The sequence below is a fragment of the Mesorhizobium sp. 01N446 genome, from assembly GCF_056399285.1.
Genome location: NZ_JBFTRA010000010.1, coordinates 7,501 through 119,518 on the forward strand (window position 1 = coordinate 7,501; position 112,018 = coordinate 119,518).

Consider the following 112,018-nt stretch of genomic DNA (forward strand, 5'->3'; position numbering starts at 1 on the left):
TACGCGGCTCTCTTGAATTTCGCGGAGGGCAGTCTTAGAAGCAAACTTCTTCGTCGCCAGCGGCGCACCGCCCTCGTTCGTGAGGCGTATATAGTCGCCACCTCAGCAAACTGTCAACATGCCCTCTTTTAAGAGCCACGCAAGCCTGCGCGCGATGAGCCTTATAGAGAAGGCACGCCGCCCGCTTTGCAGAGCGCTCTATAAGAGAAGTGCATGGGGGGAATTCGACCGGGGCCTGAGGCTTCGTTGACTTAACCTGCCGTGACAGGCAAATGTCATGGCCACAACAAAAGCGACAAGCCGTTCCGCCCGGGGAAGAAGCAGCCTTTCTGGATGCCAGACACGGAAGATGTCATAGCCGAACTCGGCAATGAGCCGCCGCTTATCGCGGATGGCCGCAGTGGCCCGCCCGATCGGCGCGAGGTTTCTGCACGCTGGCTGTCGGGCACATTCCTGACCGGCGTGACCTCGAGCGTGCTGATGGGCGTGGCGCTGTTCGCCGCCCTTGACGGGCGCCAGCAACTCGCGACACCACCCGAAATCGCGGAACTGATCGGCCTTGCCAGCAATGGCGATTCCGGCGAGGTGGCCAAGACGACCAGGCTGGTGGCGCCGCGTCAGATCGCCAAGGCCAAGGACCGCCGCCGTATGGAAGTGTCGATGGTCACCAAGGTCGGCGACCGTGACGTCATCCACACAATGCCTTTCGTACAGATCAAGATGGCGCTCGCCGCGGGCCACACCACCAGCCGGCCCTACCCGCCTTTCGATCCGATGCAGGTGTTCGGCGACGACGGTGACGACGCTCCGGCGCAACCGGCGACGGCCTCCGCCGCCTCCGGCCAGATCTATGGCGCGAAGGTCGAAAGCGAGATGAGCCTGAAGACCGTCGACTTCCCCATCGAGACGGCCTCCTTCGACGAAAAGAGCGATCTGTCCGCCGACGAGGTGGAAAAGGTGGTGCGCGAGGCCGGCACCGACCTCAGCGACGGCGCCGTCCAGGTCGCTTCACTCCACTATGTCGATCCGCAGCGATTCGGCGAAGCGTTCGCCGAATCGATGGCCGGCTCCTATGACGTCAAGATCGTGCCGGAAAACGTCTCGGTATCGCAGCGGGCCGCCACTGACGACCAGGCGCCGGCTTTCGCCGAAGAAATCATTCCCTTCACCAAGGACACCGACCTCACCGAGGCCTTTGCCGATTCAGGCTATACGGGCGATGACGCCACCGGCATGGCCGAAGCGATCGCCAAACTCCTGAACGCACCGACGTTGAAGGCTGGAACCGTGCTGCGCGTCGGCCTCGAGGTTCACGGCGACGCCGCCAAGGTCGTGCGCACCAGCGTCTACGACAAGACCACGCATATCGTCACCATCGCGCTCGACGATCGCGGCCAATATGTGCCGGCGCAGGAACCGGAGCCGAATCCCGAACTTTTGACGGCGTTCGACGATTCGTCGGCACCGGTCGTGGTGCGTGGCAACCTGCCCAATGTCTATGACGGCATCTACCGCGCAGCCTATTCCTACGGAATGTCCAAGGCGATGACCCAGCGGCTGATCAAGCTCCTGGCATCCGATGTCGACTTCCAGTCCCGGCTCAATCCTTCCGACCGCCTCGAAGTGCTGTTCTCGCAGCCTGATGGCGACGACCAGACATCGGACAATTCCGAACTTCTCTACGTCTCGGCGACATTCGGCGGCACGACGCGCAACTTCTACCGCTTCCAGATGGAGGACGGCAGCACAGACTATTTCGATGAGGACGGCTCGAGCGCCCAGCAGTTCCTGCTGCGCAATCCGCTGCCCGCCGGAAAGTTCCGCTCCGGTTTCGGCGCCCGCAGGCATCCGATCCTCGGCTATGTCCGCATGCATACCGGCGTCGACTGGGCAGCTCCGATCGGCACGCCGATCATCGCCGCCGGCAACGGCGTCGTCGAGAAGGTGGGCTGGGCCGGCGGTTACGGCAAGCAGATCATCATCCGTCATGCCAATGGCTACGAGACCTCTTACAATCACCAGAGCGCCTTTGCCAAAGGCATCGAGCCCGGCATGCGCGTGCGCCAGGGCCAGACCATCGGCTATCTCGGCCAGACCGGCCTTGCCACCGGCCCGCACCTTCACTACGAGCTGATCGTCAACGGCACCAAGGTCGACCCCATGCGTGTCCGCCTGCCCGTCGGCAAGGTACTGAAGGGCGACGACCTCGTCGCCTTCAAGCGCGAGCGCGAGCGCATCGACGATCTGCTGAAGCAGGAAGACGGCAATTCGCTGAAGGTTGCGAGCGCCAAGATCGAGGGCTGAGCCTCGACAGATCCCGACATAGGCGAATCAGGGTCGAGACGAATCGGCCGACGATTCATCGGCCCGGCGCGGCCAGGGCAGTGCCTGACCTGAAACGGTCATCCAGGCGATGATCGCGGCAAGCAGGCAAAGCACGGCGGTCGTCACGGATACGGCAAAAAAAGCCATGTCGCTAGCGGCAAGCCGCGTTGCTTCGAGTTCAGGTGGCAGGGATGCCAATACCGGTTCGCCAAAACCTGGGATGCCCGGCCTGACGCTGGTGTCGAGCATTGTTGAATAGACCCAGGTGGCAAGCGATCCCATCGCCGCCACCGCGATCAGGCCGCCAATGCGCGACACGGCGTTGTTGATGCCGGAGGCTGCTCCGGTATCCTTGTCTTCCACCGCCGTCATGATCGCCGTCGACAGCGGTGAGACGACCAGGGCCATGCCGAGGCCCATCAGCGCCATCAGCGGAAATATTCCGGTCCAGAAATGGTGAATGCCGGCATGACTGAGCAAAGCAAGTCCAGTGAAGGCGAAAGCCACGATCAGGCTGCCGCAGGCGATCGGGAAACGCGGCCCGAACCGGTCCGACAACTGGCCGACCGGTCCCGACAGAAGCGCGATCGATGCCGACAACGGCAGGAAGATGAAGCCGACTTCAGCCGTGCTCAGCCCCCAGCCGGCGATCAGCAGCATCGGCAGATAGAAAAGATTGGCCGACAGCGCGAAGTAAAGGAAGAAGGTCGCCACATTGGCGCCGGCAAAAGCGCCGATGCGAAACAGGCTGAGGTCGATCATCGGCTCGTGCTGCCGCCGTTCGAACAGGATGAAGACGACAAGCAACACCGCACCGGCGGCAATGCTCGGCCCGGCCATGTGGTCCTCGCCGCTCGAACTCATCGAGGTCAGCCCATAGGCGAGCGCGCCGAAGGCCAATGTCGCGAGCGCGCCGCCGCCGAGATCGAGGCTGCGTTTTTCGGTCGCTGCATCGGCCGGAATCTTGACCAGCAGCAGGTAGATCGAGATCAGGCCGAGCGGCAGGTTGACGGCGAAGATCGCCCGCCAGATGCCGTCGCCGAAAGCCGACAGCACCAGGCCGCCGAGCACCGGCCCGAGGGCCGTGGTCAGCGCCGAGGCCGCTGCCCAGATGCCGATTGCGCGGCCGCGTTCCTTTTTCGGGTAGGCCTTGGCGATGATGGCCAAACTGCCCGGCACCATGATCGCCGCGCCAATGCCCTGGAGGGCGCGAAACGCAATCAGCACGACAGCATTCGGCGCAAGCGCACAGGCGAGCGAGGCAACGATGAACAGCGCGATGCCGGCCACGAAGGCGCGGCGCAGCCCGAACCGGTCGCCGGCGGCGCCGCCGGCGAGGATCAGCGCCGAAAGCGTCAAGGCATAGCCATTGGAGATCCATTGCGCCTCGGCAAGACTGGCGCCGAGGTTGACGCGAATCGCCGGCATGGCGATAGCCAGGATCGAACCGTCGATGAAGCCGAGCGCCGAGGCCAGGATAGCGGCGATCAAGACGAATCGCCGCTGCGATTGCGGACAAAAGGTTCCGTTCGTGACCGGGCTGATCAGCGGGACTGCGGCGGCTTCGTTTGGCGAATGCATGACACCTTGCTTAGACCCCAAGCGCGCCGGCAACAACCGGCCAGCAGCTTGCAGTCCTTGAAACCAGCCAATTGGCCAGGATGCGTCCTGTCCGGATGCAAACGCCGGCAGTCATGCTAGGTTTTCCGGAAAACGGCAGCCGGGGGAAAATCAATGAAACGTCCACTCGAAGCGTCAGCAGAAGGACGCGGCCGCATTGTCGGCATCACCGACGGCGTCTTTGCCATCGCCCTCACGCTCATCGTGCTCGAGATCAGGGTGCCGGCGCATGAAACCGTGCATTCCGAGCACGATCTGCTTGCCGCCATTGCGGCACTGGCACCGCGCTTCCTGACTTATGCCTTGAGCTTCCTGACGCTGACCATCCTCTGGTTCGGCCAGCAGGCGCAGCATGGGCTGATCGCCAAATCCGACAGGCGGCTTGCCACGCTGAATCTCTGCTTCCTCGCCTTCATCGCGCTCTTGCCGTTCTCGACCGACCTCCTGGCGGACTTCCTCGAATTCAGGACCGCGGTGCTGGTTTACTGGCTTAACCTGCTGATGCTCGGCGTCACGCTGTTCGCCAGTTGGCGCTATGCGGAGAAGAACGGCTTTGTCGCCGAAGACGTGGATACTGAAACGAAGCGCACGGTCTATCTGCGCATCGTCAAGGCGCAGATCCTGTGGGCGATCGGTGCCGCACTCTGCCTGATCACCCCGCTGCTCAGCGTCGGCTTCATCCTGGTGGTGCAGATGATCTACGCCACCGCGCTGCGCGGCTCATTGCTGCGCAAAATCATCGGCTGAAGGTCCGCCGACAAACTCCACGGTGACGCCGGGCGAAACCAGCTTGGCGAGCTCGCGCGCGTCCCAGTTGGTCAGGCGTACGCAGCCATGGCTTTCCGTCTTGCCGATCTTCGACGGCTCGGGCGTTCCGTGGATGCCGTAGGTCGGCTTGTCCAGGGCGATCCACACAGAGCCGACCGGGCCGTTGGGGCCTGGCGGAATGGTCAGGATCTTGTCGTTCTGGCCCTGCTTGAAGTTGATATTCGGATTGTAGGTGTAGTTGGGATCGAGCGCGATGCGCGACACGGCGTGTATCCCGGTGGGCGACGGCGTATCGGCCGAGCCGATGGTCGCGGGATAGGCCGCGACCAGCTTGCCGCCCGCATCGTAGGCGTACACTTCCTTTTTGGTCTTGTCGGCGACGATGCGCGCGACCGGCGTCGAGACCAGCTTGCCGAAATTGGCGACCTTGACGATCGTGCCGGGACGATTGAAATCGAGGCCCTTGTTGATCGACTTCAGATAGTTCTCGTCCATGTGGAAGCGCTCCGCCAGCGCCTCGGTGACGGAGGTGTAGCACATGCAGTTGAGCTGCGCCTTCTGGCCGTAGTCTTCCGGGATCGAGGCGACATAGGGGCCAGCCGCATCTTCCGCTGTGATGGTGTAACTGGCGAAAGCATCGCCGCCTGATTGCGCGAGTGCCGCCTGGATACCGACCGCGTCCGTCGATTTCAGGCTGCTGCCGTTGATCTGGTTATAGGCGGCCAAGGCCTTGTCGACATTCGAGCCGAAGCGCCCGTCAATCACGCCCGGCGAAGCGCCGCCGCGGTCGAGCAGCACCTGCAGCGCCGCCACGTCCCGGCGCACGCCGAGCGACAGCGACGGATCGACGGCGGCCTTGCCGCCAGTGTCCGGCGGCAGGGAAGCCTGCGCGTCCGGATTGACCTGCTCCACGTCCGGCTGCACAGGGTCTATCGAGGCCTCGTTCAGCGGCTGGCGCTTGATTGTGCGCGGCTTTGCCGGCTGCGGCGCATCGGGATAGCTGTTGTCGTAGCTGCCGTCGTCTTGCGGCGCCGGCGGATAGGCTTCGACCGAATTGTCGCCATTGGGGTCATATTCGTCCGCCGGCGGCGGGATTACCCGGCCTTCCTCTTCCAACTGCTTGCGGCGGAACCGCGCCATGTCTTGCGGATCGTCGAGATAGTAGCGGTCATCGTCGGCGGGAGCCCGGCCCAACTCGCGCAGCCTCGTCTCGCGGCGCAGCGCACGGCGGTCAAGCCGTGTCTGCGGCGGCTGGATAGCGATAACCTTGCCGGTATCCGCATCGACGATGACGCGATTGCCGCGGGCGTCGTAGTAGATGTCCAGATTCCCGTCCTGCGCGACAAGAATTCCGCCATCCTTGGCGGCGCGGACAACCCTTGGCGCATTGTCCTGTGTCGGCGCGGCAAGCGCACCGAAAGACATAAGCCCGGTGGCAAGTGCCGAAAGGGCAAAAATCGTGCGGAACATCGTGGCCAACTCTCCGGTCCGTAATTGCCGCCGCCCGGCATTGTTCGCTGGGCGAACCCTTCGCCAGCAAACCAGTTACCCCACCCTATGGTTCCAATATGAACCGGGCATGAAGATGGCGGTTTTCGGCGTACCGACGAATACTCGCTAGCTTGCGAGTCCCAATTCCTTGCGCGCCTGCTTGGTCAGCTTCAGGGCGACAAGGCGATGGCTCTCGCGCAAATAGTCCCTCAGTGCGCCATCATCCATGCTCTGGCTTGTCCGACGCTGGATCCATTTCATGCCGCGCGAGGCAAGGTAAGGCGCGGGCCGCAGGCCCGGCTGTTCCTTCAGCACGTCATAGGCAATGTCGGAACATTTGAAGGTGACGAAGAGCTGCTGGCCCTGATCCCAGCCGCCGATCGCAAACATCTTGGTCCCGACCTTCCAGACATGGGCGCCGCCCCATTGGACGACGTGGTTCGCCGCGGGCAGCGAAGCGCAGAAGCCGTTGTAGTCGTCCAGCGTCATCCGCCCCCCAATCACTTATGAAAACGCCGCGCGTCCAGGGTGCACGCGCGGCGTTGAAAATCAGGCCGCCGCTTCGGTCGCGACGACTGTCGGCTTGGAGCGGAAGTTCAGCCGGTCGGAACCGGCCGTGACCTTGACGGTCGAACCATCGAGAATCTCGCCGAGCAGGATCTTCTCCGCCAGCGGGTCCTGCAGTTCCTTCTGCATCACCCGCTTCAGCGGCCGCGCGCCATAGGCCGGGTCGTAGCCCTTGGCCGCCAGCCACTCGATCGCCTCGTGATCCAGCGACAGCGTGATCTTGCGATCCACAAGCAGGCTTTCCAGCCGTTTGAGCTGGATCTCGACGATGCGGTCCATGTCCTTGCGGCGCAGCCGGTGGAACAGGATCACCTCGTCGACGCGGTTGAGGAACTCCGGCCGGAACGATGCCCTGACCACGCCCATCACCTCGTCGCGCACGGCGTCGACATCCTGGTCCTCCCCGAGATTGACCAGATATTCGGCGCCAAGGTTCGACGTCATGATGATCAGCGTGTTGCGGAAATCGACCGTGCGGCCCTGGCCATCGGTGAGCCGGCCGTCGTCGAGCACCTGCAGGAGCACGTTGAAGACATCGGGATGCGCCTTCTCGATCTCGTCGAACAGCACGACCTGATAGGGCCGGCGCCGCACCGCTTCGGTCAGCGCGCCGCCTTCCTCATAGCCGACATAGCCGGGAGGCGCGCCGATCAGCCGGGCGACCGAGTGCTTCTCCATGAACTCCGACATGTCGATGCGCACCATGGCGCTGTCGTCGTCGAACAGGAAGCTCGCCAGCGCCTTGGTCAGCTCGGTCTTGCCGACACCCGTCGGTCCCAGGAAGATGAACGAGCCGATCGGCCGGTTCGGATCCTGCAGGCCGGCACGGGCGCGCCGCACTGCCTTGGAAACGGCCTGCACCGCCTCGCCCTGGCCGACGACGCGCTTGCCGATCTCGTCCTCCATGCGCAGCAGCTTGTCGCGCTCGCCCTGGAGCATCTTGTCGACCGGAATGCCCGTCCAGCGCGAGACGATATGGGCGACGTGGTCGGGCGTGACCACTTCCTCGACCATGCCGGCCTTGCCGTCCTGGGCCTCGGCTTCCTTGAGCTTCTTTTCCAGTTCCGGGATCTTGCCATAGGCAAGCTCGCCGGCGCGCTGGAACTCACCTTTGCGCTGGGCAATGGCGAGCTCGTTGCGCGCCTCGTCGAGCTGCTTCTTCAAGTCGGCGGCAAGCCCGAGCTTCTGCTTCTCGGCCTGCCACTTGGTGGTGATCTCGGTCGATTCCTCCTCGAGGCCGACGAGTTCCTTTTCCAGGCGGGCCAGCCGGTCCTTCGAGGCATCATCCGTCTCGACCTTCAGCGCCTCGCGCTCGATCTTGAGCTGCATGATGCGGCGGTCGATCTCGTCCAGCGCCTCGGGCTTGGAATCGACCTGCATCCTGAGCCGCGACGCGGCCTCGTCCACCAGGTCAATCGCCTTGTCCGGCAGGAAGCGGTCGGCGATGTAGCGGTTGGACAGCGTCGCCGCCGCCACCAGCGCCGAGTCCGAGATACGCACCTTGTGGTGCTGCTCGTATTTTTCCTTCAGGCCGCGCAGGATCGAGACGGTGTCTTCCACCGTCGGCTCGTCGACGAAGACGGGCTGGAAGCGCCGGGCAAGGGCAGGATCCTTTTCGACATGCTTGCGGTATTCATCGAGCGTGGTCGCGCCGACGCAGTGCAGTTCGCCACGCGCCAGCGCCGGCTTCAGAAGGTTCGACGCATCCATCGCGCCGTCCGCCTTGCCGGCGCCGACCAGCGTGTGCATCTCGTCGATGAACAGGATGATCCCGCCTGCGGCGGAGGTGACTTCCGAAAGCACGGCCTTAAGGCGCTCCTCGAACTCGCCGCGATATTTGGCGCCGGCGATCAGTGCGCCCATGTCGAGCGCCATCAGTTGCTTGTCCTTCAGCGATTCCGGCACGTCGCCATTGACGATGCGCAGCGCCAGGCCTTCGGCGATCGCCGTCTTGCCGACGCCGGGCTCGCCGATCAGCACGGGATTGTTCTTGGTGCGCCGCGACAGCACCTGAATGGTGCGGCGGATTTCGTCGTCGCGGCCAATCACGGGGTCCAGCTTGCCCGCGCGGGCATCAGCCGTGAGATCGCGCGCGTATTTCTTCAGCGCATCATAGCCCTGCTCGGCACTCGCCGAATCGGCGGTGCGGCCCTTGCGGACATCGTTGATGACCTGGTTCAGCGCCTGCGCGGTGACGCCGGCCTTGGCCAGGATGTCGGCGGTCTTGGCCGACTTCTCCATGGTGAGCGCCTGCAGCAGCCGCTCGACGGTGACGAAGCTGTCACCGGCCTTCTTGGCCAGTTCTTCTGCGGTGGAGAACACCTTGGCCAACGGCTGCGCCAGATAGAGCTGGCCGTTGCCGCCTTCGACTTTCGGCATCGCCTCGAGCGCCGTCTCGACGCCGAGCTTGACGTCGCGGACATTGCCGCCGGCGCGTTCGATAAGCGATGCGGCCAGACCCTCGTCATCATCGACGAGGACCTTCAAAATATGTTCGGGGGTGAACTGCTGGTGATTGCGGGAAAGCGCCATGGTCTGCGCCGACTGGATGAAGCCGCGCACGCGCTCGGAGTATTTCTCAAGGTTCATATCTGTCTCCTTCCATCACCGGCCCGCTTTGCGGCACCGGATCAGATTGCGGTGACGGACCCGCCCATTAGAGCCAGGTCCTGTTCAGCGCAGATATGGTGCATGGACCATGCCGTCTCAAGACGCATTGATATCGGTCAATGCATAATATTCCACGTCAGCCGAAACGAAAACGGCGGAGATTTCTCCCCGCCGTTAAACGTCTTGAAATGCCGTTCGATCAGTTGTCGATGTCGACGATCACCGGCTCGGCATTGCCGCTGTCGGCCGGGGCCGAGGCCACCTCGCCGGCATTCGCATTGTCGCCACCGCTGTCGACCTGGTCGGCATTGGTGCGCGGACGGCGCGGACGGCGCGGACGACGGGCAGCACCGCTCTCGGCGGCCGCCTCGTTGAGCTCGGCCTGGGCGGCAAGAGCCGCCGGCGAAAAACTCTCGAACAGCGGAGCCGGCTCGGCTGCGGCAACGGTCTCGGCCGGCGAGCCGGACTCGACCTGGAACTCCGCCTGAGCCGGAGCCTCGTTGCGCTGCTGCTGGCCGCCCTGCTCGGTCGACGAAGCGTAGTCACGCTGGCCATTCTGACCATAGCCGCCATTGGGACGGCGATCGCGGTGGCGCCCGCCATTGTTGTCGCGGCCACCATTGTTGCGCCCGTTATTGTCGCGCCCGCCATTGTCGCGACTATCGCGGCCTTCCCGGTTCAGCGCGACCTCGGCCGGCATGCCTTCGATCACCGGCTGCGGACCGGCGCCGTGGTTGATGACAGGAATTTGCGGATCGGAAACGGTGTTGCCGCCATTGCCGGCTCCATTATTGCCGGCATTGTCGAAATCGTCGCGATCTTCATCGCCGTCATCGTCGAAATCGTCACGGTTTTGCTGGACGTTCTGGATCGGCATCTGCGCCTGGGCGGCGGCAATGATGCGATTGTAGTGTTCGGCGTGCTGGAGGTAGTTCTCCGCCATGACGCGGTCGCCGGAGCTTTGCGCGTCACGGGCCAGGGTGGCGTACTTCTCGGCGATCTGCTGAGCTGATCCACGGATCTTCACATCCGGACCGTTGCTCTCGTAGTTGCGCGTCAGGGGATTCGGGCCCTTGCGGTTGTTGTTGTTATTGTTGTTGCCACCGCCGCCGCCATTGTTGTTGCGACCGCGCATGCGCCTGTTCTGCTGTTGTGGCCTCATTCGACTCTCTTCATCTTGAAATTTTCGAAAACTCGTTACGAACGGAGGCGCTCATGCAGCCAGCCGTTTCGTTTCTTCACCGGCGTTCGCCCGCATCAATTGCGTTGGCGCCACGTGCCATCCTGTTCCGGTTACATCACTTGCCGGACGATTCCCGCACGAAGCTTGGGCGTCGTTTGCGCAAGAAGGCAGCTATTTCCAAGGAGGACCGAATCGCTAAGAGCACTGCCTGCTTCGTCTCATCCGGTTGAGGCGACCCTAGCCGCATTCCCGGGTATTGCCAAGCGGTTTTTTCGCACTGCGTCAAGGCTTATCCCCATTGAAAGACAAGAACCCTGTCGTTTCCGCCGAGATCATGCAAAGCAGCAGTCGCGGCATAACCAGCCGCCTCGAATATATCCGTAACCTCATTGCGCTGCGTGTGGCCGATCTCGACCACAATTCTGCTTTCGGCTTCAAGAAACCTTGCCGCCTCGGCGGCTATGATCCTGTAGGGGTTCAGCCCATCCACGCCGCCATCCAGGGCCAAGCGTGGGTCGAAATCGCGGACCTCGTCCTGCAGATTTCCAATGTCTCGTGACGGTATATAGGGAGGGTTTGCGGCAATTACATGGTATCGGCCGGAAACTTTTTCGAACCAGTCCGACTGCACCGCCATAAACCGGCCGCCGAGCCCGAGCTGCCCGGCATTGCGGGCCGCCGTCGCCAGCGCTCCGGCGGAAATGTCGACACCGGTGGCGGTCGCGGCAGGTACGGCACTGAGCAGCGCGAGCGCAATGGCGCCCGTCCCGGTGCCGAGATCCAGGATGCGGCAGGCGCCTTCCCGCGCGGCCGTTGCCTTGACGAAAGGCAGCACTGCCTCGACCAGCGTTTCGGTATCCGGCCTCGGCTCAAGCGTTTCCGGCGACAGCGACAGGCGCAAACCGTAGAATTCGCGGTAACCGAGGATGCGGTGCACCGGTTCGCCGGCGGCCCGGCGCCTCAGGGCTGCATCGATCGCGGCGATGGCGTTCTTGTCGATCGAGCATTGGGGGTCGACGATGGCCTGCGTGCGCGTCGTGCCGGAAAAATGTTCGACGATCAGCCGCCCGTCGAGCGCCGGATCGTCGACCCCGGCCGCCGCAAGCCTGGCCCGCGCCTCCCGCAGCAGCGGCTCCAGCGCCTCGGGCAGAGGGTCAGCCATCAAGGCCGATATCGGCCAGCAGCTTCGACTGGTGATCGGCGATCAGCGCGTCGACGATCTCGTCGAGCTCGCCCATCATCACCCTGTCAAGCTTGTAGAGCGTGAGGTTGATGCGATGGTCGGTGACGCGGCCTTGCGGGAAATTATAGGTGCGGATGCGCTCCGAGCGGTCGCCGGAGCCGACTTGCGACTTGCGCGATTCGGAACGCTCCTCGTCCGCCTTGCTGCGCTCCAGATCGTAGAGCCGGGCGCGCAGGATCTGCATGGCCTTCGCCCGGTTCTGGTGCTGCGACTTTTCCGCCTGCACCACCATGATGCCGGTCGGCAAATGGGTGATGCGCACCGCCGAATCGGTGGTGTTGACGTGCTGGCCGCCGGAACCCGAGGCGCGCATCGTGTCGATGCGGATGTCTTCGGCGCGGATGTCGATGTCGACCTCTTCCGCTTCCGGCAGCACGGCGACGGTCGCGGCGGAGGTGTGGATACGCCCGCTGGCTTCGGTCGCCGGCACGCGCTGGACGCGATGCACCCCGGATTCGAATTTCAGATGGGCGAAAACGCCCTTCCCCGAGACGGTGGCGATGATTTCCTTGAACCCGCCGGCATCGCCGTCGCTGGCCGACACCGTCTCGAACCGCCAGCCGCGTTGGGCGGCATAGCGCTCATACATGCGAAACAGGTCGCCGGCGAAAAGGGCTGCTTCATCGCCGCCGGTGCCGGCACGGATTTCCAGGATGGCGTTCTTGTCGTCAGCGGCATCCTTGGGCAGCAGCAGGATCTGGATATCCTTCTGCAGTGCCTCGATGCGCTCCTCCACGCCGGGCAGATCCGCTTCGGCGAGCGCCCGCATCTCGGCGTCGGTGCCCTTGTCGGCGAGCATCGCTTCGAGGTCGGCCTGCTCATGCTCGGCCGAGCGCAGTTCCCTGACCTTGGCCACCATGTCCTGCAGCTCGGCATATTCCGATGCCATCTTCACATAGGCATCCGGCGCCGGGCCGGCCGACATCTGCGCTTCGAGCATCTCGAAACGCTTGACGACTTGATCCATACGATCGCGGGGCAGATTGACCATGATGGGGGCGCTACAACGGGATCGAGCGGTCGTCGGCGAAGGCCTGCAGGAGCGCCCGCATCGGCAGCCCCTGCGCCGGCGCCATCAGATTGTCGTCGAAGAACGCCGTCAGCTCATCCAGAGGCAGTTCCGTCAGCATCGCCTTGACCGGGCCGATCGAGGCCGGCGACATCGAGATCGAACGGAAGCCGAGACCGATCAGCGCCATTGCCGAGATCGGCTTGCCGGCAAGTTCGCCGCACAGCGTCACCGGCGTATGGTTGCGGATGCCGGCATCGGCGATCTGCTTGAGCACGCGCAGGAACGGCGCCGACAGCGTGTCGAAGCGGTTGGCCAGTTGCGTGTTGCCGCGGTCGACTGCCATGACGAACTGGAACAGATCGTTCGACCCGACAGAGACGAAATCGACCGCCTTCATCAATTCGTCGAGCTGGAACAGCAGCGACGGCACTTCGAGCATCGCGCCCAGCTTGAGGCTGGTCGGCAGATGGTGGGCAAAGCGCGAGAGATGCCGCACCTCGCGGTCGATGATCTCGCGCGCCTGGGCGATCTCGCCGAGTTCAGTCACCATCGGCAGCATCAGCTTGAGCTCGCGCCCGCCGCTGGCCTTCAGCAAGGCGCGTATCTGGGTGCGCAGCAATCCCGGCCGGTCGAGTGTCAGGCGGATCGCTCGCCAGCCGAGCGCCGGGTTTTCTTCCTGGATGGCGCCCTTGAAGTAGGGCAGCACCTTGTCGCCGCCGATGTCGATGGTGCGGAAGGTGACCGGCTTGCCGCGCGCCGCCTCCAGCACGTCACGATAGAGCTTCTCCTGCGCCTCGGCGCGCGGAAAGGTCGAGGCGACCATGAACTGCAGTTCGGTGCGGAACAGGCCGATGCCGGCCGCACCCGCCTCGGCGAGCTGCGGCAGGTCGACGGCAAGCCCGGCATTCATCAGGAGATCGACCTGGACGCCGTCCCGGGTCGTCGACGGCTTCTTGCGCAGCTCGCGGTAAACCTCTTGCCGGCGCGCGCGGAACCGCACCTTTTCGGCATAGGCGGCTTCGAGATCTGACTGCGGTCGCAGATGGATCGTGCCTTCCTCGCCGTCGACGATGATGGCATCGCCGTTTTCCGCCATGGAAACGGCGCCCTTCATCTGGCCGGCGACCGGAATGCCCATGGCGCGCGCAACGATGACGACGTGGCTGGTGGCAGCACCGTCCTCGAGAACCAGCCCGCGCAGCTTGTCGCGGGGATAGTCGAGCAGCTCGGCCGCGCCCATCGAGCGGGCGACGATGATGGCGTCCTTCGGCAGCGAGGCCGCGACATCTTCCGGTCCGCGCCCCATCAGCTGGCGCAAGAGCCGGTTGGCAAGATCGTCGAAATCGCTCATCCGCTCGCGCAGATAGGGATCGGTCATGTGCAGCATGCGCGCGCGCATGTCTCTCTGCACCTTTTCCACTGCCGCTTCGGCCGTCAGGCCGTTGCGGATCGCCTCTTCCAGGCGCCGCACCCAGCCGCGGTCATTGGCGAACATGCGGTAGGCTTCCAGCACCTGGCGGTGCTCGCCCTCGAACGCGACGTCACGACGCTCCAGCATGTCGTCGATGGACAGCCGCAGCGAACCGAGCGAGGTCTCGAGACGCCTGACCTCTTCCTCGCTGTCCTCGTTGAACAAATTGGTGACGACGATGCGCGGCTCGTGCAGCACGACATGGCCAAGTCCGACGCCGTCGTTGAAGGACAGGCCAGTGAAGCTGACCGGCCGGCGCAGGTCGAGTTCCAGCCCAGGCCGGGTCAGCCGCGCCAGATCGCCGGTGGCGATCATCTCGGCGATGACCATCGCCGTGGTTTCCAGCGCCTCGACCTCGTCGTCGCGATAATGGCGCATGGTCTTGTTCTGAACGACCAGGACGCCCAGCGTGCGCCCTGCCCTGAGCACCGGCACGCCGAGGAAGGAATTGTAGATCTCTTCCCCGGTCTCCGGCAGGTAGGCGAAGGCCGGATGTTCCTGCGCGTTGGAGAGGTTGAGCGGCCGCGCGCTGGCGGCGATGGTGCCGACCAGGCCTTGCCCGAGCCGCAGTTGCGCCAGGTGGACGGCGTTCGGGTTCAGACCCTCGGTGGCGTAGAGCTCAAGCACCGAATCGGCGCGCAGCACATAGAGCGAGCACACTTCCGCGACCATGTTGGAGGCGATATCGCGCACGATCCGGTCAAGCCGCTCCTGCGGCTCCAGCGGCTCTTGCATGAGCTCGCGGAGCCGTTTCAGCAAAACGCGCGGGCCACTGGCCTGGTCACGCATCGCGGCTTCTTCTCCAATGAAAACACTTGCCGGCGCAGTTTCCGCCGCTGCCGGCATGCGCGCAACAACTGATTCAGTCTTGCTACTGCTTATCCAGACCGTAGACGGAATGCAAAGTGCGAACCGCAAGTTCGGTGTACGGACCGTCGATCAGTATCGAAATCTTGATCTCGGAGGTGGTGATGGCGCGGATATTGATCGCCTTGTCGGCCAGTGCCTTGAAGGCGGTGGCGGCGACACCGGCGTGGCTCCTCATGCCGATGCCGATGACCGAGACCTTCGACATGCCGGCTTCCGACTGCACGACATCATAGCCGACCTCGGCCTTCAGCCGGTCGAGCACGGCCAGCGCCTTGTCGACGTCGCCGGAAGGGACGGTGAAGGTCATGTCGGTGAACTTGCCGTCCTCGGAAATGTTCTGGACGATCATGTCGACATTGATGTTGGCCTCGGCCAGCGGCCCGAAAATGCCGGCGGCAACGCCAGGGCGGTCGCCGACGCGGCGCAGCGAAATCTGGGCCTCGTCCTTGGCGTAGGCAATTCCGGTGACGACCTGCTGTTCCACGATCTCTTCCTCGTCGCAAATGAGCGTTCCCGGAGGATTGAGCAAATCCCCCATTCCGGGCGCGTCGGGATCGTCGAAGGACGACCGCACGAAGGTACGCACCTTGTGCACCATGGCAAGCTCGACCGAACGCACCTGCAGAACCTTGGCGCCGAGCGAGGCCATTTCAAGCATTTCCTCGAAGGAGATCTTGGCCAGCCGCCGCGCCTTGGGCTCGATGCGCGGGTCGGTGGTGTAGACGCCGTCGACGTCAGTGTAGATGTCGCAGCGGTCGGCCTTGACCGCCGCTGCGATGGCGACCGCGCTGGTGTCGGAGCCGCCGCGGCCGAGGGTCGCGATGCGATTGTCCGGCCCGATGCCCTGGAAGCCGGCGATGACGGCCACCTGGCCCTCGCCGAAGCGCTTGATCAGGAAGGCGCCGTCGATGTCGAGGATGCGCGCCGCGCCATGCGCGTTGTCGGTCTTGATCGGGATCTGCCAGCCCTGCCAGGAGCGGGCATGCACACCCATGTTCTGCAAGGTGATGGCCAGCAGGCCGGCCGTGACCTGTTCACCGGAAGCGACGACGGCGTCATATTCGCGCGCGTCATGCATCGGCGAGGCCTCGCGCGTCCAGCCGACCAGTTCGTTGGTCTTGCCGGCCATCGCTGAAACCACCACCGCCACTTCATGGCCGGCGTCGACCTCGCGTTTGACGTGACGCGCCACATTGCGGATGCGGGCGATGTCGGCGACGGAGGTTCCGCCGAATTTCATCACGATACGCGCCATGGAAGCGAAATGCCTTTGACTGAAGCCGGCCTGGAGCCGAAACGAAGGAAAGCGCCCGGCTGGCGCCGGCCGCTGAATGCGCGGCCTCCTTAGCCAAATGCTTTGGGTTTCGCAAGGCTGGCGGCGCATTGCCGGCTTCAAGCGGCGCATTGCCGGCTTCAAGCAGAGGCATATTGCCTTCCCGGCCGGCGCCGCCTACCAAATGCTGCCCGCGGGGGATTCCTTTTGGTTCGGCATAACAGATGATTGCTCGTCTTCGGCGCGCCATGCGATTGCAGTCGCTACCGCTTGTCGCCGGCTTCGCCGTGCTGGCGCTGATCGTCGGCGCCCGCGCCCTGCTCGTCGAGGGACAAAGGGCCAACCGTGCCGCCGCGCGCGAGACAATCGAATACCAGCAACAGCTTTCCGGACTGCTTTCCCTCGCGCAGGATGCCGAGGCTGGACAGCGTGGTTACCTGCTGACCGGCGAGAAATCCTACCTCGAACCGTACCAGAAGGCTGTCGGGGCAATTCCTGGGCAGATTGCCCGCATCGAAGCCATGACACCGGCCAACGATCAGCTCACCCAACAGGTCAGCCACATCAAGGACGCGCTTTCACAAAAACAGGCTGAACTCGCCGTGACGATCGCGCTCTACGACAAGGGCGATGCGGCAAAAGCGCTGGAACTTGTCCGCAGCGGTCAGGGCAAGGCCGCCATGGACGATATCCGCGCCAGCGTCGATACGATCCGGCGCATCGGCGCCGCCGACATTGCCGCGCGCGACGATCGCACGGACCAGGTAGAGGCCTGGCTGCGCGTCGGTTCGCTTGCGGCTCTCATCGCGATCTTCCTGCTCGGCGCCTACACGATCCGCCAATCCCGCCGCCGCTTCCGCGAGATTGCCACCGCGCAGGAAGAGTTGATGCGCAAGAACATCGAGCTCGGCAACGAGATCGATACGCGCGAGAAGGCCGAATCCCAGATCCGCCAGATGCAGAAAATGGAGGCGGTCGGCCAACTGACCGGCGGCATCGCCCACGATTTCAACAACATGCTGGCGGTCATCCTCAGCGCCATGAACCTTGCCCAGCGCAAGTTGAAGCGCGGCGAGAATGACATCGAGAAATTCATCGAGGCCGCGACGGATGCAGCCAGCCGTGCCGCCAATTTGACCTCCCGGCTGCTTGCCTTCTCCCGTCTGCAGCCGCTGGCGCCGCAGGTTGTCGACACCAACCGGCTGGTCACCGGCATGTCCGACCTTCTGCACCGTGCGCTGGGCGAAGGCATCCGCATCGAAACCGTGCTGGCGGGTGGCCTGTGGAAAACCCACGCCGACCCCAGCCAGATCGAGAACGCGATCCTCAACCTGGCCGTCAATGCCCGCGACGCCATGGACAATGACGGAAAGTTGACCATCGAGACCGCCAACAGCCACCTCGACGAGGCCTACGCCGCGACGCATGCCGAAGTCACGCCAGGCCAATATGTGATGATCGCGGTCACCGACACCGGTACCGGCATGTCGCCGGAGGTCATCGGCAAGGCCTTCGAACCCTTCTTCACGACCAAGCCGGTCAACAAGGGCACGGGGCTTGGGCTGAGCCAGGTGTTCGGCTTCGTCAAGCAGTCGGGCGGCCACGTCAAGATCTACTCCGAACCGGGCGAAGGCACGACGATCAGGATTTACTTACCCCGGTTTTTCGGACCGGAGGAGCCGGCGGCACCCGCCGGGCGCGGCAAGAGCACGGCCAGGGTCACAGAAACGATCCTCGTCGTCGAGGACGACGCCCGCGTGCGGGCCTCCACGACAGACGCCATGCGCGAACTCGGCTACACGGTCATCCACGTTGGAAGTGGCCAGGAAGCCCTTCAGAAGCTGGCGACTACATCGGACATCGCCCTGCTTTTCACGGATATCGTCATGCCGGCGATGAACGGCCGCAAGCTCGCCGAGGAAGCGGTCGCGCTCCAACCCGGTCTGAAAGTCGTCTTCACCACCGGTTTCACCAGGAATGCCGTCGTCCACAACGGCGTGCTCGACCATGACGTGCACTTCCTGGCCAAGCCGTTCACCATCGAGCAGCTCGAGGCCAAGCTGCGCGAAGTGCTGGACGCAAAGGGATAGCTGGGCTTTCTGGCGGCTGTCCGGTCCAGTCGACATGCCGGGATCATTCTGTCGCGTTAACCCACGCTTTGGCTGACCGTGGGAAGATCCCAGTTGGGGTCGGCCCGGCCCAATCCGGCAACGACGCGGTCGCGGCCGTCCGCCTTTGCCTGATAGAGCGAACGATCCGCGGCGTTGACGATTTCGACCCATGACGCACCGAGTTCCGGGAAGGCGGACACGCCGAACGAGGCCGTGATGGTTCCGAGCGTGCGGCCGCGATGCGTCAGATGCAGCTGCTTGATCGCCTTGCGCAGCGCCTCGTCGCGCTCGGCGGCATCGGCGATTGACGTTCCCGGCATCATCAGGGCGAATTCCTCGCCACCGTAGCGCGACACCACGTCACTTTCCCTGGCATGGTCCAGCAGCGTGGCGGCGACCTGCTTGAGCACGAGATCGCCCGCTTCATGGCCGAACGTATCGTTGAACTGCTTGAAATGATCGACATCGAGCATGATCATCGCCAGCGGCTGTTCGGAACGCTCCATGCGCCTCAGTTCGCGGCTGCTCGTTTCCTCGAGATAGCGGCGATTGTAGAGCCCGGTGTTCGGATCGCGGATCGATTGCTGCCGCAATGTTTCGCGCAGGCGCAGATTGGCCAATGCCAGGGCCAGCGTATCGACGACGCCGCGCAGGATCTGTTGCCGCTCGGCCAGCCAGTCCGGTCTGGCGGCGGCGTCCGGTTCACACAGATGCACGATGCCAAGTGTCTCCCCCTGCGCTGCGAGAGGCATGCAGACATAACCACGGCCGCCATTTTCTGTGATGTGGTTGCAGCGTGGCGTCAGCATGCCGGGGCCGGCAACATGCTCCTGGCCCCGCCGCAGCGCCCAGCAATCCTCCGGCGCGAACTGGCCAACGGTCGAACGGACGGCACCCCAATGCGCCATTTCCTCGACCAGGTTGCGCGAGGCACTGGTGAGATGCACGGTTCCGCTCAATCCGCCGAAGAAATCGGGCATGGCCGAACCGACGACGGAAAACGCCTCATGGAAGGTGACGCATGCCTGAAGCAGCTCGCCGAGCTTGACCAGGCGGGTCGTCGCCTGGGAGGTCTCCTTCAGTTCGCGATTGAGCGTCGCCAGTTCCTCGGCGCGATCGCTGACCGCTCGCTCGGCACTGCGCAACTCGCTGATGTCGTTCAACGTCAGCACGATCCCGCCGTCGGAACGATTGAGCGGGTTGCAGCTTGCAATCACCGGCAGGTACGATCCGTCCGGCTTTGCCAGCCGCACCTCGGCCTGATGCCCGCGCCCCGTGGTCAGCGCCAGCTCTATGGGCGATGTCGCCTGCGCCATCCTGTCTCCCGACAGACCCCTGATGTCGAGGATCGACCGCCAATCCTGCCCTTCGATCTTGTCGTTGCGCAGTCCGACGATCTCGGCGGCCGCCGGATTGGCCGAGACGATCCGGCCATCACCGTCGATGACGACAATGCCTTCGGCGACGGTGCGGACAATATCCTCGATATAGGCTTTCTGCTCGACAAGCTGCCCACGCGAGGATTCGAGTTCGGTCGCCATACTGTCGAACCCACGCGCCAATTGACCGAACTCGTCGTTGGAGGTCAGCCCGATGCGTGCCCCGGCGTCGCCGCGCGCCAGCGATTCGATGCCGCGGTTGAGGCCGGAAAGGCCGGCGCCAAAGCCGCGCAGCAATAGGAAGGCCGAGATCGCCGAGATCAGCACGGCGGCGGCGGTGCACAGACCGATGAGCCAGAGCATATCATTGGTGCGCTGCTGGGCGGCATGCAGCAGCGGCGTGTACTCGAACAGCACCGCGCCGACGGTCTTGCCGGGAGTATCCTTGATCGGCACTGCAACCAGATTGATCGCTTCTGACAGGTCGGTGCTGCTTTCGACAAAGTTGCGCGGCGCGCCGTCCTCGATCGTCCGGCCGACTTCATTGGCGGGATCGTGGCCGTACGGTGTGCCGACATTTCTTTCTTCGCCCGGGATATCGGCGAGGATGACCTTGTCCTGATTGACGACAACGAGGTCGCGTTTCGAACCGCCGTGTTGCGCCGTCACGAATTCACGCAGCGCCTCGGGCCTCTCGAACAAGGAATGCGGCGCGTCGGCAGCCTTGAAGGCGATCGTTTCGGCCAGTTGCCGTCCGACGCTCGTCGCTTCGGCGAGCGCACCGGATCTTGTCAGCGATATCTGGGAAACTATCGCAATCCCGCCCACCAGGCCGATCAAGACCGCGGCGCTCAGCAAGGTGGCAACAATCTGGGTCTTGATCCGCACCAAGCCATCCAATCAGTGGGAGGGCAATGTACATGCCGATCCCCGCTCGTGCTCGAAGAAACCGCCAATCTCGTAAATTTGCTGTTAAGGTATCCTGATCGACTGGCTTGTCCCGACCGGGCTGGCTGGTCAGCCAGGCTGTGCCACGGCTCTCCACAAGCCGGGATAGTCGACGACGAAGCCGTGCGGCGAGACATCGAGAATCGCATCGTAGCCGTAGACAGGCGCGCTGTACGCGTAGCGGACCTCGTCGAGACGCCGGTAGCTTTGCTCGAGCGGCACCATCTCGAGCGCGGGAAAGCTCAGATAGGCGGCTGGGGCGGGCGTCGTCTCGCCGATGCCGAGTGCGAACCGGCGGATCGCCAGCAGGTTCGATGCCGGCGTGAAGCCTAGGTCGACATCGACCAGGCCGGCGACATCCCGCTGGGGCTCGCCGTTCAGCATCCACTCGCCGTCGGCACGCCGTTCAATGGCATAGTGCAGCTTGCGCATGCCGAGAAAACCGTCGACCCGCGCCGATCGAGTGCGCCAGCCGGCGTCGCAGATCACCTCATAGGCAAGGCAGCATGGCTTGCCGTCCTGGACGAAGATGGCCTGTCCCTTGAGGCTGTGCCCGTCATCGGTTTGCGAAAGCAGGCAAGCGTCGTGACCCTCCACATCCAGCCGGCGCCAAAGGATCGAAGCCGTCATGACCGTCATCGCGCACTCCCTCGAATCCAAACGATGCCTTTCCTTCGCCTGCCAGGCCAATTGCGTTTCACCCGCAGCCCTCGACAGCTGACATGCCCTGACAGGATGCATCGCCCTGTCGGCACAGGAAAATTGTTACCTTGACTTTCCCGCTCCCACGCCCGACTTCCTAGCGTTCGAGGAGACCAACCGATGCCAGAACCCCGACGATCGACGATCGATGCCGGAGAAGTGGAACGCTTTTCCGCCCTTGCCGCCGAATGGTGGAACCCGAACGGCAAGTTCCGTCCGCTTCACAAGTTCAACCCGGTCCGGCTCTCCTATATCCGCGACCAGATAGCGACGCGCTTCGGCCGTGACCCGCGCGCCGCTCGGCCTTTCGAGGGTCTGCGCATCCTCGATATTGGCTGCGGCGGCGGCCTTTTGTGCGAGCCGATGGCTCGGCTTGGCGCCGAGGTCGTGGGAGCGGATGCCTCCGAGACGAACATCGAAGTGGCGAAACTGCACGCCGCCGAAGGCAATGTGAGCGTCGACTACCGCGCCACGACGGCCGAGGACCTCGCCGACGCCGGCGAGACATTCGACGTCATCCTCAACATGGAAGTGGTCGAGCATGTCGCCGACATCGACCTGTTCGTCGCCAAATGCGGGCAGATGGTCCGGCCCGGGGGCATCATGTTCGTGGCCACCATCAACCGCACGCTGAAGGCGCTGGGGCTGGCCATCATCGGTGCTGAGTATGTGCTGCGCTGGCTGCCGCGCGGCACCCACCAGTTCGGCAAGCTGGTGCGCCCGGAAGAGCTGGAAAAGGCGCTCGGCGGCGCCGGCCTGACGATCATCGATCGCACCGGCGTCACCTACAATCCGCTTGCCGATCGCTGGGCGCGGTCGAAGGACATGGACGTCAACTACATGGTGCTGGCGGAAAAAGGATCGGTCTGACCACGTTCGCGAATTCGCACCAAGGATGTGTTGAGATTCAGGTCAGGCCGAGTCGAAAACGGTGGTTTCCGAGAACCGGAGCGGAGCGTACTTTTGGTACGTGAGCACCGGAAGCGCAGGAAGCCGCCGTTTGCAGACCGGCCTCACCTGAATATCGATACATCCTACGCGTCGAGGGGCCGATAGCCGCCCCGCCAGTAGATCAGCGCCTGGCCGGCATCGCGGGTGCGAACCGCCTCGACCGAGCCGATAACGATGGAATGCGTGCCGCGGTCGATCATCTCGTCGAGGCTGCAGTCGAAGGCGGCAACGGCGTCGGAAAGCAGCGCGGCTCCGGTCTTCAGCGTCGTCCACTCGGCGCCTTCATAGCGATCCTTGCCCTTGATGCCGCCGAAGCCGGAGAAACGCTCCGCCACGGCTTGATGCTGGGGCCCCAGCGAATTGACGCCGAAATGCCGGTAGCGCTCGATAACCGGCCAGGTCGATGACGACCGGTTGACGCAAGCAATCACCTTGGGCGGCTCGGCCGACAGCGAGACCACCGAAATGACGACAAGGCCGGAACGGTCGTCGCCGACGCCGGCGGTGATGACGCTGACATTGCCGACGATGAGCCGCATGGCGGCGCGGAAGTCGGTGACGCTGACCGGACCTTCTGTCATGGACATTGCCTCTTCGCTTCCTTGCTAAGCCGCCGACTGCATCGCGGCCGGCGCGATGCGGATGCCTCTCTCTTCGAGAATGGGTAGCACGGTGTCGCGGAAATAGGGGAACTCCTCGACATAATCGACGAAGGACAGCGTCGAGCCGCGAAAACCTGCCGCGTGCAACGCGGTGATCCCATCGGCGACCTGCTCGGGCGTGCCGGTGAGCGGGAAGCCGCCATGGCCGGCCGCCATGCGGTCGCGAATGAGCGCCAGGAGATCATGCGGGAACGACTGCGCATGGGCGAACTGCAGCCGCACCAGATTGTCGACCGCCGCCCAGTCGGCGTTGGCGCGGCCGAAATGTTCGAGATAGTCCGTGGCTTCCTTTTCGGTCGGCCGGCAGACGACATGGGCGAAGGTCAGCACGTCGACATCGCTGCCGGCGGCTCTCGCCTGCTCCTTCAGCGCAATGATCTCGTCCTTGGAGCGCGCCAGATCGATTGCCGGCGTGAACAGGAAATCGGCGTTGCGGATCGCGAATTTGCGGCCCTCTTCCGAACCGGCGGCGTTGAGGATCGGCAGCCGTGAAGACGGCCGCGGATCGCCAAGCACATTCTTGAGCGTGAACCAGGTGCCGTCCCGGTCGAAGGCTTCCGTGCGCTGCCACAGCGCCTGGACGATATCGAACCATTCCTGGGCATAACCGTATCGCGTGACATGGTCGTCGGGCAGTGTCAGCCCAAGCGCTTCATATTCCGGTTTGTTCCAGCCGGCGACGATGTTGAGGCCGATGCGGCCGCGGCTGATCTGGTCGATGGTCGCCAACTGCTTGGCGACGACCACCGGATGGTTGGCCGCCGTATGGGTGGTGGCGAAAACCGTGATGTTGCGGGTGAGCGCCAGAAGCCCGGCCGCCCAGGTGATCGTCTCCAGCACATTGCCGTGGAAGTTCGTCTCGCCGCCATAACCGATCCAGCGCGCGATCGGCAGCATGAAGTCGATGCCGGCCTCGTCGAGCAGACGCGCCAGGCGCAGATTGTTGTCCCAGGAACTGGCCCAGCGCTCGGGAACCTTGGTGACGGTCATGCCGCCGGAACAATTGGACGCGAAAGTGCCTAGAAAGAAGGGCTGCGCCCGAGGCGCGGTCTTGTCGAGCATGCTCATTGTGGTGTTCTCCTCATTTTTTCTTATAATTTATGATAGAAAGTCTATCATAAATTCATGTGGACGCAATCACCGGGATCAGCGCATGCTTCTGGCAGGGGACAGACAGATGAACGAACGGCGCAAATCTCTGGAAACACAGGCCGAATTGCTGGATCGCGGCTGGCATCTGGCGCGCACGCCGCTGGAGATCGACGTCACCGAAGTCGAATACGCGCTGATGCGCGCCTACGAGGCATTCGGCCATTGGCAGGCTGAATGCCTCGCCACGGTGATCGAGTTCTCCGCCAGCGGACCCGAGAACGCGCTGCTGCACATCATCCGCATGAACGATCGCCCGAAAAGCGTGCGCGATCTTGCCCAGATGACCAACCGCGACGACATCCCCAACATCCAGTACAGCCTGCGCAAATTGCTGAAGGGCGGCTTGATCACCCGCACCGGCAGCGGCCGGTCGGGCGTCACCTACGAAGTAACGCCGCTCGGGCATCGCGTGACCGAGCGCTATGCCGACATCCGCTCCGTTCTGCTGATCGACGCCGTGACGCGTATTCCTGAAATGGCCGACAAGCTCGGGGATGTCGCGCGCACGCTCGAACTGATGACCGGCATCTACGAGCAGGCGGCGCGGGCCGCCGCCACGCACCGTCGCCGGCATCCCAGGCCGGAGCCCGGCGGCGACGCCGACGGCGGCGGAAAACTTTGACGACGTTCAAGCAGGCTGCGGCTTCGCGACGGCCTGACTCTGCGCCTTGGTGGTGATGAAGACGCCGGCGGTGATGATGACGGCGCCGGCCCAGGTCAGCAGTCGATAGTGCTCGCCAAGGAAGATCGTGCCGGCAAACAGGCCGACCGCGGCCGCCACATAGCCGATCTGGCTGAGATAGACCGGGCCGCCGACAGCCTGCAGCCGGAAGAAGAAGGCGAACATCGCCGACGCGGATGCGACCTGCGCGACGACGACCAGCGGTACGCCTCCGAGCGGCGCGAAGGCCTTGAGACCGAACAGTGCGAGAATGCCGGCGAGCAGCAGCGTGGCCGACGCCAGATGGCTGCCGACCGCAAGCTCGATCGGGCCGGTGCCTTCCGGCCAGTCGACGGTGCGGTAGATATTGCCGGCGGCGAGACTGACCGGGATGAGCAAGCCCACCGCCACCCAGAACAGATCAGCCGGCTGGCCGGCCTCGCCGCGCGTCACCGCCACCATGACGGCGCCGAAGAAGCCGACAGCGATGCCTGATATGCCCAGCATGTTGGGGCGCCGGACGCGCAGCAGGATCGAGAACACCAGCGTGACGACAGGCGACAGCGTGAACATGATGCCGGTATAGCCGGCGCCCAGATGCGGTATGGCCGAGAACATCAAGAGATTGGGGACGGCATAGGACACGGCTGCCGTGACGAAGAAATAGCGCAGCTTGTGCGCGGTGAGCCGGATAGGCTGACCGCGAGCCAAAAGCACGCACAAAAGCACGCCGCCGGCGCCGACCGAGATGACGAAGGCCCAGACCATGGCCGGCACGCCGGCCGCCGTGGCGAGCTTGCCGAAGGGCAGCGTCAGGCCGAGCAGGCCGCCGGTGACGACCAGCAGGCCGAGCGCCGATTCCCAAAGATATTTCATGGTCGAACCCTGTCGTGCGGCTCTTGGCCGGCATTGCATCATGCGGTAAGATAATGGAAAGATTCTTAACGTCAAGATATTTAATGGTGAGATAGTGGATAGGGCAGCGCGGGCGATCGAGCAGTGGAAGCGGGAGCGGCCGGATCTTGACGTCTCGCCCATGGGCGTGCTCGGACGGCTGAACGAAGCCTCGTCACTGATCGCCCGCGACCGCCTCGCCCCGCTGTTTGCCAGTTTCGGATTGCAGGCCGGCGAATTCGACGTTCTGGCAACGCTGCGCCGCTCGGGCTCGCCTTACGTGCTGACGCCGACCGCTCTCTACGAAGCGACCATGGTGACATCGGGCGCCATGACCAACCGGCTCGATCGGCTGGAAAAGGCCGAATTGATCCTGCGCGGTCCACATCCCAATGACCGGCGCGGCATTGTGGTGCAGCTGACTGAAAAGGGCCTCGCCTTGATCGACGAGGCTGTCACCGCCCATGTCGCCAACGAGCATGAGATTCTCGCCGGCCTGACGCCAACGGAACGGGAAATGCTCTCGCAGCTGCTTGAGAAATTGATCGGCAGCCTGAGCTGACCGCTCAGTTGCGGTCGTCCGGAAAGCTCGGGATCGGCATGAAATCGACGCCGTCCTCGGCCAGGCTCTTGGCCTCCTCGAGCGTCGCCTCGCCGTAGATCCCGCGCGCATCGGTTTCACCGAAGTGGATTTTCCGCGCTTCCTCGGCGAACTTGTCGCCGACATAGTCGGCATTCTCGCGCACTTTCTCGGCCATCGCCTTCAGTTGCGCCAGGGCCTGCTTCTGCGCCTCCCCCATGGCGAGCGCTATGGTTTCCTGCTTGCGGGCCGTCGAAACGGCGGGCGCCATCAGGGCCTTTTCTACCTTGTGCGAGCCGCAGCTCGGGCAATCGACAAAGCCGCGCTTCTTCTGGGTGTCGAAATCGTCATTGCTGCGGAACCAGCCCTCGAACTCGTGCTCGTTCTCGCAGATCAGGGAAAAGCGGATCAAGAGGCGGCACCCCGCAGGAGCGGCGCGTCCACCGCGCCGGCATTGATGGTGAAATCCCGCGCATTCTTCAAATTGGGGATCTTCTTGCGCGCTGCAAGCGACTGCGCCGGGTCGATCTCGGCGACGATCACGGCCGGCTCGTCATGCGCGGCTTCGGCAATGATACGGCCCCAGGGATCGACGATCAGCGAATGGCCATAGGTTTCGCGGCCGTCCTCATGCAGGCCGCCTTGCGCGGCGGCGACGACATAGGCACCGTTCTCGATGGCGCGCGCCCTCAGCAGCACATGCCAGTGCGCCTCGCCGGTCTGGCGGGTGAAGGCGGCGGGCACGGTCAAGACATCGGCGCCGGCCAGCGCCTCGGCGCGGAACAGCTGCGGGAACCGCAGGTCGTAGCACACCGCAAAGCCCAGCCTGGCGCCTTCGATCTCGGTGACGACGGCCTCGACGCCCGGCTCATAGGCAGCGGATTCGCGCCAGCTCTCGCCATTGTCGAGATCGACGTCGAACATGTGGATCTTGTCATAGGTGGCGAGCACAGCACCGTCCGGGCCGAACAGCAGCGCCCGGTTGGCGAGCTTGCCGTCGGCGCGCAGGATGGCGGTCGAGCCGATATGCAGGAAGACGCCGAGTTCGCGCGCCAGTCGGCGCGCGGTCGCGACGATGATGTCCTTGTCCTCGGAGGTGAAGGAGGCTGCACGCGCTTCCTTGTCGCGGATGAGCGCCCCGGTCATTTCCGGCGTTTGGATGTAGGTCGCGCCCTGCCCGGCCGCTTCACGCACCAGCCGTTCGAGATCGACCGCATTGCGCTCGGGGCTTTCGCCCGAGCGCATCTGGACCGCCGCAGCCTTGAAAACACCCATCATCAAACCCTCAAATCGTCGCGCCGTTGGCGAGCAGCCTGTCCAGCCGGCCTTCGGCCTCCAGCTCATGGAGATCGTCGCTGCCGCCGACATGCGTGTCGCCGATGAAAATCTGCGGAAAGGTCGTACGACCGTGCGCGCGAGAGATCATCTCCTGGCGCAGTTCCGGCGAAAAGGAAGCATCATGCTCGGTATAGGCGACGCCCTTGCGCTCCAGCAGCCGCTTGGCCGCCGTGCAATAGCCGCACATCATGCGTGTGTAGATCGTGACATCGACCATGACGAATTCCGCTTTGGTTGCCGACTTATATAGTCACGGACTCGTCCGCCCGGAAGTCCCCCGGCAACACACGCGCGAAGGTCAGCACGTCGACGGCGGACGCGCCGCCCCTTTTCAGCGCCTTGCTGGCCGAACGCACGGTGGCGCCCGTGGTGTAGACATCATCGATCAGAAGCACCCTGCGGCCGGCGATCTCGATCTCCGCCTCGGCCGGCACGCCAAAGGCGGCCCGCACATTCTCCTCGCGCTCCTGCCGCTCCAGCCCCACCTGCTGGCGGGTGAGTTTCACGCGCCGCATGGCGGAGGGTGCGAAAGACAGGCCGCTGAGCTCGCTAACCGCACGCGCCAGTTCTGCCGATTGGTTGAAGCGCCGCCGGAAGAAACGCCGCCAGTGCAGCGGCACCGGCACCACCACATCGGCATCGGCGATGAGATCAGCACCCGCGCGCACCATCCAGCGCCCCATCCAAGGCGCCAGATCGGTGCGATCCTGGTATTTCAGCCCTTGCACCATCTGGCGGGCGACGCCGGAATAGGCGACGGCTGCTCGCGCCCGCTCGAAGGGCGGCGGATCGGCGATCGCCTCGGCCGACAGAAAACCCTCGCCCATATGGTGGGTGAACGGCGTGCCCATCACCGGGCACCAGGGCCGCTCCAGGAGCCGCAGCTTCGGCCAGCAGGCGCCGCACAGCACGCCGGGCTGCGAGACATGCCGGCGGCAACCCGCACAGACCGGCGGAAACAGCATGCGCGCCGGCCAGCCGAGGGCCGATCGGGCGAGGTTCCTGATCCGAACAGACTTGATCTCTGGCATCGGATCGGCCACGTGGTTGGTTCTCCGCACCGAGTGTACCAAGTATATCAGGGCGTGGACAAACAAGGATCCGCCCGTTGCAGCCTATTATGGATACCTCTTTGTGGCTGGCGCACAAGCGGCGCGCACTCAGCCACCCGGTCGACGGTGCCGATTTCCTGATGAACCGCGCCGCCGAGGATCTTGCCGACCGGCTGGGGGCCGTCGAGCGCCGGTTCGGCAAGGCGGCGGTGCTGTTTTGCCAGACGCCGGCCGCGACCGATGTGCTCGCGGAAAGCGGCAAGGTGGCCGAGATCGTCCGCGTCGAGACGGACGCGGTTTTCCTGACGGGGGCCGCCGGCCTGGTCGCACCGCTGGAAACCGTGCCCTTCGAGCCGCAAAGCCTCGATCTGGCAGTGTCGCTTCTGTCGCTCCAGGCGATGAACGACATTCCCGGCATGCTGATCCAGATCCGCCGCGCGCTGCGGCCGGACGGGCTGTTTCTCGGCGCCTTCGCCGGTGTGGGCACGCTCGGTGAGTTGCGTGAAAGCCTGCTTGCGGCCGAGACCGAGCTTTACGGCGGCGCCAGCCCGCGCGTCATCCCTTTCACCGACGTGCGCGATGCCGGTGCGCTTTTGCAACGCGCCGGTCTTGCCTTGCCGGTCGCCGATGTCGAAACCGTGACGGTGCGCTATGCCAATTTGTTCGCCTTGATGGCCGATCTGCGCGCCATGGGCGAGACCAGCGCACTTACCGACCGCAGCCGGCGGCCGGGGTCGCGCAAGCTGTTTGCTCGTGCCGCGGAAATCTATGCCGAGCGGTTTTCAGACCCCGACGGCCGGATTCGCGCAAGCTTCTCGATGGTCTGGATGTCCGGCTGGGCGCCCGATGCATCGCAGCAGAAACCACTGAAACCGGGTTCAGCCAAGGTCTCGCTCAAGACGATATTGGAAGGGCCTGAAGGGCATTAGCCTGTCCGCAGGCGCGGACAGATCGAAATCAGTTTGCGAAGGCGTTCGCTAGCCGGCTGCTGTTGTTGCTGAACAGCCAGGTGATAGAGTTGAAGACCTGGCTGATACCGCCGACGATGGTCAATGACAGCACACAGATAATCAAGGCGTATTCGACCGCCGTAGCGCCGGTCTCATCCTTCAGAAAATGCAGCAGCACTGTTTTCATCACCTCGATCCCCTTGCAAGGACCTTACTGCCGACCTGTTAAGAAAGGTTAACGGCAAAGCCTTAACAGGCGGTGAAACCGCCACGTCATCCGGGTCAGCAGTCGCCGCTGGTCCTGCCGTTGGAGTCGATGATGCAGACCGAACCGGGCTGCGCCTGCAGCACGCTGCGGCGCACCGTATAGGTGCTGCGATGGCTGATCGAGCCGGTGGCAGTCATGTCGAGACCGCCGGGAAAATCATCGCGCGCCGATTGCGAGCGCGTCTGGCTGTCGAGGAAAGGGGTCGCGATCAACGCCAGCGCCACCGCGGCCGAGCCGAACAGCAGCGTCACGCGCAGGATGCCCATGCCCGCATCGGCGGCGCGAAAGCCGCGGTCGGGCCGGATCGAATCCCAATCCCTGTCCAGGCTCATCCTATCGCTCCCCAGCCAAGCCGCGACGACACGGCCATGCATCAATTTTTCATGATGAGATAAATCTTCCATTAACGCCGACTGATATGGGCCGTGGCCCACTTCTCAGAGCAGATCGATCAGGAACGGGATCAGCGGCGCGTCGGCCGGCGGCATCGGATAGTCGCGCATCTGCTTCGGCCGCACCCATTTCAGCGCCTGCCCTTCCCGGGGCTGGGCGATGCCGCGGAAGCGGCGGCAGACGAACAGCGGCATCAGCAGATGGAAATCGTCATAGGAATGGCTGGCGAAGGTGAGCGGCGCCAGGCAAGGGATCTCGGTCTCGATGCCGATCTCTTCATGCAATTCGCGGATGATGCATTGTTCCGGCGTCTCGCCGGGCTCGACCTTGCCGCCGGGAAATTCCCACAGGCCGGCAAGCTGCCTGCCCTCGGGCCGTTGCGCCAGCAGCACGCGGCCGTCGGTGTCGACCAGCGCGCAAGCCGCGACCAGGAGCAGGCGCTTGCCGGTGTTGGCCAGATCATTCATGCCCAACGTCACTCATGACCAGGCGGCCGGCGATAATGGTAGCGATAGACTTCCTCGAAGCCGAGCGAGCGATAGAGCGCCAGCGCCGGCACATTGCCGGCCTCGACCTGCAGCCAGGCTTCCCGCGCGCCGCGCAGCCGCGCCCATTTCAGCGCCGACCGGATCAGGTTGCGGCCATGGCCCTTGTTGCGCGCCGCCTTATCGGTGGCGACTTCGAACAGGCCGGCGAGATCGCCGTCATGCACGCAGATCAGCGTCGCCAGCGCCTCAGCTCCATCTTCCAGTGCGAACAGCCCGGCCTCGGGCTGGATGGCGCCGATGATCTCCGACAAGCCGGGCCGCAGCGATACGTCCGAGCCGCTGACCTTGAGCGACGCGCCGATGAAGCGGCTGATGTCCTTCAGCGGAATCTGGTCCATGGCGGCATCGAGTTGCGCGTCGGCCAGCGGCAGCCGCATGACCAGCGATTCGTCGAACCGGCTCCAGCCCTCTCTGTCGAGATGGCTGGCGAGATCAGGACCCGACAGCGGCGACATGCGGAAGGTCAGCGGCCTGCCATAGGCGTCGAAGCGACGGCTGGCGCGGCCGATGCGGTCGGCTATGTGCTGGATATCGCCGGGATCGAGCGGGTTGACCGAGTTCAGCCGCTTGGCCGGATGGCCGGCGGTGAGCCGCACCACCCAGGTGCCGTCATAATGGACGGCGGCCGCCGGCCAGGCGCGAAAGCCGGCCGCCTCGTAGCGGCGCACGATCGCGAGCATGCTTGCCGGATGCCTGGAAGCCAAAACCGTCAGCTCCGATAATCGCCGTTGATGGCGACATATTCCTTGGTGAGGTCGCAGGTCCACACCGTCGCCTTGCCGCGGCCGATGCCGATATCGGCGCGGATGCGGATATCGTCGCGCTTCATATACGCCGATGTCTTTTCTTCCGAATAGGCCGGGTCGCGCTCGCCCTCATGCGCCAGCCGGTTGTCGCCGAACCAAATCGACAACCGGTCGCGGTCGGCGGGTTCGCCGGCCTTGCCGACGGCCATGACCACACGGCCCCAATTGGCGTCCTCGCCTGCGACCGCCGTCTTGACCAGCGGCGAATTGGCGATCGACAGCGCGATGCGCTTGGCCGAGCGGGCCGATTTCGCGCCGGTGACGGTGACTTCAACCTGCTTGCGGGCGCCCTCGCCGTCGCGCACCACTTGCAGCGCCAGCGACTTCAGCACCTTGCCGAGCGCCCGGCGGAACTGGCCGAGCCGGGCATCCTTGGGGTCTGTGATCTCGGGCGCGCCGCGCTTGGCGGCCTTGCCGGTGGCAAAGATCAGCAGCGTGTCGCTGGTCGAGGTGTCGCTGTCGACGGTCACAGCGTTGAAGGTCTTGGCCGTGCCGCGCGACAGCAGGTCCTGCAGCACGGGGGCCGCGATCGGCGCGTCGGTGGCGATGAAGGACAGCATCGTCGCCATGTCGGGCGCGATCATGCCGGCGCCCTTCGAGATGCCGTTGATGGTGACATCGGTGTCGCCGAGCTTGACCGTCTGCGTCGCCACCTTCGGATAGGTGTCCGTGGTCATGATGGCCTTCGCCGCCTCGGTCCACAGGTCGGGCTTGCCGTCGCTGACCAGTCCGGAAAGCAGATGGCTGAATTTGGTCGTGTCGAGCGGCTCGCCGATGACACCGGTCGAGGCCAGGAAAACCTCACTTGGCGTGCAGCCGGCCGCCTTGGCCGCCGCCTCGCCGGTCAGCGCGGTGGATTCGCGGCCCTTCCTGCCGGTGAAGGCGTTGGCATTGCCGGAATTGACGACCAGCACCCGCGCCTTGCCGGCGGCAAGGTTCTGGCGGCAGAAATCGACCGGCGCCGAGGGGCATTTCGACTTGGTGAACACGCCGGCGACCGCGGTGCCGGCATCGAAGACCATGGCCAGCAGGTCGGTGCGGTTCTTGTACTTAATCCCGGCTTCGGCGGTGGCGATGCGCACCCCTTCAATGACAGGCATTTTGGGGTATTTCTTCGGCGCAAGCGGCGAAATCGTCGTGGACATGGGGACCTCGGGCGGGAAAATCGCAAGGGGAAGGCCGGTTTGCCCGATACGGCGCGCCGGCGCAAGGGCGTTTTCGCCGCGCCTGCCGGGGCGACGAACCACGCCGGATTAAGCTTGCATTTCAAATCTGTTGGCGTCGCCGGGGCCTGTGGCGCTATGATCGCGACCCATGGGCAGGCTTGCGATCCTCGCTTGGGCATTTCTGGGACTTCTGCTGCTGAGCGCCGACGCTGAGCCGGCGCGGCGCGTGGCGCTCGTCATTGGCAATGGCACCTATGCCGAGGCCGGCACGCTGGCCAATCCGGTCAACGACGCCCTCGACATCGCCGACAAGCTGCGTTCCATCGGTTTCGAGGTCATCGAAGGCAACGATCTCGGCAAGCGCGAGCTCGAACGCAGCATCGGCGAATTCTCCGATGCGCTCCAAGGCGCGGGCGTCGGGCTGTTCTACTATGCCGGTCACGGCCTGCAGGTCGACGGGCGCAACTACATTGTCCCGGTCGACGCCAGGCTCGACATGCCGGTGAAACTGCGGCTCGAAGCCGTGCCGATCGATGAAGTCCTCGACATCATGGAACAGCAGACCAAGGTCAGCCTGGTGTTTCTCGATGCCTGCCGCAACAACCCGTTTGCCCGCAGCCTGAGCCGCACCGCGACCACGCGCTCGGCGACGGCGCTCGCCGGTCTGGCGCAGTTCGATTCGACGCGCGGCTCCTTCATCGCCTTTTCGACGGCGCCGGGCGCGGTCGCCATGGACGGCACCGGACGCAACTCGCCCTTTGCATCAGCCCTGTTGCGGCACATCGCCGAGCCCGGCCAGAGCATCAACGACATGATGATCGCGGTGCGTCGCGACGTGGTTTCGCAGACCCGCGAAGGCCAGCGCCCCTGGGAACAGGGCTCGCTGCTCGAACGCTTCGAATTCGTCCCGGGCGATGGGCCTGCCCCGGAGCCCAAGCCGGCGGCTGAGCCAGCACCAGCCTCGCAGGTCGCGGCGCTGGAGCGCTCGGTGGGCGACGACAAGGCCTCGATCGAACAATTCCTGCGCCGCGACTATCTGACGCCCGACACCAGGACGATGGCTGAAACGGTCAAGCGGATCTACGGCCCGTCGGCCACCATTTTCGGCACGCGCTACGACGCCGATGCCATCGTCAAGGTCAAGACTGACTGGTTCGCGCAATGGGCTTCGTGGTCGCTCGGCCTGGAACCAGGCAGCCTGGAGATCACGCCGCATGGCGAGGACCGTACTGAGGCCGTCTTTGCCATGCGCTACGACTATGTGCCCAAGGACAAGTCGGCGGCTCGGCTGACAGGCAAGGCGCGCGTCACGCTCGGGCTGGTCAAGGCCGAGGACGGATGGCGCATCGAATCCGAAACCTCGCAAGCCATGCAATGATGGCCTGATCCGGGGCGCGAATTCACGCGCTCTGGCGCGGCATGAATTCGGTGGCGAAGCAGAGCAGTGCCGCGACCGGCAGCGCCAGGCCGATCCAGGACACCAGCGGCCAGCCGTCTTGCGCATAAGCCCAGCCGCCGACGGCCGAGCCCAGTGCGCCGGCGATGAAGAACGTCGCCATGTAGAGCCCGTTCAGGCGGCTGCGATGTGCGGCGCCGAGCGCGAACAGGTCGCGATAGCCGAGGACCAGGTTGGTCTGCACGCCGAAGTCGAGCACGATTGCCGCGGCGACCAGCATCGCCAGCGAAAGCGTCGAACCGCTGCTGGCGATGTGGGTCATGAGAAACGCGACGGCGACGCACAGCATGGCAAAGGCGGTTGCCGGGCGGCTCCATCCGCAGTCGGCAACCCTTCCGGCGAGCGGCGCGGCGATTGCGCCGGCGACGCCGGCCAACGCGAACAGGCCGATGCCGCCCTGCGTCAGGCCGAAATCGGGTCCGGCCAAAAGCAGCGGCGTCGTCGTCCAGAACAGGCTGAAGGCCGCGAACAGGAAGGCCTGGTAGAGGGCCCGCCGCCGCAGCACCGGCGTCGTGCGCGCAATATGCACCATGGACGCCAACAGCGCGCCATAGCCCAGACGCGCCGTCGGTACGCGCCTGGGCAGCGCGAACCGCAGCACCCCGATCAGCAGGATCATGACGGCGCAAGAGGTGAAGTAGACCACATGCCAGGACGACAGCGCCGTGATGAAGCTGGAAAACGGCCGAGACAGCATGATGCCCAGCAGCAATCCGACCGAAACATTGCCGACCACGCGGCCGCGCCTCGCCTCTGGCGCCAGGTGTGCCGCATAGGGGATAAGCGCCTGCACCGCGACCGAGCCGAGGCCGACAAACAGCATCGCGGCAAGAAAGGCCGCCGGTTGCGTTGAAATCGCCGCGCCCAGCAAGGCCAGCGTCGCGACGGCCAGTATCCCAAGCACGAGCCTGCGGTTCTCCATGAGGTCGCCGAGAGGCACGATGAACAGCAGGCCCACCCCGTAGCCGATCTGCGCCATCGTGACGATCAGGCCCGCCGCATGCGGCGGGAGGCCAAGTTCAGCGCCGATCGGGCCGATCAATGGCTGTGCATAGTAGATATTGGCAACGATCAGCCCGCAGGCGGCGGCCAGCAAGAAGGTCATCCAACTCGAAATCGTCGTCTCAGCGGGTGCGGAGCCGAATGCGATAATTGTGGACATGACGATACCCATCGGAACGAAACGTTTCGTTGAATAGAACGAACCGTTCCGTTTCGTCAAGCGATGATGTATGAACGTCTCGATGCGTGAGCATCTCGATGTGAGAGCATCGCTTGGCAGCGGCGCATTTTGCGGCCAAATGGCTTCATTTAGTCCGCAAAAGGCAAACAGTTGCCGGCGGTTGTCGTTTTACACGAGAAACCGCTTCAGGAGGAACGGCCAATGGGCGAAATCGCCGATCCGGCACGCAAATCGATTGGCGCCAGGCGCAATCCCGACAGCGCCGAAGCCATTCTGGAGGCTGCCGAAGCCGTGCTGATCGAGGCCGGCTATGCCGGCTTCTCGATCGAGGCGGTGGCGCGGCGCGCCCGTGCCGGCAAGCCGACCATTTATCGCTGGTGGCCGAGCAAGGCGGCGCTGCTGCTCGAAGTGTACCAGCGCCAGAAGCGCGTCGACATTCCCGATACCGGGAGCCTGGAGGAGGATCTCGTCGGCTTCCTGATCAATCTGTTCACGCATTGGCGCGAGACATCGTCGGGCAGTGTTTTCAAATCGCTGATCGCCGAGGCGCAGTCGGATGAAACCGCGGCCGCCGCCCTTGCCGGCTATGCCGGAGCGCGCCGCACCCACACCGGCCAGATCGTCGAGCGCGCCAAGGCACGCGGCGAGATCGCCGGCGATATCGATCCGGGTGTGGTCGCCGATCTCGTCGCTTCCTACGCCTGGCGGCATCTCCTGACCAACCGGCTCGACGAGGCCGAGGCGACGATACGCAAGATGGTCCGCTATCTCCTGCACGGCATAGCGGCATCAGCCCGATAATGGCGGCCAACAAAAAGGGCGCGGCAACCCTAGGCTTCCGCGCCCTTTTTGAAAGATCGTTCAGGCTTACTTGCCGGCTTCCATCGTATCGACGGCCTGCTTCAGCTTGGCGTCGGGGATATCGACCTTGGCGCCGGCGCGCAGCGACTTGACCAGCGCGAAATACTTGTCACGGATGACCGCCTGCTTGGCCTGGTCCTTGACGTCGTCGAAGGCCGGCGGCTGCTTGGCGCGCTTGTCCTCGAGCTTGATGACGTGCCAGCCGAACTGCGACTGCACCGGCTCCTTGGTGTATTTGCCGACCTCGAGCGCGAAAGCCGCCTTGTCGAACTCCGGCACCATCTGGCCAGGTCCGAACCAGCCGAGGTCGCCGCCATTGGACTTGCCCGAGGGATCGCTGGTGTGCTCGTTGGCGAGCTTCTGGAAATCGGCGCCACCGTCGAGCTGCTTGATGATCGCCTCGGCCTCTTCCTTCGTCTTCACGAGGATGTGACGGGCATGCACTTCGTTGACCGGCGGCGTGTTGGCGATTTCCTGGTCGTAACGGGCGCGGATCTCGGCGTCGGTGACCTTGTCGACGACGCCCTTCTCGACCATCTCGCCATGCAGCGCGCGCTGCTGCAGGAAGGCCATGCGGCGCTGGAAGTCGGGATCCTTGTCGAGGCCGTCGGTAACGGCCTTGGCGGCCATGACGCGGATTTCGATGGCCGCCGAAAGGGCAGCGGCGCGGCGCTGCTCGGGCGGCAGCTGCGCGAATTGCTGCGAAAGCTCGCCTTCGGCAAGCACCAGATCGGCTTCGGTCAAGGGCTGGCCGTTGACCGTGGCGACCACGGCGTTCGGGTCGACCGGTGCAGCAGCCGGTGCCGTGGCGGCATCGGCCGGAGCAGCAGGAGCGGCCTCCTGCGCCATCACAGGCGACAGGCAAAGAGCCGACAGGCCGAAGGCCAGACCAAGGCTGGCGAGCGACGCACGGCGGAACAACAAGGGCATAAGGATGACTCCGGTGAAGGATTGTAAGGAGGGTTGGCTTCCAGATCAGCCAGATTGTGGCGGAATTTGGCGCGACCGGCAGGGCCAGCGCGGCGTTGACATCAGTTGAGCCCCCTCTTATCTGTCCAACGACTTTGCGTCCAGAACCGTTTTCCGGGCGCTTTTTGTGTTTGCCCGTATTCAGGCGGTGCGATCACGCGGATTTGATGGGGCCGGCCGGCGCCCGTCTCAAGATTGAGAATTCTATCGAAAGGACCATTGGATGGTCAGTCTCGGCGGTCTCGCCCGTAAGGTTTTCGGTTCCTCCAACGACCGTCGGGTCAAATCGACCCGGCCCCGTGTCGAGGCGATCAACGCCATGGAAAACGAGATGCGGGCGCTGTCCGACGCCGAACTCGCGGGGCGCACGGAAAAATTCCGCCAGGATATCGCCAATGGCGCCAGCCTTGACGACCTGCTGGTCCCGGCCTTCGCCACCGCGCGCGAGGCGGCACGCCGCGTGCTCGGCATGCGCCCCTTCGACGTCCAGCTGATCGGCGGCATGGTCCTGCACAATGGTGGCATCGCCGAGATGCGCACCGGTGAGGGCAAGACCCTGGTCGCGACGCTGCCGGTCTATCTCAACGCACTGGCCGGCAAGGGCGTCCACGTCGTCACCGTCAACGACTATCTGGCCACGCGCGACTCCGAATGGATGGGTCGCGTCTACAAATTCCTCGGCCTCTCGGTCGGCGTCATCGTCCACGGCCTGTCGGACGAGGAACGCAGCACCGCCTACGCCGCCGACGTCACCTACGCCACCAACAACGAACTCGGCTTCGACTATCTGCGCGACAACATGAAGTACGAGCGCGCCCAGATGGTGCAGCGCGGCCACAATTACGCGATCGTCGACGAAGTCGATTCCATCCTGGTCGACGAGGCGCGCACGCCGCTGATCATTTCCGGTCCGCTCGAGGACCGCTCGGAAATGTACAACACCATCGACACCTTCATCATCCAGCTGCAGCCGCAGGATTATGAGATCGACGAGAAGCAGAAGACCTCGATCTTCACCGAGGAAGGCACCGAGAAGCTGGAGAATATGCTGCGCGATGCCGACCTGTTGAAGGGCGAGTCGCTCTATGACGTCGAGAACGTCGCCATCGTCCACCACGTGAACAACGCGCTGAAGGCGCACCGGCTGTTCCAGCGCGATAAGGACTACATCGTGCGCAACGGCGAGATCGTCATCATCGACGAGTTCACCGGCCGCATGATGCCCGGCCGCCGCTATTCGGAAGGCCTGCACCAGGCGCTCGAAGCCAAGGAGCATGTGGCGATCCAGCCGGAGAACCAGACGCTCGCCTCCGTCACCTTCCAGAACTACTTCCGCCTCTACAAGAAGCTGTCCGGCATGACCGGCACGGCGCTGACCGAGGCCGAGGAATTCGGCAACATCTACGGTCTCGAAGTCACCGAGATCCCGACCAATCTGCCGGTCATCCGCAAGGACGAGGACGACGAGGTCTACCGGACGGTCGAGGAGAAGTACAAGGCGATCGTCAAGGAGATCCGCGAAGCCAGCGCCAAGGGCCAGCCGACGCTGGTCGGCACGACTTCGATCGAGAAGTCCGAGCAGCTGGCTGACCGCCTGCGCAAGGAAGGCTTCAAGGATTTCGAGGTGCTGAACGCCCGCCACCACGAGCGTGAAGCGGCCATCGTCGCCCAGGCCGGCAAGCCCGGCGCCATAACCATCGCCACCAACATGGCCGGCCGCGGCACCGACATCAAGCTCGGCGGCAATGCCGAGATGCGCATCGCCGACGAACTCGGCGACATGCCTGAGGGCCCCGAGCGCGAGGCGCGCGAAAAGGAAATCATTGCCGACGTCGAGCGCCTGAAGGAAAAGGCGCTGGCCGCCGGCGGCCTCTACGTGCTCGCCACCGAGCGCCATGAATCGCGCCGCATCGACAACCAGTTGCGCGGCCGTTCCGGCCGCCAGGGCGACCCGGGCCGTTCGAAATTCTTCCTGTCGCTGCAGGACGACCTGATGCGCATCTTCGGTTCCGAGCGCATGGACGGCATGCTGCAGAAGCTCGGCCTCAAGGAAGACGAGGCGATCATCCATCCCTGGATCAACAAGGCGCTGGAAAAGGCGCAGAAGAAGGTCGAGGCGCGCAACTTCGACATCCGCAAGAACCTGCTGAAATATGACGACGTCTCCAACGACCAGCGCAAGGTGGTGTTCGAGCAGCGCATCGAGCTGATGGACGGCGAAGGCCTGTCGGAAACCATTGCCGAGATGCGCGAAGGCGTCATCGACGAGATCGTCGCCAAGGCCATTCCCGAAAACGCCTATGCCGAGCAGTGGGATGTCGCCGGCCTGAAGGCCGAGGTCGCAGAATTCCTCAATCTCGACCTGCCGGTCGAGGAGTGGGCCAAGGAAGAAGGCATCGCCGAGGACGACATCCGCGAACGCATCACCGCCGCCGCCGACGCTGCCGCCAAGGAGCGCTCCGAGCGCTTCGGCCCCGAAGTGATGAACTATGTCGAGCGCTCCGTCGTGCTGCAGACGCTCGACCATCTGTGGCGCGAGCACATCGTCAACCTCGACCATCTGCGTTCGGTCGTCGGCTTTCGCGGCTACGCGCAGCGCGATCCGCTGCAGGAATACAAGGGCGAGGCGTTCGAGCTGTTCCAGGCGATGCTCGGCAATCTGCGCCAGGCCGTCACCGCGCAGCTCATGCGCGTCGAACTGGTCCGCCAGGCCGCCGAAGCCCCGCCGCCGGAAGCGCCCGACATGTTCGGCACGCATATTGACGGCACCACCGGCGAGAACGATTTCGAAGGCGGCGAAACCGCCCTCCTGGTGCGCCAGGAGCAGAACGCCGTCGTCGCCCCCGAAGACCGCGATCCCAACAACCAGGCAACCTGGGGCAAGGTCGGCCGCAACGAAGCCTGCCCCTGCGGCTCCGGCAAGAAATACAAGCACTGCCACGGCGCGTTTGCGTAAGGACGCGCTCTTTCCTTCTCCCCGTCACTATACGGGGAGAAGGTGCCCGAAGGGCGGATGAGGGGCGGCGCTAACGGTTGCGATTGTCATGTGTCCCCGATCGAGAGGGATGACATGCCCGACCCAGTAATGCCGCTGCGTCCGTAGACAATTCTCCCCGACATTCCCGTATCAGCAAAATTCTCGAAAGCCGGCGCCGCCCCTCATCCGCCTGCCGGCACCTTCTCCCCGTGAACGGGGAGAAGGAAGCTCACCCAACCGTTTCTTAATGTGTCTCCGCTACACCCAAGCCTGAAAAAGAGGCGGAAAACGGAGAGAGATCGGGGTGCGCTTTTCCGCGGCCACGACTGCCGGGCGGTTCTTGCCGCAGCGTTTGGCGCTGCGCGTCGAGCCGTTGCTTGGCCGCATCGACGCCGTGCTGTTCACCGCCGATGAGCGCGGCGAGGCCGGCCGCATGTCGGTCATCGCCTTCTCCATCCGCATCGTCAGCGCCGTCATCGCCTTCATCAGCCAGGTGCTGATGGCGCGCTGGATGGGTTCGTTCGAATACGGCATCTTCGTGCTCGTCTGGGTGACGATGGTCATTGTCGGCAACCTCGCCTGCCTCGGCTTCCACACCTCGGTCATCCGCTTCATCCCCGAATACCGCGAACGCGGTCTGCTGGACGAACTGCGCGGCATCGTCGTGGCCAGCCGCCTGTTCGTGCTGATCGCCTCCACCATCATCGCCGGGCTCGGCGCGCTCGGCGTCTGGCTGGCGGCGCCCTGGATCGAAAACTACTATGTGATTCCCTTCATCCTCGGCGTCATCTGCCTGCCGATGATTGCGCTGTCGGACCTGTTGCAGGGCCAGGCCAGGGCCAACAGCTGGGCGCTTTTCGCCCTGTCGCCGACCTATCTGATACGGCCGGTGCTGATCCTGCTGTTCATGGCGCTGATGCTTTTCGCCGGCTACGCCGCCGATGCCAGGACGGCGATCTTCGCCTCGATCGCCGCCACCTATGTCACCACGCTGGCACAGCTGATCGGCGTCACGCACCGCATGGAAAGGCAGATCCCGGCCGGGCCGATGAAGGTGCATTTCGCGCAATGGTTCATCGTCTCGCTGCCGATCTTCCTGGTCGAGAGCTTCTTCTTCCTGCTCACCAATGCCGATGTGCTGATGGTCGGCGCCTATATGGATCCCAACGACGTCGCCGTCTATTTCGCCACGGTCAAGACGCTGGCGCTGGTGCATTTCGTCTATTTCGCCGTCAAGGCCGGCGTCGCCCAGCGCTATGCGCAGTTCACCCATGGCGAGCCGGAAAAGCTTGCCGCCTTCGCCCGCGAGACGGTGTCGTGGACCTTTTGGCCCTCGCTGCTGATGGCGCTGCTGGTGCTGCTGCTGGGCAAGCCCATGCTGGTGCTGTTCGGGCCCGAATTCACATCGGGCTATCCGCTGCTGTTCCTGCTCGTCTTCGGCGTCGTGGCGCGCGCCGCCGTAGGCCCTTGCGAAAGCCTGCTCACCATGAGCGGCAACCAGAACATCTGCGCCGCCGTCTATGCCATGACACTTGCCTTCAACATCGGCCTCAACGTGGTGCTGATCCCGATGTTCGGCCTGTGGGGCGCCGCCATGGCCACCGCCTTCGCCATGATCTTCGAGGCCGGCGCGCTGTCCTTCACGGTGTGGCGCAAGCTCGGCATCGTCATGGCTATCTTCGTGCCTGCCAAAGGAGCCGCCTGATGGCCGCCATCCCGTTGCTCGAGGAAACCAGCGGCGGCACCGCCGGCGCCATGGTGTCCGGCCTTGCCGGGCTGTCGCGCGATCCCGATCCCGCCCATATCGAAATCCTCGCCAACAACCGGCCGGAGCGCAAGCTTGCCATCTATCCGGCGTCCGCCGGCTTCGACCTGGTCGAGGAACTGGACTATCTCTGCGCCCGCACGATCGAGCCGAACGTCTTCTTCAACCCGCGCTTCCTGGCGCCGGCCATGCCCCGGCTGGAGGATCGCGAGGTGCGGCTTGCGGTGATCCGCGACGGGGACGAATACCGCAACCGGCTGCGGCTCCTCGTGCCGATCTCGGTCGAGCGTCCGGTGGTGCCGCTCGGCGTTCCGGTGATGCGCACCTGGTCGAGCCCGTTCGGTCCGCTCGGCACGCCGCTGATCGACCGCGACGATCCGGTCGGCGTCGTCGAGGATTTCTTCTCGATGCTGTCGCGCCCGCACCTCAAGCTGCCGAAGGTCTTCGTGCTGCCCGACCTCAGGCTCGACGGTCCGGTGGCTAGCCTGCTCGACACCGTAGCCGAGACGCGCGGCCTGACGCTGGTCACCACCGGCCAGACCCAACGCCCCGTGCTGGACAGCGAACTCGATGGCGACGACTATCTCAAGGCTTCGCTGCGCTCGCACCATTACCGCGAATTCCGCCGCCTGAAGCGGCGCCTAGCCGACCTCGGCAGGCTGGAGCATGTGGTGGCGCGCGGCCCCGAGGAGATTCGTCACGCCATCGAGAGCTTCCTGACGCTGGAAGCGTCCGGCTGGAAGGGCCGCGAGCGCACCGCCATGGCGATCGACCGCTTCCGCGCCGCCTTCGCCCGCGAGGCCGTGCACCGGCTCGCCGAGCAGGACATGTGCCGCATCCATTCGCTGACGCTCGACGGCCGCACCATCGCCTGCCTGATCGTCTTTGTCGAAGCAGGCGTCGCCTATACCTGGAAGACGGCCTATGACGAGACGCTGGCAGCCTATTCGCCGGGCACGCTGCTGATGATCGAGGTCACCCGGCAACATCTCGACGACCCCAACATCATGATGACCGATTCCTGCGCGGTGCCGGACCACCCGGTGATGAGCCGGCTGTGGGCCGAGCGCAAGCCGATCGGCACGCTGGTGATCGGGCTGACGCCGGATGCCGACCGCCTGGCGCGGCAAGCCGCCTCGCAGTTGCATCTCTACCGCGAGACCCGCAACATGGCCCGACTGCTGCGCAACCGCATGAAGAGCTTGCTGAGACGGCGGTAGGCCTGCCCTTGGGCGGCAACGGTGCCAACCCGAAATTGCCACACCCTGGCCCGTGGGCCGCGCTGCTGATCGGCATCGCGATCATATTCAAACACGCATTCTGGCACGACGAGATCAAGACGGTCGATCGGCCGAAGGGCATTCCAACGGTTGTTGTGTCTGCGGACAGCCTCTGTAAGCTGTCCTGATCCCTCAACGCCGCGAAGTAGTGGCGCGCGCCGCCGGCGACAAATGGAACATCGGGATCGGCTACAAGCACTCGCTCCGAGCGGATTGGCTGGGCGCAGGCTGGCGCTGTGGCCAGCCTGCGGCCGAAATCCTCTCGGCTGCGTCAGGCGCAGCCGAACCCATCCGTGGCCTGACTGAGCTTGCCCGCCTCACGGGCAGGCAAGCAACATGGGCAGTTACTGAAAAATGGAATGGTGCCCCTAGCCGGGATCGAACCAGCACTCCTTGCGGAACTCGATTTTGAGTCGAGCGCGTCTACCAATTCCGCCATAGGGGCTCAGGCCGGGCGGCCTGGATGGGCGCGGACTATACGGTTGGAGGCCTGTTCGTCAACTGGCCAAATCTCGGGATCGCCGAGATGCGACCAATCTTCGCCTTTTGATTTCGTGACCGTGTTGCCATTGTGCAGCGCGGAAAATCTTTCTAGACAGGCGGCGCATCAAAGCGAGGCGTCCCACTGGATGGATGGCGCGCTTTGGGTCTTTGTTTTGAGCATGCCATTGCCCCGAAACCGCTGCGCACCGTTTGGGCGATACGCATAGGAGTGCCGATGCTTCGCGGACTGTACGACTGGACCTTGTCGCTGGCGGCCAGGAAATCCGCGGAATGGTGGCTTGCCATCATCGCCTTCATTGAAAGCTCGTTTTTCTTCGTGCCGGCCGATGTGCTCTATCTGCCGATGGCGTTGGCACGCCCCGACCGCGCCTACCGCTATGCGCTGACGGCCACGGCCGCCTCGGTGCTGGGCGGCATCGCCGGCTGGATGATCGGCTATTTCGCCTACGACACCATCGCCCGTCCGATCCTGGAGCATTTCGGCGGCCTGGAGACCTTCGAGCGCTGGCAGAATTCCGGCACCGGCCTGATGCTGGTGCTGCTCGTTACTTCCGGTCTCGCGCACCTGCCCCCGATCAAGGTCGTCACCATCCTTGCCGGCGCCCTGCACGTCAATTTGCTGATCTTCATCATCTCGGCCATCGTCGCTCGCGGCGCGCGCTTCCTGCTGTTGGCCTGGCTGCTGCGCCGCTACGGCGAATCGATCCGCGAGTTCATCGAAAAGCGTCTCGGGCTGATCGCCGGCGCCGCGGCCGCTGCCCTGATTTTGCTCTATATCGTCTTCAAATACGCGTTCTAGTCCATGTCGCCCAAAAGTGCCCTGCGGTTTTGGGACAACGACATGGACAAAAAGTGAGCCGGCGAACTCAACGGACAAAACCCTATGACAGCCACCATGAATGCCGACACCGGACGCCAGCGGACGCGGACCGCGCTGTTTCTCGCCGTCGCCATGGCCGCGACCGTCGGCTCGGCGCTCGGCTTCCAGTACATTGGCGGCTACATCCCCTGCCATCTCTGCCTGGAGCAGCGCACCCCCTACTACATCGGCGCGCCGCTGATGGTGCTGGCGGTGATTGCGTCGATGCTGCGCGCGCCGGCCTGGCTGACGCGCGGCCTGCTGGGCATTGGCGGCCTCCTGATGCTCTACGGCCTCTATCTCGGCGTCTACCATTCCGGCGTCGAATGGCAGTGGTGGGCCGGCCCGACCGATTGCACGGCGGGTGCCGGCCCGGTCGACACCGGCGGCAAGGGCGTGCTCGACGCGCTCGACAAATTCGTGCCGCCCTCCTGCGACAAGGCGGCCTTGCGCATCCTGGGCCTGTCGCTGGCCGGCTGGAACGCCATCGCCAGCCTGATCCTCGCCGCCGTCGCCTTCCGTGGCGCGCTGGCTCGCGACTGAAGCAGAACCAGCGCGACGCAGAGTTCGTCCAGAAATTCGTCAGGCTAAGTCGGATGGCGCGGATTTCGGGGTCGACGCAGTCGACGAGCGGAGCTTACTTAGGTGCGTGAGCCCCGGCCTACGCCGGCCGTAGCCGTTAACTGCCGCAACTACCCACAAGGGCTTCGGTCGGCTAAGGCCGGCAGCGCGGAAAGCTGCGCCTGGCGGCCAGCAATGGCGGATTTCTGCCGGACTCTATGGCTCCAACTCGACATCCCAATAGAGATAATCCATCCAGCTTTCGTGCAGATGGTTGGGCGGGAACAGGCGGCCGTTGTTGTGCAGATCATGCACGGTCGGCTGATAGGGCTTCTGCAGCGGCCACATCTTGGCGTGTGCCGGCATCATGCCGCCTTTCCGCAGATTGCAGGGCGAACAGGCGGCCACGACATTCTCCCAGGTCGTCGCACCGCCGCGATGGCGGGGAATGACGTGGTCGAAGGTCAGGTCGTCGGGCGTGCCGCAATATTGGCACTGGAAGCGGTCGCGCAGGAACACATTGAAGCGGGTGAAGGCCGGGTGCCTGGACGGCTTCACATAGGCCTTCAGGCTGACCACGCTCGGCAGCCTCATCGAGAAGGTCGGCGAGGACACCGCATGCTCGTATTCGGCGACGATGTTCACCCGGTCGAGGAACACCGCCTTGATGGCGTCCTGCCACGACCAGAGCGACAAGGGGTAATAGCTGAGCGGACGGTAATCCGCATTCAGCACCAGTGCTGGAAGCCCATCCGGAGATACGGCAACCGTCACGTGTTTACCTCCTTGGTTCTAGACCCGAACGGCACGGATACTGTAAGCCCGACATGACAGGGATGTGAAGCGGATTGTCGCTTGTCCAAAGCGACAAAAATCCCCGATCTTTATGCTTTTTTGCGGATTCAGGACGGCGGCACTGCGTCCCTGCCCCTGGTTTCGCGATAATAGGACCAGAAAAGCCGCGATGCGACACCTCGCCACGGGCTCCATGATTCGGCCAAAGCGATCAGTGTTTTCTCCGGCGGACGCGGGTCGATGCCGAGCGCATGGCCGACCGCGCTCTGCAGCGCGACGTCGCGCGCGGGAAAAATGTCGGGGTGCCCGGCGGCAAACAGAAGATACACTTCCGCTGTCCACGGGCCGATGCCAGGCACCGCCGTCATCGTCGTGATCGCCTCGGTCGCGTCCAGTGAACAGAGATGAAGGAGGTCGAGCCCGTCGGCCACGGCCTGGGCGACTGCGATCAGCCCGCGCTGCTTGGGCCGCGACAGGCCGGCCTCGCGAAACATGTCCTCGCCGGCGGCCAGGATCGCCTGCGGCGTCAGCGGATCGACCAGCTTCGTCAACCGGCCGAAGATGGCATCGGCGCTTGCCCGCGACACCTGTTGCGAGACGATGATCGAGGCCAGGCTCCTGAACCCCGGCTCCGAGAGCCGGAGCGGCACCTCGCCGGCCATGCCGCGCACCTTTTCCAGGCGCGGGTCGATGATGCAAAGCGCATCGAGCCCGCGGGCGATGTCGTCCAGTGTCACGATGCGTTGCATGGTATCCTTGTCCGCGAATGTGCAGCAAAGTAGCAACGGCCAAAACCGCAGCACAACCCGATTGCCGCTTGAGACATGACGCTCCTGACATTCCGCTTCGCGCCCAGCCCCAACGGCGAACTGCATCTTGGCCACGCCTATTCGGCGCTTCTCAACCAGAGGCTCGCAGAGGCCCATGATGGCCGCCTGCTGCTGCGCATCGAGGATATCGACACAACGCGCTGCACGCCGCAATTCGAGGCGGGCGTGCTTGCCGACCTGAAATGGCTGGGCCTTGCCTGGGAAAAGCCGGTGCGCCGCCAATCCGAGCATTTCGCGCAGTATCAGGCGGTGCTCGACCGGCTGATCCAGGAGGATCTCGTCTATCCCGCCTTCATGAGCCGGGGCGACATCCGTGCCTTCATCGCCGACAGCGAAAAGCGCGGGCGCGACTGGCCGCGCGACCCTGACGGCGTGCCGTTATACCCCCCGATCGACAAGGCATTGGCCCCGAACGAGCGCAAACGCCGTATCGCCGACAACGAACCCTTCGCCTGGCGGCTTGATGTCGATGCCGCTGTCGCGCGCGTCGGCGATCTCGCATGGACCGAATTCACCGATGAATCGCTGTCGGCGACGCGCTCGGCGGAGGCCCGCCCACAGGACTGGGGCGACGTGATCGTGGCGCGCCGCGACATCCCGACCAGCTACCACCTCGCCGTCATTGTCGACGATGCCCTGCAAGGCGTCAGCCATGTCGTGCGCGGGCAGGATCTGTTTTCCGCAACCAGCGTGCAGCGCCTGCTACAGGAATTGCTCGGGCTGCCGCAACCCGTCTATTTTCACCATCGGCTCATCCTCGGCCCGGACGGGCGAAAGCTGTCGAAGAGCCTTGGCGACACCGGCCTTGCCAAATTGCGCGGGGCCGGCGCGTCACCTGACGATATCAGGCGGATGGTCGGTCTCTAAGCCTGGTGAAGGCCTCTGGGAAGCGTGTGTCGGGGCACCGCCGGTTGAATTCCCGTGATGCATGGATCAATCGTTTCGTTTTGCGCGCCGGATCGAACGGGATTACAGCAGCGCCACGGTCAATTTCTCACCAGCACGGCGGTCTCCGGAAAATGCACAGCATCAAGCGGTTCATCCCGGCCACCTTCGTCGTCCTGTGGGCGACCGGCTTTATCGGCGCGCGCTACGCCATGCCATGGGCGGAGCCGTTCACCTTCCTTGCCGCCCGTTTCGTCATAGCGGCCATCCTGCTGGCTGCCCTGATGCCCGTCCTGGGTTCGAAACGCGCCACACGCAAGGAGGCGCTGCACGCCACCGGCGCCGGCGTGCTGATGCATGGCGTCTATCTCGGCGCCGTCTTCTGGGCCATCCACAGGGGCATGCCGGCCGGGTTTTCGGCCCTGATCGTCGGCCTGCAGCCGCTGATCACCGCCGTACTGGCCGGCAAGTTCCTGGGCGAGGCCATCCTGCCGCGCCATTGGCTTGGCCTTGGCATCGGCCTGATCGGCATCGTCATCGTGCTGTGGCCGAAGCTCGGCGCGCTCGGCGGCGGCGTAACGGCGGCGACGCTGACCGCCTCACTGGTCTCGGTGCTCGGCATGAGCGCCGGCACCATCTGGCAAAAGCGCTTTGCGTCCGGCGGCGACCTCGTGGCGGCGACCATGTGGCAATATGCCGGCGGCGCCTCGCTGATGATCCTGGCCGCGCTCGCTTTCGAAACGCACACCGTCATCATCAACGGCGAACTGATCTTCGCCATGGCCTGGCTGGTGCTGGTGCTGTCGCTCGGCGCCATCTTCCTCTTGATGGTGATGATCCGCGACGGCGAAATGTCGAAAGTCGCCTCGCTGTTCTACCTGGTGCCGGCGGTGACGGCCATCATCGCCTGGGCCCTCTTCAACGAACAGCTCAACGCGCTGCAGATCGTCGGCATGGCGATCACCACCTTCGGCGTCGGCCTGGCGACGGCGCGGCAGGGCAAGGGGAGAGCTGAGGGTTTGAAGAGAGCTGGAGAATTGAGGAACTGAGGAACTGAGGAAAGCAGCCGTATTTGGCGCTGTGTGTCTCGTCTTCAGTTCTTTAGTTCTTCAATTCTCCAGTTCTTCCTTTCCTCATCCGACCCGCGCCCGCGCCTCCAGATAGCGGCTGATGGCAGCATTGAGCTCGCCGCCGAGGATAAAGATCGCCGAGACGATGTAGAGGAAGACCACCGCGATCATGATCGAGGCGAGACCGGCATAGGTCGTCACATAGGACGAGAAATGGTCGAGATAGGTAGCGAACATCGTCGAGCCGATCAGCCATGCGGCCAGCGTGAAGACGATGCCCGGCACCAGCGAGACGAAGCGGCGCTTGCCGGCCGGCAGCCAGTAATGCACGGCAAACAGCCCGCCGATGATGACGGCTGAGGCAATGACGTAGCGCCACAGCGTGATCGTGCCGGTATAGGGCTTTATCCATTCGAAATGCGCTTCCGCCAGCCGCGCCAGCAACGGCGCGAAAACCAGGAGCACGCTGATCGCCAGGAAGCCGGCCGTCGCGATCAGCACGAAGAAGATGCTCTGCACCCGGCGATAGATGATGCCGCGCGTCTCGGTTACGCGATAGGCGCGGTTGAGCGAGGTGCGCAGCGCCTCGATGCCGTTCGAGGCAAAGTAGGCGGCAAGCAGCACGCCATAGGTCAACAAATCGGTGCGCCGGACGGTCAGCACGTTGAGCACCTCATGCGCGATCGGCTTGGCGATCTGGTCCGGCCAGGTGTCGAACACCAGATGCACGGCCGTGTCGGCAAAGGCCTGGGCGCCGAGGAAGCTGCCCAGCGTGGTGGCGAAGATCAGGAACGGAAACAGCGCCATCAGCGACGTGATCGCCAGATGGCTGGCCATCGCCCAGCCATCATCGGTGTTGAAATGGCCGAGCGCGTCGTAGAGCACGCGGCGCAGAGCGACAATATTCCGCAGCAAGAACCCGCGTTCCCTTCGATTGTCTCGACGCCGCGAATATGGGAAGTGAATGCGGCAAATGGCAACCCTTGGCGAAACCACGAGTCCGACGGCGCAGCAGTTGCGCACCATCATCGTCACCGGCGCCTCGTCCGGCATAGGTGCATATTGCGCGCGGGCACTCAAGGCGGAAGGCTGGCGGGTCTTTGCAACGGCCCGAAAACCCGAGGACATCGCCGCCCTCGAAGCGGACGGCATCGAGGCCTTTTACCTCGATTACAGCGAACCGGACTCCATTGCCGCCCTGGTGACGGCGGTGCTCGAGCGCACCGGCGGGCGGCTCGATGCCCTGTTCAACAACGGCGCATACGCCCAGGCCGGCGCGGTCGAGGATCTGTCGGTTGCCGCGCTCAAGGAGCAGTTCGAGGTCAATTTCTTCGGCTGGCACGATCTGACCCGCCGTCTCGTGCCGGTGATGCGCCGCCAGGGCCATGGCCGTCTCGTCCATTGCTCGTCGATCCTCGGCCTCGTACCGGTGCGCTTTCGCGGCGCCTATTCGGCATCCAAACACGCGCTCGAGGCGCTCATGCTCTGCCAGCGCCAGGAACTGGAAGGCAGCGGCGTCCATGTCTCGCTGATCGAGCCTGGACCGGTGAAGTCGAAGATCGCCAGCAACGGCCTGCCCTGGTTCCTGAAAAACATCGACATCGAGAATTCCGTGCACCGCGCGGACTATGCCGCGCAGCTGGAGCGGCTGCGCGCCGGCGGCAGCCAATCGGCGCTGAAGCCCGGGCCGGAAGTGGTCCACAAGGTTCTGCGCCATGCCCTTCTGTCGCGGCGCCCGCGCCCGCACTATGTGGTAACAGTGCCGGCTAAAATCGGCACGGCGCTCAAACGTATCCTGCCGGCTTCGATGCTCTACCGCCTGATGGCCAAACGCGCCTGAACGCGAAACAACTGGAAACGCTACAATGGCAACCGTCTTCAACATCCTCGCCATTCTGGTCATGGCCGCCGTGGTGATCGTCCTGATCCGAGGCCTCGTCAATATGATGCGCGGCGGTTCCGGCGTCACTTCGAACAAGCTGATGCAGGCACGCGTCATGCTGCAGGCGGTCGCGCTGGTGCTGATCCTTCTGGCCGTGTATTTCACCCGCAAGTGAGGATACCGGCAGCGGGGGAGGCAACGTGGTCAAACTCAACAAGATCTACACCCGCACCGGCGATGACGGCACGACGGGTCTCGGCACCGGTGAGCGGCGGCTGAAATCCGACCTGCGCGTGGACGCCTACGGCATGGTCGACGAGGCCAATGCCTGCATCGGCATGGCGCGCGTGCACACGGCGGCCAGCCACCCGGCGATCGATGCCATGCTGTCGCGCATCCAGAACGATCTCTTCGACCTCGGCGCCGACCTTGCCGTGCCCGATGACGGCAAGCCGCTTGACTACGAGCCCTTGCGCATCGTTGCCGCGCAGACCGACCGTGTCGAGAAGGACATCGATCTCCTCAACAAGGATCTCCAGCCGCTCAAATCCTTCGTCCTCAACGGCGGCACGCCGGCGGCGGCAGCACTTCATCTGGCCCGCACGGTGGCGCGGCGGGCCGAACGGCTGATGGTGGCGCTGGCCCAGGACCCGGGCGAACACGTCAATCGGGACGGGTTGAAATACATCAACCGGGTCTCGGATTTCCTGTTTGTCGCCGCCCGGGCGGTCAATGACAACGGAAATGCCGACGTGCTATGGGTTCCCGGCAAGAACCGCTGAACGGATCGAAACGCGGGAGGGGACCAGGCACGCATGTTCATCCCGCTTTACGACACCAACAGGCTGCGCCACATCCGCCTGCAATATGTGACGATCGGCCTGATCGTGGTCAACGCGCTGGTCTATTGCGCCACCGCACTCGGCGGCGAGAACTTCACCAATGCCGCCGTGCTTGGCCTCGGCTTTATCCCGTCCGTGGTGCACAACACCGCCGAGCTTGATCCTCGGTTCATCATCATTCCGGAAAGCCTGAGCTACCTCACCTATTCCTTCCTGCATGCCGACATCTTCCACCTTGGCGGCAACATGCTGTTCCTGTGGGTGTTCGGCGACAATGTCGAGGACGCGCTCGGCCACGTCCGCTACCTGATCTTCTATCTCCTGTGCGCCATCGCCGGCGCCGCCTTCCAGGGACTTGTCGCCTGGGATTCGCAGGTGCCGCTGATCGGCGCCTCCGGCGCCATCGCCGGCGTGGTCGTCGCCTATCTGATCCTTTATCCCAGGGTGAAGGTCTGGGTGCTGGCCTTTGCCCGCATCCCGCTGCGCATTCCGGCCTTCATCCCGCTCGTCCTGTGGGTGCTGTTCCAGGTCGTCATGTTCGCCGCCGCCGGCGAGGACCAGATTTCCTGGGCCTGCCATATTGGCGGCATCATTGCCGGTGCGGTGCTGGTGCTGGTGCTGCGCAGCCGCGGCGTGCCGCTTTTTGCCGGCGCCGACGAGGACACCGTGGCTCCCGCTCCCGACCAGCCGCCAGCTGCTGCTGAGCCAGCGGCGCCCGAACCGCCGGCCACAACGACGCGCTGGGGCCGAGGAAGCCCTTCTGGCTCGAACTGAACCGATTTGAGCGGCTTTCGGCGTATTGACGTCAAGAGTTGCCGCAACTACGGAAACGTCTCCGTCCGAGCCCCAGGGCTGTTAAGGAGCAGTGCAAGACGGTCAAAGACCAGAATTTCCATCCGGCCGGAATTCCGTCTGGCCGGAATTCAGTCAGGAATGTCGGCTTTCGACAACTCAGAAGGGGCGCAAGCTGTTATAGCGCGCCCAACTAGCGTGAAGAGGTGACAGGCAAATGAAGATCCTTGTGCCCGTGAAGCGGGTTGTGGATGCGAACGTCAAAGTTCGCGTGAAGGCCGACGGTTCAGCGGTGGAACTCGCCAACGTCAAGATGGCGATGAACCCGTTCGACGAGATCGCGGTGGAAGAGGCAATCCGGCTCAAGGAAGCCGGCAAGGCCGAAGAGATCATCGTCGTCTCGATCGGCCCGCAGCAGGCGCAGGAAACCCTGCGCACCGCGCTCGCCATGGGCGCCGACCGCGCCATTCTGGTCAAGACGGACGAGCAGACCGAGCCGCTTGGCGTCGCCAAGGTGCTGAAGGGCGTGGTCGACGCCGAACAGCCCGGCCTCGTCATCCTCGGCAAGCAGGCGATCGACGACGATTCCAACCAGACCGGCCAGATGCTGGCGGCCCTGCTCGGCTGGGCGCAAGGCACCTTCGCCTCCAAGGTCGTCCTCGACGGCGACAAGGCCAAGGTGACGCGCGAAGTCGACGGTGGCCTGCAGACGGTGGAACTGAAGATGCCGGCGATCATCACCGCCGATCTTCGCCTCAACCAGCCGCGCTATGCCTCTTTGCCCAACATCATGAAGGCCAAGAAGAAGCAGCTCGACGAAAAGACCCCGGCCGACTACGGCGCCGACGTCAAGCCGCGCCTCAAGGTCATCAAGACCGAGGAGCCGGGCGGCCGCAAGGCGGGCGTCAAGGTCAAGAGCGTCGCCGAACTGGTCGACAAGCTCAAGAACGAAGCCGGCGTGCTCTGAGATCGGAAGGAACAGATAAAATGGCAATTCTCCTCATCGCAGAACACGACAACGCCAGCCTTTCCGACCAGACCGCCAAGGCGCTTTCCGCGGCCCTGCAGATCGGCTCGGACGTGCATGTGCTGGTGGCCGGCAAGGGCGCCAAGGGCGCGGCGGACGCCGCGGCCAAGCTCAAGGGCGTCAGCAAGGTGCTGCTCGCCGAAGCCGATGAACTCGCCGAGCGCCTCGCCGAACCGACGGCCGCCCTCGTCGTGTCGCTGGCCGGCGGCTATGACACCATCATCGCGCCGGCGACCTCGTCGGGCAAGAACGTCGCGCCGCGCGTCGCCGCCCTGCTCGATGTCGCGCAGGTGTCCGAGATCATCGAAGTGGTTTCGCCCGACACCTTCAAGCGGCCCATCTATGCCGGCAACGCCATCCAGACCGTGCAGTCGACCGACGCCAAGAAGGTCATCACCTTGCGCACCGCCTCCTTCCAGGCGGCGCCCGAGGGCGGCTCGGCCGCGGTCGAGACCGTCAAGGCGGCGGCCAATCCCGGCCTGTCCACCTTCGTCGAGAACAAGCTGTCGGAGACCGACCGTCCGGAACTGACCTCGGCCAAGATCATCATCTCGGGCGGCCGCGCGCTTGGCTCGTCGGAGAAGTTCCAGGAAGTCATCCTGCCGGTCGCCGACAAGCTCGGTGCGGCGGTCGGCGCCTCGCGTGCCGCGGTCGACGCCGGCTATGCACCGAACGACTGGCAGGTCGGCCAGACGGGCAAGGTGGTCGCTCCCGACCTCTACATCGCGGTTGGCATCTCCGGCGCCATCCAGCACCTCGCCGGCATGAAGGATTCCAAGGTCATCGTCGCCATCAACAAGGACGAGGAGGCCCCGATCTTCCAGGTTGCCGACTACGGCCTCGTCGGCGATCTCTTCGTCATTCTGCCGGAGTTGCAGAAGGCGCTTTGACGCTTTCCGACAAAGCGTATTAAATGCCTGGGGTGGGGTAGACGAAGTCGCCCCGCCCTTTTAGTTTGCACCGCACAAAAAGCAGGCCACAAAGGCCAAAAGCAATTCCAGCAAAAGTGCGCAGCGGTTTTGCGTCCGGAATTGCGATAGACTTAAGAGGTGGAGCGCTTTCGCAATGCATGCGGAAGGGCTCCGGACGGGATCGGTGTAATGAGCAAGATCGAGACGATCGGCATCATCGGCGCGGGCCAGATGGGTGGAGGTATCGCCCATGTCTCCGCGCTTTCGGGCTACAAGGTGCTGATCTACGATATTTCGCCCGACCGCATTGAAAAGGGCATCGCCACCATCAGCGGCAACATGGCCCGCCAGGTCGGCTCCGGCAAGCTTGACGAGAAGCTGCGCAACCAGGCGATGGCACGTATTTCTTCTGCACCGGCTATGGCCGATCTCGCCGGCGCCGATCTGGTGATCGAGGCGGCGACCGAGGACGAAACCGTCAAGCGCAAGATCTACGCGCAGCTCTGTCCGCAGCTCAATCCCGAAGCCATACTGGCGACCAACACCTCGTCGATCTCGATTACCCGGCTCGCCGCGCAGACCGACCGGCCCGAGCGCTTCATCGGCATTCATTTCATGAACCCGGTGCCGCTGATGAAGCTGGTCGAGCTGGTGCGCGGCATCGCCACCGAGGACCAGACCTTCGAGGCGGCGAAGACCTATGTGAAGCAGCTCGACAAGACGATCACGGTCTCGGAGGATTTCCCGGCCTTCATCGTCAACCGCATCCTTTTGCCGATGATCAACGAGGCGATCTACACGCTTTACGAAGGTGTCGGCTCGGTCGACGCCATCGACACCGCCATGCGCCTCGGCGCCAACCATCCGATGGGACCGCTGCAGCTGGCCGATTTCATCGGCCTCGACACCTGCCTGTCGATCATGCAGGTGCTGCATGACGGCCTGTCGGATTCGAAGTACCGCCCTTGCCCGCTGCTGGTGAAATATGTCGAAGCCGGCTGGCTCGGCCGCAAGACCGGGCGCGGGTTCTACGACTATCGCGGCGAGCACCCCGTTCCGACGCGCTGAGCCTCACGATCTTCGGGAAATCTCCCCTCAGGAGGCTGCGGCAAACGGCTCTGGCTTGTCGTCGGTGAGCCTGTCATCCGGCGCCACGGAAACGCATCCGCGGCCGGCCGCCTTGGCCGCGTAGCAGGCGGCGTCGGCCCTTGCGATGATCTCGTCCGCCTCGCCGCAATGGCCGTTGATCGCCGCCAGCCCGATGCTGGCGCCGATGGCATGCGGCCGGCCATCCCAGGTGAAGTTCAGGCCGGCTATGGCATCGATGATGGAGCGCGCCGCGATCCTGGCGCCAGCGGTCGAACCCGATTTCAGGACGACCGCGAACTCGTCGCCGCCAAGGCGCGCGACGATGTCTTCGGGCCCTAACACGCCGCGCACGGCCTCGGCGACCCGCTTCAGCAAGGCGTCTCCGGCGGCGTGACCGCCGGTGTCGTTGACCAGCTTGAAATGGTCGAGGTCGATGAACATGAACTGATGGCCGCTGCTGCCAGCCCCGGCGGCATCCTTGCGGGCCTGATCGACGAGCTCCTCCATGGTGCGGATGAAGCTCGAGCGATTGGCAAGGCCGGTCAGCGCGTCATGCGCGGCGGCGTGGGCAAGCTGGCGCTGCAGGGCGCGCGCATCGGTGAAGTCCTGGAAAACGATGACCAGGCCGCAGAATTCGTTGCGCTCGTTCAAGATCGGCGACACGACCTGGCGGATGCTGCAGCGTGTGTCGTCGCGGCGGATCAGCACGGCGCGGCTGTTCTGGTCGGAGGGCGCCTCCGCGCCGATCGCCAGCCGCGTCACGCCGATCCTGTGTCCCGTTTCCTCGTCGACCGCCCAATAGACATGGCCGAGCGTCTTGCCCAGAGCCGCCTCCACCGAAACGCCGGTCAGCTTCTCGGCAACCGGGTTCATGAATGTGACGCGGTTCGCGGCATCGGTGCAGATGACGGCATCGCCGATCGACTGCAGCGTCACCCGAAGCCGCTCCTTCTCGTCGGCCAGCATTGCCGCCGACACGGTCAGGCGCTCCTCGGCCTCCTTGCGCCCGGTAATGTCGGTCAGGCTGCCGATGGCACGGATCAGACGCCCCTCCCCGTCGCGCTCGATGGCCTTGCCACGGTCGAGGATCCAGATCCAGCGGCCGTCCTTGTGACGCATCCTGAACTCGGCTTCGAAGAACTCCGTCTTGCCGTCGAGATGGGCGCGGTCCGCCTCGGCGACGGTTTCGCGATCGTCGGGATGGATCATCGTCAGCCAACGATCGGGGTCGCCGTCAAGTTCGCCATCCGCATAACCGAGCATCTTGACCCAGGTCGAGGAGTAGGTCGTGCCGCCTTTGCGGATGTCGAGATCCCAGACACCCTGGCCGGCGCCGGCGAGCGCGAAATTCCAGCGCGTTTCGGCCTCGGCAATACGCGCCTCGGCCTGCTTGCGCGCGTCGATGTCCTCGATCTGCGAAACGAGATAGAGCGGGCGGCCGCTCGTCTCCTCTCGAATGACGGAGCCGGCGAGATGCGCCCAGACGGGCGTGCCGTCCTTCTTGAGGTAACGCTTCTCGAACTGGAAAGCATTGACCGTGCCGACTTTGATGCCTTCCATGGTCTCTTGTCCGACATGCAGGTCGTCAGGGTGCGTGATCTGGAAAAAGGTCAGCGCCTCCATCTCTTCGCGGCTGTAGCCAAGCATCGAGGCGAAGGCCGGATTGGTCTGCACGATGCGCCCATCCAGGGCGACGACGACGATGCCGATTGCCGAGTCCTCCATCGCCCGGCGGAAGCGCTGCTCGCTCTCCGCGATCTGCCGCCGGTCTTCCGAGATGCGGCCAATGAAGAGATAGGCGAAAAAAAGCGCGCCGATTGTCATGGCGACCGACACTTGAAGGCAAAGCCTGAGCGCTTCCGCGCCAAGGTCCAGCCTCGACAACATGACCGAGGCCGCCGCCACGGCCAAGCCGGCCACGAGCAACGCCGGCGCTGCATGTTTGTGGAGCCTGATCGGTCCTCGTAGTCTCACGATCCGTGCCACCCCCGTGGGCAATCGCTTTTTCCCGAGAAAATCCTGAAGGATCGATTTTAAGGAAAGGTTGCGTGGGGGTACCGCGACATGGTCAACCGGCAAACAATTGCCGGCATGATTAAGGATCGGTATGCAGGGGACCTGTTTGCGGGTCCCGTGCTACCAGCGCACGAAAAACCGCCCGCCGAGCGCGCCAAGCAAGGCGAGGACCGCTATCGCGATCGTGTACCAGGTGGCGACGAAAAGCGGCGAATCGTCAAAACAGTGCGCGGCATAGAAGGTTGCCGCCAGCCCCCCGGCAAGCAGCCCCGCAACCGCGCCGGCAAGCACCGGCCGTGTCGGCGCGCCGTAGCGCAGCATCCACAGGAAGATGGCCAGCGGGCCGATGCCGATCAGCGGGATGAAGCCCATGCAGATCATCATGTTGGAGCCGATCATCCTGGTGCCCCACAACGCCTCCGGCACCATGAAGAGCTCCAGAACCACCGCCACGGCCACCAGCAGCGGCGCGGCCAGCATCCCTGCCATCGCCCAAGCCGTCGAGGCGCCAGGCGTCGACAGAGCGCGGATCAGGGCGAAGGCGCTGGTGGCCAGCGCGATGGTGAAAACGAACTTGGACAGGAAGCGCATCGTGTGCGCGGCAACCATGAAGTCGGGGCGCGGGCCGATCGTCAGCAGGAAAACGATTGCCGCGATGACAATGGCCGCGCCGGCAGCCATCCACCAGGCCGAACGCAATGGCATCGCCTTGCTGGTTGCATCGGCGTCGAGCGCCTTGATGAGATCCTCGGTCCTCATGTCATTCCCGCCCGAACCGCCCCTGCCCGAATCGCTTGGCTATGGCGGCTAGCCCGCGATGCAGCGACACACGCACCGCCGTCTCGCTGATGCCGAACTTCGCTGCGGTCTCGCCGATCGAGCGGCCTTCCACCGATACAGCCGAAACCACCGAACGCTGTGCCGGCGGCAGCCCGTCCAGGGCCCTGTTGATGTCGCGCTCGCTGACGGTTTCGGTTTCCGGTTCGGCGAAGGTCTCGGCGATATCATCGACATCGATTTCAATGCGCCGGCCGCGCCGCCGGAACGCATCGATCAGCTTGAAGCGGGCGATGGCATAGATCCACGGCAGCACCGGCGCGTCCTGGCGCCAGGTATGCCGTTTCACATGAATGGCCAGCAAGGTTTCCTGCACGACATCCTCGGGGTCGACTCCGCCCTGCACGATCTTGCGCCGGACAAAGCCGCGCACCAGCGCGGCAATCCGGTGCAGAAAGTCGGCATAGGCCTTCTCATCTCCGGCGATCGCGGCCCGCAAGAGCCGGGAAAGCTCGGCTTCGTCCTTGCCGCTCACAAGAGTTCACTCCCCCGATTTTCGTGGCTCGGCACTGATTTGTTACGTGGCCGGCGAAATAATGTCCAAGCCAAACTACGGGCAAATCACGAAAGTTTGCGGGTGCTTGAAGGCACCGCCCCAGAGCGGAGGTCTGCGGGGACGTCTTGCGGGAAACCATCGGTCCGGGCCGCCTTCAGTGTAATTGTCCCCCTCACGCCGACCTTTGCGCCTCAGCGACCGATTGAAGCACATCAACAATCTTGACTACGGGTGTCAGGTATCGATAGGTGCAGCGTGACAAGACCAACCAAACGAGGATGACGCCATGAAATACACCCTTTCCGCCCTTGTCGGTGCCACCGCACTTGCAATTGGCCTGGCCGCCGGTCCGGCGACGGCGGAGGATGCCGGCATCATCGTCTACAACGCCCAGCACGAAAGCCTGGCCAAGGAATGGGCCGAAGGTTTCACCAAGGAGACCGGCATCAAGGTCACGCTGCGCAATGGCGGCGACAGCGACTTCTCCAACCAGATCGTTGCCGAAGGCGCCGCCTCGCCCGCCGACGTCTTCCTGACGGAGAATTCACCCGCCATGGTGCTGGTCGAGAATGCCGGCCTGTTCGCGCCCGTCGATGCCGACACACTGGCGCAGGTGCCGCAGGACTATCAGGCGACCAGCGGCAAATGGGTGGGCGTGGCCGCGCGCAGCACCGTCTTTGCCTACAACACGACCAAGCTAAAGGCCGACCAGTTGCCGAAGTCGCTGCTCGATCTCGCCGATCCGAGCTGGAAGGGCCGTTGGGCCGCCTCGCCCTCGGGCGCCGATTTCCAGGCCATCGTCAGCGCATTGCTGCAGCTCAAGGGCGAGGCCGCCACGGCGGACTGGCTGAAGGCGATGAAGGCGAACTTCACCGCCTATAAGGGCAACAGCACGGTGATGAAGGCGGTCAACGCCGGCGAGATCGAAGGCGGCGTGATCTACCACTATTACTACTTCGGCGATCAGGCCAAGACCGGCGAGAACAGCAAGAACGTCGCGCTGCACTATTTCAAGAACCAGGATCCGGGCGCTTTCGTCTCGGTCTCGGGTGGCGGCGTGCTCGCCTCGAGCAAGCACCAGAAGGAAGCCCAGGCCTTCCTGAAATGGGTGACCGGCAAGGGCGGCCAGGATGTGCTGAAGAACGGGAACTCCTTCGAATACGCTGTCGGCAAGGGTGCCGAGTCCAACCCGAAGCTCGTTCCGCTGGCCGGCCTGCAGGCGCCGAAAGTCGACGCCACGACGCTGAACTCCAAGAAGGTCACCGACCTGATGACGGCAGCCGGCTTGCTTTAGTTGCCGTTCGTCCTAATAAGGACAAACCGACCGTGCTCCCGCGGGAATTCACCTTCCGCGGGAGCGTTTTGTTTTCGAGATGGCCTTCGTCGATGACGACACGCTGCGTTCCTGACCTCAGACCGTGGTCCCCTGGGCACCGCGCCGCAACCGCGGGGCGTCCGAGCTGATGCAGTCCGCGGTCGATCTCACGCGCGCCGGCCTGACGTCGAGGATGCGACGAATGCCGCAGCGCCGCGCCGCGCCCTGGCTTGTCACCGCCGCTGCTCTCGTCGCGCTGTTCGCCCTGTTGCCGCTCGCCTTCATCATCTGGATCGCAATCCAGACCGGCTGGGAGACCGTGTCGGCGCTGGTCTTCCGGCCGCGTGTCGGCGAACTGCTGATCAACACCACGCTGCTGGTGCTGCTGACCGTGCCGATCGCCATCGTGCTGTCGGTGGCGCTGGCCTGGCTGACCGAGCGCAGCGACCTGCCCGGCGCCAGGCTGTGGGCCTGGCTGTGCGTGGCGCCGCTCGCCATTCCCGCTTTCGTGCATTCCTATGCCTGGATCACCATGGTGCCCGGCCTGCATGGCCTGTGGGCCGGCGTGCTGGTGTCCGTGATCGCCTATTTCCCCTTCCTCTATCTGCCCATATCGGCGGCGCTGCGCCGTCTCGATCCGGCCCTGGAGGACGCAGCCGCCGCCCTCGGCCTTGGACCCCGGCGCGTCTTCTGGCGTGTCGTGCTGCCGCAGCTGAGGCTCGCCATCTGCGGCGGCTCGCTGCTGGTCGGGCTGCATCTGCTGGCCGAATACGGCCTCTACGTCTTCATCCGCTTCGACACCTTCACCACGGCGATCGTCGACCAGTTCCAGTCGACCTTCAACGGACCAGCAGCCAACATGCTGGCCGGCGTGCTGGTGACCTGCTGCTTCGTGCTTCTGGGCCTCGAAGTTCTGGTACGCGGCGAGGAGCGTTATGCCCGTGTCGGCTCCGGCGCGGCGCGCCACCAGCAACGCACGAGCCTCGGCCGCGCCACCATGCCGAGCCTGCTCTTGCTGGTCGCCACCACGCTGCTGGCGCTAGGCGTGCCGTTCGTCACCATCGGCCGCTGGCTCGTCGCCGGCGGCGCCGAGGTCTGGCGTCTCGACGAGATTGGCCTGGCGCTCGGCCAGACGCTGTTCCTGGCGCTTGCCGGGGCACTGCTCGCCACTGTCGCCGCCATGCCGATGGCCTGGATCTCGATCCGCGCGCCGGGACCGCTGCAACGCCTGCTGGAGGGTTGCAACTACATCGTCGGCTCGCTACCGGGTGTCGTCATCGCGCTGGCGCTGGTCACCATCACCGTGCGCATCGCGCTGCCGCTCTATCAGACGCTGTTCACCATCCTGGTCGCCTATGCACTCATGTTCCTGCCGCGCGCCCTGGTCAGCCTGCGCGCCTCGATCGCCCAGGCACCGGTCGAGCTCGAGCGCGCCGCGTCCAGCCTGGGCAGGCGCCCGCTCAACGCGCTGTGGTCGACGACCATCCGCCTGTCGGCGCCAGGTGCCGCGGCCGGCATGGCGCTGGTGGCGCTCGGCATCATGAACGAACTGACCGCGACGCAGATGCTGGCGCCGAACGGCACCCGCACGCTGGCCATGGCATTCTGGTCCTACAGCGGTGAGATCGACTACGCCTCGGCGGCCCCTTACGCCTTCATCATGGTGGCGATGTCGCTGCCGCTCACCTGGCTGCTCTATGTCCAGTCGAAACGGATGGCCGGACGATGAGCTTTCTCGAAATCAAAGGCCTGCACAAGCATTACGGCCCGGTCGCAGCCCTTGCCGGTGTCGACCTCGATGTCGCCAGCGGCAGCCGGACCGCAATCGTCGGACCTTCAGGCTGCGGCAAGACCACCTTGCTGCGGCTGATCGCCGGCTTCGAGGCGCCAGACCAGGGCCGCATCGTGCTCGACGGCGAGGTGCTGGCCAATGGCGGCGCCGCGGTCCCGGCGCATCGCCGCGGCATCGGCGTGGTGGCGCAGGACGGCGCCCTGTTCCCGCATCTGACCATCGCGGACAATATCGGTTTTGGCATGGGCCGAGGCGAGGACAAGCGCACCGAGCGCATTGTCGAACTCGCCTATATCGTGGGGCTGGACAAGGCGATCCTCAAGCGCCGCCCGCATGAGCTTTCCGGCGGCCAGCAGCAGCGCGTGGCGCTCGCCCGCGCCATGGCGATGAAGCCGCGGCTGATGCTGCTCGACGAACCGTTCTCGGCGCTCGACACCGGCCTGCGCGCCTCGATGCGCAAGGCGGTGGCCGAACTTCTGGAGGCGGCCGGCATCACCACCATCCTGGTCACCCACGACCAGGCCGAAGCACTGTCCTTCGCTGCCCAGGTGGCGGTGATGCGCGACGGCAAATTCTCGCAGGTCGGCACGCCGCGCGATCTCTATCTCAAGCCGAAGGACAGGATGATCGCCGAGTTCCTCGGCGACGCCATCATCCTGCCGGCGAGCATCTCGGGCGGCTTCGCCAACTCACCGCTCGGCCGCATCGCCGTGGATACCAATGACAGCCGAGATATTGCCCGCATCATGCTGCGGCCGGAGCAGATCGGGCTAAAGCGCACATCGCGTGAAGGCATGTCGGGCACCCCCGACATGCTGTTCGGCGAGGTGACGGAATCGGAATTCGCCGGCTCGACCTGCACGATCGCGGTGCGGCTCCTGAACAATGCCGATCCACCGGACGCCGCCGCCATCGGCAACACGCCGCTGATCCTGCGCAAATCCGGCATGGACGCACCGACAGTAGGCGAGATCGTCCGGCTCACCGTGTCGGGGAAGGCGCATGTCTTCGTCTAGGCGACCGAAGGCCGGCGGCGCGCGGTCATGCCGAGATGCGTTCGCCGGTTTCGGCTGAATAGATCGGCCAGCGCTCGAGAAAATCACAGCCATGCACGACCACGCGGTCATTGGCGCTGTCGAGAAGGATGACGGCGTAGGAAGGCGGCGCCTGCTCGACAATTGCGCTCGACCGGTCAAGCGCAAGTTCGAACCGGGCGTGCAGTCCGCGTTGCGCCGAGAACGGAATCCCGGCGACGGTGCCGGCGATGTCGCGATGGACATGGCCGAAGAAGATGTGGCGGACGTCGCCGTGGCGCTTCAGCAGGCCGAGCAACCGCTCGGGTCGCTCAAGCGCCAGCGGATCGAGCTGCGGCAGGCCGAGCGCGACCGGCGGATGGTGCAGGAAAATATAGGCGGGCCTGCCGGCTGATTGGTCCAGACGGGCTTCGAGCCAGGCAAGCCGCCTTTCGCAGAATTCGCCTTCGATGCGCCCCTCCGCCAGGCAGTCGAGAAACAGCAGCACTTCCTTGCCGGTATCATGGACCGACTGGACAAAGCCGCTCTCGTCGACCGGATTTTCCGGGAGTGTCGCGACGAGATTGGCCCGCCGGTCATGGTTGCCGGGCAGCAGCCTGTACGGCACCGACAGCGTGTTCAGGGCAGCGCGCAGATCCGCGTAACTTTCCGGCGCGCCGGTCTCGGTCAGGTCGCCGGTGAAGACGCAGAGCGCGGCGTCGGCGTGATGCGCATTGATGTGCGCGATGCAGGACGCCAGCCTTTGATGCAGGTCCGCGCCATAGCGGCGTTCGCCTTGCCGGCCAAGATGCACGTCGGTGACCTGGATGATCTTCATCATGCTTTCAGAGCGCCGGCTCGGGCACGGACGCCTTGAAGACATCGAGGCGGCTTCCCGTCTCCGATGAGAAGAAATGCATGTCCTGCGGCGAAATCTTCAGGCCGACCTGGCTGCCGGGCTCGGGGTGGACGGCCTCCGATGTCATCACCGAAAACGGCGCGCCGTCGAGATCGACATAGATGACCCGCCCCGCGCCCAGTTCCTCGACCAGGTCGACGGTGGCGTCGAGCGCACCGGACGTGCCGGGCGCCACCAGTCGGACGGTCTCCGGCCGGATGCCCATCGCGACCTTGGTGCCGACCGGCAGGCCGGCGCGTGCCATGGCCAGGCGCCGGCTGCCGCCGAGCAGCGACAGCCCATCGAGTTCGACCGTGCCTTCCAGAATGTTCATGGCCGGCGCGCCGACGAAGGTGGCGACGAAGCGGCTGGCCGGGCGGGTGTAGATCTCACCTGGCGTGCCGACCTGTTCGACGCGTCCGCCATTCATCACCACCAGCCGGTCGGCCAGCGTCATCGCCTCGACCTGGTCATGGGTGACGAAGACCGAGGTGGCGTTCAGCCGGCGATGCAGCTTGCGGATTTCCGAGCGCATCTGCACGCGCAGCTTGGCATCGAGATTGGACAGCGGCTCGTCGAACAGGAACACCTTCGGCTCGCGGATCATGGCCCGGCCCATGGCGACGCGCTGCCTCTGGCCACCGGAAAGTGCCATCGGTTTGCGGTCGAGCAGGTGTTCGAGCTCCAGCGTGCGGGCGACCGCCTGGATGCGCTGCTGGCGCTCGGCCGAGGGAACGCCGGCGACCTTGAGCGAATAGCCGATGTTCTGCGAAACACTCATATGCGGATAGAGCGCGTAGTTCTGGAACACCATGGCGCAGCCGCGCTCGCGCGGTTCGAGCTTGTTGACCACCGTGCCGTCGATGGCGATCGTGCCATCGGAAATCTCCTCGAGCCCGGCGATCATGCGCAGTAGCGTGGACTTGCCGCAGCCCGACGGTCCCAGGATGACGACGAATTCGCCAGAGGCGAAGTCGAGGTCGACGCCGTGCACGACCTGCGTCTTGGCGTAGTTCTTCTTGACGCCGCGTATGGCGATGGAGGCCATTCTTGTCTCCTATTTCTCGGTGGCGATCAGGCCGCGCACGAACCAGCGCTGCATCAGCACCACGACGACCAGCGGCGGTAGCATGACGATCAGCGTCCCGGCCATGGCGATGTGCCATTCGGGCGCGCCGCCGACATTGGGGATGAGCTGCTTCAGCTCGGTTACCGCCGTGGCATGCGATTGGTCGGTGGTGATGAGCAGCGGCCACAGGTACTGGTTCCACGCCCAGAGGAACATGATGGTGCCGAGCGCTGCCATATTGTTGCGCGACAGCGGCAACAGGACATCGATGAAGAAGCGCAGCGGACCGGCGCCGTCCATGCGCGCGGCCTCGGTCAGCTCGTCTGGAACGGTCAGGAAGAACTGCCGGTAGAGGAAGGTGCCAGTGGCGGTGGCGATCAGCGGCAGGATCAGGCCTGGATAGGAATTGAGCATGCCCAGGTTGAGCGCGACATGCACGCCCGAGACTTTTTCGATCAGCCAGGAAATCCCGGTCAGGTCCAGGATCGCCTGATAGGGCTCAAGGACGTTGGCGACAACCGCGTAGGTCGGCACGATGCGCACTTCGAGCGGCAGCATCAGCGTGATGAAGATCAGCCAGAAGATCAGCATGCGGCCGGGATAGCGGAAGTAGACGATCGAGAAGGCGGTGAGTGCCGAGATGATCACTTTGCCGGCGGCGACGCCTGTCGCCATGATGAAGCTGTTGAGCAGCTTGGGACCGAGATCGGCCGTCGTCCACGCGGTCTTGATGTTGACCCAGAAGTCGCTGCCCGGCAGCAGTGACATCGGCACATCGTTGACATCCTTGAGGTTGTGGGACGCCGCGACGACGACAACCACGAACGGCGCAATGCAAAAGACGAAGCCGATGAACAGGATCAGATGCGTGAAGAAATTCAAGAACGGTGTGCGCTCGACCATGTCCATCTCACCTGTAATGCACGCGCCGTTCGATGAAGCGGAACTGGAAGATGGTGAGCACGATGATGAGCAGCATCAGGATGATGCTCTGCGCGGCGGCTCCTGAATAATCGAGGCCTTTGAAACCGTCCGAATAGATCTTGTAGACCATCAGATTGGTCGCGTTGGCCGGACCGCCTGATGTCATGATGTCGACGATGCCGAAGGAGTCCTGGAAACTCTCGGTGATGTTGATGACCAGCAGGAAGAAGATGGTCGGCGTGATCAGCGGAAACTGGATGTCCCAGAAACGCCTGATGACGCCGGAACCGTCCATCGCGGCGGCCTCGATGAGCGAACGCGGGATGGCCTGGAACGCGGCGAGGAAGAAGATGAAGTTGTAGCCGACATATTTCCACGAGAAGGCGACGATGATCGAGGCCATGGCGTCGGCGCCGTCGAGGCCGGGGTCCCAGAAGCCGGGCCAGACCTGGTTGACCACAGCCATGAAGCCGGCCTCCGGCGCCAGGATGAAGCGGAACGCCATGGCCAGTGCGGGCGCCGCGATGCCGTAGGGCCAGATCAGGACGACGCGGTAGAGCCGCGAGCCGGCGAGCTGCCGATCGGTCAAGGCAGCGAGCACCAGGGCGATGAACATTGCAAGACCGGTGCTGATGCCGGCAAAGACAAGGCTGGCGGTGATCGAGGTCCAGTAGTCGGCGTTGGACAGGATGGAGCGGAAATTGTCGAGCCCGACCCAGATGTTGCCGCCGCCCCAGGGCTGCTGCAGCGTCAGCGACCAGTACACGGCCTGGCCGGCCGGCCAGTAGAAGAACGTGAAGATCAGGAGGAGCTGTGGCACCGCGAAGAGGATGCCGATCGTCCATTTGCCGAAAGTGACGCGTTTTTCCATCGATCCGCCGATGCCGTTGAACCGTCAGCCCGCTTTCTCAGCGGAAGACTAAAGCATGTCTCCCGAAAATGGGTACCGGTTTCGGGATAAAGACATGCGTAAAAATCAAAACCGGTATGAAATGGCCGCCCGTCGAATCTCGACGGGCGGCCTTGGCGTTTCAGGCATCAGGGCAAGGTCTTGCCCGGATAGGTCTGCTGGAAGCGGTCGAGGATGGCGTCGCCGTTCTTGACCAGGGTGTCGAGGCCTTCCTGGACGCTGACCTTGTTGGCGAAGATCGCCTGCATCTGCGTGCCGAACTCGGCGCGGATCTGGGTGAAGTTGCCCAGCCGGATGCCGCGGGTGATTTCGGTCGGCTCGGACGCGGTCAGGCTGGCGATGGCGACTTCGCGGCCCTTGAAGGGCGCCTTGTCGTAGAAGCCCTGGCCCTTCATGTACTCGAAGCCCGACTTGGTCACCGGAATGTAGCCGGTGTTGGTCGACCAGAACAAAGCCGTCTTGGGGTCATGGATGAAGTTGAGGAAGGCGGCCGCGCCCTTGTATTCGGCGTCCGACTTGCCGGAAAGCACCCACAGCGAAGCGCCGCCGACCAGCGAATTCTTGCGCTCCGTGCCGGCATAGACCGGCAGTTCGGCGACATCCCACCTCATGCCTTCCTTCTGGGTCCTGCCGACCGTGCCGTGGTCGCCGACCGAGGTCAGGATGACCTGGCAGGTGCCCGAGGCGAAGGCCTGGACCATGTCCTGACCGAGATCCTTGGACTTGATCTTGATCAGGCCGGCGTCATACCACTTCTTGAGGTCGGTGACGTACTGGACGAACTTGGTCTTGTTGACTTCGAGGCGCGCGTCGAGACCGTCATAGCCGTTGTTCTTGGTGGCGATCGGCTGGTTGTGGAGCGCCGAGAACTGCTCCATCAGCTGCCAGCTTTCGTTGGCCGAGATGTTGATGGCCATCGGGCACTCATAGCCGGCCTCCTTCAACGCCTTGAGATCGGCGCCGACATCTTCCCAGGTCTTGGGCGCTTCGGTCTTGCCGATCTTGGCGAAGGCGTCCTTGTTCCAGTACATCAGCGGGGTCGAGGAATTGAACGGGAAGGACAGCATCTCGCCCTTCGACGTGGCGTAGTAGCGCGCGATGCCGGGGAAATAGTCGGCGTAGTCGATCTTGTAGCCGTTCTCTTCCATCAGCTTGTCGGCGGGCTTGTAGGCGCCCGACAGCATCATGGTGGCGGTGCCGACATCGTAGACCTGGACGACGGCCGGCTGCTTGCCGGCGCGGAAGGCCGCGATGGTGTTCTGCAGCGTGGCGTCGTAATTGCCCTGGCTGGTGCAGACGACTTCGTAGTCCTTCTGCGATTCATTGAAGTTCTTGCACAGCGTGTCGACGACACGGGCGAGGTCGCCCGAAAGGCCGAACCAGAAGTCGAATTTTACCGGTTCCGCAGAAGCAGGCATCGCCAGCGCGGTGCTGAGCGCACCAGCGGCAAGGGCAGCAAAGCCCCGCTTGATCATAGTCATGGTTTTCCCTCTTGAGTGGCTGGAGACAAGGGTCTTGCGCAAGTCCTTGCCCGCTCTCTTAGAGAAGGTATGTGACAGTTCTGTTGTGGCTCTCCGGCCTTTGCACAGCTGCTCGTTCCTCTCCCTCGGCGGCTTGGCCGGCGTCAAAACGCACACCGGCGCATAGGTAGCTAGCGCGACTGCAAAGGACGTAAAGGCCATGCCGGCCGCGATGATTGTCCGGCTAAAGGATGGATGGACCGCAGGCGCGGCAGAGGGCGCCGCCCATGCGCCGGGAAAGCACGTTCTGGTTGCAGGCGACTTTATCGATCCTTCAACAGCCAGGCCTTAATCAGTCATATTTCGTTTTTTATTTCCAATGGGCTTGGGGATATAAGATGTTGACGGTCTATAATTGTATCGTGAACCAGCACGATCTGAGACTGGTCGTACTCGCCGCGCTGATCTGCGGAATTTCCTGCTTCTCCGCCGTCAGCCTGCTTCACCACATCAGCCGTTCGACGGACCGGAACCGCCTTGCCTGGCTGATGATCGCGGCCACGTCGACCGGCTTCGGCATCTGGGCGACGCATTTCATAGCCATGCTTGCGTTCACGCCCGGCATCCCCAGTGCCTATGATCCGTGGCTCTCCGTGCTCTCGCTCGCCGCCTCGGTCGCGCTGACGGCGGCCGGCATGTGGATCGCCACCTTGCGCGACGAGTTCGAGTATCGTCTCGTCGGCGGCGCCGTTCTGGGCGGCGGCATCGCGGCCATGCACTACATCGGCATGGCCGCATTCGAGGTGCAGGGCCGCGTCGAATGGAACCTGTTGATGGTGGCTGTCTCCCTGCTGGCCGGCGTGACACTCGGGGCGCTGGCGCTGCATGTCGTGCTGCGCCGCCCGTCCTTGACGGCGACGTCCGCCGGCGCGGTGCTGCTGACGCTGGCGATCTGCACCTTGCATTTCATCGGCATGGGCGCCGTCTCGATCTTTCCCGACTCCTCGATCGTCATATCCGAGTACACGATCGAGCCCACCTCGCAGGCTTTCGCCGCCGCGGCCGCCACGCTGGTCATCCTGGTGCTGTCGGCATCGGCGTTATGGATCGATTTGCGCTTCCGTCGCCAGAAGCTCGAGGTCGATCGCATGCACGGCCTGGCCAATGCCGCCGTGGAGGGCCTGATCGTCTGCGACGGCAACCGCATCGTCAGCGCCAATGACAGCATGGGCAAGCTGACCGGCACGTTGGCCGCGACGTTGAACGGCACGGAACTGCGCGAGCTCTTCGACGACCACACCGCAACCGACGCTGGCACCCTGGCAGGCCAGCCATGGGAGGCGGAGTTGAGGAACCGCGACGGAACGCGGATTCCCGTAGAGCTGATCGCCCGAAGCATCGACTATTGCGGCAAGCCCCACAACGTGATTGCCGTCCGCGACATCCGCGAGCGCAAGAAGGCGGAGGAGGAGATCCTTCGTCTCGCCCATTTCGATCCGCTGACGGGACTGGCCAACCGCCGCTCCTTTTCCAGCCGTCTCGACATGGAAATCGCATCCATGAACCGGATCGCCAATTCCGAAAAGGGCGTCAAAGGCCGGCACCTCGCGCTTCTGCTGTTCGACCTCGACCGCTTCAAGGAGGTGAACGACCTTTACGGACATGGCGCCGGCGATGCGATGCTGCAGAAGGTGGCGACCTGCGCGGCCGGCGTTTTGCGCCATGGACAGATGCTTGCGCGCCTGGGCGGTGACGAATTCGCCATCATCGCCCCCAATCTGCCCGACCCGCAGGCGGCCGGCCGCATCGCCGGCTCGCTGCTCGCCGCCATGCGCGAGGAAAACCGGGCGGCGGCCGGCGGCGGCCTCGTCTCGGCCAGCATCGGCATCGCGATCTATCCGCTCGATGCCGAAGACCCGACCGGCCTGATCAGCCATGCCGACACCGCGCTCTACCGCGCCAAGACCGAAGGCAGGGACACCTATCGCTATTTCGAGGCCTCGATGGGCGCCGAGGCCCGCGACAAGCGCATAATGGAGCACGAACTGCGCCAGGCCGTCGTGCGCAACGAGTTCTACCTCGTCTACCAGCCGCAGAAGGAGATCAGCAGCGGCAGGATGGTTGGCTTCGAAGCCCTGATCCGCTGGCGCCATCCCGAACGCGGCGACGTCTCCCCCGCGACATTCATCCCGGTGGCCGAGGACAGCGGCGCCATCGGGCAGATCGGCGACTGGGTGCTCGACGCGGCCTGCGAGGAAGCCGCCCGCTGGGAAAATCCGCTGACGGTCGCCGTCAATGTCTCCGCGGTCCAGCTTCACAATCCCAATTTCAGCCGCAAGGTCCACGAGACCTTGCTAAGAACGGGGCTTGCCCCGACAAGGCTGGAACTGGAGATCACCGAAACCGCGCTGGTTAAGGACATGCCGCGTGCGCTGGCAACCTTGCGGCAGGTCAAGTCGCTTGGCGTGCGCGTGGCCATGGACGATTTCGGAACCGGCTATTCCTCGCTCTCCAACCTGCGCGCCTTCCCCTTCGACAAGATCAAGATCGACTCCTCCTTCATCAAGGCGGTCGACACCAACGGTCAGGTCGCGGCGATCGTGCGCGCCGTGCTGGGGCTGGGGCGTGGCCTTGGCCTGCCGGTTCTTGCCGAAGGCGTCGAGACGCTTGGCGAACTGAAATTCCTGGATGCCGAAGCCTGCGAGATCGGCCAGGGCTACTATCTCGGCAAGCCGGCGCCCATCGAGGCGTTCGACGACCTGACCGGCCACGGCAAGCGCACTCCGGCGCGCGCCGGCCATCGCGATGGCAATCTCGTATTGCTCAAGCCAAGCGTGCGCTCGGCCTGATCGCTCACGATCCGAGCGCCGTGTCGACCAGCCGCCTGGCGTCAGGTCCAGACCATTCGGCCGGGCCGTTCATATGCGCGATCAGGCAGCCTTCGCCATCGATGAGCATGGTGACGGGAAGGCCGAGCGCCAGGCCGCGCGTCTTGAGGTCGTTGAACAGCGCCACCGTCGAATCCCGGTAATAGCCGAGCGCTTCGACGCCTGTTTCCTTGAGAAATTTCTTCGGCTTCACATCGTCGCCGGCATCGACATTGACGGCGACCACCTGAAAGCTGTCGCTGCCCTTCTCCTTCTGCAGCGCATCGAGCGCCGGCATTTCGGCGCGGCACGGCGCGCACCACGTCGCCCAGAGGTTGAGCAGCACCGTCTTGCCGGCATGGTCGGCGATGGTCATCGGCTTGCCGTCCGGACCATTGAAGGCAAGGCTTTTCATCGATTGCGGCGGATCGGCGGGCAAAAGCGCCGCGACCTCGCCGGTGGCAGCGGCGGCGATCTTCTTGGCGCGGTCGCTCTTGGCGGCGCAGGCGACGTCATCCTTGCTGCCGCCGACCGCCACCTGGGCCGGTGCATTGTTGCCAGACCGGCTCTCGCTGACATATACCGCGACCGCGCCGGCCAGCGCTCCCGCCACCAAAGCGGCGAGGATCAGGCGCGGGGCCGGGAAAAATCTGTTTCCGTCTGCCATTTTCTCAAAACTGCTCCGAAGCACGGGTTTTATAGCGATGAGCGACAAGAAGACCAGCAACCAGATGTGGGGCGGACGATTTGCCTCGGGTCCGGCCGCGATCATGGAAGCGATCAACGCGTCGATCTCGTTCGACCGCAAACTCTACGCGCAGGACATACGCGGCTCGATCGCCCATAGCGAGATGCTGGCGCAAACGGGCATTATTTCGGCGGCCGATCAAGAAAAAATCGCTCACGGGCTGAACACGATCCTGAAAGAGATCGAGGCCGGCAGCTTCGAGTTCTCGACCAAGCTCGAAGACATCCACATGAATGTCGAGGCACGCCTCGCCGACCTGATCGGCCCGGCTGCCGGCCGGCTGCACACGGCGCGCTCGCGCAACGACCAGGTGGCGGTGGATCTCAGGCTCTGGGTCAAGGACGAATGCTTCCGCGTCGCCGAAGCGCTGAAGGGCCTGATCACGGCACTGCTGGCGCGGGCCGAGGAGCATGCGGCGACCGTGATGCCGGGCTTTACCCATATGCAGGCGGCGCAGCCGGTGACCTTCGGCCATCACTGCATGGCCTATGTCGAGATGTTTGCGCGCGACCTGTCGCGCGTGCGCGACGCCATCGAACGCATGGACGAGAGCCCGCTGGGTGCCGCCGCCCTCGCCGGCACCAGTTTCCCGATCGACCGCCACCGGACCGCCAAGGCGCTCGGCTTCCGCGAGCCGATGCGCAATTCGCTAGACAGCGTCTCCGATCGCGATTTCGCGCTGGACTTTCTCGGCATGGCGGCGATCTGCGCCACGCATCTGTCGCGGCTGGCCGAGGAGATCATCATCTGGTCGACGCCGCAGTTCGGCTTCATCAGGCTGTCGGACAGTTTTTCCACCGGCTCCTCGATCATGCCGCAGAAGAAGAACCCCGACGCCGCCGAACTGGTGCGCGGCAAGACCGGCCGCGTCAACGGCCATCTGGTCGGCCTGCTGACGGTGATGAAGGGCATGCCTTTGACCTATGGCAAGGACATGCAGGAAGACAAGGAATCGGTGTTCGATGCCGCCGAGACGCTCGACCTGATGCTAGCGGCGATGACCGGCATGGTCTCGGACATGACGGTCAACGCGGCCGCGATGAAGAGGGCCGCGGGCTCCGGCCACGCGACCGCGACCGACCTCGCCGACTGGCTGGTGCGCACGCTCGGCCTGCCCTTCCGCGAGGCGCATCACGTCACCGGGCGCGCGGTGGCGCTGGCCGAGGAGAAGAAGGTGAGCCTGGAGAAGCTTTCGCTGGAGGACCTGCAGTCGATCAATCCCGGCATCACGCCAGATATTTTCTCGGTGCTGGCGGTGCAGAACTCGGTCAAGAGCCGCACCAGTTTCGGCGGCACCGCGCCGTCGGAAGTGAGGAAGCAGATCCGCTACTGGAAAAAGCGGCTGGCCAAAGCCTGAGCCAGGGGTGCAATACGCCGAGAACTCGGCTAAAAGCGGCGGCTGACAACACGTTTCGGACGGATGGATCGATGACCGGAAGCAGGATTTTGGTGACGCTGACGCTGCTGGCTGCGATGGCCGCCGTGACCGCCTGCGGCCGCAAGGCCGGTCTCGACACGCCCTATGAGGCGGCCGTGCAGGCGCGCAAGGATGCCGAGAAGGCCAAGGAGCCTTTGCCGCCGGAGCCGGAGAAACCGGTCAAGGACAAGAAGTTCATCCTCGACCCGCTGATCTAAAACCGATCGGACCGGGTTGGTCCCCCGAACCCGATCTCGTCGTGCTCCAACTTCCGGAATCACTCTCGTGAACCATTTCGACTACCGCGACGGCGTGCTGCATGCCGAGGACGTGGCAATCCCTGATATCGCCGCTCAGGTCGGCACGCCGTTCTACTGCTATTCGACCGCCACGCTGACCAGGCACTACCGCGTCTTTGCCCAGGCCTTTGCCGGCCTCGACGCGCTGGTCTGCTACGCCATGAAGGCCAACTCCAACCAGGCCGTGCTGCGCACCCTGGCCAGGCTCGGCGCCGGAGCCGACGTGGTCTCGGAAGGCGAGTTGCGCCGGGCACTGGCGGCCGGCATTCCGGCCAGCAAGATCCTGTTCTCGGGAGTCGGCAAGACCGCGCGCGAAATGGACCTTGCGCTGGAAGCCGGCATCCTTTGCTTCAACGTCGAGTCGGAACCTGAACTTGAGCTGCTGTCAGCCCGCGCCACAGCGCTTGGCAAGGTGGCGCCGATCTCGCTGCGCATCAATCCCGATGTCGACGCCAAGACCCATAAGAAGATCTCCACCGGCAAGGCCGAGAACAAGTTCGGCATCGCCTGGCAGCGCGCGCGGCAGGTCTATGCGCGCGCGGCAACGCTTCCGGGCATCAAGGTCACCGGCATCGACACCCATATCGGCAGCCAGATCACCGAGCTGCAGCCCTTCGACGACGCCTTCGCCCTGCTGGTCGATCTGGTCGGCGCGCTGCGCGCCGACGGCCACGCCATCGAGCATGTCGATCTCGGCGGCGGGCTGGGCATCCCCTACCGCGTCGACAACAACCCGCCGCCCCTGCCCGACGCCTATGCCCAGATCGTCAGGAAGCATGTCACCAAACTCGGCCTGAAGGTGATGTTCGAGCCGGGCCGGCTGATCGTGGGCAATGCCGGCATTCTCGTCTCGGAAGTGATCTTCGTGAAGGAAGGCGCCGCCAAGAATTTCCTGGTCGTCGACGCCGCGATGAACGATCTGATCCGGCCGACCCTCTATGATGCCTTCCACGACATCAAGCCGGTCGTGCAGCCGCCGGCCGACACGCCGCGCATGATGGTCGACGTGGTCGGCCAGGTTTGCGAGACCGGCGACTATCTCGGCCTCGATCGTGACCTGCCCAGGCTGAAGGCCGGCGATCTCGTTGCCGTTGCCACCGCAGGTGCCTACGGCGCCGTGCAGGCCGGCACCTACAACACCCGACTGCTGGTGCCCGAGGTTCTGGTCGACGGCGACCGTTTCCACGTCGTGCGTCCGCGCCTGACCTATGACGATTTGATCGGGCTGGATTCGGTGCCAGACTGGCTCGCATAAGTCGGAATCTCACGACGGGGAGCAAATCATGTCGCAGGGCAATACCGTCACACGCGAACGCATTGCCGCGATCGAGCCGCGCATCCGCCCCTTTATCAGGCACACGCCGGTGCTGCGCGTCGACATGGCCGATTTCGACCGGCCGCCGCTGACGGTCGACCTCAAGCTCGAATGTCTGCAGCATTCCGGCTCGTTCAAGGCGCGCGGCGCCTTCACCAATCTTCTCGAGCGACCGGTTCCCGAGGCCGGCGTCGTCGCCGCGTCGGGCGGCAACCATGGCGCCGCCGTCGCCTATGCCGCCATGCGGCTGGGACACAAGGCGACCATCTTCGTTCCTGAGGTGAGCCCACAGGCCAAGCTCGACCGCATTCGTTCCTATGGCGCCGACCTGGTCGTCGGCGGCGCCCGCTATGCCGAGGCGCTGGCCGCCAGCGAACGCTTCGCTGAGGAAACCGGCGCCTTGCAGATCCACGCCTTCAACCAGGAGGAAACGCTGGTCGGCCAGGGCACGCTCGGGCTCGAAATCGAGGCGGACCTGCCTCGGATCGACACGCTGCTGGTCGCCGTCGGCGGTGGCGGCCTGATCGGCGGCATCGCCGCCTGGTATGCCGGCCGCATCCGCATCATCGCCATCGAGCCCGAAGGCGCGCCGACGCTTCATCACGCCTTTGAGGCCGGCCATCCCGTCGACGCACCCGCCGAAGGCATCGCCGCCGATTCGCTGGCGCCAAAGCGCGTCGGCGAAATGATGTTCCCGATCGCCGAAGCCTTCGTCGAGCGCTCCATCCTGGTCAGCGACGACGATATCATCGCCGCCCAGAAGGCGCTTTGGAACCGGGTGCGCATCATTTCCGAGCCGGGTGGGGCTGCCGCCTTCGCCGCGATCTTGTCCGGCCGCTACACGCCGGCGCCGGGCGAACGCGTCGCCGTGCTGGTCTGCGGGGCCAACGCAAACCCCGCCAATTTCTGATTGCAACCATTTTGGCGGGCTTAACGTTTTTTCAAAGCGCCTCGCCTTTGCCGTGTTTGCTGGTATTCTTCGAGTCGTGAGGATCGGGCTATCCCGCCCGATTCCAGGAAGGGCCGATGACCGAACGACCCACCTTCAGCAGCGATCGCGGCCTGGCCGGGCGCCTGGCCTTGAGCCGGCTGGCAACGCGGGTCTCGATTATGGTCGAGCGCGGCTGGCCGCTGCTGCTGCCGCTGATCCTTCTCGCCAGCCTGTTCGTGAGCGTCTCCTGGTTCGGCGTTTTCTCCCGGCTGCCGGATGTCGCGCGCATCGGCCTTGTCGCCGCGTTCGGCCTGGCGGGGCTGGCGGCGCTCTATCCGCTGCGCTTCTTCCGCTTGCCTGGCGCCGCCGAGGTCGATCGCCGCATCGAGGCCGCCAACGACCTGCTGCACAGCCCCGTGCTGGTGCAGGCCGACCGGCCGAGCGGTCGCGAAAGCAGCTTCTCGCAGGCGCTGTGGCGCGAACACCAGAAGCGCATGGCCGCCAGGCTTGACAGCCTTGGCGCTGACCTGCCGCGTACCCGTGTGCCGGAGCGCGACCCCTGGGGGCTGCGCGCCGTGGCGGCGCTGTTGCTCGTCACCGCCTTTGCCTTCTCCTTCGGGCCGACAGGCGGCAGGATAGCCGACGGCTTCAGCGCCCACGGCGCGCATGATGCAGTGCCGCCACGCATCGATGCCTGGGTGACGCCGCCTGCCTACACCGGCAAGCCGCCGATCTTCCTGACCGCCGATGCCAACCAGGCGACGCCGACGTTTCATGTGCCTGAGGGCAGCGACGTGTCCTTGCGCGTCACCGGAGGCTCGGGCGAGGAAACGCTCGCCTATGCCGACAAGGACGGCAACGCGCGCACCATCGACCCGGCCGGGCCGCAGGCCGCGACCGCCAAGCCAGCCGCGAACCCGGCGGCTCCGTCGAAGGTGCGCCAGTTCACCGGCAAGCTGACCGGCGACGGCACGCTGACGCTGAAATCGGGCGAGGATCAGCTCGGCCGCTGGGCCTTCGCCGTGATCGCCGACAAGCCGCCGCAGATCCGCTTCGTCGGCGAGCCCAAGCGCGCCGCCAACGGCGCCTTCGAGCTCAACTACCAGATCGACGATGATTATGGCGCCGCCACCGCCAAGGCGGTCTTCGCGCTGGCCGACCCGCAGGCGCCGGCCGCGCATCCGCTCTACGGCCCGCCCGAAATGCCTTTGGCGCTGCCGCGCCGCGGTGGCAAGTCGAATGCCGCCAAGACCACCAAGGACCTGACCGAGCACGTCTGGGCCGGCAACAGCATCAAGCTGACGCTGGTCGCCACCGACGACGCCGGCCACACCGCGTCGAGCGAAACCAAGACGCTGGTGATGCCCGAGCGGCCCTTCGCCAACCCGCTGGCACGGGCGGTGATCGAACAGCGCCGCTTGCTGGCGCTCGACGCCAATGCCAAGCCGCGCGTGCTCGACCTGATCGACGCCATCACGCTGCGGCCCGAAGACACGTTCGACAATATGTCCCACTACCTCGCCATCATGAGCGCGCGCAGCCGGCTGAAGCTCGCCGGCAACGACGACCAGCTGCGCGGTGAGGTCGCCTATCTCTGGGAAATCGCGCTCGGCATCGAAGAGGGCAACCTCTCGGCGGCCGAGAAGCGTCTGCGCCAGGCGCAGCAGGCGCTGCAGGACGCCATCAAGAACGGCGCCAGCGATGCCGAAATCGAGAAGGCGATGAAGGAACTGCGCGAGGCGATGAACCAGTTCCTGCAGGAGTTCGCCGAGCGCGCCAAGCAGAATCCGAACGCCCCGCAAATGCAGCAGAACGGCCAGGAACTGCGCCAGAGCGACATCGACCGCATGATGGACCAGATCGAGAACCTGGCGAAGTCGGGCGACCGCGACAAGGCGCAGCAATTGCTGTCGCAGCTGCAGGACATGATGAACAATCTCCAGGCCGGCCGGCAACAGCAGGGCGGCGAGCAAGACAGCCAGATGCGCCAGCAGATGGACAAGCTCGGCGAGATCCTGCGGCGCCAGCAGGAGATGATGAACGACACTTTCCGCATGGACCAGATGCAGCGCGGCGAGCGCCAGCGCGGACAGAACCGCGACGAGCAGCTTGGCCAGGGCGGCGGCGAGGACCAGGACAAGCCCGGCGTCGGCGAGGACCGCGACCCGCTAGCGAGGCAAAAGCCGATGACGCCGCAGGAATTCGCCGATGCGCTGAAGCAGTTGCAGGAAGGCCAGGGCCAGCTCAAGAGCGATCTCGATAAGCTGAAGAAGAGCCTCGAAGGCATGGGCATGGAGCCCAATGAAGGATTTGGCGAGGCCGGCAAGTCGATGGGTAGCGCCGAGCAGGCGCTTGGCGAGGGCCAGGGCGACGAGGCCGTCGGCCACCAGGGCCGAGCGCTCGAGGCGCTGCGCAAGGGCGCCAAGGACATGATGAAGCAGATGCAGGCCATGCAGGGCGACCAGGGCGGCAGCCAGGAAGGCGGCCGCCAGCAGAATGCCGACCGTGACCCGCTCGGCCGGCCGCGTGCCAGCCAGGGTCCCGATTTCGGCGATTCAGTGAAGGTTCCCGACGAGATCGACGTCCAGCGCGCCCGCCAGATCCTGGAAGCGATCCGCAAGCGGCTCGGCAACGCGCTAAGCCCGGATATCGAGCGCAGCTATCTGGAACGGCTGCTCGAGCTGAAATAGGGACCTCAGCCCCACACCCCGCCCGCCCCTCCCGAACGGTTGCAACCCCATGCCGAAGCTCGGTCCTGTCACGCCCATCCTGCGTATCTTCGATGTCGCCAAGGCGCATGAGTTCTACGTCGGTTTTCTCGGGTTCGAAGTGCAGTTCGAACACCGCTATGAAGACAACACGCCGCTATACACTGGCGTTACCCGCGACGGCTGCGTCTTGCATCTGAGCGAACATCATGGCGACGGCGCGCCAGGCGCTCATCTCCGGATCGAGACTGCCGACATTGCGGGGCTCCACCACGAGTTGAGCGAAAGAAAATACCGCTTTGCCAGGCCGGGGTTGGAGGAGACCCCTTGGAAGACGAAGGAGATCACGGTTGCCGATCCGTTCGGCAACCGCCTGACCTTCTATGAGGATGTGAGGGACTGACTCTACCGGTTGACGAACGCCTCGCGAATCGCTTCCTGCATGCCGTCGATCGCCTCGCCCGACGCGTTCGGGTTGCGATGCATCACCACATTGGAGGAATCGATGTCGCCGAACCCGTCGGCGGACGTCAGTTCGCGGCAGCCATCCGGAATGTTGCTGCGCGAGATCGGCGCGATCGCCAGCCCCGAGGTGACAGCAAGCTTCAGGCCGCCGGTGGTGTCGCTGGTATAGGCGACACGATAGGCAAGCCCGCGCTGCTCCAGTGACTTGATGGCGAAGTCCTTGCACCAGCTGACCCGGTTGTAGAGCGCGATCGGCACAGGCCGTTCCTCGTGCATGTGATGCAGGGTGGACGTCACCCAGACCGTCGGGTCGTGCATCAGCACTTCGCCTCCAGCCGGATCCTGCCATTCGAACACCACGCACAGATCGAGTTCGCCGGCGGCGACTGCCGCCAGTTGCGCTTCCGAATGCGCGTAGCGCACCGTGACCTCGACCTTGGTGTGACGCTTCGAGAACGCGCCGAGCGCGCGCGACAGGATGGCGTGGCCATATTCCTCCGGAATGCCGATGCGCACCGGTCCGCCGAGCGGCGGCGCCGCCATAGACGCCGCCGTTTCGTCGAGCAGCGAGACGATGCGGCGGGCGTTGACGATGAGCTCGCCGCCACGCCGCGTCAGCGCGACGCCACGTGAGCCGCGCTCGAACAGGCTGTCGCCGACCAGCTCCTCGAGCTTCTTCATCTGCATCGACACGGCCGACTGGGTGCGGCCGGCCTGTTCTGCCGCACGGGTGAAATTGCCGGCCTCGGCAATGGCGACGAAGGTGCGCAGGAGATCGCTGTCGAGGGTCGGGCGCATGCTATCCATCATAAGCAGATTTGATTGCAGGCATCATTCCAATTCGTTTGCAACATGTCAAACACCGGACGATAGTTGCCTCACCCATTGGATATGCGGCTGCGAAATCGGCCGCGGACCAATCAAGAGTCCTCACTCGTGCCCGCTGCCCGAAACGGTGGCGGGTTCTTTTTGATCTGGAGGCGGGCGGCTTCGGATCGTACGCGCAGGAGCCGGAACGCAGATGCAGAATAGGATGGTGCGCGGCATCCTGAGCCTGTGCCTGGGCGTGCTGGTGTTCTCGCTGCAGGACCCGCTCGTCAAGGCCGTGTCGAGCGCCTACCCCGTGACCGAGGTGATGGCGATCCGCTCGATCGTCGCCTTGCCGATCCTGATCGTCCTCGTCCACGCCGATGTCGGGCTGTCGGCGATCCTGTCGAAGCGGTTCGGCCTGCTGACGATCCGCGCCTTCATCCAGTTCACCTCCTACACCGTCTACTATCTGGCCATCGCCGCGCTGCCGCTGGCCGACGCGGTGGCGCTCTATTTCATGGCGCCGCTGTTCATCATGGCGCTGGCCGGCCCCTATCTTGGGGAACGCGTCTCCTGGCGGACGCTGGCGACCGTGCTGATCGGACTGCTTGGCGTCATCGTGATGGTGCGCCCCGGCGCCGGCCTGTTCGACTGGGCGGCACTGCTGTCGCTCGGCTCGGCGGCGCTCTACGGCTTCTCGCAATTGATGGCGCGCAAGATCGGCGATACCGAATCGTCCACCGTCATGGCCTTCTATCAGAACGGCGCCTATCTCATCGGCGCGGCCGTCGTTGCCGGCACATTCCATCTGGCCGGCATAAATCACGCCGTCCACCCCAGCGTCGAATTCCTGGTACGGCCCTGGATATGGCCGACGCTGCCGGATTTCCTGAAGATGGCCGCCTGCGGCTTCGTCGCTTCCGCCGGCATGATCCTTCTGTCGCAAGGCTACAGGCTGGCGCCAGCCAACCGGGTCGCCACCTTCGAATACACCGGCATTCTGTGGTCGCCGCTCTGGGGTTTCCTGTTCTTCGCCGAAGTGCCGCGGTCAACGACCGTGATCGGCGCGGCGCTTATCATCGGCGCCGGCCTACTGGCGCTCAACACCGGGCGCCGCAAGAACGCACCGCCGGTACTTGCAACTGCCGATCCGGCCTGATCAGGCGAAGCAGATCAGCGCCCGCTCGACGCGCGAGCGGATTTCGGCCAGCGTGAAGGGCTTTTGCACGACATCGAGAATGATGCCGTTCAATTCCTCGGCGCGCTCGCGCTGATCGGCATAGCCGGTCATCAGCATGATCTTCATCGCCGGAAAAAGCGCCGCCGCCGCGATCGCCATCTCGATGCCGTCCATCTCGGGCATGCGGATGTCGGAGACGACGAGATCGTAGCTGCCATGAGCAGCGCGGATCAGCGCCAGGCCCTGGGCGCCATCGGCGGCGATATCGATTGCGTGGCCTGCGCGTTCGAGCGCGYGGGCTGCGAGGGTGCGGACGGACTCATCGTCCTCGACGATCAAAAGCTTTGCCATGGCCGGCAATTTGGCCGCGAAAAGTTGACTTTTCCTGAAAGCACCCAGCCCCTGATCGGGCTATTTTTTGCGGCACCGTTAAGGCCTTTTTCAGGACTTGTCGGTCGAAGGCAATGGCCTCACGCATCGCCCTTCACGACGCCCACGAAGGGCAATTCGCGGAAGGCGTGCGCGACATCCATGCCGTAACCGACGACGAAATAGTCGGGGCAGTCGAAGCCAACATAGTCGGCGACGAGCGCGGTCTGGCGGCGCATGCGCTTGTCGAGCAGCACGGCGATGGAGCAGCTTTTCGCGCCACGCGAGAGCATCAGGTCACGGGTGAAGGTCAGCGTCTTGCCCGATTCGAGGATGTCGTCGATCAGCAGCACGTCGCGGCCGGCGACCTCATTGTCGATGTCGCGCAGCACCCTCACCTCGCCGCTGGTGGTGCCGGCGCCATAGCTGGAAATGAAGATGAACTCGACCTCTGGCGACAGGCCGACATCATGCATGGCGCGGATCAGATCCGCGGCGAAGATGAACGAGCCCTTCAGCACCGAAATCACCAGGAGATCGTGATAGTCGTGCCCGGCGATCTCCTTGGCGAGTTCGAGATTGCGGCGCGCGATCGCCGATGCCGAAAACAGGACTTCGATGTCCTTGTCGCGTACGATGGGCATTGCTGGTCTTCCCCGGTGATCGCCTATTGGGCGAAAGTAACCAAAACGGTCCTCACGCCGTTCTTAGGCACGTCGAGGCGGCTGGCAAAGCCGAATCTTTCGCCGGATGCCAGCGAATGGCCGGATGTCCCCAACGTATAGCGGGTTGTACGCCCGTCATTGCCGGTCACGCGGATTTCGAGCGGCGGCATTGTCGCGGCCCCCACCCCGTCATTGGCGGCCTCGCCATCGACGAACAGCACCGGATTGGCCCCCGAGGCGTCGACGCGCGAAGTGACGCCCGAGATGGTCAGCGCCGACGCTTGCGCGCCGGACAGGAACGGCGCCTGGCGCACCAACGCATGGCCGCCGGAGACCCAGAAGGCGGCGAGAGCAGCACCGATCCCGGCGATCCAGAAGATCGGCCCGCCGCGGACGGCCGGCTGCCGTTCCGCCGGCGCTTCCGGCTTGCGCAGCATGTCCATGCCCTCGATGGAAGGCGTGACGATCGGGCGCGGCTGCGGTGAAACGCTTTCCACGATGGGGACAAGGCGCGGCATCACGACATAGTCGGCATCGACGATATCGGCCGCCGGGCCGCGCACGATCCTGTCCGCCACGGCAATTGCCGGGGCATCGGTCATGATTTCGCCGGAAACCGGGCGCGCGGTTCGTTCGTCAGCCATCATGGCCCCGTTATTGCGCGTGTTCGCTTTTCGTTTCTTTTGCGTAAACAAAAATGGTTAACGCTTCCCCACCGGAGCTCTCGTGACGCGCCGAAACAACCCAGGAATTAACCGCCGGTTAACCATGCCGGCCGATGGTCTTTTCACAGAACAGGCACGCTTGGCGCTGCCAGGAATTTCAGGTCGTCGAAATTGATTCGCTTCGAAAATGTCGGCCTCCGCTATGGCATGGGTCCGGAAATCCTCCGCGACATCTCCCTGCATATACCGGAGCGCTCCTTCCAGTTCCTGAGCGGCCCTTCTGGCGCCGGCAAGACGACGTTGCTGCGCCTTCTGTTCATGTCGCTGAAGCCGACGCGCGGGCTCATCACCATTTTCGGCAAGGACCGTTCGCGCATCTCGCGCACCGAACTGCCGCATTTGCGGCGCCGCATCGGCGTGGTGTTCCAGGATTTTCGCCTCCTCGACCACATGACGACCTATGAGAATGTCGCGTTGCCGCTGCGCGTGCGCGGGCGCGAGGAAGCGAGCTACCGCACCGATGTCACCGAGCTGCTGAAATGGGTGGGGCTGGGCGAGCGCATGCATGTGCTGCCGCCGGTCCTGTCGGGCGGCGAGAAGCAGCGCGCCGCCATCGCGCGCGCCCTGATCGAGCAGCCTGAGATCCTGCTCGCCGACGAGCCGACCGGCAATGTCGATCCGCCGCTGGCGCGACGGCTGCTGCGGCTCTTCATCGAACTCAATCGTCTCGGCACCGCCGTGGTGATCGCCACCCACGACCTCGGCCTGATGGAGCAGGTCGACGCGCGCCGCATGATCCTGGCCGGCGGAAGGCTGGACATCTATGACTGACCTGTCCGCCGAACACCTCCAGGAGCATGAGCAGGAAGCCGAGGCGGCCGAGGCAAGGCCGCGCACCCAGCGCCGTATGGCGCCGATCGTGCCGGCGCAGAACATCGCCGGCCGGGCGCTCGTCCTGGTCATCGCCATCATGACCTTCCTGTCCTGCCTGACCTTCGGCGCCGTGACGCTGGTGCGCGACACCGCCTCGGTCTGGGAGAACCAGATCTCGCGCGAGGCGACGATCCAGATCAAGCCGGCCGACGGCCTCGACATGGAGGCCGCCCTTGCCCAGGCCTCGCAGATCGCCGGCGAATTCCCCGGTGTGAAGTCGACAAGGATCATCGATCGCGACGCGACCGCACGGCTGCTGGAGCCATGGCTGGGTTCGGGCCTCAACATCGACGAGTTGCCGGTGCCGCGCCTGATCATCGTCACCATCGATGAGAACAGCCCGCCCGACTTCGCCGCCATGCGGGCCGCGATCACGCCAAAACTGCCGAGCGCCTCGCTCGACGATCACCGCACCTGGGTCGACCGGCTGGTGGCCATGGCGCGCACCACGGTGACCATCGGCATTGCCGTGCTGGCGCTGATGCTGTCGGCGACGGTGCTGACCGTGGTGTTCGCGACCCGCGGCGCCATGGCCGGCAATGGCCATATCATCGAAGTGCTGCATTTCGTCGGCGCCGAGGCGGCCTTCATCGCGCGCGAATTTCGCCGGCATTTCCTGGTCACCGGCATGAAGGGCGCGGCCGCCGGCGGCGCGGCGGCGGTGCTGGTCTTCATCGTCTTTTCCTGGTGGTCGTCGCGCAACATGGCGACGCCGCAGGCCGACCAGGCAACCGCTTTGTTCGGCAATTTCGCCATCGGCTCGGCAGGCTATCTCGGCGTCGTTCTGATGGTGCTGGTGATCGGTGCGCTGACCGCGGCAACCTCGCATGCCACCGTCGTCGCCTATCTCAGCGACATCGATGTTCGCCAACCCGACGCATGAAAGGGAGCTTGCTCTGGCGGAGATCGAACCAGGGTGATCACGGATGGAGAAACAGCGTAACGCAAAGTGCGTCTTTTACCTACCAAAGGCCGCATTTCAGGATTAACCATATGGCCATGGACGTGCGGGATTCGACCGGGACGGCTGGACAGATGCCAGTGGTGGTTGCTCGTTTGCGTGACCACGGCGGGTTTAGTCGTTTGAAAACCGCGCTGCGGATATCCGCGCTCTCGCTCCTCGTTCTCGCAACGCTGTTTGCCGGCGGCTTCGGCTGGTTCGCCAACAAGGTCGCGCATCTGACCACGCCCGCCAATCCGGAGAAAGCCGATGCCATCATCGTGCTGACCGGCGGCCAGTCGCGCCTCGATGCGGCGATGGATCTGCTGGCGTCCGGCAAGGGCGAGCGGCTGTTGATCAGTGGCGTGCATCCTTCCGCCAGCCGGCGCCAGCTCCAGGCCGCGACCGGCGGCGACAAGAAGCTGTTTTCCTGCTGCGTCGACATCGATCGCGCCGCGCTCGACACGATCGGCAATGCCGAGGAAAGCGCCAAATGGGTCGAAAGCCATGCCTATGGCACGGTGATCCTGGTCACCAACAATTACCACATGCCGCGCAGTTTGCTGGAAATGGGCCGCCTGCTGCATGGCGCCAAGCTGGAACCCTATCCGGTGGTCAATTCCAATCTCGACAATGGCGGCTGGCTGACAAAGCCGCGGGCGTTGCGCGTGCTGTTCACCGAATACACCAAATACCTGCTGGCGCTGGCGCGCGGCATCGTGCCGGTGAAACCGACCCCTGACGGCATCGCGCTGGCCGAGACCGCAGCCGGCGGCTGAGCCACCGTTCCATCATCCCTGGTCGGTCCCCTTCGACGCGGCTTTCAGCTGCATGATCTCCTGCTCGAGCAGTTGGATGCGCCTGTCCCGCTCGCCAAGCGCTGCCGCCACATCAGCCGCCTCGAAGCGTTGCGGAATGTGTTGCGGGCAATTCGCATCCCAGGCCGAGATCGTGAACAGGATAACCTGTTCGGGCCGCGCCTTGTAATCCCCAGGCATCAGCCTCGCCATCAGCTCGGCATCGTTCTCGACGACGCGCGCCGTGCCCCAGATCTTGATGCGCTGGCGCAGCATGTAATCGATCAGGAACAGGAAGGCGCGTGGATTGTCGGCCAGATTGCCTTGCGTGATGAACTGCCTGTTGCCGGAAAAATCCGCAAAGCCGATCGTCTTTTCGTCTAAGACCTTGAGAAAGCCGGCCGGACCGCCGCGATGCTGGATGTAGGGCTGGCCATCGCCATTGGCCGTCGATAGGAAGACGCTGGTCTGCATCCCGATGAAGGCGGCAAGGTCCGGCGTGATGACGGCTTGCCAGCCGCCGCGCTCCTCGACGCGGGCGTAGGACTGGCGCGAGCCCTTGCGCGCCTGGATCGCCTTGACGGTCGGCGTAAAGGCGACATCGCTGGTGAAAGCATGCGCGTTCATCGAAACCTCCTTGCGGGGATGGCGCTAGAGCCCGAGCGCCGACAATGTCGGGTGATCATCCGGGCGGCGTCCCAGCGGCCAATGGTATTTGCGGTCGGCTTCCGCGATCGGCAGGTCGTTGATGCTGGCGATGCGCAGGCGCATCAGCCCGTGCTCGTCGAACTCCCAGTTCTCATTGCCATAGCTGCGGAACCAGGAGCCGCTGTCGTCGCGCCATTCATAGGCAAAGCGCACGGCGATGCGGTTGCCGTGGAAGGCCCAGACCTCCTTGATCAGCCTGTAGTCGAGCTCGCGGCTCCATTTGCGCGTCAGGAAAGCCTGGATGGCATCGCGGCCCTGCAGGAATTCGGCGCGGTTGCGCCAGCGGCTGTCGGTCGTATAGGCGAGCGCGACCCGCGCGGGATCGCGCGAATTCCAGGCATCCTCTGCCATGCGCGCCTTTTGCGCCGCGGTCTCGGCGGTGAAGGGCGGAAGGGGTGGGCGGCTTTCAGACATAGGAACTCCATTGCGTGGCTATGCTGCGCACAAAGCCATGCTGGAGATATAGCCCCTTCCATTCCTGAAATGCAGATGGCATATCTGCAATCATTCCTTCCATTTTCTGGAAGAAGCTATGGATCGTCTCGAAGCCATGTCGCTCTTTGTCGCGGCGGTGGAGGCCGGCAGCCTTTCCGCCGCGGCCCGCCGTTTCGGCGTTCCGCTGGCGACCGTCAGCCGCAAGGTCTCCGATCTGGAACGCCATCTCAACACAAGGCTGCTGAACCGTTCGACGCGCCGGCTGACGCCAACCGACGCCGGCGAGGCCTATCTTGCGGCCTGCCGCCGTATCCTTGATGACGTCGGCGAGGCGGAACGCGCCGCGGCCGGCGAATACAGCGCTCCGACCGGTGAACTGGCCATCACCGCGCCGGTCGTGTTCGGTCGTCTCCATGTGCTGCCCGTGGTCACCGGCTTTCTCGCGGCCTATCCCGACGTGGACATCCGCCTGACCCCGGCGGACCGCATAACCCAGCTGGTTGAAGACCATTTCGACCTCGCGTTGCGCATCGGCCACTTGCCCGATTCGCGCCTTGTCGCCGTTGGCGTCGGTTCGATCCGCCGTGTGGTCTGCGCCAGCCCGGCCTATCTGGCCGAACACGGGATACCCACGATCCCGGAAGACCTAAGCACGCACAACTGCATCACCTTCGAGGGACTTTCCTCCGCCGCCCCTTGGGGCTTCACCAGAGGCAAGACGGACGTCACGGTCCAGATCCGCTCACGCCTTCAGGTCAACACCGCCGAAGCGGCGATCGATGCCGCGGTTGCCGGCGTCGGGCTGACGAAAGTGCTTTCCTATCAGGTCGATGCCGCGGTGCGATCCGGCATGCTCAGCATCCTGCTGCAAGAGTTCGAGCCGGAACCATGGCCGGTGAGCCTCGTGCATGCGGGCCACGGCCTGCTGCCGGTCAAGCTGCGCGCCTTCCTAGACTTTGCCGCACCGCGTCTAAAGGAGCGGCTGGCACGATTGGGCTAGCGTGAGCCGTGCTTCAGCATTGGCCGGGACACGGCCGCGCCATTTCCTTTTTCCCCGCGCTTGGTGTAACCAACGCACACTTCCTCACCGGACCTCCCTCATGCTCTATGTCAGATCGCTGGCGTTCAATTTCGTCTTCTACGTCAATCTGATCGTCCAGATGATCCTCTGGACCCCCTATTATTTCCTGTCGCCTCGCCACCGCGCCTGGTTCGTGCCGAAATTCTGGTCGCGCAGTTGCATGTGGCTCTACGACAAGATCGCCGGAACGAAGAACGACATCACCGGGCAGGAGAACCTGCCCGAAGGCTCCTTCATCCTGGCGCCCAAGCACCAGTCGTTCTGGGATGCCATCGCCTTCTTCCCTTTCCTCCAGGACCCGCTCTACATCCTCAAGCGCGAGCTGACCTGGATCCCGTTCTTCGGCTGGTACATCATGAAGATGCGCATGATCCCGGTCGATCGCGGCAGCCGCTCCAAGGCCTTGAAGGCCGTGGTCGCGGCGACCAAGGAAGAGATGGCGCGCAACCCGCGCCAGCTGATCATCTATCCCGAGGGCACGCGCCGGGCGCCGGGCGACGAGCCGGCCTACAAATACGGCATCGTCGAAATCTATGCGCAGCTTGGCGTACCAGTGGTGCCAGTGGCCCATGTCGCCGGCCTCTATTGGCCGCGCCGCAAGTTCCTGCGCTATCCCGGCATCATCAAGGCGCGTTTCCTGCCACCGATCCCGCCGGGCCTCAGCAAGGACGAGTTCATGGCACGGCTGATCGGCGAGACGGAAGCCGCCTGCGACCAGATGCTCATCGAAGCGGCCCGCGCGCCCAACCCGCCCGCCTTCCCGCCGACGGCACTAAAGCGGCTGCGGGAACTCGGCGCGAAGGCCTGAAGGGCCTCCGGCCGGGCGATCAGCCGTAGACGGCCAGCACCGTGGTCAGCACCAGCGTGGCGGCAAAGACCAGGTTGATGATCCGCGATGCGACAGGCCTGCGCAGGAAGCGCGCGAACGCCGCGCCGGCAAGCAGCCACACGGCATGGATGACAACGATCATCGCCGCGAGCACCGTCAGCTTCAACCACAGGCCGAGTACCGCATCGCCCTGGCTTGAAGAGGCGCCGGCGAACACGGCGGCGATCGCCACATAGGCTTTGGGGTTGGCGACCGCCAGCAGAAAACCGGCAAGCCAGGTCGGACGCGCAGCCTCGGCCGTGCGCGCCGCCAGCGGCGGCGCCGTGGCGATCCTGAAGGCGAGATAAAGGATGTAGGCGGCCGACGCGACAACCAGGACCGGCGCCAGCTTCGGCATCGAGGAAAGCGCCGCCATGATCCCGGTCGCCACCACCAGAAGCACGGCGATCGTGCCGAGAACGATCCCCAAAGTGTAGCGCACAGAATCGCGCAGGCCGAAGGCGGCGCCGACAGCGGTGACGCTTATCGTTGCCGGCCCTGGACTGCCCATGACCACCGTAGCGGCCAGCACCAGAGCGAGCAGCGGCCGCCAAAGCTGCGGCTGCGAAAGAAGCGGCTCCGTCATTGCACCCTCTGTCTTGCCAACAGCGAAGGACGCTATGGCAAGGCTGAGGCGTGGTCTTGGACGTTCGTGCGTGGACCGGCAGCCGAAGGCTCAGTCGCTCGCGCTGTCGAGTTCGGCCATGTCGTCGGCGGTCAATTTCAACGACGCTGCCTTGATCAGGCTGTCCATCTGGCTGGGCTTGGTGGCACTGGCGATCGGTGCGGTGACACCTGGCCGCGCGATCGCCCAGGCGAGAGCGACTTCAGCCTGTTTCGCCGAATGCCTGGCGGATATGGCATCGAGAGCGGCCAGGATGCGCATGCCGCGCGCGTTCAGATAGCTGCCGACGTCCTCGCCGCGCTCGCTTTGGCCGAGATCGGCCTCGCTGCGGTATTTGCCGCTGAGAAAGCCCTTGGCCAGGCTGAAATAGGTGATGACGCCGATATCCTCGGCCACGCACAGATCGCGCAACGGCCCGTCGAAGGAGGAGCGGTCGTAGAGATTGTATTCCGGCTGCAGCACCTCGTAGCGCGGCAGGCTGCGCAGGCTCGCCACGTCGAGCGCGGCGCGCAACTGGCCGACGTCGAGGTTCGAGCAGCCGATGTGACGGACCTTGCCCTTGGCAAGCAGCTTCTCGTAGGCGCCAAGCGTTTCCTCATAGGGCGTCGCCGGGTCCGGCCAGTGCGACAGATAGAGGTCGATGACATCGGTCCGCAGCCGCTTCAGCGAGGCCTCGACAGCCTTTTCGATATAGGCGGCGGAGAGGTCCTTGTGCCCCTGCCCCATATCCGAGCCGACCTTGGTGATCACCACGACCTTGTCCCGGTTGCCGCGGTCCTTCATCCAGTTGCCGATGATGGTTTCCGACTCGCCGCCCTTGTTGCCCGGCACCCAGCGCGAATAGGCGTCGGCCGTATCGATGGCGTTGAGCCCGCCCCCGACGAAGCGGTCGAGCAGGTCGAAAGAGGTTTTCTCGTCAGCGGTCCAGCCGAAGACGTTGCCGCCCAGAACCAGCGGCGCGATGGAAAGGTCGGTGCGACCGAGACGGCGTTTCTGCAAGACGAATCTCCGTGATGATGGGGATGGGGCGAATGCCGCCCGCTGGCTGGGGTTCGACGCCTAAGCTAGGTCTTGCCGCGTCGAGGTCAAAGGCCTGACCGCCTATTTCAGCAGAGCCAGCGCTTCACAAAGGCGCTATCCCCCGCGCCACGTCCTCCAGCCAATGGTCGCGGATGCCCAGTGCCTCCAGATGCCTCAGCGTGCTGAGCACATAGTCCTCGTTGTTGCCGGATTGGCCGACGGCGCCCCGCACCACCGCCGCCGCATGCGCGGCATCCAGCGCGCCGGCATATTGCTCATGCTTGCGGTCGACGATGTAGGCTAAGGCTTCGACCGCGCCGCCGTCCTCGAGGCGGACCTTGAGCGTGCGTTCGAGATAGACTGATGTGACAAGCTCGCGCTCGCGCAGATAGGCGATGACCTCGTCACGCAATTCGCCAGGCACACGGAAAGCCAGGCCGACGCAGGAGCCGCCATGGTCGAGACCGAGCACCAGCCCGGGCCGCTGGCGCGTGCCGCGGTGCACGAAGGAATAGACGCAGAGCGAGCGGCGATAGCCGTGCAGATGGGCGCGCCGCGTCTCGACATGCGCGAAACCCGGCCGCCAGATCAGTGACCCGTAGCCAAACACCCAAAAATCGCCCATATCGCCGCGCCTGATTGCAAAAAGAATGGCAACACCGCACCGGAAACCGGTGTTTTTTCTGTCCGTCCCCAGCTACCTATCCGTCAAGCCTGCCTGGTGTTGTCGGAATCAAAGCTCCGTCCACCAATACCAATGCGTTAGTGAGAGCCAAAGCATGACGTCAAGTGACGAACGCCAACCTAAGTCCCGCCGCGGCCTGTTCTGGCTCGTGGCGTTCATCGTTGTGCTGTTCGCCCTTTATAGCGGCGGCTGGTTCTACCTGGCCGACAAGGTCAGGACTGAAACCGACAAGGCGGTCGCCACGCTGAACAAGAGCGGCATCGAGGCCGGCTGCGCCAATCTCCAGGTCAGCGGCTATCCGCTGAGCTTCACCGTCTCCTGCGACAACCTCGCCTACGAGGACGACGCCAAGAACATCGCGGCCTCGGCCGGCTCCTTCAACGCCGTCGCCCAGATCACCCAGCCTCTGTCGCCGGTCGCCGATCTGCGTGGTCCACTCAGGACCTCCGTTCCCGGCATGGTGCCGCTGTGGATCGACTGGGACAATCTGCAGGCCAAGGTCAATCTGTCATGGCCGCTGCCGCAGCGCATTGCGCTGCAGGCGGAGGGCCTGTCGGGCCAGACCGACCCGGCCGACGACACCGATCCGGTGGAACTGTTCAGCGCCGGCAGGGCGGCCGGCCAGCTGCAGCCGAACGGTCAGGACGTCGACTATGCCGGCAGTTTCACCGATCTGGAGATCGATGCGGATGCGATCGGCGGGCGCGTGCTGCCGGCACTCGATGCCAGCGGCGACGCCACGCTTAAGAATGGTGTCGCGCTGATCGGAACGCAGGTGAAGAGCCTACGTGGCCAGAGCCTCGAAATCCGCAACCTCGATTTGTCATCAGGCACGGCGCGCGTTACCGTTTCCGGGCCGCTGTCGGTCGACGCCGAAGGCCTGGTCGATGCCGACCTGATGATCCGGATCAAGGACCCCAAGGCCGTGGCATCCATCCTGGCCGGCGCCATACCCGAGCAGAAGGATGCGATCGAACAGGGCTTTGCCGCGCTCGCCATGCTCGGCAAAGAACCATCGATGCCGCTGAAGGTGATCAAGGGCAAGGCCTCGCTCGGCTTCATCCCGCTCGGCAAGATCAAGCCGGTGCAATAGCGCGGCCATGGCAAGACCCGCGAGGCTCCTCAGTGTCGGCGCGCTGACGCTGGACACCATCCTGCGTGTCGAGACGCTGCCCACGCATCAGGGCAAGTTCATCGCCGCCGATGGCGTCCAGATCGCCTCGGGCATGGCGACGAGCGCCGCCTGTGCCGCGCATCGCCTGGGCGCCGACGTATCGCTATGGGCGAGTGCCGGCGATGACCTCATCGGCGATCAGCTGGTCGCCGGGATCGAGGCCAAGGGTGTCGACTGCAGCTACGTCCGCCGCGTCAGCGGCGCCCGCTCGGCACTGGCCTCGATCCTGGTCGACGCCCATGGCGAGCGCATCATCGTGCCTTTCTACGACAGGCTGGCCCAGGCCGATCCCGAAGCCTTGCCTTTCGCCGACATCACGCCATTCGATGCCGTGCTGGTGGACGTGCGGTGGCCGGGTGCCGCGGCGCTTGCCCTGAAAGCCGCGCGGGGAGCCGGCCGGCCGGCAATCCTCGATGCCGATACGGCGCCGTTGGCCGTGCTGGAGCAGCTGTTGCCGCTGGCCTCGCATATCGTCGCCTCCGAGCCGGCGGTCCGCATCATATGCGGCCATGCAATGGATCTAGAGACCGCCTGCACCGATATGGCCTCCCGCACCGATGCGTTCGTCGCGATCACCGGCGGCGCTGCAGGCACCTGGTGGTTCGATCGCGCGTCGGGATCATCCCGCCATGTCGCCGCGCCAAGAATCAAGGCGGTCGACACGCTCGCCGCCGGCGACGTCTTTCACGGCGCCTTTGCCGTCGGGCTGGCGGAGGCCATGCCTGTCGAGCAGGCCTTGCGCTTTGCCAGTGCCGCCGCCGCGCTCAAATGCCTGCGCTTCGGCGGCAGGCTCGGCGCGCCGGACCGGGCCGAGACGCTGGCCATGGTCGCGGCGACCTGGCCTGAAACAGCCTAGCTCTTGACGGGATGCTCGATCGCCTGGCGGCCGAAATCGGGCACATCGATGTCCTGGCCGGCCTCGATGATCGAGCGGCGCACGGCGCGGGTGCGGGTGAACAGGTCGAACAGCTTGTCGCCATCGCCCCAGCGGATTGCCCGCTGCAGGAAGGCCAGGTCCTCCGAGAACCGCGCCAGCATTTCGAGGATGGCGTCCTTGTTGTGCAGGCAGACATCCCGCCACATGGTCGGGTCGGAGGCGGCCAGACGCGTGAAGTCGCGGAAGCCGGAGGCGGAATATTTGATGACTTCCGTCTTGGTCACCGATTCCAGATCGTCGGCGGTGCCGACGATGTTGTAGGCGATGATGTGCGGCAGATGCGAGACGATGGCGAGCGTCATGTCGTGATGCTGCGGATCCATCGTATCGATGTTGGCGCCGCAGCGGCGCCAGAACTCCGACAGCCTTTCCAGCGCATCCGGATCGGTGTCCGGCAGCGGCGTGAAAATGCACCAGCGATTGTCGAACAGATCGGCAAAACCGGCATCCGGGCCGGATTTTTCCGTCCCCGCTAGCGGATGGCCGGGAATGAAATGGACGCCCTCAGGCACGTGCGGCTGCATCTGCGCGATAACCGACGCCTTGGTCGAGCCGACATCGGTGAGGATCGCCCCCTTCTTCAGCGCCGGCGCGATTTCCTCGGCCACCGCGCCGGACGAGCCGACCGGCACCGAGACGATGACCAGATCGGCATCGCGGACCGCTTCCTTTGCGTCGGTCGTGTAGGAATCCCCCAGTCCAAGCTCCTCCGCCCGCTTCAGCGTTGCAGCACTTCGGGTGGAAATGGCAACGTGGCCGGCAAGGCCTTCGCGGCGGATGACGCGGGCCAGCGACGAGCCGATCAGGCCGATGCCGACCAGCGCGATCTTTTCAAACATCGGTGAGGTCATGGTGTTCCAGCTTTTCGGGGCGTTCTAGCTTTTCAGGAATGTCGTGAGCGCGGCGACAACGCCGCGATTGGCCTCTTCCGTGCCGACGGTCATGCGCAGCGCGTTGGGAAAGCCGTAGCCGGAAACACGCCGCAATATATAGCCTCGCGCGCTCAGGTAGTCGTCCGCCGCCGCCGCCGAATGCTTCTGGTCGTCGGGAAAATGGATCAGCAGGAAATTGCCGACGCTGGGCGTCACCCGCAACCCGAGCCCGGTCATCTCCGCGCTCAGCCAGGCGAGCCAGGTCTCGTTGTGCGCCACGCTGCGCTCGACATGGGCGCGGTCGCGGATCGCCGCGATGCCGGCCTCGATCGCCGTCGCATTGACGTTGAAAGGCCCGCGTACCCGGTTGATGGCGTCGACGATGTGCAGGGGCGCGTACATCCAGCCGATCCGCGCGCCACCGAGGCCGATCTTGGAGAAGGTGCGGGTCATGACCACATTCTCGGCGCTGCCGACCAGTTCGATGCCGGCTTCATAGTCGTTGCGGCGGACATATTCGGCATAGGCCGCGTCGAGCACCAGCAGCACATGTCTGGGCAGGCCGGCATGCAAGCGGCGCACCTCCTGGAACGGCAAATAGGTGCCGGTCGGATTGTTGGGGTTGGCGAGAAACACGATTTTCGTGCGCGGCGTGACGGCGGCAAGTATCGCATCGATGTCGGCGCGCTCATCGGTCTCCTTGACCACAACCGGGGTGGCGCCGGCAGACTGGATGTAGATCTTGTAGACCATGAAGGCGTGTTCGGTGAATATGGCCTCGTCGCCGGGTGCGAGATAGGTCTGCGCCAAGAGGCCGAGGATCTCGTCGGAGCCGTTGGAGCAGATGATGTTCTGCGCGTTGAGGCCATGCACGTCCGCGATCGCCTCGCGCAGCCGCCGGGCGGTGCCGTCGGGATAGATGTCCAGCCTGGCGGCGACCTCACGCGCGGCCTCGATCGCCTTCGGTGAAGGGCCAAGCGGGTTCTCGTTCGACGACAGCTTGTAGACCTTGTCGACACCAGCGGGTGCGGCGCTCTTGCCAGGCACATAGGCGTCGATGTCCATGATGCCCGCGCGCGGGGTTGGACGTGCCTGATCCGGTGTCTGGTTCATTTTTTGCAAAATCCGTCGAAAATGCCTCCATCCGGAGGCCGCAGCGGAAATACAAGCCACGGCCCGCAATGTCGAGAGGTGGCAGTGGGGCCAGCAGCTGGCCTAGTGGCCGGCCCAGACAGCCGGCATTGACGGCGGGGCGAGCGAGTTCTAGAAGGACAGCGACAGTTCCGTGGTGATTTGGCCGGTCGGCTTGCAGCCACGTTAAACAATTCGCTAAAGGGCCGTTTGCGTGACGTAACCGGCTTTGCGAATGGCAATGCCGGTTTTTTATTGTCCGCGGCCGGCCGGACGGACGCATCGGCGACGGTTTTTCGTCTGGCACGATGCAGCAAGTGAGTACGTGAATGGCCACTCTGCGCGCAGGAAAGACCAACAACGAGGCCGACCAGCCGTCGAGCCCGGTGTTGCGCTTCGGGGCGGACAAGCCGCTCAAGCTCGACGCCGGCACGCTGTTGTCGCCGTTCCAGATCGCCTACCAGACCTATGGCACGCTGAACGATGCCCGCTCCAATGCCATCCTGGTCTGCCACGCGCTGACCGGCGACCAGCATGTCGCCAACACCAATCCGGTGACCGGCAAGCCGGGCTGGTGGGAAGTGCTGATCGGCCCCGGCAGGATCATCGACACCAACCGTTTCTTCGTCATCTGCTCCAACGTCATCGGCGGCTGCCTGGGCTCCACCGGCCCGGCCTCGACCAACCCCTCCACCGGCAAGCCCTATGGGCTCGACCTGCCGGTCATCACCATCCGTGACATGGTTCGCGCGCAGCAGATGCTGATCGACCATTTCGGCATCGAGAAACTGTTCTGCGTGCTCGGCGGCTCGATGGGCGGCATGCAGGTGCTGGAATGGGCGTCGAGCTATCCCGAGCGTGTCTTTTCGGCGCTGCCGATCGCCACCGGCGCGCGCCATTCCTCGCAGAACATTGCCTTCCACGAAGTCGGCAGGCAGGCGGTCATGGCCGATCCGGACTGGCATGGCGGCAAATATTTCGAGCATGGCAAGCGCCCGGAAAAGGGCCTGGCGGTGGCGCGCATGGCTGCCCACATCACCTATCTCTCGGAAGCCGCCCTGCACCGCAAATTCGGTCGCAATCTGCAGGATCGCGACCACCTGACGTTCGGCTTCGACGCCGACTTCCAGATCGAAAGCTATCTGCGCCACCAGGGCATGACCTTCGTCGACCGCTTCGACGCCAATTCCTATCTCTATATGACGCGGTCCATGGACTATTTCGACATTGCCGCCGACCATGGCGGCAGGCTGGCGGACGCCTTTGCCGGAACCAAGACCCGCTTCTGCCTGGTGTCGTTCACGTCGGACTGGCTGTTTCCGACGGAAGAAAGCCGCTCCATCGTGCACGCGCTCAATGCCGCCGGCGCCTCGGTGTCCTTCGTCGAGATCGAGACCGATCGCGGCCACGATGCCTTCCTGCTCGACGAGCCGGAACTGTTCGCCGCCATCAACGGCTTCATCGGCTCGGCGGCGCGGGCGAGAGGGCTGAGCGCATGACCCCGGAACGTTGCAGACTTTCCGGATCAGGATCAAGCGCCACACGGAGGGCGATATCATGAGCGTCAACGGCAGCCAGCGCGTCGACCTCGAGGTCGTCGCCAACCTCATCCCGCCGCAGTCCCGCGTGCTCGACGTCGGTTCGGGCGACGGCTCACTGCTTGAATTGCTGCAGGACACCAAGCAGGTCGACGGCCGTGGGCTTGAACTGTCGCAGCGCGGCGTCAACGAATGCGTGGCGCGCGGCCTCTCCGTCATCCAGGGCGATGCCGACAAGGATCTCCAATTCTATCCCGACAAGGGCTTTGACTTCGTCGTCCTGTCACAGACCTTGCAGGCCACCCGCAACCCGAAGCTGGTGCTCGACGAGTTGCTGCGCATCGGCAACCGGGCGATCGTCTCCTTCCCCAATTTCGGCCATTGGCGGGTGCGTCTGTCGCTGTTCGTCAAAGGCCGCATGCCGGTGACCCAGGACCTGCCCTATTCCTGGTACGACACGCCCAACATCCATTTCTGCACCATCCGCGACTTCGTCAATTTGTGCGAGGAGCTTGGCGCGACCGTGGAAAAGGCGACCGCGCTCGACGCCGCCGGCCAGAAGATCGGCCTGTCGATGCCGTGGTGGTTCTGGAATTTCTTCGGCCAGCAGGCGGTGTTCCTGCTGAAGCGCTAAAGTACGGCGCGTCTAGCCCAGAACATCCGTGGCCTTGTGCGGATGCTCGACACCGTCGGCGAACACCACGTCGGATTGGGAATTCTCCGTGCGCAACGCCAATATCGCCTGGTAGGCGGGCGAAGCATACCACGCGCGCACATGCCGCCGGTCGGGAAATTCGATGACGATGAGGTTGCCCGGCCAGTCGTTCTCGACCACCTCGACGTTGCCGCCATGGACGACGAAACGGCCGCAGAATGGCTCCAGCGTGGCATCGATCTTGTGCAGGTACTCGACGATCTGCGGGCCCATCGTGACTTGGCGCATATGGGCAACGGCGTAAGCGGTCATGACATAACTCCCTTGTCTATCGAAGCCGACTTGCCGGCCTCGTGAGGGCAATCTGCCGGAGCGCCTGAGGCAAAGCGATTACGTCAGAAGTAATGGTATCAACTGCTTCGACGGCCGGTCTCTGGCGCTCTTGGCGCAAGTTCACCGGTCGAGTTCCGGAAAATACGGATCCGACAGGAACCGTCTGTCGCGTTCGCCTTGCAGGCAGTCGATCGGCGCGTCCGCGTCGACGGGAATGATGCTGGCCTTGCCCTGAATGCCGCTCACTTCGAGGATCAGCTTGCGCCGGATGGCGGTGGAAAATTCCGAGGCCGAGTAGATAGGCAGCACGAAGGACCCGGGTCCGCCGGTCACGCACTGCGCGTAATACTGGTCGAGATGTTTGAAGGTCGGCGATGGGTTGATCAGGATCGGCAAGCCGTTGATGACGATGCCTTTTGCGGTTGCCGCATCACGCATCGCGGTGACCGGCGGCCCGATATTGTTGGGGCCGTCGCCCGATATGTCGATGACGCTGCGTTCCCCGGCGATATTCGTCCTGTCGAACAGCTCTGTGCCGAAGGCAAGAGCCGTGGAAATCGAGGTGCCGCGAAAACTCCGGAACGGGCGCGCCGCCACCTTGTCGGCAAAGCTGTAGGCGCTCTGCGCGCTGTCGATGATCTGCCAGCCGATGACCGCGTCGTCGCGCACCGTGCCGGCCCATTCGAAATAGGTGATCGCGATGCGCCCGGCATTGCCGGACCGGACCGCCTGGATGAAATCCGGATGACGCAGCGCCTCGACATAGCCGGCGCGCTGCAGGGCGAATTCCTTCTCGTCCATCGACAGGGATATATCGACGGCCAGCACCAGCTCTACGTCGACGGCCAGCGCATCCGGTGGCGCCGCAACCGGTGTTGGCTGGGCACAGGCAAGACAGGCAAGCAGGCGCAGGGCATCAAGCATCGCCACCGCCAAATTTTGTTTCTCCGGGAAATTCTCCTTCGCGATCGCGGCGAAATAAAGCTTGCAGCGACGATGCGGAAAGACAGCCCTATTTCTTGCGGCGGACCGCGACCGGCGGAGGATCGATGGCGCCGGCCCTGACGTGAGCGGGTTTCAGCGCTTGAGCACCGGAATCCTTGACGATCGTCAGGCCGCGCGGAAAGAATTGGATGTTGTGCTGGCCACGCCCGATATTGATGATCGTGGCGCCCTTCAGATGCTTTTCCAGCATCGCCAGCACCCGCCGCAGCGAGGGGCCGTCGAACGCATCCATCGCTTCGTCGATGATCACCCATTTCGGCCGCCGCAAGGCGAGCCTGGCGACGCCCAGCAACCGCTGTTCATCATCGCCCAATTCGTGGTCCCAGCGCCCGACGCGGTCAAGCGAGGACGACAGCCGTTCCAGTCCGACCTCGGCCAGCACCGCCACAATATCGGCATCGCTTGCGGGCGCATGCCCATTTGCGTGATTGAGTACCTCGCGCAATGTGCCAGCCGGCAAATACGGCACGCGCGGCACGAAGATGAGGGTTTCTCCCGCCGGCAGGCCGATCTTTCCGCTGCCCCAGGGCCAAAGCCCGGCAATGGCGCGGAAGAACAGCGTCTTGCCGGCGCCGGGTTCGCCGGTGATCATCACGCGTTCGCCGGGGTGGATTTCGACATGCTGGTCGGAGAGTTTTGTGCAGCCCTCCGGCGAGGCCACCTGGAGCTTCTCGAACGTCAGGCTGCCATTGGCGTTCTGATCGAAGGTGATGCGTCTTTCGGTGTCGTGCAGCACATCGGTTTCATCGAGCGCGATGCGGAAGTCGGCGACACGCATCAGCGTGGCGCGCCAATCTGCGATGGCGCCGATGTTGTTGATGAACCAGCGCAACGAGGAGTGGACCTGGTTGAAGGCGCCGACCGCCATCATCAGCCCGCCAAAGCTGATATCGCCCGAGAAATAGACCGGCGAGGCAACCAGGATCGGCGCCACGACGGTGATCCAGCCATAGGTATCGGTCACCCAGGACAGGTTGATCTGCGCGGTATAGATGCGCCGCATGGCACCCAGCACCGTGCCGAGGTCGAGTTCAAGCCGCTGTCTGGCATCGGCTTCGCCATGGTAGAGCGCGATGGCATCGACATTCTCGTTGACGCGCACCATCGAGGAGCGCAGCTCCGCCTCTCGTGTGTAGCGGTCGCTGTTCAGCTTGATCAGCGGCCGCCCGACCAGCCAGCTCAGCCAGGAGGCCGTGCCGGCATAGAGGAACGCCGCCCAGACCATGTAGCCCGGTATGGCCAGCGACCAGCCGTTGACGTGGAAGACGAAGCCTGAGGACAGTTCCCACAGCACGCCGACGAAGGACACAAGCAGGATGAGCGACTGCAGCAATCCGACGCCGAGATCGGTCGATAGGTCGGAGAGATGCGCCGCGTCCTGCTGCATGCGCTGGTCGGGATTGACGCCGATGGCGCCTGCATTGGCCAGCCGGAAGGCGCGCGCCGGCCGCATCCATTGGTCGATCAGGTCCAGTGTCAGCGCCTCGCGCAGTTTCAGCCGGATCATCTGGTTGAGCCAGGTCTGGCCGATATTGAGCACCAGCAGCCCGCCGGCGATCATCGCGAACACAAGGAGCTGGTGCAGGAAGGCCGCCATGTCGCGGCGCGCCAGCGCGTCATAGAAGGGCTGATTCCAGCGATTGAGCAGCACCTGGCCGATCGACGTCGCGATGATGACGAGCATGATGCCGACCGAAGTCCACAGCAGCCATTTGCGGACCGGCGACACCACCAGCGCCCGCCTGATCGTCGCAACCTGATCACGCAGGCTGCTGGCCTCGACGGCGACCGGCTGAACGGTGGCCTGATTGTCCAGTTGATCAGCCATGTCTGAAGTCCTTGCGTTCAGGTGCGATGCTGAAACCGGATGAAATGAGCCGACGGCTGCCGCCCGTGTACGACAGATAGGTCGGAAAAACGCCGCGCGTGGAAAGTTTTTGCACCGATCACGAAGGTTTCACCTGACGAGCCGGCGCCAATGGGCCTACGGCGTCGGAGAGGCGGCCGAGCCGCGTCGCGCCGTGCGGCGACAGCACCGGGACGAAGACGCGGCGGGACGCGCGCTGGGCGACCGGCACGCCCTGATAGAGCCGCTTCTGCGCCTCGACGACGATGACGCCGGAAAAGATCGGCCACAGCCGCCGGCCGGCGCGCTCCAGAACATTGTGGAAGCGCATCATGAAGCGCCGTCGCGATGGCGGGAAGAACAGCGCATCCGACCAGGCGGCGGGCGTGAAATTCGCCTCGCGCAGCAGTTCGGTGAGCTGCCCGCGCGAAAACGGCCGGCCATTGCCGAACGGCGTATGCTCGAAGCGCGCCCAGACGCCGCGCCGGTTTGGCACGACGATGACGACGCGCCCTGCCGGCGACAGCACCCGCCAGATCTCGTTCAGCGTCTCGCGCGGGTTTTCGACATGTTCGAGCGAATGCACGAGCAGCATGCGGTCGATGCAGGAATCGACCAGCGGCAGCTCCTCGTCGAAGACCAAAGCGGTCGCCGTCGGCCCGGTTGCCGGCCAGACCACCGCGCCCTGCGTCGCCGGCATGAAGGCGAAGACCCGCTCGGCATCGGTGCCGAAGCGCTCCAGCCAGGGCAAGGTATAGCCGAGGCCGACCAGCCGTTCATTGGGGACAGCAGCCCATATCGACGACAGCGCCATGGTGATCGAGCGCTCGGCGAACCGGCCGAGCGTTGTCGAATAGAAGGAGCGAAGGTCGACGATGTCGGAATGCATGTCAGGGATGTAGCCGTGATATCGGCCGGTTTCAACAAAGGGCCGGAGGCAGCTGACACATACGCGGATGACATTCGTCATCTCCGGGATGACATTCAGTCATCTCGTGGATGACATCCGCCCTCTGGCGCCCTATGTCTGCGGCGACAAAGGGAGAGATATGATGGCGGTCGAAATCGAACAGTTCATGTGCCGCACGGACAATTTCGGCGTGCTGGTGCATGACCCCAAGAGCGGGCAGACGGCGATCATCGACGCCCCCGAGGAAGCGCCGATCCTGGCCGCGATCAAGCGCACCGGCTGGACGCCGACGATGATCCTGACCACGCATCATCATATGGACCACGTCGAGGCCAATCTGGCGCTGAAGGAGCGCTTCAAGCTGCGCATCGTCGGCCCGGAGGCGGAAAAGGCCAAGATCCCCGGCATCGACGAAACCGTCGAAGACGGCTCCGTCCTTCATCTCGGCGAAGAGCGCATCGAGGTGATCGCCACACCCGGCCATACCGCCGGCCATGTCTCCTATCATCTGCCGGCATCGCAGGTGGCGTTCACCGCCGACACGCTGTTTGCGCTGGGGTGCGGGCGGCTGTTCGAATGCAAGCCGCCGGTGATGCATGAATCGCTGCAGAAACTTGCCGCCCTTCCCGCCGCGACGACAATCTATTGCGGCCACGAATACACGCTCGCCAACGCCCGTTTCGCGCTGACCATCGACCCGACCAATTCAGCGTTGAAGGAGCGCGCCGCCCGGATCGAGGCGCTGCGAGCCGACAACAAGCCGACGCTGCCGACGACCATCGGCGAGGAGCTTTCGACCAATCCCTTCCTGCGCTGGCACGACCCGGCGATCCGCAAGCATCTCGGCATGGAAAAGGCCGGGGATGCCGAAGTGTTCGCCGAGATCCGCAAGCGCAAGGACAATTTTTGAGCGTGCAGGCATTCGACCAATGACCAGTTCCGCGGAAATCATCGCGACACTCGGACTGAAGCCGCATCCGGAAGGCGGCTGGTATGTGGAAACCTTTCGCGACGCAGCCGGCGGTGCGCGAGGTCATTCGACCGCCATCTATTTCCTTTTGGAACAGCACCAGCTTTCGGCCTGGCATCGGGTCAAGGATGCCGCCGAGGTCTGGCATTTCCACGCCGGCGCGCCGCTGGCGCTGTCGATGTGGGAAGAAGGGTCAACCGTGATCGAGCAGGTGCTCGGCATCGAGCTCGCGGCGGGCGAACGGCCGCAGATCGTCGTGCCGGCAGGCTGGTGGCAGTCGGCGCGCAGCCTGGGCGAATGGACGCTGGTCGGCTGCACGGTCGCGCCGGGGTTCGATTTCGCCGCCTTCGAACTGGCCGAACCGGGCTGGCAGCCTGGAGAATGACCCCAAGGACAGACGCCATTCAGGGCACGTCGACATGAATGACTATCGGCTGCCGACGCGAAACAAGCTGCTCATTGCCGCCTTCGTCGCGATCTGCGTAGCCGGCCTTCTGTTGCGGCCCATTTATCCGAAAAGCATCTTTGTCGCGCTGTTTTTGGACGGTGTGTTTCTTGCGGCCTATGTGATCTTCTGGTCTTGGAAATTGTTTCAGGAATGGAAGCAAACCCCTACACTTCAAAAACGCCTTCTCGTCATGATTTTTCTCATCGCCCTCGGTGGATCCTTGTGCATGATATACATGACACTGCGCTCCATCTTGACGCAATGAACTGTAGTAGCCGCCTTCCATCGAAATCGGGCGGTGGATCAGGACTAGCTGCTGAGCATCATCAGCATTGGGCGTTTCCCTCCATCGGATCCGACGGCAAATCCTACCCCAGCAGGAACCCAAGCGTAATCCCCAGTTGGGCGGCGTAATACAGCCCCCAAATGGCGAAGCGCATCCACGTACGATGCGGCGAGATGGCCGCCACCAGAAACTTCTCCGTGGCGAGCAACCCGTCCGAGGCCATGAACAGCACGGCGCCGGCGATCACCCAGGCGCTGTTGGTGGTCAGCGCCGCCACGCCCATCGCCAGGATCGCCACGACATAACAGGCGATCGGCACGCGCAGGCCGGGGCCGACACGACGCCAGAGCGCCGCCAGCATGACGATCACGAACACCGCCAGTGCCAGCGCGATCGCCCCGCGCCAGGATTCGGCGCCAAGCAGCCCCAACCCGCCGCCGCTGCGCAGGAACAGCGCGATGTAGACGATGTGGGCGATGAGGAAGCTGGCGAGCCCGCCGAGAAACGCCTTTTCGCCGTCACGCGACAGGAAGGCGTCGCCCACCGCGCTGAGCGCCAGGGCCGCGACCAGCAGCAGCGGGCCGCCTTGCAGCCCCGAAAGCACGGCCAGCATCGCCACCGCCAGCGTCTTTGCCGCCGAGCGGGCGAGGCTCTGCGGCATGCCGAGCGTAAAGGCGTAGATCACCGCCGCAACCAGCGAGAAGATCAGCGTCGCATTGGCATTGGCGTCGATGCCGCCGGCAAACGGCATGGTCATGCCCCGGCTCCGCTCTCGACTGCCGCCGGCTTGCGCAGGAACAGCGATTTCGCCGCCAGGGCGGCGCCACCGGTGATGAGCACGCAGGCGGCAAGGATGCGCAGCGACGGCTCGGCGACGCCGGCCACGATCAGCACCAGCGTCGAGAGCAGCGGCGCCGCGTAGCTTGCCGCGCCCAGCACCTGGATGTTGCCGCGCTTGACGCCGATGTCCCAGGCATAGAAGGCCGCCCCCACCGGCATCAGGCCAAGCCCGAGCACGGCCAGCCACTGGCCGGCGCCATTTGGCAACACTGTCTGTTCCAGCGCCAGATGGCAGACGAGCGACAGCACGGCGGTCGCCGCGCAGAACCAGGTGACGATGCTGGTCGGCACGGAGGGAAAGCGCCGGGACAACAGCGAATAGGACGACCAGAGCAGCGCGCAGACGGCGGCCATGGCGTAACCGAAGGCGTAGCGCGCGTCGAAGGCCAGCCCGCCGCCCTTGGTGACGATCAGCACGGTGCCGGCCAGGCCGAGCAGCGCGCCGACGACATGGTTCCACGCCAGTTTTTCGCCCGGCATCAGCGCCGATCCGAGCACGATCAGCAGCGGCCACAGATAGGCGATCAGGCTGGCCTCCACCGCCGGCGCGTTGCGCAGCGCGGTGAAATAGAAAAAGTGGTAGCCGAACAGGCCGGCAATGCCGATCACCCAGACTTGGCGAGGGATTTTCTGGCTCTTCTCCGCGGCCGGCATGAATAGCCGCGCGACAAGCCCGACGCCGGTGCCGATCGAGAAGGTGATCGCCGACAGAAGGAACGGCGGCACCTTGCCGGACGCATCGGTGAGCAGCGCCAGAAGTGCCCACATGGCGACCGCTGAAAAACCGATCAGTGTTGCGCGCGCCATGCCCCCTCCGGTGGCGCGCCCTGCTCCGTTTCCAGGGCGGCCCTATTGTACCGCTTCGAAACGCCCGGCGCTGATGGTCAAGGTGCCGATCTGCGTTCCAACCGTGGCGTGGATTGGCGCATATACTCCGGTTTGGCCGAGCGGTGCAAACGTTACCATCATGCGGCTCTTGTTCCTGAGATAGTTGAGCGCCTTGCGGCCCTTGCGATAGCCGGCCACCGGCTCGAAACCCATCCGGCAGGTGATGGTATCGCCCTTGTAGCCCGGCACCGAGATGGTGCCTTTCGAATCGTAGGTCAGCGTCAGGTCGGCGCGCATCTCGCCGTCATAGAATTTGACCTTACGGCCGCAGACCTGGTCGAGGCTGTCGGCATGGATGACGGTCGCGGCCATCGGATCGAGCACCGATGCAAGGTCGCCGGCACCGATCGGCACCCAATCATTGGGGTCGCGCTTGCCCGGCGGCGGAATGACCTGCGTCGAAGTGACGGCGCCATTGGCAAAGCGAATGTCGATCGCGGAAACCTTCTTGCCGGAGGTATAATCGGCACGAAATGCCTCCGGCACCATTTTCTTGCCGGAAATCGTGCCCTTGGACGAGATCGTGCCGCGCGTGTCGTCGAACAGTTTGGCAAGGCCCGCCGATTTGACCGTGCCGTCGATCGCGTAGGCGCCGTTCTCGTAATGGCTGGAGAAGGTCGATCTCGCGATCGAGAGACCAAAGAACGACACCGTGTACTCACCCTTGAAGGATTGCGGCGAGGCAGCCGACGCGGCGGACGGCAAGGCGATGGCAAGCACGGCAACAAGTGCGTGAGGCAAACGAGGCATGGCGGGATCGGATCCTTGATTTTCGGCCGGAGGCGGGCAACTCCGGTCTGGCATGTCCCTGTCGGACTGCTTATAGGATGAAATCCGGCCTTAATGTGAAATGCCGGGCGCTTCCATGGCAAAGCCGGAGCTTGACGCCCCGGCGAAATGCAACTATGGAACGCCAACTTTTTCCATAAGGCCGCCTGACCAGAACCGCGCGCCACCCGGCGTGGGCACAAAGGTTTGGCAGGTCCCGAGAGAATTGAAGGTTAGAATTATGTCCCGCACCTGCGAACTCACTGCCAAGGCAGTCCAGACCGGCAACAATGTGAGCCACGCCAACAACAAGACCAAGCGTCGCTTCCTGCCGAACCTCGTCAATGTGACGCTGATTTCGGAAGCGCTGAACCAGAATGTGCGCCTGCGCATTTCGGCCAACGCCCTGCGGTCGGTCGAACATCGCGGCGGCCTCGACGCTTTCCTGGCCAAGGCCGACGTCAAGGAACTGTCGCAGCGCGCGCGTCTCTTGAAGAAGCAGATCGCCAAGAAGCTGGCCGAACAGGTCGCTGCCTAACACCGGATCAAGGCGGGGGACGACCGCCGGGCTAACCTCTTGTTGGCCTCTGGCCAACATCGTGTTGGCCCTAGGCATCGGATTAGATCCGCAAGGTTCGCCAATCCGGTGCTCAAATACGAAGCGAGCATGCCCGACGGGCATGATGCTCCGCTGGTTCCATTACCCAGGATAAAAAAATGACTTCCTTCTCGCGATATCTGCCCTTCGTGGCCGCCATGGCGCTTGTCGTCGTGGCATCGAACATTCTCGTGCAGTTCCCGATGCAGGGTCAGATCGGCGGCCTGTCGCTGGCCGACCTGCTCACCTGGGGCGCTTTCACCTATCCGTTCTCCTTCCTGGTCACCGACCTTGCCAACCGCCGCTACGGGCCTTCCGTGGCGCGCCGGATCGTCTTTGTCGGCTTCATGACGGCGGTGGTCTGCTCGATCCTCGTCCCGCCCTTCCTGTTCCGCCATGGCCTGATCGAATTCGAGACCGCGGCCGACCGGCTGGTGCGCATCGCCGCCGCTTCAGGTGCCGCCTTCCTGTCCGCGCAACTGCTCGACGTCACCGTGTTCAACCGGCTGCGCCGTCAGAGCTGGTGGAGGGCTCCGATCGTCGGGACGCTGGTCGGGTCGGTCTTCGACACCATGGTCTTCTTCACCGTCGCTTTCTCGGCCGCTTTCGCCTTCGCTGGCCCGAACGACAGCTTTGCGCTGGAGACGGCGCCGCTGATGGGCGTCTTCCACGTCGAGGCCATGCGCTGGGTTTCCTGGGCGCTCGGCGACCTTTCGGTGAAGCTGATCATCGCCGTGGTCGCGCTCATCCCCTACCGGCTGCTCGCCGCGCGCTGGAGCCAGCCGGCAGTCGCGGCCTAGACCGTGATACCCTGGGTCCAGCTCGATTCGGCAAAGACCGGGGATGGTGCCCAGGAGCTTCGGCTCAAGCGGCGCGGCAGCGAATTCTCGATCATGCTCGGCACCAATGAGCTGATGAACAGCCGCCTCAGCGGCTCCGAGCAGGCGCTGGCGAAACTGTCCTGTCAAAGGATTGCGGACCATCGCCAGCCGAGGATCCTCATCGGCGGCCTTGGCATGGGGTTCACTCTGCGTGCCGCCTTGGCCGAACTCGACGAGGATGCCGGCATCGTTGTCGCGGAGCTGGTGCCGGCGGTCGTGGCCTGGGCACGCGGCCCGATGGCGGACGTGTTTGGCGGTTGTCTCGACGATCCCCGCGTCACCATAGAGGAGACCGATGTCGGGCAATTGATCCGGTCCGGGTCCGCGGCCTGGGATGCCATCCTGCTCGATGTCGACAATGGCCCCGAAGGCATCGTCCACAAGGGCAATGACGCGCTCTATAGCCTCGCCGGCCTCAACGCCTCGCGCACCGCCCTCAAGCCGGGCGGCGTGCTTGCGGTGTGGTCGCAAGGCCCGGACAGCGGCTTCGCGCGGCGGCTGAAGCAGGCAGGCTTCGGTGTCGAGGAGGTCAACACGCGCGCCAACGGCAAGCGCGGCGCGCGCCATGTCATCTGGATCGCCACCAACGGCTCCTGAATGAAGCCGTGGTAAGGCGGCATTAGGCTTTCGACCTCTGAAGCTCCGCGGCAAGGGCCTCCAGCAGCCCACGGGTCCCCTCCTCCCGCCCCTTGGCGGAATCGACACCATCGAAGAAGGCGCCCTGCTCAGTATAGGTCAGCCTTGTGCCATCGCCCGAGGGCGTCAGCTCAACCGTGGTCAGCGATGCCGACATCGGCTGCGGCCCTATGGCCATCCTGTAGGAAAACACGATGCGCTGGTCGGGAACGATGTCCTGGAACTGCGCGTCGAGCCTGATTTCCGGGCCGCCGCCATAGCTAAAGCGCGACACCTCGCCACCACCGACGCGGAAATCGAAGCTGAATTCGGCGACGGTAAAACCGTCGCCGTCGACCCGCCAGCGCCGCACCGTTGCCTTGTCGGCGAAGGCATGGAAGACGCGATCCGGCGATTGCGGGTACGTGCGCTCGATGGTGAATGTGGAGTGGATGACGGAATGCTCGTCTTTCACGGACGCGATCTGGTTCATGTCTGGTCGTCCTTTTCCTGGTCTTGAACTTTCGGGGATGATTGATCCGTCTCGGCCAGAATCTCACCGAGTCGGTCGAGGTGGCGTTCCGCCGGAATGCGGCGCTCCGCAATCCAGTCGGCGAGCGGAGCGAGCCCGCCCGGTTCGATCCGGCAGGTGCGCACCCGCCCGATCTTCTCGCTGCGGATCAGCCCGCAGGCCTCCAGCACCTGCAGATGCTGCAAGACGGCGGCGAAGGTCATGCCGAAAGGCTCCGCCAGCTGGCTGACGGTGGCCGGTCCGCGGCTCAAGCGTTCCAGGATCTGGCGGCGGGTCGGCTCGACGAGCGCGCGGAGGATGCTGTCGATCTTGGAATAGTCAAGCATGGACTTGAGTATTCCGCCAACGACGTCAATTGTCAAGTCATGACTAAAGTATTTTGACGAAGCCTGGACACCTCCCACGCCCCAAAAAGCGGAAGGTTGCGGCGAAGGCGCGAAGGAAGAACGGGCATAAGGACGCCGGCGCGCGGCCCGAACATAGCCGTGTATGGCCGGGCTCAATCCTGGTGCAGGATGAATTCCAGATAGAGGTTGCGCTGCAGGATCGAATGGTTGTCGTCGGAGATCAGCGACACCATCAGCGCGCCGTCATCGCGGGTCCAGACGTCGAGGCCTTCCATATTGTCGATCTGGTAGCCCATGTCGGCGTCCAGCAGCACCGGCCCGTCGGCGACGGCGCCCTTCTCGACACTCTCGCCATAGATACGCCGCAGCCGCATCTTGAGGCCGCCGGCCATGGTGAAACTGCGCTCCAGCAGCAACAGGTCGCCATCCGGCAGGAAGGCGCCGTCCGTGATGTCGAAATCGCCATTGCGTTTGACGGTGAAGACGCCCTTGTGCGGCCCTTCGATGATGGCGGCATAGATATTACCGGCCTTGTCCAGGCTCTTCTCCGAGACCACGACCAGACCGCCCTCGTGCTGGCCATAAGGATTGGCATGGGTGACGGTCTCGAAGCCGCGGTTCTGGCGCAGCTCGCGCGCCGGCACCAGGAAATCCAGCTGCCGGTATGGCCCCTTCATATCAGTTGGATCGATCTTGAACTGGGCGACGCGCTGGTTGCGCTCGAAACCGACCGTGGCGACGCCATCCTTGACCGCGAGGCCTTCGGCATCGACTTCCCATTTCTCGTCGATCGGCTGGCCGCGCTGGTCGACCATCTGCTGCATGCGGAAGTTCTGGATGCCGACGGGTCGCCGGTCGGCATCGCGGGCCACCGTGCCGAAGAACCAATAGCCGGTGTCGGCCACGCCAATGAAATCGCTGCCCGCTTTCAGAAAGCGGAAGGCCGACAGCGCGCCGAAATCGCGGGATTTCGAGGTCATTTCCAGGCCGCCGACGAATTCGAGCGAACCGAACTGCCTGTCGGCCTGGCCAATGCGGAATTCGGTGATCGGGCGGGCCGAGACCTCGATCGGTTCAACCGCGGCCGGACCGGCCGCACCGGCTGACGCCGACGCCACGCCGGCGAACAGGGCGATGGCGGCGAAGAGCGTTTGCCGAAACCCGCCGCACGAAAAGATCATCCGGCGCGCCGCATGCCGCCGCGCCGCGTGTCGCGCGCGCTTTCCTCGGCAAACAGCGAGGCCAGTTGCTCGGTCATGGCGCCGGCCAGTTCCTCGGCATCGACGATGGTGACGGCGCGCCTGTAGTAGCGCGTGACGTCGTGGCCGATGCCGATGGCCAGTAATTCCACCGGCGAGCGCGTCTCGATCAGCTCGATGACGGCGCGCAAATGGCGTTCCAGATAATTGCCCGGATTGACCGACAGCGTCGAATCGTCGACCGGCGCGCCGTCCGAGATCATCATCAGGATCTTGCGCTGTTCGGGCCGGGCGATGAGCCGGTTGTGCGCCCACAGCAGCGCCTCGCCGTCGATGTTTTCCTTGAGCAGGCCTTCGCGCATCATCAGGCCGAGATTGCGCCGGGCGCGCCGCCACGGATGATCGGCGGATTTGTAGATGATGTGGCGCAGATCGTTGAGGCGGCCGGGGTTCGGCGGCTTGCCGTCCTTCAGCCATTTTTCGCGCGCCTGCCCGCCTTTCCAAGCCCGCGTGGTGAAGCCGAGGATCTCAACCGAGACGCCGCAGCGTTCCAGCGTGCGTGCCAGAATGTCGGCGCAGGTGGCGGCGACCGTGATCGGCCGGCCGCGCATCGAGCCCGAATTGTCGAGCACCAGCGTCACCGCCGTGTCGCGGAATTTGGTGTCGCGTTCCTGCTTGAAGGACAGCGGCTGCATCGGATCGATGACGACGCGCACCAGCCGCGCCGGATCGAGATAGCCCTCTTCCAGGTCGAAATCCCAGGAGCGGTTCTGCTGCGCCATCAAGCGGCGCTGCAGCCGGTTGGCAAGCCGCCCGACGACACCGGACAAATTGGCCAGTTGCTTGTCGAGGAAGGCGCGCAGCCGGTCGAGCTCTTCCTCTTCGCAAAGCTCTTCGGCGCCGACCGTCTCGTCGAAAGCCGTGGTGAAGACCTTGTAGTCGATTTCCTTCGGCAAATTGGTGAAGGGATTATCGTTGCGGCGCGCCTCGCCGGGGGTCTCGGCATCGGCGTCGTCATCGTCGGACAGATCGTCGGCGGTGGCGTCGGAGGCCTCCGTCTCGGACGACTGTTCGTCATCGGCCGACGCCTCGGCATCCTCGGACTGCGACTGCTCGGAGCCGGAATCCTCTTCCCCGCCCTCCTCGCTCTGCTCCTCGCCTTGCGGCTGGTTGTCGTCATTGTCCTCGGAATCTTCCGTCTCCTGGTCGTCGCCGAGTTCCTCGGCCATTTCCATGGAGGCGAGCATCTCGCGCACGACGCGGGCGAAGGCCTGCTGGTCGTCGAGCTTGGCCGACAGCCCATCGAGGTCGGCCTTGGCCTTTTCCTCGACCCAGGGCCGCCAGAGCTCGACCAGCCGCTCGCCGCTCTTGGGCACCGGCCGGCCGGTCAGCTTCTCGCGCACCATCAGGGCGAGTGCTTCCTCGATCGGCGCGTCGGCCTTGTCCTTGACGTCGACGAGGTTGGCCTTGGCGTATTTGTCCTCCAGCATCGAGCCGATATTGTCGGCGACGCCCTGCATGGCGCGGCTGCCGATCGCCTCGACGCGGGCCTGCTCGACCGCGTCATAGATGGCACGCGCCGCCTTGCCTTCCGGCGCCAGCTTGGTGTGGATGCGCGCATCGTGGCAGGCGCGCTTCAGCGCCATGGAATCGCCGAGGCCGCGGGTGATCGCGATGTCGGTCTTGGAGGCCTTTTTCGGCAGTTCGGGCAAGCGCGCCCGGCTGCCGGCGAGCGCCGGCCGATCCTTGGCGAAGCCGACTTCCATCTCCTTGTCGCCGGCAATGGCGCGCATGCAGACGGTGACGGCGCGCTTGAAGCTGTCTGCTTCAGACCCCGTCTTCGACTTGTTGCGCGTGTTGTCGCCCGGACCCGCCACTTACAGTACCTCTTCTCCGGCCGCTACTATTTGCTGTTTCACCACGGCTTCCTGTATGCCCTTGAGACCTTCTGGCTTGCTGTTGTCACAAGCCGACGTGCCTGGCTCTCCGAACCTCAGGTACCCTAAACTCGAAACAGCCCGTGATCGAACGTCGATCTGCCATCCGGACAAAATCGCGCTGCCGCTCAAGCACGTCGCATAAACACAGGCCACTCTGACCGTACTGCCGTTCTTGCGAGCGTCCGCGCAGGATGCTCCGCGTTCAGTCATCTCCCGCGCGAAAAAACTCTGCGATTGCCCTAACTGTTTAAGACGTACGCTCCCGTCCGGTCCCTCAAGGGTGTCAAAAAATTCAAAATCCGTCCCGGGCCTTATCGTCAGGGTAGAACAACCAGCCAGGATTGCGAAAGAAATGCCCGCAATCAGCCTCGGTTGAAGCCGCCGATCCAAATTGTTACCCCAGCACCACGTTGGCTGCGCTCTCGGGCAGATCCTCACCGAAGGCGCGCTGGTAGAACTCGGCCACCACCGAGCGTTCGAGCTCGTCGCACTTGTTCAGGAAGGTCAGCCGG

At 64.3% G+C, this 112,018-nt stretch carries 110 protein-coding genes, 1 tRNA gene and 1 riboswitch (1 of these 112 cut by a window edge); of the genes, 50 read left to right on the forward strand and 61 right to left on the reverse strand.

What is annotated here, in order from left to right:
- Positions 1-333: 333 nt before the first annotated feature.
- Entirely contained in the window at positions 334-2,304 is a 1,971-nt protein-coding gene (locus AC1DPX_RS29030) for a M23 family metallopeptidase (protein ID WP_202357767.1), read from the forward strand.
- 27 nt (positions 2,305-2,331) lie between these two features.
- Here AC1DPX_RS29030 and AC1DPX_RS29035 read toward each other — a convergent pair whose 3' ends face one another.
- Positions 2,332-3,906: an MFS transporter gene (locus AC1DPX_RS29035; RefSeq protein ID WP_477240987.1), complete on the reverse strand. Its 1,575-nt coding sequence runs from the start codon at positions 3,904-3,906 to the stop codon at positions 2,332-2,334.
- Between the two features lie 153 nt (positions 3,907-4,059).
- On the opposite strand from AC1DPX_RS29035, the gene AC1DPX_RS29040 reads away from it, so the two are divergent.
- Positions 4,060-4,692: a TMEM175 family protein gene (locus tag AC1DPX_RS29040; RefSeq protein ID WP_477240989.1), complete on the forward strand. Its 633-nt coding sequence runs from the start codon at positions 4,060-4,062 to the stop codon at positions 4,690-4,692.
- On the opposite strand, the gene AC1DPX_RS29045 is transcribed toward AC1DPX_RS29040, so the two are convergent.
- From AC1DPX_RS29045 to AC1DPX_RS29080, 8 genes are all read right to left on the reverse strand, one after another.
- Positions 4,666-6,183: a L,D-transpeptidase family protein gene (locus tag AC1DPX_RS29045; RefSeq protein WP_477240991.1), complete on the reverse strand. Its 1,518-nt coding sequence runs from the start codon at positions 6,181-6,183 to the stop codon at positions 4,666-4,668. The two genes, AC1DPX_RS29040 and AC1DPX_RS29045, sit on opposite strands and share 27 nt — an antisense overlap.
- Before the next feature lie 147 nt (positions 6,184-6,330).
- Positions 6,331-6,693 carry an MmcQ/YjbR family DNA-binding protein gene (locus tag AC1DPX_RS29050; protein ID WP_202357763.1) on the reverse strand — a complete coding sequence of 121 codons (363 nt, stop codon included), beginning with the start codon at positions 6,691-6,693 and terminating at the stop codon, positions 6,331-6,333.
- A gap of 60 nt (positions 6,694-6,753) precedes the next feature.
- Positions 6,754-9,360 (reverse strand): ATP-dependent chaperone ClpB, encoded by a 2,607-nt coding sequence (gene clpB, locus AC1DPX_RS29055; RefSeq protein WP_477240993.1) that lies wholly within the window; start codon positions 9,358-9,360, stop codon positions 6,754-6,756.
- A gap of 220 nt (positions 9,361-9,580) precedes the next feature.
- Complete coding sequence (locus tag AC1DPX_RS29060; protein ID WP_477240995.1) at positions 9,581-10,543, reverse strand: DUF4167 domain-containing protein; 963 nt, start codon at positions 10,541-10,543, stop codon at positions 9,581-9,583.
- A gap of 310 nt (positions 10,544-10,853) precedes the next feature.
- Positions 10,854-11,726, reverse strand: coding sequence for a peptide chain release factor N(5)-glutamine methyltransferase (gene prmC / locus AC1DPX_RS29065; RefSeq protein WP_202357760.1), 873 nt, complete (start codon positions 11,724-11,726; stop codon positions 10,854-10,856).
- Positions 11,719-12,798 carry a peptide chain release factor 1 gene (gene prfA, locus AC1DPX_RS29070; RefSeq protein WP_202357759.1) on the reverse strand — a complete coding sequence of 360 codons (1,080 nt, stop codon included), beginning with the start codon at positions 12,796-12,798 and terminating at the stop codon, positions 11,719-11,721. Before prfA ends, prmC begins: the two co-directional genes overlap by 8 nt.
- A 10-nt stretch (positions 12,799-12,808) precedes the next feature.
- On the reverse strand, positions 12,809-15,079 hold the full coding sequence (ptsP, locus tag AC1DPX_RS29075; protein ID WP_477240997.1) for a phosphoenolpyruvate--protein phosphotransferase: 2,271 nt from the start codon (positions 15,077-15,079) through the stop codon (positions 12,809-12,811).
- A gap of 82 nt (positions 15,080-15,161) precedes the next feature.
- Entirely contained in the window at positions 15,162-16,415 is a 1,254-nt protein-coding gene (locus AC1DPX_RS29080) for an aspartate kinase (protein WP_202357757.1), read from the reverse strand.
- 266 nt (positions 16,416-16,681) lie between these two features.
- Here AC1DPX_RS29080 and AC1DPX_RS29085 point away from each other — a divergent pair, with 266 nt between their 5' ends.
- Entirely contained in the window at positions 16,682-18,523 is a 1,842-nt protein-coding gene (locus AC1DPX_RS29085; protein WP_477241300.1) for a CHASE3 domain-containing protein, read from the forward strand.
- Between the two features lie 56 nt (positions 18,524-18,579).
- Here the strand turns inward: AC1DPX_RS29085 and AC1DPX_RS29090 are convergent, their stop codons facing one another.
- Positions 18,580-20,811 (reverse strand): diguanylate cyclase, encoded by a 2,232-nt coding sequence (locus tag AC1DPX_RS29090; protein ID WP_477240999.1) that lies wholly within the window; start codon positions 20,809-20,811, stop codon positions 18,580-18,582.
- 129 nt (positions 20,812-20,940) lie between these two features.
- On the reverse strand, positions 20,941-21,510 hold the full coding sequence (locus AC1DPX_RS29095; protein WP_477241001.1) for a putative glycolipid-binding domain-containing protein: 570 nt from the start codon (positions 21,508-21,510) through the stop codon (positions 20,941-20,943).
- Between the two features lie 183 nt (positions 21,511-21,693).
- Between AC1DPX_RS29095 and ubiG the strand changes: the two genes are divergently transcribed.
- Positions 21,694-22,443 carry a bifunctional 2-polyprenyl-6-hydroxyphenol methylase/3-demethylubiquinol 3-O-methyltransferase UbiG gene (gene ubiG, locus AC1DPX_RS29100; protein ID WP_202357754.1) on the forward strand — a complete coding sequence of 250 codons (750 nt, stop codon included), beginning with the start codon at positions 21,694-21,696 and terminating at the stop codon, positions 22,441-22,443.
- Positions 22,444-22,607: 164 nt separating this feature from the next.
- Here the strand turns inward: ubiG and AC1DPX_RS29105 are convergent, their stop codons facing one another.
- Positions 22,608-23,111, reverse strand: coding sequence for a flavin reductase family protein (locus AC1DPX_RS29105; protein ID WP_477241003.1), 504 nt, complete (start codon positions 23,109-23,111; stop codon positions 22,608-22,610).
- A gap of 18 nt (positions 23,112-23,129) precedes the next feature.
- Positions 23,130-24,254 carry an LLM class flavin-dependent oxidoreductase gene (locus AC1DPX_RS29110; protein WP_477241005.1) on the reverse strand — a complete coding sequence of 375 codons (1,125 nt, stop codon included), beginning with the start codon at positions 24,252-24,254 and terminating at the stop codon, positions 23,130-23,132.
- Between the two features lie 109 nt (positions 24,255-24,363).
- On the opposite strand from AC1DPX_RS29110, the gene AC1DPX_RS29115 reads away from it, so the two are divergent.
- The gene (locus tag AC1DPX_RS29115) at positions 24,364-24,960 is read left to right on the forward strand and encodes a winged helix DNA-binding protein (RefSeq protein WP_244730709.1); all 597 of its coding nucleotides are present in this window, start codon (positions 24,364-24,366) and stop codon (positions 24,958-24,960) included.
- A 6-nt stretch (positions 24,961-24,966) separates the two neighbouring features.
- Here the strand turns inward: AC1DPX_RS29115 and AC1DPX_RS29120 are convergent, their stop codons facing one another.
- Positions 24,967-25,875 carry a DMT family transporter gene (locus tag AC1DPX_RS29120; protein WP_477241007.1) on the reverse strand — a complete coding sequence of 303 codons (909 nt, stop codon included), beginning with the start codon at positions 25,873-25,875 and terminating at the stop codon, positions 24,967-24,969.
- 94 nt (positions 25,876-25,969) lie between these two features.
- Between AC1DPX_RS29120 and AC1DPX_RS29125 the strand changes: the two genes are divergently transcribed.
- Positions 25,970-26,455 carry a MarR family winged helix-turn-helix transcriptional regulator gene (locus AC1DPX_RS29125; protein WP_202357750.1) on the forward strand — a complete coding sequence of 162 codons (486 nt, stop codon included), beginning with the start codon at positions 25,970-25,972 and terminating at the stop codon, positions 26,453-26,455.
- 4 nt (positions 26,456-26,459) lie between these two features.
- On the opposite strand, the gene AC1DPX_RS29130 is transcribed toward AC1DPX_RS29125, so the two are convergent.
- The 4 genes from AC1DPX_RS29130 to AC1DPX_RS29145 are packed head-to-tail and all read right to left on the reverse strand — an operon-like array spanning position 26,460 to position 28,854.
- Positions 26,460-26,885, reverse strand: coding sequence for a DUF1178 family protein (locus AC1DPX_RS29130; protein WP_202357749.1), 426 nt, complete (start codon positions 26,883-26,885; stop codon positions 26,460-26,462).
- Positions 26,882-27,748 (reverse strand): carbon-nitrogen hydrolase family protein, encoded by an 867-nt coding sequence (locus AC1DPX_RS29135; RefSeq protein WP_477241302.1) that lies wholly within the window; start codon positions 27,746-27,748, stop codon positions 26,882-26,884. The genes AC1DPX_RS29130 and AC1DPX_RS29135 overlap by 4 nt, the downstream gene beginning before the upstream one ends.
- A 10-nt stretch (positions 27,749-27,758) precedes the next feature.
- A complete protein-coding gene (gene grxC / locus AC1DPX_RS29140) occupies positions 27,759-28,028 on the reverse strand; it encodes a glutaredoxin 3 (protein ID WP_202357748.1) in 270 nt (89 codons plus the stop codon).
- Between the two features lie 25 nt (positions 28,029-28,053).
- On the reverse strand, positions 28,054-28,854 hold the full coding sequence (locus AC1DPX_RS29145; RefSeq protein ID WP_477241009.1) for a ComF family protein: 801 nt from the start codon (positions 28,852-28,854) through the stop codon (positions 28,054-28,056).
- A 65-nt stretch (positions 28,855-28,919) separates the two neighbouring features.
- On the opposite strand from AC1DPX_RS29145, the gene AC1DPX_RS29150 reads away from it, so the two are divergent.
- The gene (locus tag AC1DPX_RS29150; protein ID WP_477241011.1) at positions 28,920-29,792 is read left to right on the forward strand and encodes a methyltransferase domain-containing protein; all 873 of its coding nucleotides are present in this window, start codon (positions 28,920-28,922) and stop codon (positions 29,790-29,792) included.
- A gap of 28 nt (positions 29,793-29,820) precedes the next feature.
- Here AC1DPX_RS29150 and AC1DPX_RS29155 read toward each other — a convergent pair whose 3' ends face one another.
- The 5 genes from AC1DPX_RS29155 to argJ all read right to left on the reverse strand — a co-directional run bounded on the left by AC1DPX_RS29155 (position 29,821) and on the right by argJ (position 32,973).
- Positions 29,821-30,000: a Flp family type IVb pilin gene (locus tag AC1DPX_RS29155; protein WP_202357745.1), complete on the reverse strand. Its 180-nt coding sequence runs from the start codon at positions 29,998-30,000 to the stop codon at positions 29,821-29,823.
- A gap of 95 nt (positions 30,001-30,095) precedes the next feature.
- Entirely contained in the window at positions 30,096-30,413 is a 318-nt protein-coding gene (locus AC1DPX_RS29160) for a hypothetical protein (RefSeq protein WP_477241013.1), read from the reverse strand.
- Positions 30,414-30,518: 105 nt separating this feature from the next.
- A complete protein-coding gene (locus AC1DPX_RS29165) occupies positions 30,519-30,941 on the reverse strand; it encodes a (deoxy)nucleoside triphosphate pyrophosphohydrolase (protein WP_477241015.1) in 423 nt (140 codons plus the stop codon).
- A gap of 8 nt (positions 30,942-30,949) precedes the next feature.
- On the reverse strand, positions 30,950-31,702 hold the full coding sequence (locus tag AC1DPX_RS29170) for a GNAT family N-acetyltransferase (protein ID WP_202357742.1): 753 nt from the start codon (positions 31,700-31,702) through the stop codon (positions 30,950-30,952).
- 29 nt (positions 31,703-31,731) lie between these two features.
- Positions 31,732-32,973, reverse strand: coding sequence for a bifunctional glutamate N-acetyltransferase/amino-acid acetyltransferase ArgJ (argJ, locus tag AC1DPX_RS29175; protein ID WP_202357741.1), 1,242 nt, complete (start codon positions 32,971-32,973; stop codon positions 31,732-31,734).
- A gap of 169 nt (positions 32,974-33,142) precedes the next feature.
- On the opposite strand from argJ, the gene AC1DPX_RS29180 reads away from it, so the two are divergent.
- On the forward strand, positions 33,143-34,372 hold the full coding sequence (locus AC1DPX_RS29180) for a caspase family protein (protein ID WP_477241017.1): 1,230 nt from the start codon (positions 33,143-33,145) through the stop codon (positions 34,370-34,372).
- Positions 34,373-34,394: 22 nt separating this feature from the next.
- Here the strand turns inward: AC1DPX_RS29180 and AC1DPX_RS29185 are convergent, their stop codons facing one another.
- Positions 34,395-35,612: an MFS transporter gene (locus AC1DPX_RS29185; protein ID WP_477241019.1), complete on the reverse strand. Its 1,218-nt coding sequence runs from the start codon at positions 35,610-35,612 to the stop codon at positions 34,395-34,397.
- Between the two features lie 222 nt (positions 35,613-35,834).
- On the opposite strand from AC1DPX_RS29185, the gene AC1DPX_RS29190 reads away from it, so the two are divergent.
- Complete coding sequence (locus AC1DPX_RS29190) at positions 35,835-36,434, forward strand: TetR/AcrR family transcriptional regulator (protein ID WP_477241021.1); 600 nt, start codon at positions 35,835-35,837, stop codon at positions 36,432-36,434.
- A gap of 66 nt (positions 36,435-36,500) precedes the next feature.
- Here AC1DPX_RS29190 and AC1DPX_RS29195 read toward each other — a convergent pair whose 3' ends face one another.
- A complete protein-coding gene (locus AC1DPX_RS29195; protein ID WP_477241023.1) occupies positions 36,501-37,424 on the reverse strand; it encodes a peptidylprolyl isomerase in 924 nt (307 codons plus the stop codon).
- A 262-nt stretch (positions 37,425-37,686) separates the two neighbouring features.
- Here AC1DPX_RS29195 and secA point away from each other — a divergent pair, with 262 nt between their 5' ends.
- From secA to AC1DPX_RS29215, 4 genes are all read left to right on the forward strand, one after another.
- Positions 37,687-40,419, forward strand: coding sequence for a preprotein translocase subunit SecA (gene secA / locus AC1DPX_RS29200; protein WP_477241025.1), 2,733 nt, complete (start codon positions 37,687-37,689; stop codon positions 40,417-40,419).
- 325 nt (positions 40,420-40,744) lie between these two features.
- The gene (locus tag AC1DPX_RS29205; protein ID WP_477241027.1) at positions 40,745-42,145 is read left to right on the forward strand and encodes a lipopolysaccharide biosynthesis protein; all 1,401 of its coding nucleotides are present in this window, start codon (positions 40,745-40,747) and stop codon (positions 42,143-42,145) included.
- The gene (locus AC1DPX_RS29210) at positions 42,145-43,425 is read left to right on the forward strand and encodes a GNAT family N-acetyltransferase (protein ID WP_477241029.1); all 1,281 of its coding nucleotides are present in this window, start codon (positions 42,145-42,147) and stop codon (positions 43,423-43,425) included. Before AC1DPX_RS29205 ends, AC1DPX_RS29210 begins: the two co-directional genes overlap by 1 nt.
- 8 nt (positions 43,426-43,433) lie before the next feature.
- Positions 43,434-43,613 carry a hypothetical protein gene (locus AC1DPX_RS29215; protein WP_202357733.1) on the forward strand — a complete coding sequence of 60 codons (180 nt, stop codon included), beginning with the start codon at positions 43,434-43,436 and terminating at the stop codon, positions 43,611-43,613.
- 232 nt (positions 43,614-43,845) lie between these two features.
- Here the strand turns inward: AC1DPX_RS29215 and AC1DPX_RS29220 are convergent.
- Positions 43,846-43,930: transfer RNA gene (locus AC1DPX_RS29220), tRNA-Leu, on the reverse strand.
- Between the two features lie 273 nt (positions 43,931-44,203).
- Between AC1DPX_RS29220 and AC1DPX_RS29225 the strand changes: the two genes are divergently transcribed.
- Positions 44,204-44,788, forward strand: a complete 585-nt coding sequence (locus AC1DPX_RS29225) for a YqaA family protein (RefSeq protein ID WP_202357732.1) — start codon at positions 44,204-44,206, stop codon at positions 44,786-44,788.
- Positions 44,789-44,872: 84 nt separating this feature from the next.
- Positions 44,873-45,391 carry a disulfide bond formation protein B gene (locus AC1DPX_RS29230; protein WP_095772290.1) on the forward strand — a complete coding sequence of 173 codons (519 nt, stop codon included), beginning with the start codon at positions 44,873-44,875 and terminating at the stop codon, positions 45,389-45,391.
- Positions 45,392-45,625: 234 nt separating this feature from the next.
- Here the strand turns inward: AC1DPX_RS29230 and AC1DPX_RS29235 are convergent, their stop codons facing one another.
- Both AC1DPX_RS29235 and AC1DPX_RS29240 read right to left on the reverse strand, forming a co-directional pair.
- On the reverse strand, positions 45,626-46,183 hold the full coding sequence (locus AC1DPX_RS29235) for an HNH endonuclease (RefSeq protein ID WP_202357731.1): 558 nt from the start codon (positions 46,181-46,183) through the stop codon (positions 45,626-45,628).
- Between the two features lie 128 nt (positions 46,184-46,311).
- Positions 46,312-46,953, reverse strand: a complete 642-nt coding sequence (locus tag AC1DPX_RS29240; RefSeq protein ID WP_477241031.1) for a DNA-3-methyladenine glycosylase family protein — start codon at positions 46,951-46,953, stop codon at positions 46,312-46,314.
- A 75-nt stretch (positions 46,954-47,028) separates the two neighbouring features.
- On the opposite strand from AC1DPX_RS29240, the gene gluQRS reads away from it, so the two are divergent.
- Positions 47,029-47,901 (forward strand): tRNA glutamyl-Q(34) synthetase GluQRS, encoded by an 873-nt coding sequence (gene gluQRS, locus AC1DPX_RS29245; protein ID WP_477241033.1) that lies wholly within the window; start codon positions 47,029-47,031, stop codon positions 47,899-47,901.
- 152 nt (positions 47,902-48,053) lie between these two features.
- Positions 48,054-48,968: a DMT family transporter gene (locus AC1DPX_RS29250; protein WP_477241035.1), complete on the forward strand. Its 915-nt coding sequence runs from the start codon at positions 48,054-48,056 to the stop codon at positions 48,966-48,968.
- An 84-nt stretch (positions 48,969-49,052) separates the two neighbouring features.
- Here AC1DPX_RS29250 and AC1DPX_RS29255 read toward each other — a convergent pair whose 3' ends face one another.
- On the reverse strand, positions 49,053-49,904 hold the full coding sequence (locus AC1DPX_RS29255) for a YihY/virulence factor BrkB family protein (protein WP_027047430.1): 852 nt from the start codon (positions 49,902-49,904) through the stop codon (positions 49,053-49,055).
- Positions 49,905-49,962: 58 nt separating this feature from the next.
- On the opposite strand from AC1DPX_RS29255, the gene AC1DPX_RS29260 reads away from it, so the two are divergent.
- The 7 genes from AC1DPX_RS29260 (at position 49,963) to AC1DPX_RS29290 (ending at position 55,511) form a co-directional block, all read left to right on the forward strand.
- A complete protein-coding gene (locus tag AC1DPX_RS29260; protein WP_477241037.1) occupies positions 49,963-50,829 on the forward strand; it encodes an SDR family oxidoreductase in 867 nt (288 codons plus the stop codon).
- Between the two features lie 25 nt (positions 50,830-50,854).
- Entirely contained in the window at positions 50,855-51,046 is a 192-nt protein-coding gene (locus AC1DPX_RS29265; protein WP_202357726.1) for a twin transmembrane helix small protein, read from the forward strand.
- A gap of 25 nt (positions 51,047-51,071) precedes the next feature.
- Positions 51,072-51,653 carry a cob(I)yrinic acid a,c-diamide adenosyltransferase gene (locus tag AC1DPX_RS29270; RefSeq protein ID WP_477241039.1) on the forward strand — a complete coding sequence of 194 codons (582 nt, stop codon included), beginning with the start codon at positions 51,072-51,074 and terminating at the stop codon, positions 51,651-51,653.
- 33 nt (positions 51,654-51,686) lie between these two features.
- A complete protein-coding gene (locus AC1DPX_RS29275) occupies positions 51,687-52,487 on the forward strand; it encodes a rhomboid family intramembrane serine protease (RefSeq protein WP_477241041.1) in 801 nt (266 codons plus the stop codon).
- A gap of 235 nt (positions 52,488-52,722) precedes the next feature.
- Entirely contained in the window at positions 52,723-53,472 is a 750-nt protein-coding gene (locus AC1DPX_RS29280) for an electron transfer flavoprotein subunit beta/FixA family protein (protein ID WP_010911711.1), read from the forward strand.
- 20 nt (positions 53,473-53,492) lie between these two features.
- Complete coding sequence (locus tag AC1DPX_RS29285) at positions 53,493-54,422, forward strand: electron transfer flavoprotein subunit alpha/FixB family protein (RefSeq protein ID WP_477241043.1); 930 nt, start codon at positions 53,493-53,495, stop codon at positions 54,420-54,422.
- A 210-nt stretch (positions 54,423-54,632) separates the two neighbouring features.
- Entirely contained in the window at positions 54,633-55,511 is an 879-nt protein-coding gene (locus tag AC1DPX_RS29290) for a 3-hydroxybutyryl-CoA dehydrogenase (protein WP_172223650.1), read from the forward strand.
- A 27-nt stretch (positions 55,512-55,538) separates the two neighbouring features.
- Here AC1DPX_RS29290 and AC1DPX_RS29295 read toward each other — a convergent pair whose 3' ends face one another.
- The 3 genes from AC1DPX_RS29295 to AC1DPX_RS29305 form a co-directional block, all read right to left on the reverse strand.
- A complete protein-coding gene (locus tag AC1DPX_RS29295; RefSeq protein ID WP_477241304.1) occupies positions 55,539-57,419 on the reverse strand; it encodes a PAS domain S-box protein in 1,881 nt (626 codons plus the stop codon).
- A 249-nt stretch (positions 57,420-57,668) separates the two neighbouring features.
- Positions 57,669-58,307: an NrsF family protein gene (locus AC1DPX_RS29300; protein ID WP_477241045.1), complete on the reverse strand. Its 639-nt coding sequence runs from the start codon at positions 58,305-58,307 to the stop codon at positions 57,669-57,671.
- A gap of 1 nt (position 58,308) precedes the next feature.
- Complete coding sequence (locus tag AC1DPX_RS29305; RefSeq protein WP_019861390.1) at positions 58,309-58,860, reverse strand: sigma-70 family RNA polymerase sigma factor; 552 nt, start codon at positions 58,858-58,860, stop codon at positions 58,309-58,311.
- Positions 58,861-59,167: 307 nt separating this feature from the next.
- Here AC1DPX_RS29305 and AC1DPX_RS29310 point away from each other — a divergent pair, with 307 nt between their 5' ends.
- From AC1DPX_RS29310 to AC1DPX_RS29320, 3 genes are all read left to right on the forward strand, one after another.
- Positions 59,168-60,175, forward strand: a complete 1,008-nt coding sequence (locus tag AC1DPX_RS29310; RefSeq protein WP_477241047.1) for an iron ABC transporter substrate-binding protein — start codon at positions 59,168-59,170, stop codon at positions 60,173-60,175.
- Positions 60,176-60,344: 169 nt separating this feature from the next.
- Complete coding sequence (locus AC1DPX_RS29315) at positions 60,345-61,925, forward strand: ABC transporter permease (RefSeq protein ID WP_477241049.1); 1,581 nt, start codon at positions 60,345-60,347, stop codon at positions 61,923-61,925.
- Positions 61,922-63,004 carry an ABC transporter ATP-binding protein gene (locus AC1DPX_RS29320; protein WP_477241051.1) on the forward strand — a complete coding sequence of 361 codons (1,083 nt, stop codon included), beginning with the start codon at positions 61,922-61,924 and terminating at the stop codon, positions 63,002-63,004. The genes AC1DPX_RS29315 and AC1DPX_RS29320 overlap by 4 nt, the downstream gene beginning before the upstream one ends.
- A gap of 25 nt (positions 63,005-63,029) precedes the next feature.
- Here AC1DPX_RS29320 and AC1DPX_RS29325 read toward each other — a convergent pair whose 3' ends face one another.
- The 5 genes from AC1DPX_RS29325 to AC1DPX_RS29345 form a co-directional block, all read right to left on the reverse strand.
- The gene (locus tag AC1DPX_RS29325) at positions 63,030-63,839 is read right to left on the reverse strand and encodes a phosphodiesterase (RefSeq protein ID WP_477241306.1); all 810 of its coding nucleotides are present in this window, start codon (positions 63,837-63,839) and stop codon (positions 63,030-63,032) included.
- 7 nt (positions 63,840-63,846) lie between these two features.
- Positions 63,847-64,947 carry a sn-glycerol-3-phosphate import ATP-binding protein UgpC gene (locus tag AC1DPX_RS29330; protein WP_477241053.1) on the reverse strand — a complete coding sequence of 367 codons (1,101 nt, stop codon included), beginning with the start codon at positions 64,945-64,947 and terminating at the stop codon, positions 63,847-63,849.
- Positions 64,948-64,956: 9 nt separating this feature from the next.
- Positions 64,957-65,871, reverse strand: a complete 915-nt coding sequence (locus AC1DPX_RS29335; RefSeq protein ID WP_202357718.1) for an ABC transporter permease subunit — start codon at positions 65,869-65,871, stop codon at positions 64,957-64,959.
- Positions 65,872-65,878: 7 nt separating this feature from the next.
- The gene (locus tag AC1DPX_RS29340; RefSeq protein ID WP_477241055.1) at positions 65,879-66,763 is read right to left on the reverse strand and encodes a carbohydrate ABC transporter permease; all 885 of its coding nucleotides are present in this window, start codon (positions 66,761-66,763) and stop codon (positions 65,879-65,881) included.
- A gap of 167 nt (positions 66,764-66,930) precedes the next feature.
- Complete coding sequence (locus tag AC1DPX_RS29345) at positions 66,931-68,283, reverse strand: extracellular solute-binding protein (RefSeq protein WP_477241057.1); 1,353 nt, start codon at positions 68,281-68,283, stop codon at positions 66,931-66,933.
- A gap of 377 nt (positions 68,284-68,660) precedes the next feature.
- Between AC1DPX_RS29345 and AC1DPX_RS29350 the strand changes: the two genes are divergently transcribed.
- Positions 68,661-71,111, forward strand: a complete 2,451-nt coding sequence (locus AC1DPX_RS29350; RefSeq protein ID WP_477241059.1) for a putative bifunctional diguanylate cyclase/phosphodiesterase — start codon at positions 68,661-68,663, stop codon at positions 71,109-71,111.
- A 4-nt stretch (positions 71,112-71,115) separates the two neighbouring features.
- Here the strand turns inward: AC1DPX_RS29350 and tlpA are convergent, their stop codons facing one another.
- Positions 71,116-71,796 carry a thiol:disulfide interchange protein TlpA gene (tlpA, locus tag AC1DPX_RS29355; protein ID WP_284277710.1) on the reverse strand — a complete coding sequence of 227 codons (681 nt, stop codon included), beginning with the start codon at positions 71,794-71,796 and terminating at the stop codon, positions 71,116-71,118.
- Between the two features lie 37 nt (positions 71,797-71,833).
- Between tlpA and argH the strand changes: the two genes are divergently transcribed.
- The 6 genes from argH (at position 71,834) to AC1DPX_RS29385 (ending at position 78,950) form a co-directional block, all read left to right on the forward strand.
- Entirely contained in the window at positions 71,834-73,234 is a 1,401-nt protein-coding gene (gene argH, locus AC1DPX_RS29360) for an argininosuccinate lyase (protein WP_477241061.1), read from the forward strand.
- Positions 73,235-73,305: 71 nt separating this feature from the next.
- Positions 73,306-73,512, forward strand: coding sequence for a hypothetical protein (locus AC1DPX_RS29365; RefSeq protein WP_202357712.1), 207 nt, complete (start codon positions 73,306-73,308; stop codon positions 73,510-73,512).
- Between the two features lie 67 nt (positions 73,513-73,579).
- Positions 73,580-74,848, forward strand: coding sequence for a diaminopimelate decarboxylase (gene lysA, locus AC1DPX_RS29370; protein WP_477241063.1), 1,269 nt, complete (start codon positions 73,580-73,582; stop codon positions 74,846-74,848).
- 28 nt (positions 74,849-74,876) lie between these two features.
- Complete coding sequence (locus tag AC1DPX_RS29375) at positions 74,877-75,818, forward strand: threonine/serine dehydratase (RefSeq protein WP_477241065.1); 942 nt, start codon at positions 74,877-74,879, stop codon at positions 75,816-75,818.
- Between the two features lie 116 nt (positions 75,819-75,934).
- The gene (locus AC1DPX_RS29380) at positions 75,935-78,529 is read left to right on the forward strand and encodes a TIGR02302 family protein (RefSeq protein ID WP_477241067.1); all 2,595 of its coding nucleotides are present in this window, start codon (positions 75,935-75,937) and stop codon (positions 78,527-78,529) included.
- A gap of 49 nt (positions 78,530-78,578) precedes the next feature.
- On the forward strand, positions 78,579-78,950 hold the full coding sequence (locus tag AC1DPX_RS29385; RefSeq protein ID WP_477241069.1) for a glyoxalase superfamily protein: 372 nt from the start codon (positions 78,579-78,581) through the stop codon (positions 78,948-78,950).
- Between the two features lie 2 nt (positions 78,951-78,952).
- Here AC1DPX_RS29385 and AC1DPX_RS29390 read toward each other — a convergent pair whose 3' ends face one another.
- On the reverse strand, positions 78,953-79,810 hold the full coding sequence (locus AC1DPX_RS29390; protein ID WP_202357707.1) for a LysR family transcriptional regulator: 858 nt from the start codon (positions 79,808-79,810) through the stop codon (positions 78,953-78,955).
- A 223-nt stretch (positions 79,811-80,033) separates the two neighbouring features.
- Between AC1DPX_RS29390 and AC1DPX_RS29395 the strand changes: the two genes are divergently transcribed.
- Entirely contained in the window at positions 80,034-80,981 is a 948-nt protein-coding gene (locus tag AC1DPX_RS29395; protein WP_477241071.1) for a DMT family transporter, read from the forward strand.
- Here AC1DPX_RS29395 and AC1DPX_RS29400 read toward each other — a convergent pair whose 3' ends face one another.
- The 3 genes from AC1DPX_RS29400 to AC1DPX_RS29410 form a co-directional block, all read right to left on the reverse strand.
- On the reverse strand, positions 80,982-81,353 hold the full coding sequence (locus AC1DPX_RS29400; protein WP_477241073.1) for a response regulator: 372 nt from the start codon (positions 81,351-81,353) through the stop codon (positions 80,982-80,984). It abuts the gene before it with no gap.
- Between the two features lie 119 nt (positions 81,354-81,472).
- A complete protein-coding gene (gene hpt / locus AC1DPX_RS29405; protein ID WP_010911737.1) occupies positions 81,473-82,015 on the reverse strand; it encodes a hypoxanthine phosphoribosyltransferase in 543 nt (180 codons plus the stop codon).
- Positions 82,016-82,038: 23 nt separating this feature from the next.
- Positions 82,039-82,683 (reverse strand): fimbrillin family protein, encoded by a 645-nt coding sequence (locus AC1DPX_RS29410; RefSeq protein ID WP_202357704.1) that lies wholly within the window; start codon positions 82,681-82,683, stop codon positions 82,039-82,041.
- A 189-nt stretch (positions 82,684-82,872) separates the two neighbouring features.
- Between AC1DPX_RS29410 and ftsE the strand changes: the two genes are divergently transcribed.
- From ftsE to AC1DPX_RS29425, 3 genes are all read left to right on the forward strand, one after another.
- A complete protein-coding gene (ftsE, locus tag AC1DPX_RS29415; RefSeq protein WP_010911739.1) occupies positions 82,873-83,532 on the forward strand; it encodes a cell division ATP-binding protein FtsE in 660 nt (219 codons plus the stop codon).
- A complete protein-coding gene (locus tag AC1DPX_RS29420; protein ID WP_477241075.1) occupies positions 83,525-84,517 on the forward strand; it encodes a cell division protein FtsX in 993 nt (330 codons plus the stop codon). Before ftsE ends, AC1DPX_RS29420 begins: the two co-directional genes overlap by 8 nt.
- 110 nt (positions 84,518-84,627) lie before the next feature.
- Positions 84,628-85,353: a YdcF family protein gene (locus AC1DPX_RS29425; protein WP_477241077.1), complete on the forward strand. Its 726-nt coding sequence runs from the start codon at positions 84,628-84,630 to the stop codon at positions 85,351-85,353.
- A 12-nt stretch (positions 85,354-85,365) separates the two neighbouring features.
- On the opposite strand, the gene AC1DPX_RS29430 is transcribed toward AC1DPX_RS29425, so the two are convergent.
- On the reverse strand, positions 85,366-85,998 hold the full coding sequence (locus tag AC1DPX_RS29430; protein WP_477241079.1) for a pyridoxamine 5'-phosphate oxidase family protein: 633 nt from the start codon (positions 85,996-85,998) through the stop codon (positions 85,366-85,368).
- 24 nt (positions 85,999-86,022) lie between these two features.
- Complete coding sequence (locus AC1DPX_RS29435) at positions 86,023-86,493, reverse strand: nuclear transport factor 2 family protein (RefSeq protein WP_202357700.1); 471 nt, start codon at positions 86,491-86,493, stop codon at positions 86,023-86,025.
- A gap of 118 nt (positions 86,494-86,611) precedes the next feature.
- Between AC1DPX_RS29435 and AC1DPX_RS29440 the strand changes: the two genes are divergently transcribed.
- Both AC1DPX_RS29440 and AC1DPX_RS29445 read left to right on the forward strand, forming a co-directional pair.
- A complete protein-coding gene (locus tag AC1DPX_RS29440; RefSeq protein ID WP_477241081.1) occupies positions 86,612-87,514 on the forward strand; it encodes a LysR family transcriptional regulator in 903 nt (300 codons plus the stop codon).
- A gap of 100 nt (positions 87,515-87,614) precedes the next feature.
- Entirely contained in the window at positions 87,615-88,403 is a 789-nt protein-coding gene (locus AC1DPX_RS29445) for a lysophospholipid acyltransferase family protein (protein WP_202357698.1), read from the forward strand.
- A gap of 19 nt (positions 88,404-88,422) precedes the next feature.
- Here AC1DPX_RS29445 and AC1DPX_RS29450 read toward each other — a convergent pair whose 3' ends face one another.
- The 3 genes from AC1DPX_RS29450 to AC1DPX_RS29460 all read right to left on the reverse strand — a co-directional run bounded on the left by AC1DPX_RS29450 (position 88,423) and on the right by AC1DPX_RS29460 (position 90,733).
- Complete coding sequence (locus tag AC1DPX_RS29450) at positions 88,423-89,049, reverse strand: LysE family translocator (RefSeq protein WP_477241083.1); 627 nt, start codon at positions 89,047-89,049, stop codon at positions 88,423-88,425.
- 90 nt (positions 89,050-89,139) lie between these two features.
- Positions 89,140-90,087, reverse strand: a complete 948-nt coding sequence (locus AC1DPX_RS29455) for an aldo/keto reductase (RefSeq protein ID WP_477241085.1) — start codon at positions 90,085-90,087, stop codon at positions 89,140-89,142.
- A 124-nt stretch (positions 90,088-90,211) separates the two neighbouring features.
- Complete coding sequence (locus AC1DPX_RS29460) at positions 90,212-90,733, reverse strand: gamma-glutamylcyclotransferase (protein WP_477241087.1); 522 nt, start codon at positions 90,731-90,733, stop codon at positions 90,212-90,214.
- Positions 90,734-90,887: 154 nt separating this feature from the next.
- Here AC1DPX_RS29460 and AC1DPX_RS29465 point away from each other — a divergent pair, with 154 nt between their 5' ends.
- Positions 90,888-91,886 carry a DUF2125 domain-containing protein gene (locus AC1DPX_RS29465; protein ID WP_477241089.1) on the forward strand — a complete coding sequence of 333 codons (999 nt, stop codon included), beginning with the start codon at positions 90,888-90,890 and terminating at the stop codon, positions 91,884-91,886.
- 7 nt (positions 91,887-91,893) lie between these two features.
- The gene (locus AC1DPX_RS29470) at positions 91,894-92,823 is read left to right on the forward strand and encodes a sugar kinase (protein WP_477241091.1); all 930 of its coding nucleotides are present in this window, start codon (positions 91,894-91,896) and stop codon (positions 92,821-92,823) included.
- On the opposite strand, the gene AC1DPX_RS29475 is transcribed toward AC1DPX_RS29470, so the two are convergent.
- Together AC1DPX_RS29475 and hisC are read right to left on the reverse strand one after the other, a co-directional pair.
- On the reverse strand, positions 92,820-93,755 hold the full coding sequence (locus tag AC1DPX_RS29475) for a prephenate/arogenate dehydrogenase family protein (protein ID WP_477241093.1): 936 nt from the start codon (positions 93,753-93,755) through the stop codon (positions 92,820-92,822). The genes AC1DPX_RS29470 and AC1DPX_RS29475 overlap by 4 nt on opposite strands.
- A gap of 24 nt (positions 93,756-93,779) precedes the next feature.
- Positions 93,780-94,889, reverse strand: coding sequence for a histidinol-phosphate transaminase (gene hisC / locus AC1DPX_RS29480; RefSeq protein ID WP_477241095.1), 1,110 nt, complete (start codon positions 94,887-94,889; stop codon positions 93,780-93,782).
- A gap of 162 nt (positions 94,890-95,051) precedes the next feature.
- Positions 95,052-95,129: riboswitch (SAM riboswitch) on the forward strand.
- A 107-nt stretch (positions 95,130-95,236) separates the two neighbouring features.
- On the opposite strand from hisC, the gene metX reads away from it, so the two are divergent.
- Positions 95,237-96,406 (forward strand): homoserine O-acetyltransferase MetX, encoded by a 1,170-nt coding sequence (gene metX, locus AC1DPX_RS29485; protein WP_202357690.1) that lies wholly within the window; start codon positions 95,237-95,239, stop codon positions 96,404-96,406.
- A gap of 58 nt (positions 96,407-96,464) precedes the next feature.
- A complete protein-coding gene (metW, locus tag AC1DPX_RS29490) occupies positions 96,465-97,079 on the forward strand; it encodes a methionine biosynthesis protein MetW (protein ID WP_202357689.1) in 615 nt (204 codons plus the stop codon).
- Between the two features lie 12 nt (positions 97,080-97,091).
- Here metW and AC1DPX_RS29495 read toward each other — a convergent pair whose 3' ends face one another.
- The 4 genes from AC1DPX_RS29495 to AC1DPX_RS29510 all read right to left on the reverse strand — a co-directional run bounded on the left by AC1DPX_RS29495 (position 97,092) and on the right by AC1DPX_RS29510 (position 101,173).
- Positions 97,092-97,412, reverse strand: a complete 321-nt coding sequence (locus tag AC1DPX_RS29495) for a DUF1330 domain-containing protein (RefSeq protein WP_202357688.1) — start codon at positions 97,410-97,412, stop codon at positions 97,092-97,094.
- A 141-nt stretch (positions 97,413-97,553) separates the two neighbouring features.
- Positions 97,554-98,357, reverse strand: coding sequence for a DUF1194 domain-containing protein (locus tag AC1DPX_RS29500; RefSeq protein ID WP_477241097.1), 804 nt, complete (start codon positions 98,355-98,357; stop codon positions 97,554-97,556).
- Between the two features lie 88 nt (positions 98,358-98,445).
- Positions 98,446-100,266 (reverse strand): ABC transporter ATP-binding protein/permease, encoded by a 1,821-nt coding sequence (locus AC1DPX_RS29505; protein ID WP_477241099.1) that lies wholly within the window; start codon positions 100,264-100,266, stop codon positions 98,446-98,448.
- A gap of 118 nt (positions 100,267-100,384) precedes the next feature.
- Positions 100,385-101,173 carry a class I SAM-dependent methyltransferase gene (locus AC1DPX_RS29510; protein ID WP_477241101.1) on the reverse strand — a complete coding sequence of 263 codons (789 nt, stop codon included), beginning with the start codon at positions 101,171-101,173 and terminating at the stop codon, positions 100,385-100,387.
- Between the two features lie 163 nt (positions 101,174-101,336).
- Here AC1DPX_RS29510 and gloB point away from each other — a divergent pair, with 163 nt between their 5' ends.
- Genes gloB through AC1DPX_RS29525 form a run of 3 tightly spaced genes read left to right on the forward strand, consistent with a single transcriptional unit; the run spans position 101,337 to position 102,877 of the window.
- Positions 101,337-102,104 carry a hydroxyacylglutathione hydrolase gene (gloB, locus tag AC1DPX_RS29515; RefSeq protein ID WP_477241103.1) on the forward strand — a complete coding sequence of 256 codons (768 nt, stop codon included), beginning with the start codon at positions 101,337-101,339 and terminating at the stop codon, positions 102,102-102,104.
- A gap of 19 nt (positions 102,105-102,123) precedes the next feature.
- Positions 102,124-102,549 carry a cupin domain-containing protein gene (locus AC1DPX_RS29520; RefSeq protein ID WP_477241105.1) on the forward strand — a complete coding sequence of 142 codons (426 nt, stop codon included), beginning with the start codon at positions 102,124-102,126 and terminating at the stop codon, positions 102,547-102,549.
- 34 nt (positions 102,550-102,583) lie between these two features.
- Positions 102,584-102,877 carry a hypothetical protein gene (locus AC1DPX_RS29525; protein WP_477241107.1) on the forward strand — a complete coding sequence of 98 codons (294 nt, stop codon included), beginning with the start codon at positions 102,584-102,586 and terminating at the stop codon, positions 102,875-102,877.
- A gap of 103 nt (positions 102,878-102,980) precedes the next feature.
- Here the strand turns inward: AC1DPX_RS29525 and AC1DPX_RS29530 are convergent, their stop codons facing one another.
- Genes AC1DPX_RS29530 through AC1DPX_RS29540 form a run of 3 tightly spaced genes read right to left on the reverse strand, consistent with a single transcriptional unit; the run spans position 102,981 to position 105,376 of the window.
- Positions 102,981-103,655 carry a lysoplasmalogenase family protein gene (locus AC1DPX_RS29530; protein WP_202357681.1) on the reverse strand — a complete coding sequence of 225 codons (675 nt, stop codon included), beginning with the start codon at positions 103,653-103,655 and terminating at the stop codon, positions 102,981-102,983.
- Positions 103,652-104,545 carry an aromatic amino acid exporter YddG gene (gene yddG, locus AC1DPX_RS29535; protein ID WP_477241109.1) on the reverse strand — a complete coding sequence of 298 codons (894 nt, stop codon included), beginning with the start codon at positions 104,543-104,545 and terminating at the stop codon, positions 103,652-103,654. The genes AC1DPX_RS29530 and yddG overlap by 4 nt, the downstream gene beginning before the upstream one ends.
- Before the next feature lie 42 nt (positions 104,546-104,587).
- Positions 104,588-105,376: a DUF3108 domain-containing protein gene (locus AC1DPX_RS29540; protein WP_477241111.1), complete on the reverse strand. Its 789-nt coding sequence runs from the start codon at positions 105,374-105,376 to the stop codon at positions 104,588-104,590.
- A 259-nt stretch (positions 105,377-105,635) separates the two neighbouring features.
- Here AC1DPX_RS29540 and rpmB point away from each other — a divergent pair, with 259 nt between their 5' ends.
- From rpmB to AC1DPX_RS29555, 3 genes are all read left to right on the forward strand, one after another.
- Positions 105,636-105,932, forward strand: a complete 297-nt coding sequence (rpmB, locus tag AC1DPX_RS29545; RefSeq protein ID WP_010911765.1) for a 50S ribosomal protein L28 — start codon at positions 105,636-105,638, stop codon at positions 105,930-105,932.
- A 179-nt stretch (positions 105,933-106,111) separates the two neighbouring features.
- Positions 106,112-106,792, forward strand: a complete 681-nt coding sequence (locus AC1DPX_RS29550) for a queuosine precursor transporter (RefSeq protein WP_202357678.1) — start codon at positions 106,112-106,114, stop codon at positions 106,790-106,792.
- A gap of 3 nt (positions 106,793-106,795) precedes the next feature.
- The gene (locus AC1DPX_RS29555) at positions 106,796-107,470 is read left to right on the forward strand and encodes a spermidine synthase (RefSeq protein ID WP_202357677.1); all 675 of its coding nucleotides are present in this window, start codon (positions 106,796-106,798) and stop codon (positions 107,468-107,470) included.
- A gap of 22 nt (positions 107,471-107,492) precedes the next feature.
- On the opposite strand, the gene AC1DPX_RS29560 is transcribed toward AC1DPX_RS29555, so the two are convergent.
- The 5 genes from AC1DPX_RS29560 to cobS all read right to left on the reverse strand — a co-directional run.
- Positions 107,493-107,981: an SRPBCC family protein gene (locus AC1DPX_RS29560; RefSeq protein WP_202352490.1), complete on the reverse strand. Its 489-nt coding sequence runs from the start codon at positions 107,979-107,981 to the stop codon at positions 107,493-107,495.
- A complete protein-coding gene (locus tag AC1DPX_RS29565) occupies positions 107,978-108,346 on the reverse strand; it encodes an ArsR/SmtB family transcription factor (protein ID WP_477241113.1) in 369 nt (122 codons plus the stop codon). Before AC1DPX_RS29565 ends, AC1DPX_RS29560 begins: the two co-directional genes overlap by 4 nt.
- A gap of 173 nt (positions 108,347-108,519) precedes the next feature.
- A complete protein-coding gene (locus AC1DPX_RS29570; RefSeq protein WP_477241115.1) occupies positions 108,520-109,548 on the reverse strand; it encodes an esterase-like activity of phytase family protein in 1,029 nt (342 codons plus the stop codon).
- Positions 109,545-111,443 carry a cobaltochelatase subunit CobT gene (gene cobT, locus AC1DPX_RS29575; protein WP_477241117.1) on the reverse strand — a complete coding sequence of 633 codons (1,899 nt, stop codon included), beginning with the start codon at positions 111,441-111,443 and terminating at the stop codon, positions 109,545-109,547. Before cobT ends, AC1DPX_RS29570 begins: the two co-directional genes overlap by 4 nt.
- A 457-nt stretch (positions 111,444-111,900) precedes the next feature.
- Positions 111,901-112,018, reverse strand: the end of a protein-coding gene (gene cobS, locus AC1DPX_RS29580) for a cobaltochelatase subunit CobS (RefSeq protein WP_095204006.1). The gene runs 869 nt beyond the window's last position; the window shows 118 of its 987 coding nt (coding positions 870-987); the start codon falls outside the window, past its right edge; its stop codon occupies positions 111,901-111,903.

Bases quoted from the DNA above. Each gene is read 5' to 3' on its own strand.
- AC1DPX_RS29030 (WP_202357767.1), top strand. From the start codon at position 334: ATGCCAGACACGGAAGATGTCATAGCCGAACTCGGCAATGAGCCGCCG.
- AC1DPX_RS29035 (WP_477240987.1), bottom strand. From the start codon at position 3,906: ATGCATTCGCCAAACGAAGCCGCCGCAGTCCCGCTGATCAGCCCGGTC.
- AC1DPX_RS29040 (WP_477240989.1), top strand. From the start codon at position 4,060: ATGAAACGTCCACTCGAAGCGTCAGCAGAAGGACGCGGCCGCATTGTC.
- AC1DPX_RS29045 (WP_477240991.1), bottom strand. From the start codon at position 6,183: ATGTTCCGCACGATTTTTGCCCTTTCGGCACTTGCCACCGGGCTTATG.
- AC1DPX_RS29050 (WP_202357763.1), bottom strand. From the start codon at position 6,693: ATGACGCTGGACGACTACAACGGCTTCTGCGCTTCGCTGCCCGCGGCG.
- clpB (WP_477240993.1), bottom strand. From the start codon at position 9,360: ATGAACCTTGAGAAATACTCCGAGCGCGTGCGCGGCTTCATCCAGTCG.
- AC1DPX_RS29060 (WP_477240995.1), bottom strand. From the start codon at position 10,543: ATGAGGCCACAACAGCAGAACAGGCGCATGCGCGGTCGCAACAACAAT.
- prmC (WP_202357760.1), bottom strand. From the start codon at position 11,726: ATGGCTGACCCTCTGCCCGAGGCGCTGGAGCCGCTGCTGCGGGAGGCG.
- prfA (WP_202357759.1), bottom strand. From the start codon at position 12,798: ATGGTCAATCTGCCCCGCGATCGTATGGATCAAGTCGTCAAGCGTTTC.
- ptsP (WP_477240997.1), bottom strand. From the start codon at position 15,079: ATGCGTGACCAGGCCAGTGGCCCGCGCGTTTTGCTGAAACGGCTCCGC.
- AC1DPX_RS29080 (WP_202357757.1), bottom strand. From the start codon at position 16,415: ATGGCGCGTATCGTGATGAAATTCGGCGGAACCTCCGTCGCCGACATC.
- AC1DPX_RS29085 (WP_477241300.1), top strand. From the start codon at position 16,682: ATGCGATTGCAGTCGCTACCGCTTGTCGCCGGCTTCGCCGTGCTGGCG.
- AC1DPX_RS29095 (WP_477241001.1), bottom strand. From the start codon at position 21,510: ATGACGGTCATGACGGCTTCGATCCTTTGGCGCCGGCTGGATGTGGAG.
- ubiG (WP_202357754.1), top strand. From the start codon at position 21,694: ATGCCAGAACCCCGACGATCGACGATCGATGCCGGAGAAGTGGAACGC.
- AC1DPX_RS29105 (WP_477241003.1), bottom strand. From the start codon at position 23,111: ATGTCCATGACAGAAGGTCCGGTCAGCGTCACCGACTTCCGCGCCGCC.
- AC1DPX_RS29110 (WP_477241005.1), bottom strand. From the start codon at position 24,254: ATGAGCATGCTCGACAAGACCGCGCCTCGGGCGCAGCCCTTCTTTCTA.
- AC1DPX_RS29115 (WP_244730709.1), top strand. From the start codon at position 24,364: ATGAACGAACGGCGCAAATCTCTGGAAACACAGGCCGAATTGCTGGAT.
- AC1DPX_RS29120 (WP_477241007.1), bottom strand. From the start codon at position 25,875: ATGAAATATCTTTGGGAATCGGCGCTCGGCCTGCTGGTCGTCACCGGC.
- AC1DPX_RS29135 (WP_477241302.1), bottom strand. From the start codon at position 27,748: ATGGGTGTTTTCAAGGCTGCGGCGGTCCAGATGCGCTCGGGCGAAAGC.
- grxC (WP_202357748.1), bottom strand. From the start codon at position 28,028: ATGGTCGATGTCACGATCTACACACGCATGATGTGCGGCTATTGCACG.
- AC1DPX_RS29155 (WP_202357745.1), bottom strand. From the start codon at position 30,000: ATGAAAACAGTGCTGCTGCATTTTCTGAAGGATGAGACCGGCGCTACG.
- AC1DPX_RS29160 (WP_477241013.1), bottom strand. From the start codon at position 30,413: ATGAGCCTGGACAGGGATTGGGATTCGATCCGGCCCGACCGCGGCTTT.
- AC1DPX_RS29165 (WP_477241015.1), bottom strand. From the start codon at position 30,941: ATGAATGATCTGGCCAACACCGGCAAGCGCCTGCTCCTGGTCGCGGCT.
- AC1DPX_RS29170 (WP_202357742.1), bottom strand. From the start codon at position 31,702: ATGCTCGCGATCGTGCGCCGCTACGAGGCGGCCGGCTTTCGCGCCTGG.
- argJ (WP_202357741.1), bottom strand. From the start codon at position 32,973: ATGTCCACGACGATTTCGCCGCTTGCGCCGAAGAAATACCCCAAAATG.
- AC1DPX_RS29180 (WP_477241017.1), top strand. From the start codon at position 33,143: ATGGGCAGGCTTGCGATCCTCGCTTGGGCATTTCTGGGACTTCTGCTG.
- AC1DPX_RS29185 (WP_477241019.1), bottom strand. From the start codon at position 35,612: ATGTCCACAATTATCGCATTCGGCTCCGCACCCGCTGAGACGACGATT.
- AC1DPX_RS29190 (WP_477241021.1), top strand. From the start codon at position 35,835: ATGGGCGAAATCGCCGATCCGGCACGCAAATCGATTGGCGCCAGGCGC.
- AC1DPX_RS29195 (WP_477241023.1), bottom strand. From the start codon at position 37,424: ATGCCCTTGTTGTTCCGCCGTGCGTCGCTCGCCAGCCTTGGTCTGGCC.
- secA (WP_477241025.1), top strand. From the start codon at position 37,687: ATGGTCAGTCTCGGCGGTCTCGCCCGTAAGGTTTTCGGTTCCTCCAAC.
- AC1DPX_RS29210 (WP_477241029.1), top strand. From the start codon at position 42,145: ATGGCCGCCATCCCGTTGCTCGAGGAAACCAGCGGCGGCACCGCCGGC.
- AC1DPX_RS29225 (WP_202357732.1), top strand. From the start codon at position 44,204: ATGCTTCGCGGACTGTACGACTGGACCTTGTCGCTGGCGGCCAGGAAA.
- AC1DPX_RS29230 (WP_095772290.1), top strand. From the start codon at position 44,873: ATGACAGCCACCATGAATGCCGACACCGGACGCCAGCGGACGCGGACC.
- AC1DPX_RS29240 (WP_477241031.1), bottom strand. From the start codon at position 46,953: ATGCAACGCATCGTGACACTGGACGACATCGCCCGCGGGCTCGATGCG.
- gluQRS (WP_477241033.1), top strand. From the start codon at position 47,029: ATGACGCTCCTGACATTCCGCTTCGCGCCCAGCCCCAACGGCGAACTG.
- AC1DPX_RS29250 (WP_477241035.1), top strand. From the start codon at position 48,054: ATGCACAGCATCAAGCGGTTCATCCCGGCCACCTTCGTCGTCCTGTGG.
- AC1DPX_RS29260 (WP_477241037.1), top strand. From the start codon at position 49,963: ATGGCAACCCTTGGCGAAACCACGAGTCCGACGGCGCAGCAGTTGCGC.
- AC1DPX_RS29265 (WP_202357726.1), top strand. From the start codon at position 50,855: ATGGCAACCGTCTTCAACATCCTCGCCATTCTGGTCATGGCCGCCGTG.
- AC1DPX_RS29275 (WP_477241041.1), top strand. From the start codon at position 51,687: ATGTTCATCCCGCTTTACGACACCAACAGGCTGCGCCACATCCGCCTG.
- AC1DPX_RS29280 (WP_010911711.1), top strand. From the start codon at position 52,723: ATGAAGATCCTTGTGCCCGTGAAGCGGGTTGTGGATGCGAACGTCAAA.
- AC1DPX_RS29285 (WP_477241043.1), top strand. From the start codon at position 53,493: ATGGCAATTCTCCTCATCGCAGAACACGACAACGCCAGCCTTTCCGAC.
- AC1DPX_RS29290 (WP_172223650.1), top strand. From the start codon at position 54,633: ATGAGCAAGATCGAGACGATCGGCATCATCGGCGCGGGCCAGATGGGT.
- AC1DPX_RS29295 (WP_477241304.1), bottom strand. From the start codon at position 57,419: ATGTTGTCGAGGCTGGACCTTGGCGCGGAAGCGCTCAGGCTTTGCCTT.
- AC1DPX_RS29300 (WP_477241045.1), bottom strand. From the start codon at position 58,307: ATGAGGACCGAGGATCTCATCAAGGCGCTCGACGCCGATGCAACCAGC.
- AC1DPX_RS29310 (WP_477241047.1), top strand. From the start codon at position 59,168: ATGAAATACACCCTTTCCGCCCTTGTCGGTGCCACCGCACTTGCAATT.
- AC1DPX_RS29315 (WP_477241049.1), top strand. From the start codon at position 60,345: ATGCAGTCCGCGGTCGATCTCACGCGCGCCGGCCTGACGTCGAGGATG.
- AC1DPX_RS29320 (WP_477241051.1), top strand. From the start codon at position 61,922: ATGAGCTTTCTCGAAATCAAAGGCCTGCACAAGCATTACGGCCCGGTC.
- AC1DPX_RS29325 (WP_477241306.1), bottom strand. From the start codon at position 63,839: ATGAAGATCATCCAGGTCACCGACGTGCATCTTGGCCGGCAAGGCGAA.
- AC1DPX_RS29330 (WP_477241053.1), bottom strand. From the start codon at position 64,947: ATGGCCTCCATCGCCATACGCGGCGTCAAGAAGAACTACGCCAAGACG.
- AC1DPX_RS29335 (WP_202357718.1), bottom strand. From the start codon at position 65,871: ATGGTCGAGCGCACACCGTTCTTGAATTTCTTCACGCATCTGATCCTG.
- AC1DPX_RS29340 (WP_477241055.1), bottom strand. From the start codon at position 66,763: ATGGAAAAACGCGTCACTTTCGGCAAATGGACGATCGGCATCCTCTTC.
- AC1DPX_RS29345 (WP_477241057.1), bottom strand. From the start codon at position 68,283: ATGACTATGATCAAGCGGGGCTTTGCTGCCCTTGCCGCTGGTGCGCTC.
- AC1DPX_RS29350 (WP_477241059.1), top strand. From the start codon at position 68,661: ATGTTGACGGTCTATAATTGTATCGTGAACCAGCACGATCTGAGACTG.
- tlpA (WP_284277710.1), bottom strand. From the start codon at position 71,796: ATGGCAGACGGAAACAGATTTTTCCCGGCCCCGCGCCTGATCCTCGCC.
- argH (WP_477241061.1), top strand. From the start codon at position 71,834: ATGAGCGACAAGAAGACCAGCAACCAGATGTGGGGCGGACGATTTGCC.
- AC1DPX_RS29365 (WP_202357712.1), top strand. From the start codon at position 73,306: ATGACCGGAAGCAGGATTTTGGTGACGCTGACGCTGCTGGCTGCGATG.
- AC1DPX_RS29375 (WP_477241065.1), top strand. From the start codon at position 74,877: ATGTCGCAGGGCAATACCGTCACACGCGAACGCATTGCCGCGATCGAG.
- AC1DPX_RS29380 (WP_477241067.1), top strand. From the start codon at position 75,935: ATGACCGAACGACCCACCTTCAGCAGCGATCGCGGCCTGGCCGGGCGC.
- AC1DPX_RS29385 (WP_477241069.1), top strand. From the start codon at position 78,579: ATGCCGAAGCTCGGTCCTGTCACGCCCATCCTGCGTATCTTCGATGTC.
- AC1DPX_RS29390 (WP_202357707.1), bottom strand. From the start codon at position 79,810: ATGCGCCCGACCCTCGACAGCGATCTCCTGCGCACCTTCGTCGCCATT.
- AC1DPX_RS29395 (WP_477241071.1), top strand. From the start codon at position 80,034: ATGCAGAATAGGATGGTGCGCGGCATCCTGAGCCTGTGCCTGGGCGTG.
- hpt (WP_010911737.1), bottom strand. From the start codon at position 82,015: ATGCCCATCGTACGCGACAAGGACATCGAAGTCCTGTTTTCGGCATCG.
- AC1DPX_RS29410 (WP_202357704.1), bottom strand. From the start codon at position 82,683: ATGATGGCTGACGAACGAACCGCGCGCCCGGTTTCCGGCGAAATCATG.
- AC1DPX_RS29420 (WP_477241075.1), top strand. From the start codon at position 83,525: ATGACTGACCTGTCCGCCGAACACCTCCAGGAGCATGAGCAGGAAGCC.
- AC1DPX_RS29425 (WP_477241077.1), top strand. From the start codon at position 84,628: ATGGCCATGGACGTGCGGGATTCGACCGGGACGGCTGGACAGATGCCA.
- AC1DPX_RS29430 (WP_477241079.1), bottom strand. From the start codon at position 85,998: ATGAACGCGCATGCTTTCACCAGCGATGTCGCCTTTACGCCGACCGTC.
- AC1DPX_RS29435 (WP_202357700.1), bottom strand. From the start codon at position 86,493: ATGTCTGAAAGCCGCCCACCCCTTCCGCCCTTCACCGCCGAGACCGCG.
- AC1DPX_RS29440 (WP_477241081.1), top strand. From the start codon at position 86,612: ATGGATCGTCTCGAAGCCATGTCGCTCTTTGTCGCGGCGGTGGAGGCC.
- AC1DPX_RS29445 (WP_202357698.1), top strand. From the start codon at position 87,615: ATGCTCTATGTCAGATCGCTGGCGTTCAATTTCGTCTTCTACGTCAAT.
- AC1DPX_RS29450 (WP_477241083.1), bottom strand. From the start codon at position 89,049: ATGACGGAGCCGCTTCTTTCGCAGCCGCAGCTTTGGCGGCCGCTGCTC.
- AC1DPX_RS29460 (WP_477241087.1), bottom strand. From the start codon at position 90,733: ATGGGCGATTTTTGGGTGTTTGGCTACGGGTCACTGATCTGGCGGCCG.
- AC1DPX_RS29465 (WP_477241089.1), top strand. From the start codon at position 90,888: ATGACGTCAAGTGACGAACGCCAACCTAAGTCCCGCCGCGGCCTGTTC.
- AC1DPX_RS29470 (WP_477241091.1), top strand. From the start codon at position 91,894: ATGGCAAGACCCGCGAGGCTCCTCAGTGTCGGCGCGCTGACGCTGGAC.
- AC1DPX_RS29475 (WP_477241093.1), bottom strand. From the start codon at position 93,755: ATGACCTCACCGATGTTTGAAAAGATCGCGCTGGTCGGCATCGGCCTG.
- hisC (WP_477241095.1), bottom strand. From the start codon at position 94,889: ATGAACCAGACACCGGATCAGGCACGTCCAACCCCGCGCGCGGGCATC.
- metX (WP_202357690.1), top strand. From the start codon at position 95,237: ATGGCCACTCTGCGCGCAGGAAAGACCAACAACGAGGCCGACCAGCCG.
- metW (WP_202357689.1), top strand. From the start codon at position 96,465: ATGAGCGTCAACGGCAGCCAGCGCGTCGACCTCGAGGTCGTCGCCAAC.
- AC1DPX_RS29495 (WP_202357688.1), bottom strand. From the start codon at position 97,412: ATGACCGCTTACGCCGTTGCCCATATGCGCCAAGTCACGATGGGCCCG.
- AC1DPX_RS29500 (WP_477241097.1), bottom strand. From the start codon at position 98,357: ATGCTTGATGCCCTGCGCCTGCTTGCCTGTCTTGCCTGTGCCCAGCCA.
- AC1DPX_RS29505 (WP_477241099.1), bottom strand. From the start codon at position 100,266: ATGGCTGATCAACTGGACAATCAGGCCACCGTTCAGCCGGTCGCCGTC.
- AC1DPX_RS29510 (WP_477241101.1), bottom strand. From the start codon at position 101,173: ATGCATTCCGACATCGTCGACCTTCGCTCCTTCTATTCGACAACGCTC.
- gloB (WP_477241103.1), top strand. From the start codon at position 101,337: ATGGCGGTCGAAATCGAACAGTTCATGTGCCGCACGGACAATTTCGGC.
- AC1DPX_RS29520 (WP_477241105.1), top strand. From the start codon at position 102,124: ATGACCAGTTCCGCGGAAATCATCGCGACACTCGGACTGAAGCCGCAT.
- AC1DPX_RS29525 (WP_477241107.1), top strand. From the start codon at position 102,584: ATGAATGACTATCGGCTGCCGACGCGAAACAAGCTGCTCATTGCCGCC.
- AC1DPX_RS29530 (WP_202357681.1), bottom strand. From the start codon at position 103,655: ATGACCATGCCGTTTGCCGGCGGCATCGACGCCAATGCCAATGCGACG.
- yddG (WP_477241109.1), bottom strand. From the start codon at position 104,545: ATGGCGCGCGCAACACTGATCGGTTTTTCAGCGGTCGCCATGTGGGCA.
- AC1DPX_RS29540 (WP_477241111.1), bottom strand. From the start codon at position 105,376: ATGCCTCGTTTGCCTCACGCACTTGTTGCCGTGCTTGCCATCGCCTTG.
- rpmB (WP_010911765.1), top strand. From the start codon at position 105,636: ATGTCCCGCACCTGCGAACTCACTGCCAAGGCAGTCCAGACCGGCAAC.
- AC1DPX_RS29550 (WP_202357678.1), top strand. From the start codon at position 106,112: ATGACTTCCTTCTCGCGATATCTGCCCTTCGTGGCCGCCATGGCGCTT.
- AC1DPX_RS29560 (WP_202352490.1), bottom strand. From the start codon at position 107,981: ATGAACCAGATCGCGTCCGTGAAAGACGAGCATTCCGTCATCCACTCC.
- AC1DPX_RS29565 (WP_477241113.1), bottom strand. From the start codon at position 108,346: ATGCTTGACTATTCCAAGATCGACAGCATCCTCCGCGCGCTCGTCGAG.
- AC1DPX_RS29570 (WP_477241115.1), bottom strand. From the start codon at position 109,548: ATGATCTTTTCGTGCGGCGGGTTTCGGCAAACGCTCTTCGCCGCCATC.